Source organism: Agrobacterium sp. CNPSo 2736, assembly GCF_004005385.1.
In the GTDB taxonomy this organism is placed as follows: Bacteria; Pseudomonadota; Alphaproteobacteria; order Rhizobiales; family Rhizobiaceae; genus Agrobacterium; species Agrobacterium leguminum.
The window spans coordinates 113,920-225,744 of record NZ_RZTX01000005.1 but is presented as its reverse complement, the minus strand read 5'-3'; the positions used below and the strand labels follow the sequence as shown (position 1 = coordinate 225,744).

Here is a 111,825-nt window from a genome sequence, read left to right as displayed (position 1 = left end):
CGCGCTTGTCGGCAGAGCGAGCGCAATCGACACAAGCTTTTGAAAATAAACAAGAAGGATCGCAAGGATCGCACCAAGCTGAATAAGAACGGCAAAGGTGTTGCCGGGTGATTTGAAGCCGAGGAAATGCCCGGCCAGCAGCACGTGCGCCGTTGAGGAGACGGGAATGAACTCCGTCAGACCCTCGATAATGCCCAGCAGAAGCGCGCTGATGATCGATTGGTCACCCATGAGGTATCCTTCTTTTCAGGGGGAAAGTGGCAATGGAAGGCAATTGCGTTAAACTTGTTTTAAAGTAGCCAAGCTCTTATAGCGTCTTGATGAAGCGAAACTGAAAAAGTTTTTCGGCAAATGCCGATCATGACAACCAATCGTAAAAATTGAGTACCGATGCCAACTCTCTATCACTCTCCGATGTCGACCGCATCCCGGTTCGTTCGTCTGATCCTCGCGGAATACGGGTTCCAGACCGATCTCGTGGAGGAGCAACCGTGGGAAAGACGGCGGGAGTTTCTGGCGCTTAATCCGGCCGGCACCCTGCCGGTCTATCTCGATGACAATATGCGCTCGCTGAGCGGGCCTTATGTGCTTGCGGAATTTCTTGACGAAACGCATGGCGTTCTGAAACGCGACCGTCGGCTTCTTGCCGAAGACCCGTTTCAGCGCGCGGAAATCCGCCGGCTGACGGAATGGTTTCTGCAGAAGATGGAAAACGACGTGACCCGGCCGCTGGTGCGGGAACGGGTCTATAAATTGCAGATGACGGCAGCGCAGGGTGGCGGACCGCCGGATTCCAAGCTGCTGCGCACCGCCCGCAACAACATTCGCCAGCACATCAAATATCTGGAATGGCTGGCCGGTTCACGCACCTGGCTTGCCGGCGACCGGTTGAGCTATGCCGATCTTGCCGCCGCTGCCGCGGTCTCGGTGCTGGATTATCTCGGTGAGATCAACTGGCTCGAAGCGCCGATTGCCAAGGAATGGTATCAGCGGGTGAAATCCCGGCCTTCCTTCCGGCCGTTCCTCAGCGAACGCATTCCGCGCCTTGCCCCTTCCTCCCACTACGCCGATCTGGACTTTTAAGGTCTGGCCTCCCGGTTATTTGCTGTGGCGTGCGGCTGTATCTAAAGCATGTCGCCCGAAATCGCTGCGCACTTTCGGGCGACATGCATTATATATGCCGCAGAATAACCCGCAGGAGAGACGACCATCGACGTCGCGAGCGAAAAGCAGCGAATACGCGCGCGTAAACTGACGGACTTCGTTCGTCAGGAAGCGCTTTCGCTTGGCTTTGATCTCTGCCGCATCACGGCGCCGGACAGCATTCCGCTCGCACCCGAACGGCTGAGGCAATTTCTCGACAATGGCTATCACGGCACGATGGCGTGGATGGAAGCAACGGAAGCCCGCCGGGCAGAGCCGAAAACGCTCTGGGGAGACGTGCGCTCCATCGTCATGTTCGGGCTGAACTACGGCCCCGAGGAAGACCCACGCGCCCTGCTTTCCAAACCCGACAAGGCGGCCATTTCGGTCTATGCCCGCAATCGCGATTATCACGACATCATCAAGGGGCGGCTGAAGGAAATCGCCACCCGTTTTGCCGCGCGCGCCGGCGAGGATGTGAAAGTCTTTGTCGATACCGCACCCGTAATGGAAAAACCGCTTGCCGCCGCCGCCGGTCTCGGCTGGCAGGGCAAGCACACCAACCTCGTCAGCCGCACCCATGGTTCGTGGCTGTTTCTCGGCAGCATGTTCACCACGGCCGAACTCTGTCTTGACGAGGCTGAGAGGGACCATTGCGGCTCCTGCCGCGCCTGTCTCGATGCCTGTCCGACGGCCGCCTTCCCCGCTCCCTATCAACTGGATGCGCGCCGCTGCATTTCCTATCTCACCATCGAGCACAAGGGGCCGATCCCGCACGAATTCCGGCCGATGATCGGCAATCGTATCTATGGCTGCGACGACTGCCTTGCCGCCTGTCCATGGAACAAGTTCGCGGCCAGCGCCTCCGAAATGAAATTGCAGGCGCGCGAGGATCTGAAGGAACCTTCCATCGCCTTCCTGCTCACGCTCGATGACGCCGCCTTTCGCGGTTTTTTCAGCGGCTCGCCCGTCAAGCGCATCGGCCGCAATCGCTTCATCCGCAACGTGCTGATCGCGGCGGGCAACTCCGCAGACCGGCAATTCGTGGAACAATGCAAAGCACTTGCCGAAACCGACCCTTCGCCCGAAGTACGCGGCATGGCCGCATGGGCTTTGTCACGACTTATGGACAGGGACGAATTCCGTACATACTCTGCCGGTCGCGCGCCGGAGCCTGATCCGGAGGCGGAAATGGAATGGCAACTGGCAGAGGCGTGACGCATGCATGTGATGATTTTCGGCGCGGGATATTCGGGAAAAGCCATCGCTAACGCGCTGAGAACCGAAGCGGCAAGCGTTTCCGGCACCACACGCAGCCAAGACAAGTTTCCAAACCTCATCGCCGCAGGCATGACGCCGTTGCTCTTCGACGGCGTTCAGCTCAATGACGCGCTCGTCGCCGCAATGGGCAATGTCACGCATCTTGTACAATCCGTCGCACCGGGCAAGGATGGCGATCCGCTGCTTGCGCTTCTGGGCGGCGATCTGAAAAAGCTCATGCCCAATCTGAAATGGGTCGCTTATCTTTCCACCGTCGGCGTTTATGGAGACCATGGCGGCGCCTGGGTGGACGAGACAACACCCTGCCGCCCGGTCTCCGCGCGATCCGTGGAACGGGTGGCTGCGGAAACCGCCTGGACTGCGACAGCGGAAAAGGTGGATGTGCCGCTTTCCATCCTGCGCCTTTCCGGAATTTACGGCCCCGGACGCAATGCCTTCATGAATTTCGAGAAGGGAACGGCGCGGCGGCTGGTGAAGAAAGACCAGGTGTTCAATCGCATCCGGGTCGAGGATATCGGTGCCGCACTTGCCTTTCTGGCACGGAAAAACGAACGCGGCATCTTCAACGTGACCGACGACGAACCCTGCCCGCCGCAGGATGTGGTGAGCTTCGCAGCAGCGCTGATGGGGGTGGAACCGCCGCCCGAGCAGGCCTTCGAGACCGCCGATCTGACGCCGATGGCGCGCTCTTTTTATGGCGAGAACAAGCGCGTTTCCAACGCCAGAATACGCGATCTCGGCTTCGATTTCCGCTTTCCGGAGTACAGGTTCTCCCTCAGACAATTGTGGCAAAACGGCCTCTGGCGAGGCTGAAAAATCCCACCCTGAAAAGCGATGAAAAATCCTTCCAATCCCGCTTTTGCGGATGGTTTTCGTCTTATTTCAGCCAATTAGGATTTTATTAACCATCCAAAAATCGCTAAAATCGTAGTCATTAGAAAAATATTTCACTCACATTTCGTGAACTGGATTCACGAAGCCGTGACCCGCAACAGCATTTCCGTTATCCATTGATTCTGCGTTATTTTTTCCAGCTTCTGGCCGGGATGCCCTGCCGACAGCTTTCCGGCTAACGATCACGAATATTACAGACTGTAACAGTTCGTGATTTGAGGTCAGCTTTTTTTCGCCATTTTTCCCTCGCCCTACAATCTCGCATCAAAAGGCGTTCAGGCCAGTTCATGGCCGTTTAGCAAGGGCACAATCAATCGGCGCGGGGCCGATTTTCAGGGAAGCACAGTTTGTTGAATATCCGTCGTATAACTTTCACCGCTGCAACTATCGCCGCCTGTTCCATCATTGCGCCTCTTCAGGCGAATGCGGCAAATGGTTGTGGAGGCGCATCGTGGTATGCGTTGACCTCCAAGACTGCTTCGGGCGAGCGCATGAACGCCGCCAACCTGACCGCCGCCCACCGCTCGCTGCGGTTCGGCACCAAGGTCAAGGTGACCAATGCGCGCAATGGCAAGGCCGTTGTGGTGCGCATCAATGACCGTGGGCCGTTCATCAAGGGCCGCGTTCTCGATCTTTCCAAGGCAGCCGCCAAGAACATCGGCATGATCAACTCCGGCACCGCCAAGGTCTGCTACGAGGTCGTCAAGGCCGATTGAGCCTTGCCCTCGCCGCCATTCGCGTCTACCAACCGGGCTTAGCACAAGAACGAGGTAGACAATGCGTTTAGGCGGGCGTTTGGCCGGAGCAATCGAAGTATTGGCGGATATTGAGGGACGCAGGCGTCCCGTCGCCGATGCTCTGAAAGATTGGGGCCTTGCCCATCGTTTCGCCGGTTCCGGCGACAGGGCCGCAATCGGCAACATTGTCTATGACGCGCTGCGCATGAAACTGTCGCACGCCTGGCTGATGGATGACGACAGCGCCGCCTCGCTTGGTTATGCCGTGCTGCTGCGGCAATGGGGCAAAAGCTTTTCGGACCTTTCGGCGGAATTCGACGGCGACAAATTCGCCCCCGCCGCACCGGATGAACAAAGGCAGCAGGCCTTTCTGTCCCGTTCCCTTGGCGATGCACCGGCCCATATTCAGGGCGACATACCCGAATGGGTGCAATCCTCCTTCGAAACCGCCTTCGGAGAGCGCTGGCTCGCCGAGGCGCAGGCGCTGAACGAGCGGCCCACGCTTGATCTGCGCGCCAACACCTTGAAAGCGACACGCGACAAGGTGCTGAAGGCTTTGGAGGAAAGCGGCGCGGAAGCCACGCATATCGCCCGGCAGGGCGTTCGCATTCCCGCCGGCGAAGGTCCTTCCCGCCTGCCGAACGTCACCGCCGAACTGTCTTTCCAGAAGGGCTGGTTCGAAGTACAGGACGAGGGCTCGCAGATCGTTGCCGATCTTGCCGGCGCGCATGAAGGCGAACAGATCCTCGATTATTGCGCGGGCGGCGGCGGCAAGACGCTGGCCATGGCGGCCAGCATGAACAATAAGGGCCAGGTCCACGCCTTTGACGCCGACCGCAAGCGCCTTGCGCCGATCATCGAACGGCTGAAGCGGGCCGGCACGCGTAATGTGCAGGTGCACGACCGCGCCTCCGGCCTGACGCCGTTCCAGGAAAAATTCGATCGCGTTCTGGTGGACGCGCCCTGCACCGGCACCGGGACATGGCGTCGCCGGCCTGACACCAAATGGCGGCTGACGGCCCGTAATCTGGAGGAGCGCGTGCAGCAGCAGGGCGAGGCGCTTTCGCAGGCCAAGGGGTTCGTACGCCCGGGCGGAGAGCTGCTTTATGTTACCTGTTCAGTTCTGCCCGAAGAAAACGAGCAGCAGGTAAGGCGTTTCTGTGCGGAAAATCCGGAATTTTCCATAGGCTCCGCACTGGAACGCTGGCAGACGACTTTCGGCGGCAACGCGAATAAACCGCATTCTTCCGACGGCAAGACAGTGACGCTGACGCCTGCAACCACAGATACGGATGGCTTCTTCTTCTGCTTGATGAAACGCAAAGCATAACACCGTCTTTGCAAGCACTGATTTTACTTGAAAAACAACAGCAGGTCTTGTTTCAAAGCATTCTAAACTAGAATGTTTGACACAAGTTTGTGATTGGGTCAGAACTCGCTTGCCGCGACGCGAAGTCATTTCGCGCCTGCCGAAGGAGAGGGATCATGATCCGCAAAACCATTCTCAGCGCTTCTTTTGCGCTTCTTGCCGCATCCGCGGCTTTCACCGCGCTTCCCGCCCGGGCCGCCACCGACGCGGCCGCCGTCGTCAAGCACTATGCCGATGTCGCGCATGCGAAATATGAGGATTCGCTGACCACGGCGAAGGCGCTGGACAAGGCCATCGATGCACTGATCGCAACGCCGAGCGAAGAAACCCTGAAGGCCGCCCGCGAAGCATGGATCAAGGCCCGCGTTCCCTATCAGCAGTCGGAAGTCTATCGTTTCGGCAACCCGATCGTCGACGATTGGGAAGGCAAGGTGAATGCCTGGCCGCTGGATGAAGGCCTGATCGACTATGTCGACGGTTCTTACGGCACGGAAAGCGACGAGAACGAGCTTTACGTTGCCAACATCATCGCCAATCCGAAGATCAAGATCAGCGGTGAAGAGGTCGACGCCTCCAAGATCACCCCCGAGCTGATCGAAAGCCTGCACGAGGCGGGCGATGTCGAAGCCAATGTGACGACCGGTTACCACGCCATCGAATTCCTGCTCTGGGGTCAGGATCTGAACGGCACCGGACCGGGCGCCGGCAACCGCCCCTACACCGATTACGACAAGGCGAAATGCACGAACGGCAATTGCGACCGCCGCGCCGACTACCTGAAATCCGCCTCGACCCTGCTGATCAAGGATCTTCAGGAGATGGTGGATGCCTGGGCGCCGGAAGGCGAAGCCACGAAAACGGTGGAAGCCGATCCGAAAGCGGGCCTGACCGCCATTCTCACCGGCATGGGTTCGCTCTCCTATGGCGAGCTGGCGGGTGAACGCATGAAGCTCGGCCTTCTGCTGCACGATCCGGAAGAGGAGCATGATTGCTTCTCCGACAACACCTACAATTCCCATCTTTACGACGCGATCGGCATCGCCTCGGCCTATACCGGCGACTATACCCGCGTGGACGGAACGAAGATGACGGGCGCCTCGCTGTCGGAACTGGTCGGCGCCAAGGACAAGGCGCTGAACGACGAGATGCTGGCGAAGCTGAACAAGACGCTCGACGCCATGCATGCCATGGAAAAGCGCGCGCAGACCGTCGAGGCCTATGACCAGATGATCGGCGAAGGCAACAAGGAAGGCAATGCCGTGGTTCAGACGGCCATCGACGGCCTTCTCGACCAGACGAAGACTGTCGAACGCGTCATCGCGGCGCTCGATCTCGGCAAGATCGAGCTTGAAGGCTCCGACAGCCTCGACAACCCGAACGCCGTCTTCAAATAAGCGGTAAAACGGGCCGCAGATCGCTGCGGCCCGTCACTTTTCACCCGCCCTTATTGTCATGCAATTTTTGCTGCCGCCGATCCGCAAGCCATTCTTCTTCGCCGGGGCAGCCTGCCTTGTGGCGTCGATGGCGCTTGCCGAACCGCTGCGCAACGATCTGACGGAAAAAGATCGAAGCCGCGTGCTGGCCGTGACTGCGCCAACGACGGATTTTACCAGGCCGGAACCTTTCGAGGCCATGGCCGGTGGAGCGACGACCAGCGTCAGCAAGGTCGACAGCGGCGCGTTTTCGCATCCTTCCGCCACCATGCCGCTCGAGCGGAAGCAGGATTTCAAGCTCGGCAATGCACTGTTCCAGAAGCTCTGGGTCTCCTCCCCCTCTTCCACACAGGCCTCGGACGGGCTCGGGCCGCTGTTTAACGCTCGATCCTGCCAGACCTGCCATGTGAAGGATGGCAGGGGTCGACCGCCTCTTGCCGGAGAAGACGCCGTCTCGCTGTTTCTGCGGCTGGCGCGACCGGCGCGCAATGAGGCCGAACGACAGGCCATTACCAGCCACCAGACCTTAAATTTTCCCGATGAGACCTATGGCCGGCAGCTTCAGAACCTGGCCATTCCCGGCCTCGCCGCCGAAGGCAAGCCGGTCATCGCCTATACGGAAGAACCGGTTCAGCTGGCGGATGGCGAGGTGGTGATGCTGCGCAAACCCGACTATGCCGTGGCGAACCTGCAATATGGTCCGCTTGGCGCCGACACGACGCTTTCGGCGCGCATCGCCATGCCCACCCTCGGTCTTGGCCTGATCGAGGCCATTGCCGAGGCCGATGTTCTGGCCAGGGCCGACCCGGACGACAATGATGGCGACGGCATTGCCGGGCGTCCCGCATGGGTCAAAGACCATCGGACCGGCGAGGTGAAACTCGGGCGGTTTGGCTGGAAAGCGCAGAATGCGAGCGTGCGAGACCAGAGCGCCAGCGCCTTCTCCCACGATATCGGCATTTCCACACCGGATGCGCCGAATGCCTATGGCGACTGCACGGACGTCCAGAAGGACTGTCTTGCCATGCCGACCGGCGTGCAGCCCCGGCTCGGGCCGGTGGAGGCGCCCGACCCGGTTCTCGACCTCGTGACCTTCTACACCGAAAATCTCGCCGTGCCGCGCCGCCGCAATGTCGATGATCCGACGGTCCTGCAGGGAAAGCAGCTTTTCTACGCCTCAGGCTGCACCGCCTGCCACACCCCGAAATTCGTCACACGCCGCGACGCTGCCGACCCCATTCATTCTTTCCAGCTGATCTGGCCCTATTCCGATTTTCTGCTGCATGACATGGGCGAAGGACTTGCCGATGGCCAGCAGGTAGGAGAAGCAAATGGCAGACAGTGGCGAACCCAGCCGCTCTGGGGCATAGGCCTGACGCAAAAGGTCAATGGCAACGGTTTTTACCTGCATGACGGCCGGGCGCGCAGCCTGCCGGAAGCGATATTGTGGCACGGCGGCGAAGGGCAAAAAGCGCGCGACGCCTTTGCCGCCTTGCAAAAATCCGACCGGCAGGCTTTGCTGGCCTTTCTGGAGTCCCTTTGATGAAAAATGCCATGCGAAAAATTTCCGGCGTCATGTCCGTGCTGCTGCTTCTGACCACGCCGCCGGCAAGGGCGCAGGATGTGGAGCTGATGCCGCCGCCGCCGCTCGACCCGGTTCAGGTGCGGGGCGTGATGGAAAAGGCGGTGAACGGTTTCATCCGCCCCGGTTATGACCGCTTCCGGCAGTCGGCGGAGACGCTGGAAGGCCGCATGAAAGCTTTCTGCACCGCTCCCTCCGAAACGACGGCAGCGGCGGCCAAGGCTGCCTTTGTCGATACGGTATCAAGCTGGTCGACCATCGAGATCGTGCGTGTCGGCCCCGTCATCGAGAAGAACCGTTTCGAACGTGTGCTTTATTATCCCGACAAGAAGGGTCTCGGGCTGAAACAGGTGCAGCGTTATCTCACCGAAAAGGATGAAAGCGTCACGAGTGCGGATGGTCTGAGCGGCAAGAGCGTTGCGGCGCAGGGGCTCGGCGCTCTTGAGTTCGTGCTTTACGGAACCGGGGCGGAAGAACTGCTAGACAGGAAGGGTGATTTCCGCTGCCGTTACGGTGCGGCCATCGCCGGTAATATCGCCAATGTGGCGGCAGAACTTTCCGACAGCTGGAATGCGCCTGACGGTGCCTTGAAAAACTGGACGCAGCCCGGAGCGGACAACCCCGTCTTTCGTGACGAGCGCGAGGCGCTTGTTGCCCTGCTCGGCATTCTCGTCCATGGCTCCGAAGCCATTCGCGACCAGCGGATCGAAACCTTCTACAAGGGGCCGGACAAGGCAAGATTTCCCCGCACCGCCATTTATTGGCGCTCCGGCCTGACATGGCAGAGCATTTCTACCAATATCAAGGCGGTTCAGACGCTGCTGCACACGGCAGATATGGTCGAACTCGTACCGCCCGATCAGCGCTCCATCGTCAATTCCATCGATTTCATCGCCAAATCGATGATCCGCGTTGCCGGTACAATCGATACGGATGTGCAAAAGGCGCTGGATCAGGGCGATCAGCGCGCCAAGGTGGATTATCTGCTGCTCAACGGCAAAGACCTGATCTACCGCTTGAACGATCAATATGGCGGCGCCATCGGCCTCAGCTCCGGCTTCTCCTTCGCCGATGGGGACTGAGCCGATGATCTCCGGCACCAAACGGATGCTGATAGACCGGCGCAGCTTCATCAAAGCGGCAGGAACTCCCTTCCTCGCCGGGCTGGCTCCCCGTTCACTTTATGCGCTGGAGCGAACAGACGCGGTCTTTGCTTCCGCCTTCCGCGCCCGTGACGGGTCCTACGGCATTGCGACGGTGAGCGAACGCGGCGAGATCATCGACCGCGTCGCGCTTCCTGCCCGCGCCCATGGAATGGCGACGAGCCATGCGACTGGCATGACCGTGGCCTTTGCGCGCCGGCCCGGCACCTTCTTCATGGCCTTCGACCCCGCGCGACGCGGCGAACCGATCGTGATGCACACGCCGGAAAACCGCCACTTCTACGGCCACGGGCAATTCTCTCCTGACGGCGCAATCCTCTATGCCAGCGAAAACGACTTCGATGGCAATCGCGGCGTTATCGGGCTCTATGACGCCCGCAACGGCTTTGCCCGCATCGGCGAATATGATGCGCATGGCATCGGCACGCACGACATGACGGTGAGCGATGACGGGCGGCTGATCGTGATCGCCAATGGCGGCATCGAAACCCATCCGGATTTCGGCCGAACCAAGCTCAATATCGACAATATGCAGCCGTCGCTCGTGCTTCTGGACGCCTCGACCGGGCAAGTGATCCAGAAACACGCCATGCCGGCGCATCTGCGGCAGCTTTCCACCCGCCATGTCGATCTCGGCGATGACGGGCGTATCTGGTTCGCCTGCCAATATGAGGGACCGCGCAACGATCTCCCGCCGCTTGTCGGCCATTTCTCCAGGGGCGAGGCTCTCACCTTCGTCGATCTGCCGGAAGAAACGACGGTGCGCCTTGCCAATTATGTCGGTGCCATTGCCGTCAACCGGCGCGATGGGCTGGTGGGCCTGACATCGCCCAACGGCAACGCCGCCGTGACGCTGGATGCAAAAACCGGCCGCGTCGTTTCCGAGACGACCGTACGGGAAGCGGCAGGCGTCGCGCCCGCCGCGAGAGGCATTGCGGTTTCTTCCTATGACGGATTTTTCGAAACCCGGCGCAGCGACGTGGCATGGGACCAGCACATCGTGCGTCTGTCCAGCTAAAATACTGAAAAGACAGGGGAACAAAAGCCCGTCCGGCGCATTGGACGGATCATGAGAAACCTTGCCGTCTATGTCGTTTTTGTGGTTGCCGTTGTTGCCGTGGGGGCGCTGATCGGCGTCAACAATGTGCCCGGCGAATGGTATCAATCGCTGCAGAAGCCCTTCTTCAATCCGCCCAACTGGATTTTCGGGCCTGTCTGGACCGCGCTTTACGTGTTGATCGGCATTGCCGGCGCACGGACATGGCTCCGCAAGCCGATGGGAACGCGCATGCGGCTCTGGTTTACGCAGATGGTGCTGAACTTCCTGTGGTCTCCGATTTTTTTCGGAATGCAGAGCCCGGCGGGTGCACTCATCATCATCATTCCAATGCTGATCTGCATCATCGCCTTCGTGGCGCTCACCTACCGCCGTGACCGCATATCCATGTGGCTTTTCGTGCCCTATGCCGTGTGGGTCACCTTTGCCACGGTGTTGAATGCAAGCATCGGCATGTTGAACTAAATCCCCGCACCGCCCTTGCCTTGCCTGCCGCCACGCGCCATGTCAGTTTGCGATGAGGCAGAAGCAGGCAGGTAGGCCATGGAGATCACGGATCCCGGCGATTTTCGTCAGCGGATAGAAAGAAGCTTTGCGCGGCAGGGCGTGGTGCAGGCGATTAACGCCGAGATCAGCCGTATCGAACACCGGCTGGTGGAAATCGAACTCCCTTTTCATGAAAAGCTGACGCAGCAGCACGGCATATTGCATGCGGGCGTCATCGCCGCCGGTCTGGATACGGCCTGCACCTATGCCGCTTATACGATCATCGAGCCGGAGGCCTCGCTGCTGACCATCGAGTTCAAGGTCAACCTCATGTCGCCCGGGCGCGGCGAGCGGTTCCTGTTTCGCGGCGAGATCATCAAGCCGGGCAACAACCTGATCGTCGCCGATGGCCGCGCCTATGCGCTGTCCGACGGACCGGCGAAGCTGATCGCCTCCATGACGGGCACGATGATGGTGGTGAAGGGGCGTGAGGATATTACCGGATGAGCTACCGGCTTTTGCATGTTGCGGATAAATCCGTCCTCTTCGTCATGGCGGCTTCCCCCGAATACGGTCCCCATCTCCAGGCACGCATTGCGCCGCTGATGACCGGTATCGGCCCGGTCGAGGCGGCGATTGCCGTCACGGCCGTTCTTGCCGGTCTCGATGCGGCCGATCACCTGCCCGACCTCGTCGTTTCGCTCGGTTCCGCCGGTTCGCGGACGCTGGAGCAAACCGGCATCTATCAGGCGATTTCGGTTTCCTATCGCGACATGGACGCCTCCGCTTTCGGTTTCGAAAAGGGCTGCACGCCGCTGCTCGACCTGCCCGCCGAAGTGGCCTTGCCTTTTCGAATACCTGAAATTGCCGAGGCCCGGCTTTCCACGGGCGCCAATGTCGTTTCGGGCGAGGCCTACGGGCTGATCGACGCCGATATGGTGGAAATGGAAACCTTTGCGGTTTTAAGAGCCTGCCAGCGCTTCGGTGTACCGCTCATCAGTCTGCGCGGCATTTCCGATGGCAAGGTGGATGTGAACCATGTGGACGACTGGACGGAGTACCTGCACATCATCGATGAAAAGCTGGCGGATGCCGTCCACCGGCTTTGCCGCGCCATCGAGGACGGCGTGATTGCCCTTTAGAACCTTGCGATTTTCGCAAATTTCCGCTGTTTGACGCCCGCTCCCGGGTTGCCTAAAGCCGCCATTTTCTTTAAAGGCTCGCCATGACCCAGATAGCCCATCCCGACAGCATTCTCATCATCGATTTCGGCAGCCAGGTGACGCAGCTGATTGCGCGCCGCATCCGCGAAGCCGGGGTCTATTGCGAAATCCATCCGTTCCAGAATGCCGCAGAGGCGTTCGAGAAGCTTCAGCCGAAGGGCGTGATCTTCTCCGGCGGCCCCGCATCTGTCACGGCGGAAGGAAGCCCGCGCGCACCACAGGCGGTGTTCGACAGCAAGGTTCCGATCCTCGGCATCTGCTACGGCCAACAGACGCTCTGCACGCAGCTCGGCGGTGTGGTCGAGGGTGGCCATGCGGCGGAATTCGGCCGCGCCGATATCGACATCAAGAAGGCAAGCCCGCTTTTCGAAGGCTTCTGGGATGAGGGCAAGAGCTATCCCGTCTGGATGAGCCATGGCGACCGCGTAACGAAGCTGCCGGAAGGTTTCGAGGTCATCGCAACCTCCGAGAACGCACCTTTCGCCATCGCCGCGGACGAGAAGCGCCACTACTACTCCACCATGTTCCACCCGGAAGTGGTGCATACGCCTGACGGCGGCAAGTTGCTCTCCAACTTCGTGCACAAGATCGTCGGGCTCAAATCCGACTGGACGATGGCGGCCTATCGCGCCGAAATGATCCGCAAGATCCGCGAGCAGGTCGGCACCGGCCGCGTGCTCTGCGCGCTTTCCGGCGGTGTCGATTCCTCGGTTGCGGCCATCCTCATCCATGAGGCGATCGGCGACCAGCTCACCTGCGTTTACGTCGACCACGGCCTGATGCGGCTTGGCGAAAGCGAGCAGGTCGTCGGCATGTTCCGCGACCACTACAATATTCCGCTGGTGCATGTGGATGCCGCCGACCTGTTCCTCGGCGAACTGTCGGGCGTCTCCGACCCGGAAGTGAAGCGCAAGACCATCGGCCGCCTGTTCATCGAGGTCTTCGAGGCCGAAGCGGCCAAGATTGCCGCCGATGGCAAGGGCGCACCGAATTTCCTGGCGCAGGGCACGCTTTACCCTGACGTCATCGAGAGCGTCTCCTTCTCCGGCGGCCCCTCGGTCACCATCAAGAGCCACCACAATGTCGGCGGCCTTCCCGAGCGGATGAACATGCAGCTCGTTGAGCCGCTGCGCGAACTCTTCAAAGATGAAGTGCGCGCGCTCGGCCGTGAACTCGGCCTGCCGGACAGCTTCATCGGCCGCCACCCCTTCCCCGGCCCGGGTCTGGCGATCCGCTGCCCCGGTGCGATTACCCGTGAGAAGCTCGATATTCTGCGCAAGGCAGATGCGATCTATCTCGATGAAATCCGCAAGGCCGGTCTGTACGACACCATCTGGCAGGCTTTCGCCGTGCTGCTGCCGGTGCAGACCGTGGGCGTCATGGGCGATTACCGCACCTATGACTTCGTCTGTGCGCTTCGCGCCGTGACCTCGGTGGATGGCATGACGGCGGATTTCTATCCCTACGACATGAATTTCCTTGGCCGCGCAGCAACCCGCATCATCAACGAGGTGCGCGGCATCAATCGCGTCGTCTATGACGTGACGAGCAAGCCGCCCGGCACTATCGAATGGGAATAAGGACTGTACTCGACACGATCCTGTAAAGATGACGCCGCGACTAGTTCGCGGCGTTTCTGTTTTGTCGTGCGAGATAGATGATCTGGGCGGTCAGGCCGACCACAAGGATCGCCAGCAACCCTGCCTGAGCGCCGAGAAGCAGCGGCGATTTCATGTCCGTAACCAGAGGGTGACCGTCTGGAACACGGCGCAGGATTTCGCTCACCGTCGGGACCATCAAAAGAAATGCGCTGATGCTGAGACAGATGGTTTCAATATATCTGGCCGTGCGCGTTGAACCCAGAACGCCTTCGATGCCGTAACCTGCGAGCAGGAACAGGATGGTCAGGACGCCAACGCCGTAACTGACCGGCTGATGCGCCACGAGGAAGACCGTCGCAGCGCCGATCAGCATGGAGACAAGATAGAGGGCGCCCGGCGCTGATCGCGGAACGATTCGACCATGGCGGGCAAACATGTAAATGGCGGCGGGAATGGCCGGCAGGCTTCCAAGCGTATGGATCCAGCCGAGCGGAGAAATTCCGAACATGGGAGATTGCCTTTCTCGTCCAGAAGGACGTGGTGGTCGGGGAAGCAGATCGTCATCGACAAATCTGCCAGCTTAATACGGTCTATTTTTTCGGTGGCGTGCCGCTCAGGTCATGCGCTCCAGCATGGGGCGGGTTATTGCGCCAAAAATCGTCGCATCACCATGGGCACGGGCGGAAAGCATCGCCCCGTGCACGGTGGCCATGAAGATTTCAGCGTTCGCGCTGGCGGTGCCGCTCAGCACGAAGCGCCCCTGGGCAACGCCACGTTCCAGAACGGTGGTAAGCCAGTCGGAGAGATTTCGAAAATGCGCGCGCACTTCGAGAGCGACCGTTTCAGGGAGAACCGGAATTTCACTGGCGAGCAGAGCACAGACGCAGAAGGGATGAGTGGCCTCGGCGATACAGCCCTCCCAATAGCCGATATAGGCGCGGAGCTGTTCGAGCGGGTCGGAAATGTTTCGCTCCAGTTCGGCGATACCGGCTTCCGCCTCCTGCCTGTATTGGGCAACAAGCCTTTGGACCAGATCGGACTTGCTGGGAAAATGGTGGTGAATGCTCGCATTGCGAATGCCGACCACGGCGGAAATGTCGGCGTAGCTGAAACTGTTATAGCCACCCTTTATGATCAGGGAGCGTGCGCAACGGAGGATTTCATCAGCTTTGGTCTGTGGATTTTTCATGGAAGCTACCTACCAACTAGTAGATAGAATGTCAACGCCAAGCGGTTTTAACCTATGACCGCTGCCAAGAGCTTGCCGGAGACCGAGTGCGCGTGACGGATATGACGGGACTCCTCCAAGGCCGATGACAGCTGATCCACTCCCCCAACCGAGGCCGCATCGTTCCGGGTCGAGAAGCTCGTGTCATGCGGTTGACGAGCCACGACGCCGCTTGCACGTTTGACTTTGTGCCCTTTTTCGCCAGTATTTCGACTGCCCTTCGCAGAGTACTCTCGGTCCGGCACGGCTTTAGCCAGTGTCATGCAGTCCGCTAGGAGAGGCTACATTTGCCTGCGAAGGGCAAGGGGAGGAGCCCATCGATGACACACGATGTCGATCCGAAGCCAATGTCACGCGCCGCCGCGATCCTCTACGCCATTATTTCACCGCTCAGCCTGCTGGCCCTGATCTTTCTGCCTGCGGGCCGGATCGACTGGTGTCCGGGCTGGGTTTTCCTCGCGGTCGTCGTCGCCGCCTTTGGCCTTTCCGCGCTGGTATTGGCGCGTGTGAACCCGGCCATTTTCCGCGCGCGCAGCCGGTTCCAGCCGGGCACCAAGACATGGGACCTGTTCCTCGTCACCGGCATCCTTCTCGCTTTTGCCGCTGAAATCCCGGTTGCGGCACTCGATGCCGGCCGGATGGGATGGTCCACCGTGCCGCTTTGGGCCATTCTGCTCGGGTATATCCTGCTTGTCGGCGGCATTGCGGTTACGGCGTGGGCCCAGGCTGTCAATCCGTTCTTCGAGCCGGGTGTCCGCATCCAAAGCGAGCGCGGACAGCGGGTGATCACGTCGGGCCCATACGCTATCGTGCGCCACCCCGGTTACACGGCCGCAATCGCCATGTTCACTGGCATACCGCCCGCATTGGGTTCCTGGGTGGCTCTGCTCCCCGCCACTTTGGCCATCGCCCTGCTGATCCTGCGCACCGGCTGGGAAGATCGTCTGCTCCAGGCCGAATTGCCCGGTTATGCTGATTATGCCCGTGAAAGGCGCTACCGCCTATTTCCCGGCATCTGGTAAGCGCCGCAAGACAATCGTTCTCTTTTTGTTCTTTAAATTATTGCCATTGGTGATAATATCCCGGCCCGGGCAAAGGCCGTGGAGCATCGCTATGGGTTTCGGGTTGGCAGATGAAGGAGGTTTAAGGCAGCTTTTCTTCGAAGGATGGGAGCCGGAGAAAATACGGCGTTTCAATCCGCGATTTAGCAGCAAGCTCTTGATCACGGTGAAACCGCCGGCAGCCCTGGCGGAACGAATTTTTGCCGATGCGTCGCGCCATGCCGCAGGGCGGACGAAGCGTGAGGCCTATCCGCCGGAGCTTCTGCATATAAGCCTGCTCTGTATCGGAGGTTTCGAGACCGTGCCTCAAGTGCTGGTAAAGAGGCTGAAGGCAGCACTGGGGGAGATCAAGGCGCGGCCCGTGCCGATCACATTCGATGGAACATCGCTTTTCGGCAATCGCAACAGTCTGGCGCTACGCAGCAGCCGCGAGATGCAGGAACTTAAAGCTTTGGCGAAAATGGTGCAGCGCGCCCTGCGGCGGGCAAACCTGCCCTATGTCGCCGCATCGTCGTTTACGCCACATCTCACCGTTATCTACGGCTGCGGGAAAATTGAACTGATGCCGGCTGATAAACCCTATAGCTGGCTGGCGGGGAGCTTCGAACTCGTTTTCAGCCACAATGGCGAAACACGGCATGAGTTGCTCGGGCGCTTCGCACTTTCGCCGAAAGCGGAGCGTTATGAACGGCCTGAAAGCCAGCTACATTTGCCGGAAAAAGTGATCGGACCTTCGAAACGGCCGACACAAAGGGCATCGGCGCGATAACATGCACCTGAAGCGGCATAGCGCTCTGATACCGACAATTTTTCCGCATTCTCCATTGAGAACTATGCGGAACCTTGTTGTGCGAATCCGACGCGTTTGCGCCAGCCGCACATCCGCCACGCCAGCCAAAAACCGATCCGGTTATCGATCCTGAGCGCAAGCGAGGCGATATCGCCTCGCAACGGATAATGACCAGCTTAGAGCTGTACCTTGTCGAAAGCCTTGCCGTCGATGCCGAGGGCTTCGAGATCGGCGCGGGCGGGCTTGCGATGTGCGCGAACAGCGGCCGAAACCGAAAGCGCTGCACCGAGAACGGCGAAAGTTTCACCGAAGAAGTTACGCGATGTCTTTGCAACCTGACGCATTTTTCTCTCCATCTTTGATGCCCAGATAATGGGCATTTCCGACCCGTTCTACAACTCATGATGTAGCAGGGAAGCCATGCAGCTTTGCTCGCGCTCGTTTGGATGTCAGCCATTGCGATTTTGCATGGCTTAAGCACCGGGACCGGGTATATGCGCGGGGCACTTCAGCAGGCGGGTTGAATAAGACGGATATTTTGTTATGCCGGAAGGGCTTTTAGAGACGAAGAGGCAGAGGCATGACGGTCACGATTTACGGCATCAAGAACTGCGACACGATGAAGAGGGCCAGAAGTTGGCTGGAAGCCAACGGCGTCGACTATTCTTTCCATGACTATAAGGCTGCCGGCATCGACCGTGCCCATCTGGAAACATGGTGCGATGCCGCGGGCTGGGAAACGGTTCTCAACCGGGCCGGCACCACCTTCAAAAAACTCGATGACGGCCAGAAGGCCGATCTCACCCGTGAGAAGGCCATCGAGCTGATGCTGGAACAGCCCTCCATGATCAAGCGTCCCGTGCTGGAAGCGAAGGACAGGATAACCGTCGGTTTCAAGCCTGAAACCTACCAGACCCTTTTTGCGTGAACGCAGCCCGCCATGTCCAAAACAACCCGCGCCACCCAGGTGCTGACCAAGGCCGGCGTTGCCTTCACCACCGTCACTTATGACTACGATCCGAATGCCGACCGCATCGGCCTGCAGGCGGCCGAGGCGATCGGTGAGCCACCGCATCTGGTGCTGAAAACGCTGATGGCGGAACTCGATGGCAAACCGGTCTGCGTCGTCGTCCCTTCGGATCGCGAGGTCAGCATGAAGAAGCTGGCCGCCGCCTTCGGAGGCAAATCCGCCAGCATGATGAAGCCTGCCGATGCGGAGCGGGCCACCGGTTACCATGTCGGCGGCATCAGCCCTTTCGGGCAGAAGAAACAGGTGCCGACGGCCATCGAGGCCGGGGCCATGGCGCATGATTATGTTTACATGAATGGCGGGCAGCGTGGTCTGCAGGTGAGGCTTTCGCCCCGCGATGCCCAAAGCACACTGAAGGCCATTGCCGCGCCGCTGGTCGCCGATTGAAGCGTAAGGACGCACCTGAAAGCATTTGGCTTTCGGAAGGAATGGGCTATGGTCGGGGCCTCCTATTGAAATAGACGAAGGCAGATCATGACCGTTTCCCCCATCGATCCCGTCAAACTCGAAAAACTGGCCGAAGTCGCCGTCAAGGTCGGCCTGCAATTGCAGAAGGATCAGGATCTGGTGATTACCGCACCGCTGGCGGCGCTGCCGCTGGTGCGATTTTTGACCAAACACGCCTATATGGCGGGGGGCGGACTGGTCACCACCTTCTATTCCGACGAAGAAACCACGCTTGCCCGCTATCGCCACGCCAGCGACGCCAATTTCGACCGGGCTTCCGGTTGGCTCTATGAAGGCATGGCGAAAGCCTATGCCAATGGCGCGGCACGGCTGGCGATTGCCGGCGACAACCCCATGCTGCTGGCCGAACAGGACCCCGCCAAGGTGGCCCGCGCCAACAAGGCAAACTCCACGGCCTACAAGCCGGCGCTGGAGAAGATTTCCAATTTCGACATCAACTGGAACATCATCTCCTATCCGAATCCCTCCTGGGCAAAGCAGGTCTTTCCGGATGTGACGGAAGACGAAGCGGTCCGCAAGCTCGCGGACGCCATTTTCGCCGCGTCGCGGGTGGATTTGGCCGATCCGGTCGCGGCCTGGGCGCAGCACAATGCCAATCTCGCCAAACGTTCGGCATGGCTGAACGGCGAGCGTTTCTCTGCGCTGCATTTCACCGGCCCCGGTACGGATGTGAAGATCGGCCTCGCCGACGGCCATGAATGGCATGGCGGCGCCTCCACCGCCAAGAATGGCGTGACCTGCAACCCGAATATCCCGACAGAAGAAGTCTTCACCACCCCGCATGCGCTGCGTGTCGACGGTTACGTCTCCAGCACCAAGCCGCTGTCACATCAGGGAACGCTGATCGACGACATACAGGTGAAATTCGAAGCCGGCCGTATCGTCGAAGCCAAGGCTTCGAAGGGCGAAGCGGTGCTGAACAAGGTGCTCGACACCGACGAGGGCGCGCGGCGTCTCGGCGAAGTCGCGCTGGTGCCGCATTCCTCGCCGATCTCGGCAAGCGGCATCCTGTTCTACAATACGCTTTTCGATGAAAACGCCTCCTGCCACATCGCGCTTGGCCAATGCTATTCGAAATGCTTCCTCGACGGCGCTTCGCTGTCGCAGGATGAGATCAAGGCGCAGGGCGGCAACTCAAGCCTGATCCATATCGACTGGATGATCGGCTCCGACAAGGTGGATATTGACGGTGTGAAGCCGGATGGCTCCACGGTTCCGGTGATGCGCAAGGGCGAATGGGCCTGACGACGCCTATCTCGGCAACTGGCTGCGCTGACTGAGCCAGATGCTGAAAAGCACCGCAACGAAACCGGCGATCTGCGCTGGCGTGAGGCTTTGGCCGAGCGCCAGCCACCCGAGCAGGGTTGCAACGACCGGGCTTAGAAAACCGAGCGATGCGGCGGCGGAAGGTTCGATGCGGGCAAGCCCGCGAAACCACAGAAAATAGGTCAGGGCGGCGCCGATAAGTCCCAGATAGGCCATGCCGAGAATATTGGCCGCTGTCGGCGTCGGCAGGGCCGGTTCCAGGAAATAGGCGACCGGCAGCAACAGAAGGCCGCCCGCCGTCAATTGCCAGGCGGTAAACGTGAGGTTCGACACTGGCGGCCGCCATTTACGGGTCAGCACCGTTCCAAAAGCCATGGAGACGGCACCGGCAAGACCTGCCGCCACACCGATACCATCCAGCGCAGCGCCCGGCGCCAGAACCAGAAGCGCGACGCCGACAATGCCGAGAAAACCGGCCGCGATGGCCAGCGGCCGGACGGGTGCCGCGAGAAACAGGCGGGAAAGGCCAATCACGATCAGGGGCTGGACTGCGCCCACCGTTGCCGCCACGCCGCCCGGCAGCCGATAGGCCGACACGAAAAGCATCGCCCAGAAGAACGAGAAATTCAGCGCCCCGAGAATGAAGCTGCGCGGCCACCAGATGCCGTGCGGCAGCTTTCTCACGAAAAGCAGCAAAAGCACGCCGGCGGGCAATGCGCGCAGCATCGCGACATGAAAGGGATAACCGTGCGGCAAAAATTCGGTCGTCACGAAATAGGTGGTTCCCCAGATGGCCGGGGCAAGGGCGGTCACCAGCACATCGGCGGCATAGGTCGTATTTTTCTTCATTTCAAGAATCTCTATATCAAGATAAATGCAATCTAGCCGATTTTATCTTGACGTCAAGACATCAATTGTTATGCCTTGGTGATGAGCAAAGAACCGCTGGACCACGTCGATCACATTCTGGCGCAATGGCGCAGGGAGCGACCCGATCTCGATGTCGGCCCCATGGGGCTGCTCGGGCGACTGAACCGTCTCGCTACCCATCTCGGCCGGGAGGTGGAGGCAGTGCTGCTGAAGCACGGGCTTTCCTCTTCCGCTTTCGATGTGCTGGCGACATTGCGGCGCTCCGGCTCACCATACCGGCTTTCCCCCGGCGATCTTTTAGCCATGACGATGGTGAGTTCCGGCACCATGACCAACCGGATCGACCAGCTCGAGAAAGCCGGGCTGGTGGAGCGCATCCATAACCCGAACGACCGGCGCAGCGTCCTGATATCGTTGACGGAACGGGGGTTTGCCATTGTCGAGGAAGCGGCAGGCGCTCACGTCGAAAACCAGCACCGCCTGCTCGCCGGCCTCAGCGAAGAAGAGCGTGCGACGCTGAACCGGCTGCTGAAACGGTTTTTGCGGGATTTTGAAGAATAGGCTTTTCGGCCCGCCAAACACGATGGTTCCATGATGACGCTTGTTTCGCCCAAAAAAATCCTGTAAGCAATTTTCCATAAACCTGTACTACAGGTTGGAGGAAAAATGTTAACTGCCATTTCGCATGAATCCGGTCTCGTCAGCAGCACGATTGGAGCGATCACCCGCCATATCAGGGAAAACGAACTTGCACCCGGGGCGAAACTCCCCAGCGAGCTCTCGCTCTCACAGCAGCTCGGTGTTTCGCGCACCGTCGTTCGTGAGGCCTTCCGGTCCCTCTCGGCCATGCGACTGATCGACGTGAGCGCCGGCAAGCGCGCGACGGTGGCGACGCTGGATCACGGTGCAATGTCCTTGATGTTCGAACATGGCATTCATACCGAACAGATCAACATCCAGCAGATTTACGACGTGCGCCGCACGATCGAAGTCAGAACCGTAACTCTGGCGGCGCTTAGGCGCACGGATGCGGAAGCGCTCACCATTCTCGACCATGCCAACAATATGGAGCGGGATTTCGGCGACAATGACAAGGTCATGGAACACGACCTTGCTTTTCACCTCGCCGTTGCCCGAGCCTCGAAGAACCCGGTTTTCGAACTCATTCTCGGCGCCTTTCAAAACGTGACGCGCCAGACATGGCCGATCGGATGGAAGAGCCGAACATCCGACGCGCAGCGCCATGCAGCCGGGGAACTTCATATCGCCATCGGGCAGGCCATTGCCGCCGGTGACCCGCAAACGGCCTCAACGCTGATGGCGCGTCATTTCGATGAAAGCGTGCATGCGCTTCTGGCCGCCGGCATAGCCTGATTTTTTCAACGAAATCCCAGACGAAAATCTCTGGAGGAGACACTTTCATGAAAATCACGAAACTCGAGACCGTCCGTGTGGCGGAACGGGCAAACTTGCTCTGGGTTCTGGTCCACACCGATGAGGGCATTACCGGGCTTGGCGAAACCTTTTATGGCGCCGAGACGGTGGAAACCTATGTGCACGAATATATCGCCCCCCGCGTGATCGGCCGCGACCCGCTGCAGATCGACCTTTTGGCGCAGGACCTCGTCGGTTATCTCGGCTTCCGTTCATCGGGCGCGGAAGTGCGCGGCAACTCCGCTTTCGATATCGCGCTGTGGGATATTTTCGGCAAGGCCACAAACCAGCCCATCGCCCAGCTTCTCGGCGGTTTCAGCCGCAAGGAAATCCGCACCTACAATACCTGCGCGGGCACCGAATATATCAAGAAGGCCACCGGGCAGCAGACGGCCAATTACGGCCTTTCCGGCGGCAAGGACTATGACGATCTGAACGGCTTCCTGCACCGGGCGGACGAGCTTGCCCATTCGCTGCTGGAAGACGGCATCACCGCCATGAAGATCTGGCCCTTCGACGCGGCGGCGGAAAAGACGCGCGGGCAATACATCTCGATGCCGGACCTGAAAAGCGCGCTCGAGCCCTTCCAAAAAATCCGCAAGGCGGTGGGTGACAAGATGGATATCATGGTGGAGTTTCACTCCATGTGGCAGCTTCTGCCGGCCATGCAGATCGCCAAGGCGCTCACCCCCTACCAGACCTTCTGGCATGAAGACCCGATCAAGATGGACAGTCTTTCCAGCCTGACGCGTTATGCCGCCGTGTCGCCCGCGCCGATTTCCGCCTCCGAAACGCTGGGTTCCCGCTGGGCTTTCCGCGACCTGCTGGAAACGGGTGCAGCTGGCGTGGTGATGCTCGATATCAGCTGGTGCGGCGGGCTTTCGGAGGCGCGCAAGATCGCTTCGATGGCGGAAGCCTGGCATCTGCCGGTCGCCCCGCATGATTGCACCGGGCCGGTGGTGCTCTGCGCTTCCACCCATCTGTCGCTCAACGCGCCGAACGCGCTGGTGCAGGAAAGCGTACGTGCCTTCTACAAGACCTGGTATCGCGATCTTGTCACCGCATTGCCTGAAGTGAAGAATGGCATGATCACCGTGCCGCCGGGCGCCGGCCTTGGCATGGAACTGCACCCCGACATCGAAAAGGCATTCACCGTCAGCCGCCGTTTTTCGGATGCGGCGTCGATCTGATCAAAACAGGCTGCCCTGATTGCCCGGATCGGAAGAAGCCGGTTTCGCCGGCTTCTTTTTTGGCACTACGGGGTTATCGGAGGATGGCGTCCCCTCCCCCGTCGTGATGGCCGAGACGCGGCCATCGGCAAATTCCATCGAGATTACAGCACCTGAAGCGACAGCGGCAGCGCGGGTCAGCGGCCGGTTCTCCTCATCGCGGATCACGGCATAACCGCGTTTCAGCACGTTTTTATAAGAGAGCGATTGCAGGATGCGGTCATGGGCGGCAAGGCCTGCACGGTTCTGCGCCATGCGGTGCAACACGGCGGTATCGGCCCGGCGCGCGCCGGTGACGACCCGCTCCTTCTGCCGCTCCAGCTGGCCGAGCAGGCGGGCGGGAAGCGAACGCAGCGCGGAATCGAAGGCATCGACACGGCCTTTTCCCTGCAGCAGACGGCGCTCCACCAGGGTCTCGGCCCGGTGCATGCGCTCGGTAATTCGTTGCCTGTGCTGTTTGAGACCGTTCAGCAGAGTTTCCGGCCTGAGACCGGAGGCGGACCGCTCAAAAGCACGGCGCTTGTTGAGCGTTGTCATTTCCAATCCTCGACCGAGACCGCTCGCCGCCTCATCAAACCGGCGGCGCGGCAGGGCCAGAAGCTGATCGAGCGACGGCAGCGCGCGCACCAGCGCCCGCAAGCCCTGACGGCGATTGTCCATCTGCCGCGATACCGAGCCTGAAAGTCGCGCGGCAAGGCCGGAGAGCTGCGCTTCCAGTTCCGCACGCACCGGCACGGCCATTTCGGCGGCCCCCGTTGGGGTCGGCGCACGAACATCGGCGGCGTAGTCGATCAAGGTCGTATCGGTTTCATGCCCGACGGCGGAAATCAGCGGGATTTCGCTTTCGGCGGCGGCGCGTACGACGATTTCGTCGTTGAAGCTCCAGAGGTCCTCCAGACTGCCGCCGCCGCGCGCGACAATCAGGACGTCGGGCCGCGCAATCTCACCACCGGGCTGAAGCGCGTTGAAACCGCGAATGGCGTTCGCCACTTCTTCGCCCGAACCTTCCCCCTGCACCTTGACCGGCCAGACGACCACATGGACGGGAAAGCGATCCGAAATGCGGTGAAGAATATCGCGAATAACCGCGCCCGTGGGCGAGGTGACGACGCCGATGACATGCGGCATGAAGGGCAGCCGGCGCTTACGGGTCGCATCGAACAGCCCTTCCGCCGCCAGACGCCGGCGGCGATCTTCGAGAAGCGCCATCAGCGCACCCGCACCGGCAGGCTCAAGGCTTTCTATGACGATCTGGTATTTCGACGAGCCGGGAAAGGTTGTGACCTTGCCGGTGGCGATGACTTCCATGCCCTCTTCCGGGCGGAACTTCAGCCGTGAAAAGGTGCCTTTCCAGATCACGGCATCGATACGGGCGCGGTCGTCCTTCAACGAGAAATAGGCGTGTCCTGACGAATGCGGCCCACGATAGCCGGAAATTTCACCGCGCACCCGCACCTGCTCGAAAGCCGTCTCCACCGTGCGCTTGATGGAACCCGACAGTTCGGAAACCGAGAACTCGGCAAGATTGCTCAATGCGGCGTGGGAGAAGATATCGCTCATGCCCGTTTGTAACCAAAACCCGTCGATTCGGAAATGCCGGCGCCGGCCAGCCTCATTTTAACGGCGATGAAACCATATCCTCAACTAACGAGTTAGGAAAATGGGGATTGGAGGAGGAAACAAGGGTTCGTTAGGGAAAACGGCGTTACGTCTTGCCCCAGGCCCGACAACCAAAGAGGAGGCGGCATCATGATTTTTCTTACCGCCACGGCGCTCGGCGTAACCGCAGTTGCGCTCCGTTCGGTTTTCAGCATCGTTTTCATCTGCATGATGATTATCGGTGCCTATGGCGTGGCGATTGCACTTTCTTCCACGGCCGTGCCCTTTATGTCGCTGCTTCTGGCACTCGCCGGTTATAATTTCGGTGTCGTGGGTGTCGTCCTCGGCCTTCTGGTGCTGCAGCGCCCGCGTTCCACCCAGCCAACCCTCTAAAAGCCCACGATCTTGAGGCTTCCGCACTTTGCGCTGACCGAGACATGCGGACTGGCCGCCGACCTTGCCGTTACCTGTCTGCTTATTTTCTATCTCGGCGTCGATCCGCTGGCCGCCCGTTTGCCGGGCGCAGCAACGGGGCTTGCAACAAGCTGGCGGCTGAACCGTGAAAATGGTGAGGCATCAGCCAGGCTGAACAGCTTTCTGATGAATGCCGTCACGCTCACCTCACGTATCGTCAGCGTCGGCCTGTTTACCCTGCTGCAATGGCGCAACCCGCTGGTACAGCCGCTCGTCCCGCTTGCCTTTTCAGCGTTGGCGGCACTGGTGCTGGCGCTTTACGGCTACTGGCGGCTTCAAAAGCAACGGCAAGATCAGGACTAAACCGTCTCCCAGCCATCCTTTTCCCCCGCCCGGTAGATGGCGTCGATGAAAAGCTGGTTCTTTCTCGAGCTTTCCAGCGTCACGACGTCGCCCTTGCCCTTCGCCGCACGGGCAAAGGCCTCCACCTCCAGCTTATATTGGCGGCTATCCTGAAACCGGAAGATTTGCGACTGGTTATGGGCCTGATTGGTCAGTTCGATCTCTTCCGCACCCCAGCGATTGGCGTTGAAGGGAGATTTGACCTCAATGTAGCCCTCAGTGCCATGGAAAACCATGAGCTGACGGGCGGCAAGCTGTGTGGCCAGATAAAAACTCAGTTCGAAATCGCCGAAATCGGCCCTGACACTGGAATAGATATCCGTGCCGAATTCCTTATCGCGCTCGACGGTGGCCTGTACGCGCCGGGGCTCCGCGCCCGTAGCGAAGCGGGTAACGATGGTTGGGTAAACACCGATATCCGGCAAGGCGCCGCCACCCAGTTCGGGAATATTGCGCATATTGCCGGGATCGCGGTTGAAATAGCTGAAAGCGCCCTGAACATGCTTCAGTGTGCCGATCGCGCCGGACGCCAGCAACTCCTTCACCTTCGCCCAGACGGGCGCATAGGTGACCATGAAAGCTTCCGAGATGACAACGCGGTTGCGGTCACGTGCGGCGATAAGGGTGTCGATCTCCTCTGCCTTCAATGCAATCGGCTTTTCGCACAGAACATGCTTGCCGGCATCGGCGGCCTTGATCGTCCATTCCACATGCTGCGAGGTCGGAAGCGGAATATAGACGGCGTCGATCACATCCGAGGCCAGCATCTCCTCATAGGAGCCAAAGGCGTGTGGCACGGAAAAACGATCCGCCACCGCGCGGGCCCTGGCATGGTCACGGCTGGCGATGGCGCCGACCACGCAGTTTTGCGCATCCTGTATCGCCGGAATGACGTGATCCTGAGCGATTTTCGCCGTTGAGATTATTCCGAAGCGCAGCATTCCATTCTCCCGCTCTGCCATCCGTCGAAAACTTACCATCGTCACACGGTCTGGCAAGCCGCAGATGCATGACAGAGCAAGGTATGGCTGAATTTGTCCTGACTTTGTCGGAATGCCTGCTTTTCTCCGAGCTTGCTTATAGGAATTATGCTATGCATGAACCCAATGGAGAAACATGAAATGTCCTCTTCCCACACAGCACTGCTTGTTATCGACGTTCAGGAATCCTTTCGGCACGCCCCTTACTTCGAAGAAAGCGAGCTTGCCGCCTATCTGGAAAAGCAGCAGGCGCTGATCGACGGTGCAAGGGCTGCGGGCATTCCCGTCGTGCAAATCTTCCATGTCGATGGCGACAGGGCCTTCTCAAAAGACAGCGGCTATATCCGGGCGCTGGAGGGTGTGCGGATTACCCCAGATGTCACCTTTCATAAGAACCGCCATTCGGCTTTTGCCGGCACCGGCCTCGAAATCTGGCTGACGCAGAAGGGCATCAACCGGCTGATCGTCTCCGGTATCCGCACCGAACAATGCTGTGAAACCACCACCCGGCATGCTTCCGATCTTGGCTATAGCGTCGATTACGTCACCGAAGCGACGCTGACTTTCCCGATGACACATGCTTCCGGCACCGTCTTCAGCCCGGACGATATCCGCAAGCGGACCGAACTGGTGCTGGCCGGCCGCTTCGCGCGCATCGTGACCGTCGATGACGCACTGGCCACCGTCAAAGAGGCCGCCTGATGGATAAAGGCGGCACACGCTTCATTCCCTTTTATACGCTTGTGCCGCCACATGCGCTGTTGCTCGATATTGCCGGTCCACTCGAAGTGATCCGTTATGCCAACGGGGAACAGCGGGGCATCCATTTCGACTGCCGCTACATTGCCGCGACTGACAAACAACAATCTTCCATCGGCCTTGCGCTTTCAGCGCTGGAGAGCTTGCCTGAGATCCTGCCGGAAAATGCTTTCCTGCTGATCTCGGGCAGCACATCGCGCTTCGACAACGATCCGGAGACACGGCGAGAGCGGCAGGCGCTGGCGGCATGGCTGCGGCGCGCGGTGCGCCCCGATACGACAGTCATTTCCATCTGCTCCGGCGCACTGCTGGCGGGCGAAGCCGGGCTTTTCGACGGGCGCAATTGCACGACCCATGCCGACTGCGTTGAGGGGCTGCGCCGCATCGCGCCGCTGTCCCAGGTGGCCGAAAACCGCCTTTTCGTCGAGGATGGCAACCGCTTCTCAAGCGCCGGTATTTCCACCGGCATCGACCTGATGCTGCATGTGGTTTCCCGGCTGACATCGCCTGCGGTCGCCGCGCGTATTGCCAAAACCATGGTGGTTTATCTCAGGCGCAGCGGCAGCGATCCGCAAATCTCTCCCTGGATGACCGGCCGCAACCACATCCACCCCGCCATTCACCGGGTTCAGGACCGTGTGATGGCCGAGCCGGCGCAAGACTGGTCGCTGGAGCGGCTGGCCGATATTGCCGCGCTCAGCGAAAGGCACCTTTCGCGTCTGTTTCGCGAGCATACCGGCATCAGCGTCATCGACTACGTCAACCTGATGCGGGTCAATCTCGCCCGCGACATTCTCGCCAACAGCCGCCTGGATATGGAAGCCATTGCCGAACGGGCGGGCTTTGCCTCCGCCCGGCACCTGCGGCGCGTGTGGCAGCAGCATAATCGTCACCCGCCCAGCCATTATCGCGGTTTTCAGGCCTGATAGTTCAGACCCTGCCGCTGCCTGATGAATGCCATCAAAGGAATTGAATGGTTATGCGGGTGAGCAGTTGCTAACCTTGCCGCCAAGACAGCAACAGGAGCATTCCCCGTGGAAAAACGAAGCCTCGGCCGCACCGGCCTCTCCATCGCCCCAATCGTCTTCGGCGGCAACGTGTTCGGCTGGACAGCGGATGAGAAAACTTCCTTTGCCCTGCTCGACGCCTTTTTCGACGCCGGGTTCAACGCCATCGACACGGCGGATGTCTATTCCGCATGGGTGGACGGGCATGTGGGTGGCGAGTCCGAGACGATCATCGGCAAATGGCTGAAGCAGTCGAGCGTGAAGCGTGAAGATGCGGTAATCGTCACCAAGGTCGGTTTTGACAATCGCGGCCAGAAGACAGGCCTCAGCGCCAAATGGATCGCGGAAGCTGTCGACGCCTCGCTGAAGCGGCTGCAAACCGACTACATCGACCTTTACCTCGCCCATAAGCCAGACGCGGATGTGCCGCTGGAGGAAACGCTCGCCGCTTTCGGCAAACTGAAGGAGCAGGGAAAAATCCGCGCCATCGGTTGCTCCAATTATTCCGCCAGCCAGCTTCAGGACGCGCTGGACACGGCTGAGAAAAACAATCTTCCCCGTTATGACGTGCTGCAGCCGGAGTACAATCTCTATAACCGCGCGGATTTCGAAGGTCCGCTTGCCGAGCTTTGCCAGAAGGAAGAGATCGGCGTCATCAATTATTACAGCCTCGCCGCCGGTTTCCTGACCGGGAAATATCGCGCCAAGGCCGATACGGAAGGCGTCGCCCGCAGCTATCGCGTGGGTGAATATGTCAATACGCGCGGTCTTGCCATTCTGGGCGCCATGGATGCGGTGGCAGTGGAAACCGGGGCCAAGCTCGCCGATATTGCCCTGGCCTGGCTGTTACGAAAGAAGGCGATAACCGCGCCAATCGCCAGCGCCACCAGCCTGTCCCAGCTCGAAAGTTTCAAACGCGCCGTCGAATTAAAGCTGACGGATGAGATGATGACACTTCTCGACAAAGCGGGTGCGTAACATGGAGCTTAGAATTCGCGACGCGCAGCCCGCTGACCGGGCGGAATGGCAGCGCCTGTGGAACGACTACCTCGCCTTTTATGATGTTAATCTTGCCGATGAGGTAACCGAGCATACCTGGGCACGCATTCTCGACCCCGCATCCCGCGTCTCCATGCGCGTGGCCATGCTCGGCAACCGCATGGCCGGTTTCGCCATTCACCACTTCCATGATTCCACCTGGGTGAAGACGCCAGACTGCTATCTGGAAGACCTGTTCGTCGATGGCGAAATCCGTGGCAAGGGGACAGGTCGGGCGCTGATGGACGATCTTATCGCCATCTGCAAGGAAAAGGGCTGGTCACGGCTTTACTGGAACACCAGCGAGGATAACCACCGCGCCCAGAAGCTCTACGACAGCTACGTGAAAAGCGACGGCCATATCCGCTATCGCATAACCCTCTGATCATCCCCGGAAACGGAAGAAATCCACAAAGGCTCTCAGCGCCGGCCGCATCTGCCGGCGCGAGGGATAATAAATGTAAAAACCGTCAAAGGGCGCGCACCAGTCCTCCAGCACCCGGATCAGCCTTCCCTCCCTGATATCGTCCTCGACACGCTGCTCGAACACGAAGGCAAGCCCTGCGCCGTCAATCGCTGCCCTTCGAATGAGGCTCTGGTCCGACAGAATCAGCGGCCCCTGCACGTCGACCACCAATGGCTTGCCATTCTTCTCCAGTTCCCAGCGGTAGATAAGGCCGCTGGCGAAACGCCGGCGAATGCAGCGATGCCGGATGAGATCCCTTGGATCCTGCGGTGGTGGATTTTCTAAGAAATAAGGGGGCGCGCCAACAATCGCGCCGCGCCATGCGCCGCTGGCTTTCACCGCAATCATATCCGCATCGAGGTGCTCGCCAAGCCGCAAACCCGCATCGAAACCTTTCGCGACAATATCCTCGAAGCGGTCGTCGGTTGAGATTTCGAGTGAAATATCGGGATAGAGCCGCAGGAATTCACCGAGCCGGGGCACGATGAGGTCCTCAGCGGCAAGTCGCGGCAGGGTGATGCGCAGGGGGCCGGCCGGTCTTCCGCCCTGCTCGGCAAGCGTCTCGATGACCGCATCTATATCGGCAAGTGCAGGACCAAGCGTCTCGAGAAGCCGCTTGCCCTCCTCTGTCGGAGAAACGCTGCGGGTGGTACGATGAAGCAGGCGCAGCCCAAGGCTCGCCTCCAGCGATGACACCGCATGGCTGACGGCGGAAGGGGCAATGGCAAGTTCGGCGGCGGCCTTGCGAAAGCTGCGGCCTTCGGCAACGGCGGCGAGAACAGCCAGCTGGGAGAGTTGCACACGGTTCATTGTTCTAAATGATAGAACAACCCAAGCGGATTTGCAGCGATTATTTTTACCGCCGTGAGACGCTATTTTCTCATCACGCCCTTAGCGATGGGCGATTCCTTATGGAAGGACGAACAGATGAAACAAAGAACCCTTGGAAAAAACCTTTCCGTTTCGGCGCTTGGCCTCGGCTGCATGGGAATGACCCATGCCTATAGCCCGACCGGCGATGAGAGCAGCGCAATTGCAACGCTGCACCGCGCCGTCGAACTCGGCGTCACCTTTTTCGATACGGCGGAGGTTTACGGGCCTTACAATAACGAGATTCTTGTCGGCAAGGGTTTGAAGCCTTATCGCGACAAGGTGGTCATCGCCACCAAATTCGGCTTCAAAATCGACACCAGCAAACCCGCTGGCCAGATGATGGTGGGCACCGACAGCCGCCCGGAAAATGTGCGCGCCGTCGCCGAAGCCTCTCTCAAACGCCTTGGCGTCGATGAGATCGACCTGTTCTACCAGCATCGCGTCGATCCGAATGTTCCGATCGAGGACACGGTGGGCGCCATGGCCGAGCTGGTAAAACAGGGCAAGGTGAAGCATCTCGGCCTGTCGGAAGCAAGCGCCGAAACACTTCGCAAGGCGCACGCCGTTCATCCGATTGCGGCAATTCAGAGCGAATATTCGCTGTGGACCCGTGATGTGGAGGAGAACGGCGTGCTGGAAACCTGCCGTGAACTGGGCATCGGTTTCGTCCCCTTCAGCCCACTTGGACGCGGCGCTCTGACGGGTGCACTGAAGTCACTCGACGGCCTTGCATCCGACGACTTCCGCCGCGGCCTGCCACGGTTCCAGAGCGAAAACTTCGACGCCAATCTGGCGCTCATCAAGCTTCTGGAGGACATGGCGACTGAGAAGGGCGTAACCGCCGGGCAACTGGCGCTGGCCTGGGTTCTGGCACAGGCCGACTTCATCGTTCCGATTCCCGGCACGACAAAAATCGCCAATCTGGAGAAGAACGTTGCCGCAGCGGAGGTGTCGCTGACAGCGGAAGAAGCCGCCAGCCTCGGCGCGCTGCTTTCGCCCGCAAAAGTCGCCGGCGCGCGCTATCCGGAACAGATGTCACGAATGGCCAATCGCTAAAAACAAAAAGCCGCGGCGGTTGCCGCGGCTTTTTTCATTCCGACAAATGCCTTCAGGCTCAGGCGCGCAGGACGCCGCCCGTCGTTTTCTCGACATTACCGACGATCTTGGCCGTCAGGGCCTCGAAATCCTCATCGGTCAGCGTCTTGTCGACCGGCTGGATCTGTACTTCGATGGCGACTGACTTGCGGTTTTCACCGAGCGACGCGCCTTCGAAAATATCGAAGACATTGACGCCGGTGATCAGCTTCCGGTCGGCGCTCGTTGCAGCCTTGATGATGGCCCCCGCCTCGACCGACTTGTCGACCACGAAGGCGAAGTCGCGCTTCACCGCCTGGAAGGGCGAAAGCTCGAGCGCAGGCTTGGTGCGGGTCGCCTTCTTCTTCGGCTCCTGCATGGCGTCGAGATAAATCTCAAAACCGCAATAGGCGCCGGAGACATCCAGTTCGGACAGCGTCTTTGGATGGAACTCGCCGAAATAGCCGAGCACGACCTTGGGCCCCATCTTGATGGTGCCGGAGCGGCCGGGGTGATACCAGCCGGGGCCGCCGGCTTCGATCTGCACATTGGCCATGGGCAGGCCGCAGGCTTCCAGCACCGCCAGCGCATCGGCCTTGGCGTCATAGACATCCACGGGCTTGCCGCCACCCTTCAAAGCATTGGACCACATGCGGCCGCTGCCCGCGAGCGAGGCCGTGCCACGGCGAACACCGCCGGCAACGCGGCGCTGCTTCTCAGGCGTATCACCCTCATAGGTGCCGGAGACCTCGAAGATCGCGACATCGCCATAGCCCTTGTCAGCATTGCGCTGTGCGGCGGTCAGGAGACCGGGCAGCAGCGAAGGCCGCATGTCCGACATATCCGCTGCGATGGGGTTGGCGAGTTTCAGCGCGGGTGAACCGCCGCCGAAAAGCTTTGCCTGCGCTGCCGGGATGAAAGACCAGGTGACGGCCTCGAGCATGCCGCGGCTTGCCAGCGCGCGGCGCGCGGTGCGGGTACGGATCTGCAGCGTGGTCAGGATACGGCCGTTGACGGCCCCAAAACTTTCCAGCGGCTCTGGCTTGATATTGTCGACGCCATGGATGCGCATGACCTCTTCCACCAGATCGGCCTTGCCATCGACATCCGGACGCCAGGACGGGACGGTGACGGAAACGCGCTCGCCCGTTCCCTCGACACCGAAACCAAGGCCTTTGAGAATGGCGAGGCTCTCTTCCGCCGAGACTTCCAGACCTGTCAGGCGCTTCACTTCCGCGAGCGGAAAATCCACGGCCTTTGGCTGATGGCCCTTATAGCCCACGACCCGGGCTTCGCCAGCGACGCCGCCGCAGAGTTCCAGAACCAGTTCGGTGGTGCGCTCCAGACCCGGAACCATATATTCCGGATCGACGCCGCGCTCGAAGCGATAACGCGCATCGGTGATGATACCGAGCGAACGGCCGGTCTTGGCGATGTTGATCGGATCCCAGAGAGCCGATTCGATCAGCACGTCGACGGTATTGTCATCGCAGCCGGAATGTTCGCCGCCCATCACGCCGCCGATGGACTCGAGGCCCTTTTCATCGGCAATGACGACATTGTTCGGGCCGAGTTTATATTCCCGCTGGTCGAGTGCGAGGATGGTCTCACCCTCTTTCGCACGACGAACCGTAAGATCGCCCTTGACCTTGGCGGCGTCGAAGACGTGCATCGGCCGGCCCTGATCGAAGGTCATGTAGTTGGTGATGTCGACAAGCGCGTTGATGGGGCGCAGGCCGATTGCCATCAGACGCTGCTGCATCCATTTCGGGCTCGGGCCGTTCTTCACGCCACGCACGATACGCAGCGAAAAGCCGGGGCAGAGCGCCGCATCGTCCAGTTCCAGCCTCACATCGACGGGCGTTGCGCCTTCCACCTTGAAGGACGGCGCAGGCCTCATCTTCAGCTTGCCGAGACCGGAAGCCGCAAGATCACGGGCAATGCCGTAGATCGACGTGCAATCCGGACGGTTCGGCGTCAGGTTTATTTCGATCATCGGATCGTCCAGGCCGGCATAGGTGGCGAAGGACGTGCCGACAGGGGCATCCTGCGGCAGATCGATGATGCCGTCATGATCGTCGGAAATGTTGAGCTCCTTTTCGGAGCACATCATGCCGTGGCTTTCGACGCCGCGAATTTTGCCGACAGCAAGGGTGACATCGATACCCGGGACATACACGCCCGGACGCGCCAGCGCACCGACAAGGCCGGCGCGTGCATTGGGCGCACCGCAAACGATCTGCACCGGCTTGCCATCACCGGCATCGACCATCAGCACCTTGAGGCGGTCGGCCTCAGGATGTTTTTCAGCGGAAACCACCTTGGCAATGACGAAAGGCTTGTAGGCCGCCTTGTCGTCAACGTCCTCGACTTCGAGGCCAATCGCCGTCAGCCGCTCGCAAATCTCGTCCAGCGTCGCATCGGTATCCAGATGCTCTTTCAGCCAGGAAAGAGTGAATTTCATGTCTTTGCTCCTTGGCTAACCGGATTAAACGCTCAAACCGCCGAACAGCGTCGGCATGTCGAGCGGGCGGAAGCCGTAATGGTTCATCCAGCGAACATCGGCGTTGAAGAAATCGCGCAGGTCCGGCATGCCGTATTTCAGCATGGCGATGCGGTCGAGGCCCATGCCCCAGGCAAAGCCCTGATATTCGTCCGGGTCCAGCCCACCAGCACGCAGCACGTTCGGGTGCACCATGCCGCAGCCGAGGATCTCCATCCAGTCCTTGCCTTCACCGAACTTGACGATGGGGCCGGAACGGTCGCACTGGATATCCACTTCGAAGCTCGGCTCCGTGAAGGGGAAGAAGGACGGGCGGAAGCGCATGACGACGCTGTCGACCTCGAAGAAGGTCTTGCAGAATTCTTCCAGAATCCAGCGCAGATTGCCGACATGCGCCTTCTTGTCGATGACAAGGCCTTCGACCTGATGGAACATCGGCGAATGGGTGGCGTCGGAATCCTGGCGATAGGTCTTGCCGGGAATGACGATGCGGATCGGCGGCTTCTGGCTTTCCATGGTGCGGATCTGCACCGGCGAGGTGTGAGTGCGCAGCACCTTGCGCTCACCGTTTTCATCCGGCTGGAAGAAGAAGGTGTCGTGCATTTCGCGGGCCGGATGGCCTTCGGGGAAATTCAGCGCCGTGAAGTTGTAGTAGTCGGTTTCGATATCCGGACCTTCGGCGATCGAGAAACCCATATCCGCGAAGATGGCGGTGATTTCATCGACGATCTGGCTGATCGGATGAATGCGGCCGCGCTCGGCCGGAGACTGGCGGACCGGCAGGCTGACATCCACCGTTTCCGCTTTCAGCCGGGCAGTAATGGCGGCGTCCTTCAGCGCGTTCTTGCGCTCACCGATGAGGTCGGTGATTTCGGTCTTGAGCTGGTTGATGGCGGCGCCGCGGGTCTGGCGCTCTTCCGGCGTCATGCTGCCAAGCGTCTTCAGAAGCTCCGAAACCGAGCCCTTCTTGCCCAGCGCGGAAACGCGCACGGCTTCGATGGCCGGCTCATCGGCAGCCGTGGCGATCTCCGACATCAATTGCGATTTCAAGGTATCAAGTTCAGTCATCTTTTCCTGCCTTGCCGGTCTTTTTAACAGCGGCTTCGGGGTTCACAGCATTCATCAGATAGTCGGTCGCCATGATAAAGCGTCGCAGATCACTACCCATCCGCACGCGCCCGATCAACCGGGCAACCGGTAAAAAACGCCCCAGAATGCCGGTCAGACGGCACAATTCTTCCAGCGCCCGGGGCGGGGCGTTTTCGCGCCAGCGGGCGAAGGCGGCATCGCAGGTTTTCCGCGCATCGCAGGCGCGTGTCGCGACCTGCAGAAACAGCAGCCAGATATCGCGGGCCTGCGCCGTCTCGAGCGGCATGACTTCCTGCGGGCGCTCCTCGAAATCCATGAAACCGACGCGGCCATGTTCGAGAAAAAAGTCGCGCACATGCGGTCGCCCATGGCAAAGGCCTGCCGCATGCAATTCGCCGAGTGCCTCGGCAGATTTTACCAGCAGGGCATCATGTTCCGCCGGCCTCGCGGTTTTAATCGCATCCATATGCTCCATGATGGTGGGGCCGACATCCCCCAGGACAACGGCCGTCAACGAAGAATAGATGATGGGCGGAACGGGAAAACCGCGAGCCTTGAAGACCTGCAATGTTTCGAGTTCACGGCGCATCAGGCCTGCGCCATCGAGCGGCGGCGATGGGCGCATAAAAGTGTAGGGAAGCAGCTTTGCGAGAAAGGTCTGCAGCTTTATCCACCAGGATGGCGTTTCCGTGCCCTGGCGCTTGATCCAGACGGTTGTCGTGGAAAGCTCGAGTTTCTGCACGCGGCGCTCGCTCTTAAGCAAAGCCCGCATCAAGGCTGCGATATCGCCATCTTCGAGATGGACGTGGAAACCCTTCGCCTTTTCCGCCTCGCTTGCGGCAACCAGCATTTTCCGCCCCCAATGGAACCTGCCGACCGAGAGCCGGATGCCCCACCCTTTTGGCAACCTCGGCGCAAAAGCGTTCCACGCCTTTGCCGAAACTGCCGTGAATTCCAAAAAGCGAAAACCCGCGCCGGAGAACCGGCGCGGGTTTCAAATGAACAACAGATTGTCCGCGCCGTAATTACTTTACAGCGGTTTCAAACTCGTTGGCCGTACCAGCATCCTTGAGGTACTCAAGAGCCTTCTTCGCTGCTTCGACGAGCGCGCCGAATGCTGCCGGCTCATGGATAGCCATGTCGGACAGAACCTTGCGGTCGACTTCGATGCCAGCCTTGTTCAGGCCGTCGATGAAGCGGCCGTAGGTCAGGCCGAATTCGCGAACAGCAGCGTTGATACGCTGGATCCACAGAGCGCGGAAATTGCGCTTGTTGACCTTGCGGTCGCGGTAAGCGTACTGCTTGGAACGATCCACGGCAGCCTTTGCTGCGCGGATGGTGTTCTTGCGGCGGCCGTAGAAGCCCTTGGCTGCCTTGAGTGTCTTGGTGTGCTTGGCGCGGGAAGTTACGCCACGTTTTACGCGTGCCATGTCATGATCTCCTTAAAGTGTCCAAAAGTGCGGAAAAGTCTCAGAGACCGTTCGGCAGGTAGTTCTTGACGACCTTCTTGCCGTCAGCTTCGGCGAGAACCATGGTTCCACGCGCGTCGCGAATGAACTTGTTGGTACGCTTGATCATGCCGTGGCGCTTGCCGGCGGCGGCTGCAACAACCTTGCCGGTTGCGGTGATCTTGAACCGCTTCTTTGCAGCGGACTTCGTCTTCATCTTGGGCATTTTGCTACTCCGTTTTTGTATCGAAACAGGCAGACGAGGCCCATTTCAAGCTATTCAGGAACGGCCTCGGCATGCCCTGCCGGACCGTTCGGACGCGCGCTTATAACCGCAGTCGGCTAAAAGCGCAACGGGGAATGAAAATTTCCCCTTGCGGTGGGATACGCGCCGGTGATGTGAACGCGTAAAAAGATTATTTCGGGGCGAGAACCATCATCATCTGACGGCCTTCCAGCTTCGGCTCGGCCTCCACCTTGGCAATCGCCTGGGTGTCTTCCTTCACCTGGAGGAGAAGCTTCATGCCGAGTTCCTGGTGGGCCATTTCGCGGCCGCGGAACTTCAGCGTTACCTTCACCTTGTCGCCATCGTCAAAGAAACGGCCCATCGCCTTCATCTTCACGTCATAGTCATGCGTGTCGATGTTCGGGCGCATCTTGATTTCTTTAACTTCGACGATCTTCTGTTTCTTGCGCGCTTCAGCGGCCTTTTTCTGGGTCGAGTACTTCAGCTTGCCGAGATCGAGGATCTTGCATACCGGCGGTTCCGCGTTCGGCGAAATCTCAACGAGATCGAGACCGGCCTCCTCCGCCAGTTTCAAAGCCTGATCCGTCGGCATGCTACCGAGGTTCTGGCCCTCTTCATCAATAAGCTGAACTCTGGGAACCCGAATTTCCCGGTTGGAGCGCGGCCCCTCCTTGACGGGGGCATCGGCTTTGAAAGGTCTGCGAATGGTCGTATTCTCCTGATCTGTTTCTGGATCACGTCAGCAAAAAACAGCTTGTTTGGTACAAGCGGCGGAAATGTCGTTATTGCCGTGGCGAAGTCAATAGCATATCTGCCCGAAAAGATCACCTGTTGTCACGGTTTTTGCAAATACGCCGCCGTTGTTGCACCAAAATCAGGAGAATTGCATATACATGACCGAACAAGCCGCTGAATTCCTGCGTGTAGGCCCCGACAACGACACGCGCGACATCGCTTTCCTTCATCGCCCGGCGGCTTCGGGCGAGAAAATGCCGATGCTGGTATGGCTCGGCGGCTATCGTTCCGACATGACCGGAACCAAGGCGGTTGAACTCGATCGCTTCGCCGCTGAAAACGATCTTGCCTGTCTGCGGCTCGACTATTCCGGCCATGGCGCTTCCGGCGGCGACTTCAGGAAGGGCACGATTTCCCGCTGGCTAGAAGAGGCGCTTGCCGTGGTGCGCGCAAAGGCGCCGTCGCGCGTCGTTCTCATCGGCTCCTCCATGGGCGGATGGATTGCGCTACGCATGGTCGAGGAGCTGCGCAAGACGGGTAGCGCGCCATCGGTCGCCGGTCTCGTCCTCATTGCGCCAGCGCCGGATTTCACGCAGGAACTGATAGAGCCAAGCCTTTCCGATGCGGAAAAAACCTCTCTGGTGGAAAAGGGGTACTTCGAGGAACATTCGGAATATAGCCCCGAGCCCAACATCTTCACCCGCGCGCTGATGGAGGACGGGAAGCAGAACCGCGTGCTGCAGGGTATCATCACCACCGGCTGCCCCGTTCACATCCTGCAGGGCATGCGCGACCCCGATGTTCCCTATCAGCATGCACTGAAGCTTCTCGAACATCTTCCGTCCGACGACGTCGTGCTGACGCTGATCCGCGACGGCGACCATCGGCTTTCCCGGCCGCAGGATATCGAGCGGATGCTCGCCGCGGTCAAAGCCCTTGCAATATAGGCATTTGCGCAACGCTCTTAACCATATTCGACGAGTCTTGCGCGCCGCCGATTGCTAGCGATTGACTCAAGCCCCCTATCCCTCTTAACTTTTCGTTAAGAATTAAGGGACGGGTTTCATGATGAACGCACCGCTGGCGCGTGCGCTGCTGTTTGCAGTTGCCGCCGGGCTAATGACTGCTGCCTCCGCCACGGCGGAAACCAAGGGAAGCCCTTCCATGGTGACGGGCGGTATTACGTCCCAGCCGATCGGCCATTATGAGTTCTGTCAGAAATATGCCGACGAATGCAATATTCGCAGCAAGGCGACGCCGCCGCCGCGCGTCACGGATTATGGCTGGGATGTCATTCGCGAGGTCAATACGTCCGTCAACACCACCATCGTGGCGATGACCGACCAGGAAATCTACGGCAAGGACGAAGTCTGGGAATATCCGACGACCGCCGGCGACTGCGAAGATTTCGTGCTGCTGAAGCGCAAGAAGCTGGTTGAGCGCGGTTTTTCCGTGGCTGATCTTCTGATCACCGTCGTGCGCAAGCCGGATGGCGAGGGCCATGCCGTGCTGACCCTTCGCACCACCGACGGCGATTATATTCTCGATAATCTCACCGACGACGTGAAGCTGTGGACCGACACCAACTACACCTACCTGAAGCGGCAGGCGTCCTTCAATACGGGCCGCTGGGTCTCGATCGAAGACGGCCGCGACGTGCTTGTCGGCGCATTGCGCTAACGCCTGGTTCCACGTTTGATGGATTGAGAGCCCGCTATTGCGGGCTCTTTCTTTTTTCACCCGTTGCCGATGATAATGCCGGCCGCCAGCACCAGTGAGCCGCCGAGGACCACCTGAAACACCGCGCGCAGGAACGGCGTTTCCATGAAGCGGTTCTGAATGAAGGCGATGGCCCAGAGTTCCACGAAAACGACGACGGCGGCAATCGCGGTCGCGGTCCAGAAATGCGGAATGAGATAGGGCAATGCGTGGCCGAGACCGCCTATGGCCGTCATGATGCCCGACGCCAGACCGCGCTTTACCGGAGAACCGCGGCCAGAAAGCTTGCCGTCATCATGGGCGGCCTCGGTGAAACCCATGGAAATACCCGCACCGACGGAGGCCGAGAGGCCAATGAGGAAGGTCTGCCAGGTATCCTGGGTGGCAAAGGCGGCCGCGAAAATTGGCGCGAGCGTCGAGACGGAACCATCCATCAATCCCGCAAGACCCGGCTGCACATAGGTCAGAAGAAATTGCCGCCGTGCGGTTTCCGCCTCTTCGGTCTTGTCATCTTCATCGAGGTGTTTTTCTTCCAGCATCTGCGCGATGTCTTCGTGACCCCGCTCCGCCTCGGCCAGATCGCCGAGCAGCTTGCGCGTCGAGGCATCGCTGGTGCGCTTGACGGCCTCGTCGTAAAAACGGATCGCCTGGGCTTCCATCAATTCGGCCTGGGCGCGGATTTTCTCGAGCGACAGGTTCTTCACCAGCCAGTCCGGGGTGCGCTCGTAAAAACCACGCACATGTTCGCGGCGGATCAGCGGGATCGTCTCACCGAAACGGCGGCGATGCATGTCGATCAGGATATTTCGATGCTGCTGCTCGACCTCCGCCATATCGTCGAAGACTTTCGCCGATTGCGGATATTGCGCACGCAGATGGTCGGCATAGGAGCGATAGATGCGGGAATCGTCTTCTTCAGACGAAATGGCGAGCGCGAGGATTTCCTGTTCGCCGAGGGAGGAAAAGGGACGTTTGGACAGGGAAAAAAGACTGCGAAACATGGCTGAAACCTTTTTAGAATAATTCTAAATACATCCATGCTTCAGCAGGATCAAGCCATATTAGAATAATTCTAATAAGGCAAAGGGTCGCATTGCAGGCCGCATCGCAGCGGGGTAAATTCGCAGAAAAGGAACCACCATGCAGGACGACATTGCGGCCAGAGCCGCCCACAGCGCGGAAATTCAGGACAGGGCGGAAAAAGCCATGGCGGAGATCGGCGTCGATGCCGGTTTCATCGACCTGCTGGTGGAAACATTTTACGGCCGCGTTCTTGAACACCCCACGCTTGGCCCGGTTTTCGATGCGCGGCTCGACGGGCGCTGGCCGGAGCATATGGCCAGGATGAAACAGTTCTGGGCGGCTGTCGCCTTCAAGAATGGCGGTTATGGCGGCAAGCCCGTGCAGGCCCATCTCGGGGTAAAAGGCATGTCGGCGGAGCTTTTTCCGCAGTGGCTCACGCTGTTTTCCGCTACGCTTGATGATATTGCGCCAAGCAAAGAGGCCCACAACTGGTTCATGGAAACGGCACAACGCATCGCCAGAAGCCTGACGCTTTCGCTGTTTTACAATCCTGCGCTGGATGACCCGGCATTAAAGCGCAGCGCGCCTTAGCGGCAGCCGCGCCGAACAGCGAAAGGCCGGTACAAGCGACAATTGCCAAGCCGTGCGTCAGATCACGCAAGTTTCAAACATTCCCTCTTGATGGCCGGAGGGATAAATGTTTAGTAGCCGGCGGGAGGCGTACCGTGCGGTTCGCCTATAATGTGCAGACATAGCAGGGCTTATCGACATGGATCGCAGATCATTTATCCGCAAGGCGGGCGCTCTCGGCGCCGGTGTTACCGCAACGGCGCTGGCCGCTCCGGCCATCGCACAGGAAAACCCCAAGATCACCTGGCGCATGACATCGTCCTTCACCAAGGGCCTCGACATTCTTTTCGGCGCGGGCCAGATCGTCGCTGACCATGTCAAGGAAGCCTCTGGCGGCAACTTCGTCATTCAGCACTTTGCCGGCGGTGAAATCGTGCCGGCGCTGCAGGCGGCGGATGCGGTGACGGCCGGCACCGTCGAAATGGCGCATACCTGCTCCTATTATTACGTCGGCAAGGACCCGACCTTCGCGCTCGGAACGTCGGTTCCCTTCGGCCTCAATGCCCGCCAGACCAATGCCTGGTTCAACCAGGCCGGTGGCAATGAGCTGCTCAATGAATTCCTTGCCCAGCACAATATCTACTCGATCCTGCTCGGCAATACCGGCGCCCAGATGGGCGGCTGGTTCCGCAAGGAAATCAACACCATCGATGACTTGAAGGGCCTGAAGATGCGCATCGCCGGCCTGACCGGCCAGGTGATGCAGAAGGTCGGCGTCACGCCGCAGCAGATCGCCGGCGGCGATGTCTATGCGGCTCTGGAAAAGGGTACCATCGACGCCACCGAATTCGTCGGCCCCTATGACGACCAGAAGCTCGGCTTCTACAAGGTCGCGAAATATTATTACTATCCCGCATGGTGGGAAGGCGGCCCGGCCGTGCATGCCTTCGTGAACCTGCAGAAATTCAACGAGCTGCCTGAAAACTACAAGCGCATCCTGAAAGACGCCTGCGCCGCCGGCAGCGCCAGCATGCTGGAACGTTACGATGCGCGCAATCCGAAGGCGCTGAAGGAACTCGTGGCGCAGGGCGCCATCCTGCGCCCCTTCAGCCAGGAAATCCTCGATGTCTGCCACAAGGCGGCGCAGGACACCTATGCGGAGATTTCGGCCAAGAACGAAAGCTTCAAGAAGATTTACGAGAGCCAGCAGGCCTTCAAGAAGGACGCCTATCTCTGGGCGCAGATCGCCGAATATACCTATGATACCTACATGATGATCCAGCAGCGCAACGGCACGCTCTGATCCCCATCATTTCCCGATGATCTTCAAACGGTCATCCGGCATCTGCCGGGTGGCCGTTTTGTTTGGCGAGACCAGCTTCCACACTTCACGCTCCCGCCAGTCCACCGGGCTCATGCCGGTGACGCGGCGAAATTCGCGGTTGAAGTTGGACTTGGTCTGAAAGCCGGAGGACAGCATGATCGCGGTCACCGATTGCTCCGTCTCTTCCAGCAGCCGGCAGGCTTGGCGGATGCGCAGCTGGTTGACATATTGCGAGACATTGACGCCGAGCGAGCGGTTGATCGCGCCCGATATCTGCCGGCTCGGCAAGCCGAGGCGTCTTGCAAGCCGCGACAGGTTGAGGTTCTCGTCGCGGTAAAGCGCCTGTGTCTCCATCAGCCGATCAACCCTTGCAACGATATCCCGGTCCTGTTCCGATGGTTCCGCCGACGGTGGCAATTCCACGACAGGTTCTGTGGCTGATTGCGGTGCCTTGCTCTTGCCAGCCAGCGCGGCCATGAGGCCAATCAACAGCAGGCCGAAAAGATTGGCGTTACTGACCAGCGCTGCAACATTCTGCCCATGCGCCCATTCGAAATCGAAAAACACCAGAAGATCGAACAGGGCAGAAACACAAAGAGCGATGGCAGCGATAATCAGCGCCCGGTGCGCCGAGGTGACGCTGGCAAATTGCGCCTCGTCCAGCCCATCCGGCCCCTTTCTGCCAAGAAGAAGCAGGGCAATGGCGTGGCCGACGAAGATGACGATTAGTGCAAGATCGATCGCCATCGGCCAGGTGAATTCCATGATGACGATAAGCAAAGGCGAGAAAGCGAGGTTGGCGAGCATCACCATCCTGCTCTCGGCCGCCACTCTCATCAGCCCACGAAAAGCAATGTAGACGAGCGGCGGCAGGCAGGCGGCGAGGACCGGCAAAACATAACGCGCTTCGCTGACGCCATACCCCCAGCGCAGGCCGACAAGGACGGATTGCAGGGCACAAAGCGCGATCAGCGTCAGAAAGGCCCGATTGGTTCGCACATCGTCTCCACCTCGAAAGAAAACGATGAACATGACAACGAGCAGAAGCGCCACAACGAAAGGCAGCGGAATGAACAGCACGAATGAATATCCCCGGAACAACGGCTTATATTGCCAATTCATGGACCAGATCGCGTTTCGGGACGACCTTTAACACGATCAAGGACGCAAAAAATATGTCGTGGCGCAGATTGAACCCTGTTCTTTCCAATCGCACGAGGTTTTCATGCGCCCTGTCACTACCGTCACAACCATCCTGTTTTCCGCTCTCGTCACCCAGCCGGTTTTTGCAGGCGAGGCTGTCGGCGTCAGCGAAACAACTATCCATTCGCCGGCACGCGGCAAGGACCTTGCCGTCACGGTCTGGTATCCCTCCGACGGAAAGGGCACGCAGACGCTTTCCGGCGATGACCGGATTTTTGAGGGCACGCCCGTGTTCAAGGGTGGCGCGGTGAGGCCGGGTCGCCTGCCGCTTGTGCTTCTGTCTCACGGCTCGGGTTCACGAGTGTCCGGCATGGCATGGATCGCCGCGAAACTTGCGAGCGAAGGTTTCATTGTTGCCGGCGCCAACCACCCCGGTACCACCAGCGGCGATTCCACGCCCGCCGATACGCCGAAAATCTGGGAGCGAACGGACGATCTCTCCACGATTGTCACTGTTCTAACGGCAAAGGGCAAATGGTCGAGTGCTATCGACGCACAAAGGATCGGCGTGCTGGGCTTTTCGCTCGGCGGCAGTGCGGCGATGGAGATTTCGGGTGCGCGCGCCGATCTCGATGCCTATGTGCGCTATTGCGAAGATTATGCCACGATGATGGATTGCCAATGGTTCGCCGGCGGCCGCGGTTATCTCGATGGCGAGCCGGTGAGCGTGCCGAAGCTCGATCTCAGAACCCTCGACAAGGCCCGTTTCGAGCAGCAGAACCGCGATCCCCGCATTCGGTCCGCCGTGCTGGTCGATCCCGGTCTGGCGTTGGCCTTCAAACCGGAGAGCCTGAAAGAGATCGATATTCCGCTAACCTTCGTCAATCTCGGCAGCAAGGGCAGAATTCCGCCCGCCGTGCTTGCGGATAAACTCGCGGACGAAGTGCCCGGCGCAAGCTATCGGCAGGTGGACGAGGCCAATCATTTCAGCTTCCTGCCGCTTTGCAAACCGGATGCTGACGCGTTTCTCAAATCCGTCGGCGAGCGCGATCCCATCTGCGAACCGGCGGGGCTGCGGGACCGTGCGGATATTCACGCACAATTGGAAACGATGATCGTTGCCGCCTTCAATCGTACGCTGAAGCCGGGTCAATAAGACGGCAGTCTGAAAGGCCTAGCCGATTCGCTTGTAAAACAGGGTCGTGCCGCAAAAGCGTCCATCCGGAAACAGGGCGTAATCGGGGATGAGGCCAACCCGCTCCCAGCCGAGACGAGGATAAATCGCCTCGGCATCGCTGCCCGTGGCCGTATCCAGCACCAAAAGGGTACGGCCGCGTTTTGCCGCCTCCTCTTCCACTTTTTGCATGAGCATGCGGGCAAGCCCGAGGCCTCGCGCGGACGGATGCACGAGGAGCTTCATGAGGTCGCCGCGATGCGGCTGGTTGGGTTTGGAGGCAAGGCCGACCTGAACGGTGCCCACTACTTTCCCATCCACTTCCGCCACCACGTGAATGGTGCTGCCCTCGCCCGCCGCTTCTGCAACCGCCTGCCAGAAAGGCTGCGCATCCTGCGGTGAAAAGGGTAACATGAAGCCGACGGATGCGCCGCCGTTCACGCAGGCAGCCAGAACCTCACAGAGTTCGGGCAAGACATCGATAGTCTCTTGCCCGTTCAGCACGCGGATGGTGGTCATGATAACTCCTGTCGGGAAAATCAGCGCTGTCTTCGATCCAGCACGACAGCGTAGCGGGCAGGTTTTTCGGAAGGATTGTGGAAAACATGTCCCTCGCCGACCGGCATGAAAAGGCAATCGCCGGGCTCGAGCCGGTGAACGTCTCCGCCGCTCGTCATTTCCAGCACACCTTCGAAAAGCCAGACATATTGCGTCATTCCCCGGCTTGCCGCATGCGGCGGAAAACCGACCCGCGCACCAGCGGGAAATTCGACTTCGACGATATCGACATCGGATCCCACACGCGGCAGGGAAATGGCGCGGCGGACATAACCGGTCTCCGGATCTTTCCAGACCTGCTGGTCGCGTTTTCTCACCAGCGGGGAAACAGCCTCTTCGTTTTCGGCGAAGAAACCGGAGAGCGACAGGCCAAGAGCTGCGCAGATACGGGCCAGCAGCGAGGCCGTGGGGCTCGCCTCGCCGCGCTCGATGCGGGAGATCATGGCGCGGCTGACGCCGGATTCGGAAGCGAGCCGGTCCAGCGTCAGGCCGTTTTCAGCCCGTAATGTTTTGATCCGCTCGCCGATAGAGCGTTCAAGAATATGATCTTCGTTTTCCATCATATGAGAATTGCACTCTCATATGATGGAGTCAATATCCACGATAATGGAAATTATCATCTTCTTTGCCGCTGGTCGCTTTGCGGCTAAAGGGCGTCTCAGGCGCCGACCTGCGCAATCCAGTCGTTCAGATTATAGTAGTTCGTTACTCGGCTAACTTTTCCGTCCTTCAGGTCGAAAAAGGCACCGGCCGGCAGTACGTATTTCTGGCCATTCGCCTCGGGCAATCCCTCATCGGTCTTGAGATATTCGCCATTGACGATAAATTCCGCGGAAGCACGCTTGCCGTCGTCGCTCGCCATGATCACCATATCGGTGAGGTTTTCCTTATAGCAGCGGTTCATGTGTTCCATGAAGGAGGCGAAGGCGGCCTTGCCGGTCTGGCGCTCGCCCTGATTGATGTCGTGTACCACCTCATCGTGAAGAAGCGCCAGAAAGGCATCCATGTCCTGACGGTTGAAGGCTTCGTAGTAGGCGCGGATGGTCTCTGTGGCGGTCATCGTCTTCTCCGTTCAATGCTTGCGCGGGTTTTCCATGACGGTATAACCAGTGCAACCGAAAGTGAAAATGCCCATGACCGTCGAAATCAAGTCTCTTTCCGGCATTGACGCCACACCCTATTTCGATGACCTCGCGCGCCTGCGGATCGAGGTGTTTCGCGCCTTTCCCTATCTCTATGACGGCTCGCTGGACTATGAGCGCAAATATCTCGCGACCTATGCCGATACGGACGGCGCCGTCTTCGTGCTGGCGTTGGACGACAGCAAAGTGATCGGCATGTCCACGGGCATGCCGATGGCGGCAGAGACCGACGAGATCAAGACGCCCTTCGTCAAAGCGGGTTACGATCCGGACCGCATATTTTACTTCGGTGAAAGCGTGCTGCTGCCCAACTATCGCGGCCACGGCATCGGCGTGCGCTTCTTCGAGGAGCGGGAGGCGCATGCAAAGCGGCTCGGTTTCGACAGGTGCACTTTCTGTGCTGTGGAGCGACCCGCAGACCATCCACGACGCCCGGCGGACTACGTGCCGCTGAACGCCTTCTGGGAAAAGCGCGGGTACCGACATCACCCTGAACTGCACACCAGCTTCACCTGGCAGGACCTCGACGAGAGCACCGAGAGCCCGAAACCCCTGTCTTTCTGGATGAAGACCATTCTTGCCGGAGACGGAGACAAATGACGCGCCTGGCCGCCAGCCAATATGCCATCGAGCTGATCGAAACATGGGAGGCTTATGCCGCGCATCTCTCCGCCATCGTTCGCGAGGCGAAGGAAAAAGGCGCTGAATTGCTACTGCTTCCTGAATATTCGGCCATGGCGCTGACCGGGCAATTGCCGCCCGACATGCGCTCCGATCTGCACCGTTCCATCGAAGAAATACAGCCGCTGATCCCCTCCTGGGTGGAGCTTTGCGAGGAGCTGGCGCGGCAACATCAAATCCTCTTCCAGCCGGGCAGCGCGCCGGTGAAGGATCCGGACGGCAAGTTCCGCAACCGCGCATGGCTGTTCGGCCCGGATGGGCTGATCGGTTATCAGGACAAGCAGATCATGACCCGCTTCGAGCGGGAGCAATGGAACATTCATGCCGGCGTCGAGGGCCTGAAAGCCTTCGAGACGCCGATCGGCAGGCTGGGCATCCTGATCTGTTACGACAGCGAGTTCCCGATGCTGGGCCGCAGGCTGGCGGAGCTCGGCGTCGAACTCGTGCTCGCGCCGAGTTGCACCGATACGCTGGCGGGTGCTTACCGCGTACGCATCGGCGCGCAGGCGAGAGCATTGGAAAACCAATATGCCATCCTCTCCTCCCCCACCGCGGGCGAGGCTCCCTGGTCTCCCGCCGTCGATGAAAATCGCGGCCGCGCCGCCCTTTACGTGCCTTCGGACTACGGCATGCCGGCATCCGGCATCATCGCGGAAAGCGAGCGTGATGCGGTCACGCAAAGCTCGCTGCTCATCGCCGATATCGATCTTGCCGCCGTCGCAAGACTCCGCACCGAAGGACAGGTTGCCACCCGCCGCGACTGGCCGGAGCAATTTGCGATCTGAAAAGCCCATTTTAAAGGGCTTTTAACCAAATTCCCGCTTTGCGGTGTGACAAGCCCCTGCTATAGCGCGGGACATGAGCACAAATTCGACCCGCACGCCCCTGGACCATATCCGCAACTTCTCGATCGTTGCCCACATCGATCACGGCAAATCGACGCTGGCCGACCGGTTGATCCAGTCGACGGGCGGCCTTGCCGAACGCGACATGTCGGAGCAGGTTCTCGATTCGATGGATATCGAGCGCGAGCGCGGCATCACCATCAAGGCCCAGACCGTGCGCCTGCACTACAAGGCGAATAACGGCGAGACCTATGTGCTGAACCTCATCGACACGCCCGGTCACGTCGACTTCGCCTACGAAGTGTCCCGCTCGCTTTCGGCCTGCGAAGGTTCGCTGCTGGTGGTCGATGCATCGCAGGGCGTGGAAGCCCAGACGCTCGCCAACGTCTATCAGGCCATCGACAACAATCACGAGCTGGTGACGGTGCTCAACAAGATCGACCTGCCGGCGGCCGAACCAGACCGTATCAAGGAGCAGATCGAAGAGGTTATCGGCATCGACGCCTCCGACGCCGTGATGATTTCCGCCAAGACCGGTCTTGGCATTCCCGATGTGCTGGAAGCCATCGTCCATCGTCTGCCGCCGCCGAAGAGCGAAGTCGGCGAAAACGGACCGCTGAAGGCGCTGCTGGTCGATAGCTGGTATGACACCTATCTCGGCGTCATGGTTCTGGTGCGCGTCATCGATGGCGTGCTGAGCAAGGGCCAGCAGATCCGCATGATGGGTTCGGGCGCGAAATACGGCATCGAGCGCGTCGGCGTGCTGACCCCGAAGATGGTCAATGTCGACAGCCTCGGCCCCGGCGAGATCGGCTTCATCACCGCCTCGATCAAGGAAGTCGCCGATACCCGTGTTGGCGATACCATCACCGACGACAAGCGCCCGACGGCGCAGGCCCTGCCCGGTTTCAAGCCCGCGCAGCCGGTGGTTTTCTGCGGCCTGTTCCCGGTCGATGCGGCCGACTTCGAAGACCTGCGCGCGGCGGTGGGCAAGCTTCGTCTCAACGACGCTTCCTTCTCCTTCGAAATGGAATCTTCCGCTGCTCTCGGCTTCGGTTTCCGCTGCGGCTTCCTCGGCCTGCTGCATCTCGAAATCATTCAGGAACGCCTTGAGCGCGAGTTCAATCTCGATCTCGTCGCGACAGCGCCTTCCGTTGTTTATGAAATGACGCTGACGGATGGCACGGAGAAGGAACTGCACAACCCGGCCGACATGCCCGACGTTGTGAAGATCAAGGAAATCCGCGAGCCTTGGATCAAGGCGACGATCATGACGCCGGACGAATATCTCGGCGGCATTCTGAAACTCTGTCAGGACCGGCGCGGCCTGCAGACGGAGCTAACCTATGTCGGCAACCGTGCGATGATCACCTATGAGCTGCCGCTCAACGAAGTGGTGTTCGATTTCTACGACCGCCTGAAATCCATCTCCAAGGGTTACGCCTCCTTCGATTACAACATCATCGATTACCGCGAAGGCGATCTCGTCAAGATGTCGATCCTCGTCAACGGCGATCCGGTGGATGCGCTCTCCATGCTGGTTCACCGCTCGGCGGCCGACCGGCGCGGGCGCGGCATGTGCGAAAAGCTGAAGGAACTCATTCCGCCGCACATGTTCCAGATCCCGATTCAGGCGGCCATTGGCGGCAAGGTCATCGCCCGCGAAACCGTGCGCGCCCTGCGCAAGGACGTGACGGCGAAGTGCTACGGCGGCGACGCGACGCGCAAACGCAAACTTCTGGACAAGCAGAAGGAAGGCAAGAAGCGCATGCGCCAGTTCGGCAAGGTGGAAATTCCGCAGGAAGCCTTCATCGCTGCGCTGAAGATGAACGACGAGTGACTTGTGCCTGGGGCTATGCCTTGTTTTCGCATGGCCCCGAAAGAGTGAAGCTCTCCCTCTAAAAAGCTGCCATTTTTCTCACGTCGTATCTTATTGACGACGTTTTCTGTTTTGCGATAATTTCAGAGCACTTTTAGATTTTTATAATTTCTAGCTCTGTGCAGGCAACTACGCATAGGGTCAGAGCACCGTCAAAATGCAACAAAGTAGAAGTCCAAATTTTACTTTGGAGGTAGAATCATTCGCGAATCAAGAGCACGTGGATTCTAGTTTGGACTAAGCGTCCATCAAGAAATAGTTGCGCCGATTCAGCTATATCATTGTTTTTGAAGAATTTTTTTATACGTATCTGCTAATTGACTCTAAGAAGAATATCTCTTCCAATAGTTGGGTCGAATGCCGAGTCGCAGTCGATAGACCAAATGAGGAAACCGCCGCAACTTGCCCAGCCACGACGGCTTCCTAGTTCATACCCCGCAAGCGATTGGCGTCGGGCGCGGGATACGGTTTTATCAACGCTGACATTGAGTCAGACTTTTTTGCCGTGGTCAAGTCCGATGCGTTTATGTTGACAAGGAAACACATCATGACCTCAAGAACATATCCCTCGTACTGGATGTACAAGGACAATAAAGGTGAATGGCGCTGGACCTATGAAGCGTCAAACGCCAAAACAATCGCGGTTAGCAGCGAAGGCTACGTGAAGCGATCGGACTGCGAGCGAAGCATAGAGATTATGAAAGCCTCGACCCACAGTCAGGTTTGGCTTCCAACTGATCTTGTAAATGCCGCCTAAAAAAAAAGAGGCCCGCCAATCGGCGGGCCTTTTTACTTCGCATCTATGTCCGGAAACAGGATCGACCGGTGAGCCGCAGCACCCGCCATGGCGCCGTCTCCCACCGAAAGGGCGACCGAGCCGGCAGGCCTTGCTACATCGCCGCAGGCGAAGATGCCGCGGGCGGTGGTCTGTTTCATGGGATCTGTCACGATGGTCGATCCCATCGGCCCCTCCTCCACGGCGCAGCCAAGTTTTTCCAGCCAGTTCGAGGCGATACGCAACTTCGGCTGGGTGAAAAGGCCGGCCAATGCGATGCTGCGTCCATCCGCCAGAACGACATCCGCATGCCCCGTAATTTCCCGGATGCGGGTTGTTTCCACCCGCACCCGCCGGGCCGCCAAAAGTGCTTGCTGATCCCCATCCGGCTCGAATACGCCATTGGTGAAAAAGGTCGTCTCGCCCCAGTCGGGCAGCATCAATGCGTGATGAATGGCCAAAGGTGAAGCGGCGATGACGCCTATCTTTCCCTGATTGAGCTCGTAACCATGGCAATAGGGGCAATGGAAGACCGAAGAGCCCCAACGCTCTTTCAGCCCGGCAATAGCAGGCAATTCATCGGCGACGCCCATGGCGAGGATCAGCCGGTTCGCTGTCTCACGGCGTTTGCCATCGATCTCGATTACAAAATCGCCGAAAGAGCCTTCGGCATCGGTCACCCTGCCCTCAGCCCAATCTATGGTCGGATAACGTTCGATCTGGCGGCGCGCCTCGGCGATAATTTCACCCGGCGCCTTGCCATCCTGGCCGAGAAAACCGTGGGAGTGGCTGGCGAAACGGTTTCTCCGTTCACCGGCGTCCACCACCAGAATGTTTTTTCTGGCGCGTCCAAGCTGCAGGGCGGCCGAGAGGCCGGCGTAGCTGCCGCCGATAATGATGACGTCGAATTTCATGATGCACCCATCGTTTCAGGAAGGAGGCGGAAGTGCCCGTTCATTTCACGACACTTATATTGTTACGTGATTTTCGGAGTCAATAGTCACGCAACTTATATTGTTACATCACCTCGAAAGTGATAGCGTCGGTGTAAACGGACGGGTTTGGACAATGAGACACGACACGCGCCTTTCACGGGTGCTGCATATTTTGATCCATATGGAAAATCATAAGGCTGCGGCGACATCGGAGAGCATCGCTGCGATGCTTCAGACCAATCCGGTGGTGGTGCGCAGGACAATGGCGGGTTTGCGTGAGCATGGGTATGTCTCGTCGGAAAAAGGCCATGGCGGTGGGTGGGTGCTGGCGCGGCCGCTCAGCGAAATCACGCTGCTCGATATTTACCGGGCGCTTGGGGCGCCGGAACTGTTCTCGATCGGGCTGGCGGGCGACAACCCGAACTGCGTTATCGAACAGGCCGTCAATGCAGCCCTTTTCGACGCCATGAAAGAGGCGGAAAACATTCTGCTGTCCCGCTTCGGAAGCATTGCCCTTTCGCAGCTGGCACAGGAGTCCATCAGCCGCTGGTCCAGCGTTTCCAACCACCCTTCCGCGATGGAGCAGCTTTAAGGGGCGGACAACTGTCGTCCTCTTGCAAAGAAAAACCGCCTGCACGGAGGCAGGCGGTTTTATCATATCAGTAAGCCCGTTAAGGCTGGGTCTGCGTGCCGCCCGTATTCGGGCTTGCCGGTGCGGTATTGTTCGCAGGCGGTGTTGCCGGAGCGGTCGGAGCCATGGGCGCCGGTGCCTGATCCGTTGCCGCAGGCGGCGTGGTGGAGGATGTCGTGGCCGGATCGGTGGTGGGGCCGCTCATCTGCGACCAGGCGAAAACGCCTACCAATACGACGACGATGATCGCCAACCACGGCACCCAGGACGACGACGTGCGGGCACGCGGTTCATTACTGATATTCACTTCCGGACGAAGATCGCGGTCCGGACGCGGGTTGTTGGGATCGAATGTCATGGTGTTTCCTCCTCTTCATTCTGCGGAGAAAACGACGTTCACGGGATTTTGTTCCGATTCCTTCCAGAACGCTTATAACCGACGAGGTTCGGGCGTTTGCTGAAGCGCCTCCGCCAGCACCGTCATGACCTGCGGACCTGCCATTTGCGACACATTGAAACGCATGAAACCGGAGGCGTTCTGCGAGGAACTGAACACATTGCCGGGGGCCAGCACCACCTGCCGCGAAAGCGCCCGGCGCGCTACATCGGCGGCATCAACCCCGTCCGGCAGGCGGCACCATAAAAACATGCCCGCCTGCGGTTCGATCCACGGCGCACATCCGACCGACCTCAGACGCGTCGCCACCTCCGGCATCGTTGCCGCAAGACGTTGCCTCAGCGCCTCGACATGCTTGCGGTAACTGCCATCGGTCAAAAGCGAGAGGATCAGCGCTGCCGAAAAATGCGTTCCGCCAAAAGTGGTGGCGATCTTGAGATCGGTCAGGGCCTCCACCCAAGCCATGGGTGCTGCGATGAAACCGCACCGCACGGAGGCCGACAGTGTTTTTGAAAAACTGCCTATCTGGACGACGCGGTTCAGACCATCGAAGGCCGCCAGCCGGGGCGCGGCCTGGGTTTCGAAATCGGCAAAAATATCATCCTCGATGATGGTCAGTCCCACCTGCTCGGCGAGTATCAGCAGGCGATGGGCGGAAACGGCGGAAAGCCTTGCACCTGTCGGATTATGGATTGCGGAATTGGTGATATAAAGCCGGGACTGATGATCTTTCAGCGCCTGCTCGAAAAGTGCCAGATCCGGTCCGGTCGGCGTATAGGGAACACCGACGATCCTCACCCGGTGCGCCCGCATGAGGGCGTGGAAATTGAAATAACAAGGATCATCGACAATCACCGTATCGCCCGGCTGCAGCAGGAAACGGCACAGAAGATCGATCGCCTGCGTGCCGGAATCGGTGAGCATGATCTGGCTGGCGCCCGCCTGCACCCCATGTTCGGCCAGCCGGCGCGACAGAAGCTGGCGCAGCGGCAACAGCCCCATCGGACTGCCATAATCCGTCAGCAGGGCGGCGTCGGCGCGGGCAAGCCCGCGCATCGCCCGCCTCAACGCCTCCTGCGGCATCCACGATGCGGGAAGCCAGCCGCAGCCGGGTTTGGCGAGAACGGAACCTTCATCCAGCGCCTGCCGCGAGACCCATAAGGGATCCACCGCCCTATCGAGCTGCGGCTCGATATCGGCGAGCGACAGGGGCGCAAGCGGGCCCGAAACGAAAAACCCGGAGCCGGGCCGCGAGCTTATCGTACCATCCGCCACGAGCCGATCGTAGGCCTCGACGACGGTGGAGGTGGAAACCTGCATGGTCTTCGCCAGCGCCCTGACCGACGGCAGGCGCGCGCCCGGCACGAGGCTGCGCGAGGCGATGCGTTGCCGCACACTTGCCATCACCTTTTCTATGCGCGTGCCCGCAGCCACCTGTCCGTTCACATTTTCCTCCAACTGTATCGCTTATGATACCATAACAGTTTGTTGAAATTGTATATGATTGTCGCTGTTCCTGCCAGTCATTCGGGATCAAGAAAGGCAAAACGCAGGAGTTGACGATGGACAAGACGGCGAGCGGCTGGCTGAGCGGCCTGACAGGTGTGGTGATATTCAGCGGTTCGCTGCCCGCGACACGCATTGCGGTAACGGGTTTCGATCCGGTGTTCCTGACCGTCGCCCGGGCCAGCATTGCCGGCCTGCTGGCGCTGGCGCTGCTGCTTCTGTTCAGGCAAAGGCGCCCGGCGCGCCATGACCTGACATCGCTCTTCATTGTCTCGCTCGGTGTCGTGGTGGGTTTCCCGCTATTGACCGCGCTCGCCCTGCGGCATGTCACCTCGGCGCATTCCATCGTTTTCGTGGGGCTCTTACCGCTCGCAACAGCAATCTTCGCCGTGCTGCGCGGCGGGGAACGCCCGCGCCCGGTGTTCTGGTTCTTTTCCTGTCTTGGAAGCGCGCTTGTGGCAGGGTTTTCCCTGTCGAATTCGTTTGCCGCCGGGATCGAGGCCTCGCTTGCCGGCGATCTTCTGATGCTCGGCGCAATCATCGTCTGCGGGCTCGGCTATGCGGAGGGTGCCGCCCTTTCCCGAAAGCTGGGCGGCTGGCAGGTCATTTCCTGGGCGCTGGTTCTTTCCCTGCCGGTCATGCTGCCGCTTGCTTTCTTCACCGGGCCGGAAACGCTTGCCGGCATCGACCCGCAGGCCTGGGCCGGCCTTGCCTATGTTTCCCTGTTCAGCATGCTGATCGGCTTCATCTTCTGGTATCGCGGGCTGGCGCTTGGCGGCATCGCCGCCGTGGGCCAACTGCAATTGCTTCAGCCCTTCTTCGGGCTGGCACTTGCCGCGACCCTGCTACATGAGGAGGTGAGCCCGGCCATGATCGCCGTTACGCTTATCGTGGTGCTCTGTGTTGCAGGCGCGCGAAAATTCGCGCGCTGACGGCTGCCATCGTCAGCTCGAACGGCGGTCCACCCAGCGATGCCATGCATCCTCACTGCCGTTGAAGACATTGAGATCGATGCGGCCATCGACGCCGTGCGACAGGCCGGAACCGGAATATTGCCAGAACAGCCACTTGCGGCCGGGATAAACCACCGACGGATGCTGGGCGACGGCGCGCAGCCAGAAGGGATAATCCTGGAATTCGCCCTGGAGGTTGTCCTTGTAAAAATCGGGCGCCGTATAAATGATCGGCCGCTGGCCATAATGGCGTTCGAGCTTGTCCATGAAGACGCGCATCTTTTCCAGAACGCGTTCACGGGAATGGCGCATCTTGCAGCTCGATTCACCGTTATATTCCACGTCGATAACCGGTGGCAGCGCGTCCGGATCGCGCGGTACATTGCGAATGAACCAGTCCGCCTGTTCGCTGGCGTTGCGGCACCAGTAGAAGAAGTGGTAAGCGCCGCGGCGAATGCCCGCTTCCTTGGCGCGCTGCCAGTTGGTGCGGAACATCGGATCGAGATGATCGCCGCCATCCGTCGCCTTGATGAAGGCGAAATTGGCGCCGCGCGTGCGCAGCTGCGGCCAGTTTATATTGGCCTGCCAGCGGGATACATCGACGCCATGGACCTGGAAATGACGCGGCTGGACCCTGCCGAAATTGATTGGCTTGGCATCGCTGAAGCTGGAGCGGAAAATGCGCGAGCGGATCTGTGCACCCGCGCTCGCCGCCGGGGCCGCAGCCATCGCCAATTGTACCGGACGCTCCATCTGGTTGATCGTCGGGCGCTCCGCCGGCCGCACCATTCCCGCCGCCTGTGACGGAACCGGCAAACGGATTTCAGGTGCATTCTGCGTTAACGACGCCCTGGGGGTGACGGCGGAAAAGGCCTTGGGTTCGTCAGGCACCGGCCCGCCCCATGCCAGAACTTCCTGCCGTGGCTGGGCGGCGATGGCCTGGGTGCCGACGCCTGCCTGCGGCACCGGTGCGGATGGCGTGACCGAACTCGTCGTTTCCTTCGAGGGCAAACCGGCCATCAGGCTTTCCGGCCCGGAACTGGACGTGCAGCCTCCAAGCAGGAAGCAACCGAAGAAAAGTGCTGGCACAGCCGATGAACGCATGAGAACCCGTACGCAAAACAAATCGGGGGCACTCTGATGCCGCCCGGAGACCTCGAAATACAAATGCTAACGGAAGATTATCAAAAAAGACTGAATCTTATCTTTACGTCGGCACCTGCCGATGCGCCCGTCATTTCTGGCAGGCGAAACGGTTAGAGTTCTCGCGCGGCGGCGCGGCTCAGGCCGTCATGGCGGTCAGATCGACAGTGTCGGCGCCGGGGGAATTTCTCTTGATCGATTCGATCGCATGGATGGCCGACGCCTTCTGCTGGTATCCTTCCGACGAGAACATCGTTTCCCCGTTGGATGCCTTGAAGCGGAAACGATATTCGCCGGCCTTGTCCTGATAGATTTCGAATTTGTACATGATCTTTGCGCCTCCTTTCGCGCGGTCGTCTTTCAGCCACAACTCTGTTCGGCCTCGATTACTTTCGCAACGGAAAATCGCCGATCTGGATGAGCCGTACCCAGGCTCGAGCGATTTCCAGCCCGGCTGCATCGGCCATTTCTGCGCGCAAGCCACGATGGTCACGATAATTCTCCAGCCAGCCCGGCGACATTCTTTCGACGGAGGCAGGAAACGCCTGACACCAACCATCAACCACGGCGGTCGAGGCCTCGAAATGGAATTGCGTGCCATAGACCGCCCGGCCGATGCGAAAGGCCTGATTTCGTGTCGCGCCATTGGTCGCAAGCCGCGTGGCGTCCGGCGGAAGCGTAAATGTATCGCAATGCCACTGAAAAATCGGGAAGGTCTTTTTCAACCCGGCCAATAACGGATCGGACATGCCCTCTTCCGTCAGGGATATATCCTGCCAGCCGAATTCCGGTGGCCCCGAGAGAATATTCTCTCCGCCATAGGCACGCGCCAGCAACTGGCTGCCGAGGCACACACCCATGACCGCTTTACCAGCATCGCCAAAGGCTTTCATGAGAAGGGCGAGATCGGCAAGATAGGGATAAAGCGCATCGTCAAGCGCGTTCTGTTCGCCGCCCAGAACGATGAGCGCGTCATGGTCGGCGGCATCGGTGGGGAGAGGCTCACCCGCATAGGCGCGGATGACATGGATTTCCGCCGCCGCTTCTTCCAGCGCTACGCCGAGCTGCCCGTGCGGCGTACCCGCCATGTTTTCTATGATTGCGACGCGCATAAGACCTCGTGGAGACGACAATGGATTCAACCGGCCAAGAGTGCCGATCGAATCCAGCTTCACCACGAGAAAAATCGATTTTCAAGAGCCACGGCGTCGTCAGTGCGACGACCGGCAGATGACCTGACTTGATGCGCCTTAGAATTCACGCGCCAGCTTGGCGTCTGCGGAATGCCGGTTGCCGCCGCGAACGGCGAAGAACAGGAAAATCGCGGCCCACAGAATCGATTTTTCCGCGCCGCCCAGACCTTCCGCCTTTACGATGCCGTGAAAATAAACCGTTACCAAAAGAACGATCATGGCCGCGAAGGATGCCGGACGTGTGAACAGCCCGATGGCGACCAGAATGCCGCCGAAAAATTCCGTGGCGGCAAGCAGCGGCGACCAGAAAACGCCGGGATAAAAGCCGAGGCTCTCCACCATGCCGACTGCGCCGAAAGGATTGACGATCTTGCCGAACCCATGGGTGACGAGAAGAAGCCCGGCCGTGACGCGCAGGATCGTCTCCACCAGATCGTGTGTCGCATTATAAAGCGGGGCGACCGCGGGAACGAAAAGACGCTGACGATTATTCTCGAACTGGGCCATAGGATCTCCACGTTTCAGCCTTCGACAGCTTCTCTGTTCGCAAAGCCGCATGATAAGAACAAGCGTACGCCCGGTAAAAACATGAGTATCATAGTTGACATTATCGTGAACATTATTGCCGCCGGGCGGTGAAGGAGACCTGAAGATGACCGAGGCCAAACCCCGCATAACCATCCGCTACTGCACGCAATGCAACTGGCTGCTTCGGGCAGGCTGGATGGCGCAGGAAATCCTGCAGACCTTCGCTTCCGATGTCGGCGAAGTCAGCCTCGTTCCCTCAACCGGCGGTCTGTTCGAGATCACCGTGGACGGCACGACCATATGGGAACGCAAACGCGATGGCGGTTTTCCCGGCCCCAAAGAACTCAAACAGAGAATCCGTGACATCATCGACCCGGAGCGCGACCTCGGTCATGTGGACAGAACGAAGCATGAAGGGCTCGACACCTGACCCGGCGACATGTTTCAACAGCCCCAACCAAGTTTTTTCCCTTTAAAATCAATGATCGTCATAAAAGTTCAAAAAGCCTGTTGACACCGGGCGGCTGCCCTCGTACATCGCTCTCCGTCGCCCAGATGGCGGAATTGGTAGACGCGCCAGCTTCAGGTGCTGGTACTCGCAAGGGTGTGGAGGTTCGAGTCCTCTTCTGGGCACCATTCCATTTTTGATCTTAGCCAGATCAAGAACTTAGCCGAAAAAACAGCAACATATAGCCGACCGGTGAACGCCGGGAAGCGTGTTGCTTTTTCGCCTTTTCCACTTACAGAAAAGCTGCGAACAGGCCGCTTCCGTTTTTTGCCGGAAGGCCTGTTGTCCTGTCTGAAATATGATCGACCTTGCCTGTTATGGCTGAGCGTCTTTGTCGCCACTATTTTGCGAATGCTGTTCGCAATTTGGCGTACAGGACAGAACGGTCCGCTCCGTCTGCCGGAAAACACGCACCGTATTGCCCTCGTCGATGGAGACGAGAATGCGTTCATCCACGATTGGATTGCCATCGGCATCCAGAAGCACGAGATTGGTCGTGCCGAAACTGCGACCTGTCAGAACAATCGTGGTGGCATCGGCAACCGTGGCATCGGCGACTTTGGAGTTGCCGACGATAACCTTGCTGACGGCGCGGTCGAGACGAAGGACACGGGCGTGATTCATCGAAACGCGCAATATGTCATCCTCAGCAAAAGCGGGCTGCAGCGAACCCGATAGAAAGACGGACAAGCCGACCACAATTTTCGCCAGTTTTCCGGATGACACGCGTTTGGCCCTTGCTCACTACCCGCACTTTATTGTTCCACAGAATGCGCGGTTTTAGTGAATGAAGCGTTAAATGGCGGAAATCCGCAACGAGGATGGTAACCATTCGTAATGTATTGATATTTTCACGTCTCTCCGCCCCGCGTCAAAACTGAACAGCCGCCCCTCTTTCAAAGGAAACTTTGCCGCAAGAGAGAGACGGCCAGCGCCTGAATATATTTGTTTATCAGCAAATATAAAAATGCAGACAATACTTTTTGCTTTTATTTACCAAGAGAAACTCATCCTGCCGTTTACTTTGAGTTAATCGTTTTTTTTAAGCGCTTGGAAATCGCTCGGCTGTAGTTTGAACCCAACCGAACAACGGAGAACAGTTGTCGGCGTGCTGAACCAACACAGAGTTAGGAGAGACCCTATGACCAAGATTTTCGCTCGTTTCCTCAAGGATGAATCCGGTGCCACGGCAATTGAATATGGCCTGATTGCGGCCCTTATTTCTGTCGCCATCATCGGCGGCGCCAAGACCCTGGGCACCAGCCTCAGCACCCAGTTCACGAACCTGGGCAGCTACATGAACGTTGCGAAAAGCCCGTAACTTTAGGCTGCGACTGGATTTGATTGTGTTGCGCCGGCTTCCGTCGGCGCAACACAATCCGTAACCATAGGTAGATCTAAAAATCATGACAGTAGCGGCGATATTCCTTATTCTTCCATTGTGCCTCAGCTTCGCCGCGCTGAACGACCTCTTCACCATGACGATTCCCAACAGGATACCGCTCATCCTGTTATTTTCCTTTATAATCGTTGCACCAGTTTCAGGCATGGACTGGCAAACTTTTGCCCTTAGTTTTGCCGCTGGCACCGCAGTTTTTGCCGCCTGTTTTGCGCTCTTTGCAGCCAATGTCATGGGCGGGGGAGATGCGAAACTCTTGACCGCCGCGGCGATCTGGTATGGCTTCGACATCTCCGTCATCGAGTTTCTACTTGCGGTGACCTTTATCGGCGGTGCTTTGACGGTCGGCATCCTTCTTTTGCGAACACGCTCAAGAGAAATCATGGCGGCCGGCATTCCCGTGCCCGATTCCCTGCTGGTGGCAAAAAAAATCCCTTACGGTATCGGCATAGCGATAGCCGGTCTTCTAACCTATGGGGAAACACCGCTCGTCAAGGCCGCCATTGCAAGCCTTTCTTGAGTAACCTTGAGCGTTAAGCATCGGTTAACTACAAATCCAAGCATAATATTAACCATAATTATACCAATCGCGCGCCATCCTGACGGGAGAAGAATCTGATTCCCTCAAGGATCGAGCATGAAACCGTCGCGTATCGTCATTCTGTCCGTTGCTCTGGTGGCCGCTGGTCTTGCAGGCGTTGTCGCCATGCAAATTTCCGGCGCAAAACAGGTCATCGAAAAAGCAGAAACGATCATCCAGAAAGAGCCGACGGTCAACGTTCTCGTTTCCTCGGTCAATCTGCCTGTCGGCAGCCGCTTGAACGATAGCTCAGTACGCTGGACACCCTGGCCGCAGGGCAATGTGGTCGACAGTTTCATAACGGAAGCGAAAAGGCCCGACGCCATCACCGAACTCACCGGCGCGGTCGTGCGTCTGCCTCTCTTTGAAGGTGAACCGATCCGGCCGGAAAAAGTGGTCGATTCCAGCACCCGCATCATGTCTTCCCTTTTGCCGGCCGGAAAACGTGCGGTCGCCACCGAGATTTCCGTCTCGACAGGCGCAGGCGGTTTCGTGCTGCCGAACGACCGGGTCGATGTGATCATGGTCCGCAAGGGCGACAACAATAACTTTTTGACCGAAAATGTTTTGAACAATGTTCGTGTCCTGGCGATCGATCAGCAGATCAAGGAAGGCGAGGACGGAACGTCGGCGGTGGTTGGCGCAACCGCTACCCTCGAACTGACCCCTGAACAGGCAAAGATCATTACAGTGGCGCAACAGATGGCGGATCGTCTCACACTCGCCTTGCGCTCCGTCGCCGACGCACAGGAAAACGACACGCTTTCGGCCGGCTATCTTCTGAATGGAGGTTCCGGACAACCGGAAATTCAGGTGATCAAATCCGGCTCGATCGTGAAAAGCGGTCAAGGAGCATCACAATGACCGGGGAGCTCATGACGAACCGTCTAAAACAACGCCTGCGTTCATCGATGGCGGGTGGGCTCGCATTCTGCCTGACCTTTTCAGGTGTTCCCGGCCAGCATTCCCCCGGGTTTCTGCGCGTCAGCGAAGCAGAGGCGCAAAGCGCGAGCGTCGTGCGGATCACGGAAAGCGGTGCAGGCATTCGCAAGCGCTTGAATCTCGGCTTGAACAAGGCGCTCGTCATCGACCTGCCGGAAGATGCCCACGACATTCTTGTTGCTGATCCGGGCCTTGCCGATGCCGTGACCCGCACATCAAGACGTATCTATCTCTTCGGCAAAACGGTGGGACAGACCAATATCTTCATTTTTGGTGAAGGTGGCCGGGAAATCGTCAGCATCGATCTGGAGGTAGAGCGCGACATCTCCGGGCTTGAAGCCAATATCCGCCGTTTCATTCCAGAGTCGGATATCAAGGTGGAAATCGTTTCGGACAACATCGTTCTTACGGGATCGGTACGCACACCGCAGGACTCCGCACGCGCCGTTCAACTTGCCGACGCCTTTCTAAAAGGCGGCGAGGCCACCACCCGCAATATATCACTGACGGGCGGCGACAATGGTGGCGATGCGGCGATTTTTGCCGAGCGTCGGCAGGTATCGCAAATCGTCAACATGCTGACGATCGAAGGTGAAGATCAGGTGACGCTGAAGGTCACCGTCGCCGAAGTCAGCAGGCAGGTGCTGAAGCAACTCGGCTTCAACGGCTCCATCAGTAGTTCAACAAGCAACAATGGTTTCGAATTCGCAAATCCTTCCAATCTCGGAAATACAATCGACACCGCATCCAGGATCGCCAGTGGTGCAATAGGCTCCGGCTCACTCAGGTTCGCCTCCTATCTCAATGCCATGGAGCAGGCAGGTGTCATGCGCACTTTGGCGGAACCGAGCCTGACGGCGATTTCTGGCGAACAGGCGAAATTTTACGTCGGGGGAGATTTCCGGATTGCTGCGGAACAGGACGTTTCGCTCGACAAGGATACGAATACCACGGTTGTCAAACGCGAGGTTGAAACGGTCGACTACGGAATCACATTGAACTTCAAGCCTGTAGTCCTTTCACCCGGGAGAATAAGTCTCAAGATCGAAACCAACGTGTCCGAACCGACTTATGAAGGCAATGTCGTCACCGGAAACTACGGGCGAGGCATCCCAGGTTCGACCTACATGTCGGTCAGAAAGCGCGAAACCTCTACAACGGTCGAGCTTCCTTCGGGGGGATCGATCGTGATCGCAGGTCTCGTTCAGGACAATGTTCGCCAGGCCATGTCCGGCCTTCCGGGCATGTCGAAAATTCCGATTTTCGGCACGCTTTTCCGCAGCAAGGACTTCCTGCGCAACGAAACGGAACTGGTCATCATCGCAACGCCCTATCTGGTGCGGCCCGTTGCCCGCAATCAGATCGCCCGGCCAGACGATAACTTCAATCCGGAAAACGACGCCGCCATGTATTTCATGAACCGCGTCAACAAGGTCTATGGCCGCAAGGATCAGGTTCAGGCCGCGCCCTATCAGGGGTCAGTGGGGTTCATCTACAAATGACGACACGCACACAAAATCCCCTCTTCACAGCAAGCCCGGTCAGGGCAGGAAACGTCATGAAGGAACCCTATTCCTCCTTTTCCCACTACCTTTCCGGAAGACGGACCGGCCTCGTCGTCGTTGCCGCGCTTGCCGCCGGCCTGTTGCAGGGCTGCGCACGCGATCCGATGACCACCAACGCCATTCCCGACGATTATCGCACACGCCACCCGATTACCCTGTCGGAAGCGGAGCATTCGCTGGATATTCCGGTCTCGGCCAGCGACAGCCGGCTGACCACAGCAATGGCGGATAATGTCCGCGGTTTTGCCCAGAATTATGCGTCGATGTCGACCGGGATCATCAATATTCAGACCCCGTCGGGATCGGCCAACGCGGCGGCCGCATCGCGAATGGCGAAACAGATCCGCTCGACGCTTTCCGGTGCTGGTGTGGCGCCCGGCAAGATCATGGAGACGCGTTATGCCGCTTCCCCGAATGGCGACGCCTCCCCCATCCGTCTGAGCTATGTCGCCGTTACCGCCATGACTGGCCAGTGCGGCCAGTGGCCCGAGGATCTCTCGGATAATACCTTCGCCAACAAGAACTGGTACAATTTCGGGTGCGCTTCCCAAAGCAATCTCGCGGCGCAGATCGCCAATCCCATGGATCTGGTCGGCCCGCGCGGCATGAGCCCGATCGATGCCGAGCGCCGCGCGGTCGTCATCGACACCTATCGCGGTAAGACTTCGACCGCGGCAACAGATTGATGCGAATCCAACATTTGTCACGGCAGGAAAGACGATGAGCGCTGTAGAATACGATATCAAGCCTAGCGACGGCGCAGAAGCCGAACCGTCGGTGCGCGCTTCGGATATGGATCGCCTGCGGCCCCTGCCCCGTATTTCCGTTCACGCTTTCTGCGTCAGCGACAACATGCAAGGCGTCATGGACGCATTGTCCAGCGACCGGCGCATGAGCAAGGTTACCCTGCGGGTAACGAAGGGCGATACCAATGCGGCAGCCACGATGTTTTCCACGTCGCCCACGCCCAATCTCATCGTTCTCGAAACAGCAAGCTCACCCGCCTCGCTGCTGGACGATCTCGCGCCTTTGGCGGAGGTTTGTGATCCTTCCACCCGTGTCATCATCGTCGGCCGGCACAACGATATAACGCTCTATCGCGATCTCATCCGCAACGGCATTTCCGAATATCTCGTCGCCCCGGTCAATATGGCCGATCTCCTGGCTTCGATCGCCGCGATCTTCGTCGATCCGGAAGCGGAGCCGCTGGGCCGCAACATCGCCTTCATTGGCGCCAAGGGTGGCGTAGGCTCGTCCACCATCGCGCATAATTGCGCCTTCGGCATCTCTAGCCTTTTCTCCACGGAAACCATTCTGGCGGATATGGACCTTGCCTATGGAACGGCGAATATCGATTTCGATCAGGACCCTGCCCAGGGCATGGCTGAAGCGGTCTTTTCGCCGGAGCGGCTGGACGAGGTATTTCTCGACCGTCTTTTGACAAAATGTTCCGATCATCTGTCGCTTTTGGCAGCGCCGTCTCTTCTCGACAGAACCTATGATCTCGATCGTCAGGCCTTTCTGCCGATCCTCGAGGTTTTGCAGCGCAGTGCCCCGGTTGCGGTTCTCGATCTTCCCCACCAATGGTGCGACTGGACGCGGGCAGTCCTTTCGGAAGCCGATGAGGTGGTCATAACGGCGGTTCCCGATCTCGCAAACCTGCGCAATACGAAGAACCTCTTCGATGCACTGATCAAGCTGAGACCCAACGACAAGTTGCCGCATCTCGTTCTCAATCAGGTCGGCATGCCCAAACGTCCGGAAATCGCGCCGGCGGATTTCCTTGAGCCGCTGGAAATCGAGCCGATCGCGATCATTCCGTTCGACGCACAATTGTTCGGAAATGCCGCCAATAGCGGACGCATGATCAGCGAGATGGATGAAAAATCCCAGACGGCGGAAACTTTTTCGCAAATCGCGCATACCATCACAGGTCGCTCCGTGCTGCGCAAAAGCAGGCGCGGCGGTCTGGAAAAACTGAAAAATATTCTCAAGCGCAAGTAGGTCTTTTGCCTGCGTCCTTAGACGGAAACGCCGATGTTCGGAAAACGCGGGCCCGAAGGCCCAGCCAGAAGCACGAAGCCGGATCTTGTTGCACCTGCGCCCATGCAGGTGACGACAGCGCCTGAGCCTCGTTCTGCTGCAATTGACACTCTTGAACCCGGCCAATCACCGGCAATGCGTCAGGCAACAGCAAGCGCATCGCCCGCGCAGAGAAAACGCGCACGCACGGAAGATTACTACAATACCAAGAGCCAGGTATTTTCCGCACTTATCGATACGATCGACCTTTCGCAGCTCGCCAAGCTCGACGCGGAAAGCGCGCGCGAGGAAATTCGCGATATCGTCAACGACATTATCACGATCAAGAATTTCGCCATGTCGATTGCCGAGCAGGAAGAGCTGCTCGAAGATATCTGCAACGACGTTCTTGGCTACGGTCCGCTGGAGCCGCTTCTCGCACGCGACGACATTGCCGATATCATGGTCAACGGTTCCGGCCAGACCTTCATCGAAGTCGGCGGTAAAACCATCGAATCCGATATCCGCTTTCGTGACAATGCGCAGTTGCTTTCCATCTGCCAGCGCATCGTCAGCCAGGTCGGCCGACGCGTGGATGAGTCGAGCCCGATATGCGACGCACGCCTGCCGGATGGATCGCGCGTCAACGTCATCGCTCCGCCGCTTGCCATCGACGGCCCGGCGCTGACGATCCGAAAATTCAAGAAGGACAAGCTGACACTCGATCAGCTCGTGCGTTTCGGAGCGATCACGCCCGAAGGCGCGACATTGCTCAAGATTATCGGTCGCGTCCGCTGCAATGTCGTCATATCGGGCGGCACCGGCTCGGGCAAGACGACGCTTCTTAACTGCCTGACGAGCTTCATTGACAGGGATGAACGCGTCATCACCTGCGAAGACACCGCCGAACTGCAGCTGCAGCAACCGCATGTGGTGAGGCTCGAAACGCGTCCGCCGAATATCGAAGGCGAAGGCGAGATCACCATGCGCGATCTCGTCAAGAACTGCCTTCGCATGCGGCCCGAACGCATCATCGTCGGCGAAGTGCGCGGACCGGAAGTTTTCGACCTTCTCCAGGCCATGAACACCGGTCACGACGGTTCGATGGGAACGCTGCACGCCAATACGCCACGCGAATGCCTCAGCCGTATCGAATCGATGATCGCCATGGGCGGCTTCACCCTGCCGGCCAAGACCGTGCGCGAGATCATATCAGGCTCGATCGATGTCGTCATTCAGGCAGCGCGTCTGCGTGACGGCTCGCGCCGGATAACGCAGATTACGGAGGTGGTCGGCATGGAAGGCGATGTCATCGTCACCCAGGATCTGATGCGATACGAAATCGAAGGCGAAGATGCGAACGGCAAGCTGATCGGCAGACACGTATCGACCGGCATCAGCAAGCCCAATTTCTGGGATCGTGCACGCTATTACGGCGAAGAGAAACGCCTGGCGGCCGCGCTCGATGAAATGGAAAAGACATCCTAAGGGAAAGCGACGCCATGGACCCGACAATAGTGTTACTGGCCGTACTTGTCGCCATCTCGGCGGGAGCGCTCGCCTACGCCTTTCTTTTCCAGCAGATAGAGGTCGAAAAAAAAACCACAAGCCGTTTCAAGCGGGTGCAGGCCGCAGAGACGGATCGCGTAAATATCAAAGCTGCACGCGATCGGGTCCAGGAACTCAGCAAGCGCCGCAAATCCATGCAGGACAGCCTGCGGGATATGGAAAAAAAACAAAATGAAAAGGCGAAAAAAGCAAAAAATGTTAGCCTGCGCGATAAACTCGTACAGGCTGGGCTGGCAATTTCCGTTCGACAATTCCACCTTTTAAGCGTCGGCGCGGCGGCTTGCGCCGCTTTTATTGCACTTATCTATGGTCTGTCGTTGCTGACCGCACTCCTCATAGCAGCCGTTGCGGCTTTGGGATTGCCGCGCTGGGTATTGGCATTTCTCCTCAAGCGCCGGCAAAAAAAATTCCTCGAGGAGTTCCCCAATGCGCTTGATGTCATGTGCCGCTCGATCAAGTCGGGTTTGCCGCTGAACGACGCGGTACGACTGATCGCCTCGGACGGTCAGGAACCTGTGAAAACGGAGTTTCAGCGGGTTGTCGATGCGCAGCAGGTGGGTATCGGAATCCCACAGGGTATCGAGCGCATGATGCTGACCATGCCCCTTTTTGAAGTCAGCTTCTTCAGCACCGTCATCAATATCCAGGCTCAGGCCGGTGGTAATCTTTCGGAGGCATTGTCCAACCTTTCAAGGGTATTACGCGACCGAAGAAAAATGCGCGCCAAAGTGAATGCCCTGTCCATGGAAGCGAAAGCATCTGCCGTGATTATCGGCGCATTGCCTTTTATTGTTATGGTGCTGGTGCACTTCACGTCGCCGGACTATCTCTCGGTGCTTTTCACCGACGTGCGGGGCCACATCATTCTGGGAGCATCCGGACTGTGGATGCTCATCGGGATTTTCATCATGCGCCAAATGATCAATTTCGATATTTGAGGGGCGGCCATGACAGCAAATCTGCTTTCTCGTCTGACAGACCCGCAGACGATTATCGCCATCCTCGTCACACTGGCAGTTTTCGCGACCCTCTATACGCTGATCATGCCCTTCCTGGAGCGGAAAGATCTTGCCAAGCGGATGAAAGCCGTCTCGTCGGAACGGGAACTCATTCGTAGCCGCGAGCGCGAGCGTCTGGCGACCGCGACCAGAGAGGGTAAAACCTCCCTTCGTAGCAATAACAACAAATCCGCACGGCGCATCGTTGAAAAATTCAATCTTCGCGAAGCGCTTGCCGACAAGAACACGATGAACAAGCTGCGCGCCGCCGGTTTCCGTTCACAGAATGCGCTCAATACATTTCTTGCTGCCCGGTTCGTCTTGCCGTTCATTTTCCTGGCCGTGGCATTCGCCTGGGTTTTCATTCTCGGAAACCTGGCTGATCAGGCTTTTGTCGTTCGGCTGATGGCGGTGCTTCTTTTCGGCTATGTCGGCTTTTACGCCCCCAATATCTATGTTTCGAACCGCATGACCAAGCGACAGGCGTCGATCAAGCGGGCATGGCCGGATGCGCTTGACCTGATGCTGATCTGCATCGAATCCGGCGTATCGATGGAAGCAGCCATGCGCCGCGTGGCGGAAGAGATGGGTGAACAGTCGCCTGAACTAGCGGAGGAAATGATCCTGACGACAGCGGAACTATCCTTCCTGCAGGACAGGCGCATGGCCCTTGAGAATTTCGGTATGCGCACTCAGCTGGAAGGCGTCAAAAGCGTGGTGCAGGCCCTTATCCAGGCGGAGCGGTACGGCACCCCGCTCGCTCAGGCCCTGCGCGTTCTCGCGCAGGAAGGCCGGGACGAGCGAATGAATGAAGCCGAAAAAAAGGCAGCTGCTTTGCCGCCGAAACTGACCGTGCCGATGATCCTGTTTTTCCTGCCGGTACTCATCGCCGTCATTCTTGGGCCGGCCGGCCTTCGCGTCATGGATACGTTCTGACGAAGACACGCGCAGGCAGGTCGAGCAGAACAGAAGCCATAATGTCGCGTGGATCGCGCCGATACAACCGAAAGCGTATCAGCCAGCCGACTTACCGTCCTTCTTCGCCAGTTGCTGCCAGGAGTTCTGTTGCGAAAGCATGGCACGCAGATAGGTGAGGTTAGCCTGCGCCTGCTGCGCGGAGAGCTCCTGAACCGCGATGCGCTCTGCTTCGGCAAAGCGGCCCTGTAGACCAACCACGAGCGCGAGGTTCTGGCGAACGCGGCTATCGGCTCCCGGCTGGGCGATGGCGGATTGCAGATATGTTTCGGCAGTGCGCGGATCGCTCGACAGGACATAGGACATGCCGAGGTTGGACAATACGCTCGGGTCGTTCGGCTTCAGGTCGAGCGCCTGCCTGTAGCGGGAACGCGCCTCGTTCGAGCGTCCAAGCTGATCGAGCACGGCGCCCTCGGCGGAATAAAGCCGCCAGTCGGGTCGATCCGGCGTCTGTGCCCGCTGGATGGTCGAAAGCGCCTGCTCCAGCTGGCCGGCGGCGGCCTGCGATTTGCCATAGGCGGCAAGGACATCGCGGTCGGCCGGATTGGCGATGGCGATCTGCTGCATGACGGCGAGAGCCTGTGTGTTCTTGCCGGTCATCATCAGCACGCTGGCATAATTCATGCCGACCGATTTATCCTTGGGGCTGCGTTCATAGGCTTTGCCGGCGCTCTCTTCCGCCTGCCGAAGCTGCTCCATGTTCATGTGATCATAGGAGCGTGTGGCGGCAGGAATGGAGCCGGTGGACATGCGATCGGGCTTGTTAGTGCTCGCGCATCCTGAAACCGCAAGAACCAGTGCGGCAAGACATGCTCCCCGCAGCAACCCTGTCCGGCCTGTCTCGCCCAAAGAAAATGCAGTCATGGCAGCGCCCCCGCCCAAGAATGATCGATCTTGCGCCCGACACACGACAGACTCACATGACGCAACTTTCGCTTAAGCAATAATCTGTTAACCCTAACAGAGCGTTAATCGCACCGATTCTCGACATTTACGGAAGCATACAATGGCGCCCTATCAGTTCATCGAACGCCCAACCCCTTTCAGCTCCAAGGCCGGCAGCACATTGCCGGTTTTCGCCGTCACGCCGGCCCATATCGAACAGGGCGCCATCGACCCTGTCGCTCTGGACTGGGCGAAGAAGGCGGGGTTCAAGGCCGAGGCAGGCGCCATCCTCCTCGTTCCTTCCGCCGATGGTTCGCTGGGCGGCGTGCTTCTCGGCCTTGGCGGCAATCCCTCGGAAATCCCCTTCATCACCGGGAAACTTGCCCGTGAGCTGCCGGAAGGCGAGTGGCATATCGAGACAGCACCCCTGACGGCCAATCGCCTCGCTCTCGGTTTCGGTCTCGGCAGCTACCGCTTCGACAAATACAAGACCACCAAGACGAACGGGGCAAAGCTCCTTATTCCGCAGGACGCGGAAGACGGCGAGATCAAGCGCGTTCTGGCCGGCGTTTTCCTTGCGCGCGACCTCATCAATGTTCCGGCCAACGATATGGGACCGGATGAGCTTGAGATTGCCTTCCGCGCGCTTGCCGCCCATTACAAGGCAAAGGTGAAGGTCACCACTGGTGACGATCTGCTCAAGGAAAACTTTCCCCTGATCCATGCTGTCGGCCGGGCCAGCGAAAGCGCACCGCGGCTTCTGGAGATGAACTGGGGCAAGAAGGGCAATCCGCGCCTCACCCTTGTCGGCAAGGGCGTCTGCTTCGATACAGGCGGCCTCGATATCAAACCCGCCGCTTCCATGGCGCTGATGAAGAAGGATATGGGAGGCGCGGCCAATGTGCTCGGCCTTGCGCTGATGATCATGGATGCGAAGCTGCCGGTCGATCTTCGCGTTCTCGTGCCCGCGGTCGAAAACTCCATCTCCTCCAATGCCTTCCGCCCCGGCGATATCTACCGCAGCCGCAAGGGGCTGACGGTGCAGATCGACAATACCGACGCTGAAGGCCGTCTTGTTCTGGCGGATGCGCTGGCCTATGCGGACGAAGATGCGCCGGACCTGATGATCGACATGGCGACGCTGACGGGTGCCGCACGCGTCGCGCTCGGCCCGGATCTGCCGCCCTTCTACACCGATGATGAGGATCTGGCGCATGATATCGCGGAAGCCAGCATCGATACGGACGATCCGCTGTGGCGCATGCCGCTCTATATGGGCTACGACAAGGATATCCGCTCACGCGCAGCCGATATCACCAACGCGCCTTCGGGCGGCATGGGCGGATCGATCACCGCCGCCCTGTTCCTGAAGCGTTTCGTCACCAATACCAGGCGCTGGGCGCATTTCGATATTTACGGCTGGTCTCTGAGCGAGAGGCATCATTCATCGATCGGCGGGGAGGCGCAGGGTATCCGCGCACTCTTCCATTACATCGCACACCAGTTCGCGAAGTAATCTGCTGATAGGTTCGGGCTTCCACGGGCGCTTCCTCAACCGGAGCGCCCGTTCTCAATTTAGAGCATTTCCGGGCGGAAAACCGGGCTCCACTTTTACTGGAAAGGCTTTAAACCAGAACCTTCTGTTCCTTGTGGTCTTCTTCGCCGAAGAACTTCAGGTAACGCTCCACTTCGGCCGGGTCACCGGTTGCCTTTTGCGGATTGTCCGAGAGTTTCACGGCCGGCCGGCCATTGGCGTCGCTCACCTTGCAGACGATGGAAATCGGCTTGAGGCTGGCGATGGTTTTGGGCGCGCAACCGGCAAAATCATTGGTGAGGTTGGTACCCCAGCCGAAGCTCATGCGGACGCGGCCTTCGAAATGCCTGTAGGTGTCGATAATGGCGTCAACATCGAGACCGTCGGAGAAGATCAACATCTTCTTTCGCGGATCGCGGCCCATCTTCTGCCACCACTCGATGATTTTTTCGCCGCCTTCGATCGGCGGCGCACTGTCGGGACGGAAACCCGTCCAGTCCGCCACCCATTCCGGCGCGTTGCGCAGGAAAGCCGCCGTGCCGAAGGCGTCCGGCAGCACGATCAGCAGGTTGCCGCCATAAAGCCGGTTCCAGTCCTTCAGAACCTGATAGGGTGCTGCAGCCAGTTCCTCATCTGTCTGCGCCAGCGCCGCAACCACCATGGGCAGTTCATGCGCGTTCGTTCCCACGGCTTCGAGATCGGAATCCATGGCGAGCAGGACGTTACTCGTACCGGTAAAGGCGGGCCCGATGCCTTCCTTCAGCGCTTCGACGCACCAGCGTTGCCAAAGGAAGCTGTGGCGGCGGCGGGTGCCGAAATCGGAAATGCGCAGGCCCGGCAGTTCCCGCAGCCGCTCGACCTTCTCCCACATCTTGGCCTTTGCGCGGGCATAAAGCACATCGAGCGTGAAATAACCGAGCGAGCGCATGGCGCTGCGCGAGCGCAACTCGTTGATGATGGCGAGCGCCGGAATTTCCCAGAGCGTCGTATCCATCCAGCGGCCATGAAAATTCAGCTCATATTGCCCGTCGCGCTTGAAAAGCTCGTATTCCGGCAATTGATAGCTCGACAGCCAGGAGAGGAATTCCGGCTCGAAAATCTGCGAGCGGCCGTAAAACGTGTTACCCGCAAGCCAGATGTTTTCCTTCTTGGAAAGACGCAGGGTGCGTGCATGATCGAGCTGTTCGCGCAGCTCCATCTCGTCGATCTCTTCCGCCAGCCGCACCGTCTTCGTGCGGTTGATCAGGGAAAACGTCGCATCGACTTCCGGATAGAGTTTCCAGATCATCTGCAACATCAAGAGCTTGTAGAAATCCGTATCGATCAGGCTGCGGACGATAGGGTCGAGTTTCCAGGTATGATTATGGACACGGGTGGCTATATCGGTCTTCGTCATACTCGCATTCCCCAATATCGGCCAAGGTCAGAATAGCCGATGTCACTCCGCACCCCGGCAGGTATCAACCTGTCATGCGGAAGATTTATCTGAAAAAGCGACAACAAGTCCAGAGCACCGGCCGAGCAAATGCCTGCCGCCACCGCCCGCGCATCGATTTTCCGAAAAGCGCGATGGGGTTTTCGATCCGGTGCGGGAGCAATGCCGCTTCAGAAGGTCGGGTCTACGGGGTTTATGCCGGGATACCAGTCCTTGGAAACCGGATTTCTGCCGCCGAAGCTGGAAATTCCGTTTTCATCGGTGCAGCGGTAACCCTGAACCGGAAGTCCACGGCTGCCGAAAACATTCCGGTAGGGGCCGCGCGAATATCCGGTCGAGCCAAGTGCGCTATGGCAGTTGTAACGGACCTTTGGCTGCAGCGTGCGCGGATCCTTGACGCCGGGCAGGTTTGCATAGGCATCCGGCGCGGGAGCAAAACCGTTCTGGAAAACAGTCTGCGCCTGCGCTGACGCGCTCAGCAAAACCGCCGTGAGGATCGCTGCCAATCGTGTCGCCGTTCTTGTCTTCATCGATGCCAGTCCCGAACCATCATCCAACCGATGTAGGCTGTCGGCGGCTCCCGCACAAAGGGCCACACAGGCACAATTTCGTGAAAGCCGCCTTTTCAGTCTTCCAGGCGGCGGAAAGCCGTCGGCTTTTCGTAAAGCCAGCCGATACGCTCGATGGCCGCATCGAGATTTTCGCGTGCGACGTTCATCGTATGGCCATTGGCGTGCAGCAGCGTTTCTTCGTTTTCCATGAGGCCGACATGGCCCTTCCAGAAGACGAGATCGCCGCGGCGCAATTCATCCCGCTCTATTTCCACACCGAGCGACTTCACCTGCATGTCGGTATCGCGCAGAACCCGCCGGCCCGTCATGGCCATGGAAAGCTGCACGAGGCCGGAACAATCGATACCGAAACCGGAACGGCCGCCCCACAGATAGGGGGTCTCGATAAAGCGCAGCGCCACCGCCACATAATCCTCTTCAAGCACCGCATCGACGGCGCGGCAATGGGCGGCGATGATGCCTTCGCCCTTTTCGGTCAGCAGGTAACGGGTGCCGCGTGTCTCCGCCTCGCCGACGATGCGGATGAGACTGCCCATGGACAGCGCTGCGACGGGCGGTTTGCGCAATTCAGCGGCTGGATAGAGAAAAGTGCGCGGTGCAATCACCCGATGGGTGGCGACAACGACATCGCCAATCGCCGTTTCCGGCACATAGCCGGCATAACCATCCGCATCCGCCTGCACCCATGCCCAGCCGTTCGCCCTGTCGAAAACACGGATGGTTTCGCCAGACAGCAGCTCGGTATCGATGCCGGCGGCAAGGTCCGGCGTCGGCCGCAGGCCAACAACCGGCACCGCGATCTGCGCGGGCGAGCCGCTGACAAAACGTTCGGCCTGCACCACGCCCTGCAGCTTTTCATCGGCGAGATCGGAGCGGAAGACATTCAGGCGGCGGTCGAGCATCATGGGTTTCACATCCAGAGGTTAGATCTTGCGCGCCTGATCAATAATCAGATCGCCGAATTTTTCCAGATAAAGCGCACCGGCCACGGTGCGTTTTATCACGACATTGCGTTTGTCCCGCTCATCCCGAACCCGATCGACCAGTCCGAGAGCACCCAGACTGTCGAGGGCACGGGTAATAACGGGTTTGGTCACACCCAGCATGGCGGCGAGACCCCGCACGGTGTGCGGCGGCGGCACGAGATAAATCTGCAGCAGGATGGCGGTCTGACGCAAGGTCAAATCCGGCTGATCGTCAATGACCTGCACCGTGGATACACGATGCCAGAGACCCAGGGCCTCCGTGGGCGACAATTGTGCAGGCAAACCGTGACCCTTCCAGTCGTTGTCTTATCGTTTTCATTCAACCGAACGGAAAACTCAAGAACCATCCCGCACAAACAGAACCGCCGCACGGCGCAGATCGGAAAGATCGCGCGGCGCGGCGGTATTTGCCGACCCGTTTTCGAGCCAATGTCCCCTCTGGACTTGCAGAATGAGAAGCAGGAAGCGTGCCAGTTTTGATGCAGCGCACAAATATTCGTAAAACAGCGACTTAAGGCAAAAAGCGCGCCTTTTGGCGAAATTTTTTGCAAAGGATAAACAGCAACAAAAACAGGCAAAAAATAATTCAATGCTTAAAAACTGCCTTCCGCCACGACAGCGGAAGGCATGGGTAATCGCGGATCAGATCTCCGCGCCGCGCGCGGCATCGACCGCATCGGCATTCTGTCGCCGGTTATAGCGGATCGACGACCAGAGCGAGATGCCGATCAGGCCCGCGCCGCCAAGGCCAGTGATGACCTCCGGAATATGCACCATGGTCTGCACGTACATGATGACGGACAGGATGAGGATCGCATAAAAGGCGCCGTGCTCCAGATAGCGATATTCGGCCAGGGTTCCCTTCTCGACCAGCATGATGGTCATCGAACGCACATACATGGCGCCGATGCCGAGGCCGATGGCGATGATGAAGAGGTTCTGCGTCAGCGCGAAAGCACCGATAACGCCATCGAAGGAGAAGCTGGCATCCAGCACTTCGAGATAAAGAAACGCACCGAAGCCGCCTTTCGCCGCGCCTTCCAGCATCTCCTGGCTGCGGTCGAGAATGCCGCCGACGACTTCCACCAGCAGGAAGGTCAAAAGACCCCAGATCGCCGAATGGAAGAAGGTGTTGGCCGCGACCGGACCAAGTTCCGGATTGTCGCTAGCACCGATGATGCGGGAAAAGATCAGCATGACGACCAGTACGAAGGCAATCTCGATGCCCTTGACGGAGGAATAGGTTGCAGCCTTTTCCTCGATCCAGCGCACCCAGTGCACGTCCTTTTCATGGTCGAAGAAGAAGTTGAGACCGACCATCATCAGGAAGGTGCCGCCGAAAGCCGCAATCGGCAGATGGGCGTCACGCATGATTTCCGCATAACGTTCCGGCTGCGTGGCCGCCATGACGATTGCCGTCCACGGGCCGACATTGGCCGCGACGACCACGATGAGCAGCGGGAAGACGATACGCATGCCGAAAACGGCAATCAGGATACCCCAGGTCAGGAAGCGGTGCTGCCAGACCGGTGTCATATCTTTCAGCTTGTTGGCGTTGACGATGGCGTTGTCGAAGGAAAGTGAGATTTCCAGCACCGCCAGCACGACGCAGATGAAGAAGATCGTCGCCGTGCCGCCGACCGTTCCGGTCATTTCCCAACCGAGATAACCGCCGAGGATCAAACCGACCACGGTGACGATAAAAGCCCACTTGAAGTAGGTAAGCGTGTTTTTCTGGGCAGCGCTCATGTCCGGTCGCCTCCCATAAAGAGGGCGTTCACGGACCGACGCGGGGCGTCAGACCGCACGCAGAAAGCACGCGCGCGAAGCACATTCAGGTTTTTCATAGTTTTTAATCCGCCGGCCAATTTTTGCAGGCGGTACCGACATCGCGAGAGCGCCGTAAAACTCTCGCCAGAGGGGCCCGGCACCTTTGTTTCCTCTGCCGTTGCGAGACAAATCATCGCAGGGCTCTTTCTTACTCCCCGAAGATCACGCCTTCGTCAAGTCCCGTGATCGTGATCGAGGCTGTGAGAAAGATCAAACCTGCTCCGCGGCCAGGTCTTCAGCGGTTTCGCGGCGTCGCTTGAGAGTATTTTCGCGGAAGAAGATATAAAGGCCGGAAAGAACGATCAGGCCCGCGCCGACGACGATACTCGTCTGCGGCACATCGCCGAAGAACAGCCAGCCGAAAATAACCGCCCAGAGCAGCAGCGTATATTGCAGCGGCGCGACGGTGGCGGCATCGGCGAGTTTAAGCGCCCGGTTGACCAGCACATGCGCCGTCATGGCGACGACGCCGAGCAGGCCGAGGAAGGCGAGATCGAAACTGGACTGAACCGGCAGCCATCCCGATGGCGTGAGGAATACCGCGACAATGCCCGCAACCGCCGCACCGATGATCTGCCAGAAGGCAAGCACCGTATCCGGCGTATTGCGCAGCTGACGGCCGGATAACATCATGAAAGCGAAGGCGGCGCTGCCGAGGATCGAAAACAATGCTGCGGAGGTGAGGCTTGCCGAACTGGGTTTGAGCGCGACGAGAACGCCGACAAAACCGATGGCGATGGCCGTCCAGCGACGCCAGCCCACCTTTTCTCCGAGCAGAAACGGCGAGAGCGCCGCCACATAGATGGGGGCGGCCAGCCAATAGGTCATGACATCGGCGAGCGGCAGGGCCGCGACCGCGAAATAGAAACAGAAAAGCTCTGCGGTGGAAAAGAAGACGCGCGCAAACTGAAGGCCGGGACGCTCAATTCTGACAAGGCCGGAGAGGCCGGCGCGCCAGACGATCGGAACGAGAATAATAAGCGCCGCCGCGCTGCGAATGAGGATCACCTGACCCTGGCTATAGGTGGCCACGAGCCATTTTCCCATGGCGTCGTTCAGTGCGAAAAGCAGCATTCCAAGCAGCATGACGGCCACGCCGAGGCCAGTCGGCGAAAGCTTACGTATCATAGACATGTCAGTTCCGATCTCTCCCAATGGCTGCATTGGTCGTCCAGTCAGCCATCCTTTGTCAAGCCCCGAACGGCCGGGCTCGAACAATTAATAGTACTAATAATATCGGCATGCGGATGTCAGATGAAAATTCGCCGTTCTTCGGCTACGAGTTCCTGGAGAAAATCGACCACCGTGCGGACGCGGACCAGTTGACGGGCGGATTCGTGATAGGCCGTCCAGTAGGACCGGCTGATGGTGAGTTGCGGCATGATACGCAGCAGTTCGGGGTATTGCCCGGCGATGTAATTATGCAGGATACCGATACCCGCACCGGAACGCACCGCCTCGGTCTGCCCGGTGGCGCTGGAGATTTCGAAGGCGGCGTCCCAGTCGCGCATGATCTCACCGGTAAAGTTCAGTGAGGGCGAAAAGATCAGGTCCTCCACATAACCGATCCGCCGGTGGCGCTTCAGCGCCTCGACATCATCAGGCGTTCCATGATCGGCCAGATAATCCGCCGAGGCATAAAGGCCGAGCGAATAATCGGTGAGCTTCGAAAACATCAGCCTGCCCTGCTCCGGCCTTTCGATGGTGATGGCTATATCGGCCTCACGCTGCGACAGTGAGAAAGAGCGCGGCACCGGCACGAGCTGGATTTTCAGATCGGGATAACGCGCCGTCAGCCGACCGAGCCTTGGCGCGAGGAAGGAAACGCCGAGACCATCCGGCGCGCCGATGCGCACCGTTCCCGCCACCGCCGTATCGACGCGGCCGAGATTTGCCTGGGCATTCAGCATTTCCGTTTCCATGCGCTCGGCCCCGGCAAGAAGGCGCTGCCCCTCTTCGGTCAACTCGCAGCCATTGGTGCTCCGCAGGAAGAGCTGCGTGCCGATGGCCGCTTCCAGTGCGGAAATGCGCCGGCTGAGGGTGGCGTGGTTGACGCCAAGCTTTCTGGCCGCCGAAAGAAACTGGCCGCTTCGCGCCACGCTTAGAAACAAACGCACATCATCCCAGTTCATGGCACCCTCTTTATGTCTATTTTTGCACAATGGATGCTTATTTCAGGCGATTGATTTGTGCAAATCGAAAGGTAATGCTGCGCCATCACATTCTGGAGGAAAACCCATGAAGGAAATCGGTCATTTCATTAACGGCAAGCATGTGCCGGGCACCAGCGGCCGCACATCGAATGTCTACAACCCCGCCACCGGTGAAGTTCAGGCAACTGTCGCGCTTGCAAGCGACGCCGAACTGCGCGCCGCCGTGGAGAGCGCCAAGGCTGCGCAGCCGAAATGGGCCGCCACCAACCCTCAGCGTCGCGCCCGCGTTTTCTTCAAGTTCGTCGAACTTCTGAACCGCGACATGAACGAGCTGGCGGTGCTGCTCTCGAGCGAGCACGGCAAGACCGTTGAAGATTCCAAGGGCGATATCGTCCGCGGTCTCGAAGTCTGCGAATTCGTCTGCGGCATTCCGCATCTGCAGAAGGGTGAGTTCACCGAAGGCGCTGGCCCGGCCATCGATATGTATTCGATCCGCCAGCCGGTTGGCATCGGCGCGGGCATCACCCCGTTCAACTTCCCCGGCATGATCCCGATGTGGATGTTCGCGCCGGCAATCGCCTGCGGCAACGCCTTCATCCTCAAGCCTTCCGAGCGCGACCCGTCGCTGCCGATCCGTCTTGCAGAACTGATGATTGAAGCCGGTCTTCCGGCCGGCATCCTGAACGTCGTCAACGGTGACAAGGGCGCCGTCGACGCCATCCTGACCGATCCCGATATCGGCGCGGTCTCCTTCGTCGGCTCGACGCCGATCGCCCGTTACGTCTATGGCACGGCCGCCATGAACGGCAAGCGCGCGCAGTGCTTCGGCGGTGCGAAGAACCACATGATCATCATGCCGGATGCCGATCTCGACCAGGCGGTAAACGCGTTGATGGGCGCGGGTTACGGTTCGGCCGGCGAGCGCTGCATGGCTGTTTCCGTTGCGGTTCCGGTTGGTGAGGAGACGGCAAACCGTCTCGTCGAAAAGCTCATTCCGCAGATCGAAAGCCTGAGAATCGGACCCTATACCGACGACAAGGCCGATATGGGTCCGCTCGTCACCAAGGAAGCGCAGACGCGCGTCAAGGGCCTGATCGACAGCGGCGTCGCACAGGGTGCGAAGCTTCTGGTCGATGGCCGCGACTTCAAGCTGCAGGGCTATGAAGACGGCTATTTCGTCGGCGGCTGCCTGTTCGACCACGTGACCCCTGACATGGACATCTACAAGACGGAAATCTTCGGACCCGTTCTCTCCGTCGTTCGCGCCAAGAACTACGAAGACGCGCTGGAACTGCCGATGAAGCATGAATATGGCAACGGCGTCGCGATCTATACCCGTGACGGCGACGCCGCCCGCGACTTCGCAAGCCGCGTCAATATCGGCATGATCGGCGTTAACGTTCCGATCCCGGTTCCGCTTGCCTATCACTCCTTCGGCGGCTGGAAGGCTTCGAGCTTCGGCGACCTCAACCAGCACGGGACGGATTCGATCAAGTTCTGGACGAAGACCAAGACGATCACCTCGCGCTGGCCGTCGGGCATCAAGTCGGGCGCTGAATTCGTGATGCCGACAATGAAGTAAGCGGGCAGAGCCCTCTACATTACAAAGAGCCTCGCTGTTTTCACGGCGGGGCTTTTTCGATTAAAAGATAACTTTAAAAATCAAGTTTTTCCTTCAAAATATTTCCACTTAAAGCTGTTATGGCGTAAGAGAGCAGTTGCGGCGTGGGGACGCTGCCAAACCGACGATAACGGGGAAGCCTGCAAACTCAATCTGCCCGGAGAGGGGCATGTCATGAGGGACTATTATGAGTGATATCTCAGTGAGTGCGGATCAGCGCGCGCTTGAACGCGGCTCGTTCAGTGGAAATGCCAAGGAATATTTCGGAATCTGGATCGTCAATATTCTGCTGACGATCATCACCATCGGCATCTATTCCGCCTGGGCAAAGGTGCGCCGCAAGCGTTATTTCAATGGCAATACCGTGCTGGCCGGTCGCGCCTTCGGTTATCACGCCACCGGCGGACAAATCTTCAAGGGCCGGCTGATCGCCTTTGCCTTCATCGTCGTCTCGCAGCTCGTCGGCCTCATCCATCCCTTCCTGGTTTTCGTGCCGGCAATCCTTCTGATGATCTTCTTTCCATGGCTGATCACGCGCAGCATTCGTTTCAATGCGCGGGTGACGAGCTATCGCAATGTGCGTTTTGATTTTGTCGGAACGGCATGGGGCGCTTTTGTCTCCATCCTGCTTGGCAGCCTCGTTGCGTTCTTTTCCTTCGGCATTCTGGCGCCGCTGTCCAGCCGCTGGGCGAACCGCTATATTTTCAGCAACCTGCGTTACGGCGACCGGCCCTTCAGCGCCGATCCCAGAATCGGCAAGCTCTACCAGGTCTGGATCATTCCCGCGATCATGGTGGTGATCGGCGGCATCGTGGTCGGCTTTTTCGGCATTGCCGCCTTTGCAGCCAATAGCGCGATGCTCGAAGACGAGACGGCAGCCATGGCCACGGCGCTGGCTTCCCTTTATGTCGGAATTTTTGGCGCTTTTCTGGTCTATGGTCTTGCGGGTGTCGTCTATCGCACCGGCGTTCGCAATGTCGTCATCTCCTCCATGCTGCTGGACGGAAAGCACGACCTGCACAGCGATCTTCATCGCGGCCGCTACCTGTGGATCGTCATCTCCAACCTGATCGTCACCGTCTTCACGCTTGGCCTGATGCGGCCATGGGCGGCGGTGCGCGAAGCGCGTTATACCGTTGAACGCACGGCAATCCGTTTCAATGGCGATGTCGGCGAGGTACTTTCCTCGATGGAGGCAACGGGGGCTGCGGTCAGCGCCGAATATATGGATATGGAAGGTTTCGAATTTGGTTTCTGATACCGGAGAAACCGTTGCGGGCGAGTGGCATGCCGCTCGCTCCAACCTTTCCAGCGCCGCCAGGCTGAAGCTTGGCGGCACGGTCCTTCTCGTGCTCGACGCAAAGGACAACCACGTCAGAACCCAGGCGGAGATAAAAACGGTCGAGATCAGCCATCGGGTCGGCACCATCCCCCGGGAGTTGCATTTTCCCGATGGGTCGCTGTTCGAAACCCGTGACAATGACGGCGTGGACCGGCTGCTTGGCCAGCACATTACCAAGCGTTCCGGTTTCGTGCACTGGCTGGAACAGTTCCGCCCACGACTGATCGGCATCACCGCCGCAGCCGTTCTGCTGGCTTACGGCACCTACAAGCTGGCGCTTCCGGCGCTGGTGGAACTGGCGGTCGCCGTAACGCCGCCCATCGTTCCGCAGGTCATGTCGGCCAGCACCATGCAGGCCTTCGACCAGGCGGTATTTTCTCCAAGCGAACTTCCGCAGGAAGAGCAGGACGCCATCCGTGCGGAATTTGCCCGGATCGCCGCCCATGCGGAAGGTTCGCCCGAGGACTACAAGCTGAATTTCCGCAAGGGCGGTTATATCGGCCCCAATGCCTTTGCGCTTCCCGATGGCACGCTGGTACTGACAGACGAGCTGGTGGAACTCGCAGGCGACGACAGGCAGATGATCATCGGGGTTCTCGCCCATGAAATCGGCCATGTGGAATATGAACACAGCCTGCGGCAGCTTTACCGCGCCGCCGGAGTTGCCGGTCTCGTCATGCTGATTGCCGGCGATGTCGGTTCGGCCATGGAAGATATTCTCACCCAGGGCGGCGGTCTTCTGGCGCTATCGCATTCACGCGATGCCGAGCGGCAGGCGGACCAGCGCTCCGTCGAACTGATGCGCAAGGCCGGGCTCGACCCAACCGCCATCGAACGATTCTTTGCGCTGCTGGAGGAAAAGCTGGGCGACAAGGACGGCACCAGCATTGTCTCCACCCATCCCGGAACGCCGGAAAGGCGCAAGGCCATTCTCGATTACAACGCTTCCCTGGACAACAAACCGGCGGGTAACTGACCCGCCGGTATCGCAACTCTCAGAGTTCGATCAAGAGCAAACTCAGTTGGTCGGGCCGTCGTTGAAACCCACTTCATCCACCAGTTCGGACGCCTGCTTGCGATGGGCGGCTATGTCCGTCAGCGGCAGCTTGTCGGGATTGATGGGACCGAAACCCTTCACGACATCGGATGGCTCCGCGCCGGGCAGCACCGGATATTCGAAGACCTGCTTGGCGTAGATTTCCTGCGCCTCGCGCGAGGCCAGGAATTCCATCAGCTTCAGAGCATTGTCTTTGTTGGGGGCGTATTTCGTCAGCGCCATGCCGGAGATATTCACGTGCGTGCCGCGATCGCCCGCATTGGGGAAGATCACCCGCACCGATCCTGCCCATTCCTTTTCTTCCGGCTCGCGATCGTTGGTCAGCATCAGGCCGACATAATAGGTGTTGCCGAGCGCGATATCGCATTCACCGGAAAAGATCGATTTCGCCTGGCTGCGGTCGGTTCCGTCAGGCTTGCGGGCGAGATTGTTCTTCAGGCCGGTCAGCCATGTACGGGTATAATCGACGCCGTGATGGGCGATCATCGAGGCGATCAGCGCGATATTATAGGAATGCTGGCCGTCGCGAATGCAGATCTTGCCCTTCCATTTCGGATCGGCAAGCTCCTCATAGGTAATGTCCTTCTGTGTCACCCGCTCCTTCGACGCATAGACCACCCGGCCGCGCGTGGTGAGACCAAACCATTCGCCCTCGGGATCGCGCAGATTGGCGGGGATATCCTTTTCGATGACGGGATCGTTGAGGACCGGCTGGGTGACCTTGCCCTCCTTCGCCTCGACGAGACGGGCGATATCGACCGTCAGCAGCACATCGGCCGGCGAATTGACGCCTTCGGCCTGAATGCGTTCCACCAGCCCCTTATCGAGAAAAAGCACATTCGCCTCTATCCCGGTTTCCTTCGTGAAAGCATCGAGCAGCGGCTGGATCAATTCAGGCTGGCGATAGGAATAGATGTTAACCTCCCCCTCTGCCAGAGCGACGGGCGCGGCGACAAGGATCGTCAGCCCTGAAAAAACGGCAGCGGAAAAGTATGATTTCAAGCTTGCCATTATGAATGCCTCCATTACATTCCGATTCTTGACTTGTTTGTTCATGAATCATCCGGACGGTCAACAAGGCTGTTCGAGAAATATCGGATGGGTGCCAGTTTTTTCAGTTTCTGGAATTGTTCTAAACTGAAAAAGAGACTATATAACTCCACATTGAGAGTTAGGAGACCAGCATGCGCTTGACCAAACAGACCAACTATGCCGTTCGCATGTTGATGTATTGCGCCGCCAATGAAGGCCATCTGAGCCGCATTCCTGAGATCGCCAAGGCTTATGGCGTTTCGGAGCTGTTCCTGTTCAAAATCCTGCAGCCGCTCAACAAGGCAGGCTTGGTGGAAACCGTGCGTGGCCGCAACGGCGGCGTGCGTCTTGGCAAACCTGCCGAAAAGATCAGCCTGTTCGACGTGGTGAAGGTGACCGAAGACAGCTTCGCCATGGCCGAATGCTTCGAGGACGGTGCTGTGGAATGTCCGCTTGTGGATAGCTGCGGCCTCAACTCGGCGCTTCGCAAGGCGCTCAATGCCTTTTTCGACGTTCTGGCGGAATATTCGATCGATGATCTCGTCAAGGCGCGGCCCCAGATCAACTTCCTGCTTGGCCTCGATACGGAAATGCCGAAGATCGCTGCCCTTCCGGCTGCCTGATCATCCCATTGCCGCATCGGCAATTGCCATAGCCCGTGTCCTTGAGGCCACGGGCTTTTTTATAGAATACGCATGAAATGTAATATTTTTGATCCTGCGTGTTGACGTCGCGAATGGAAGCGGCGCATTTGGTCGCGAGCTTTTTCAAGCAACCAATCAGCGTCGCAATGATCATCAAGCCTGAATTCCATACATTTGCGCTCACCGCGCTCGTCGGCAGCATAGGGGCGCTACTCGCCAGCCTCATCGATATTCCGGCACCGTTTCTGTCCGGCCCAGCGCTTGCCGTGACGATCACGGGGCTGGCCGGTGTGAGGCTTGGCGTTCCCGCCTTCATCCGCAATGCCTGTTTCGTCGTCGTCGGCATTTCCATGGGAACGAGCGTGACGCCCTCCGTAATCGACGCCGCAAAGACCTGGCCCGTGAGCTTCGTCGTTGTGCTCGTCGCTGTCGTCATCATGCTCTATGTCGCCTACTGGATCCTGCATTACGGCTTCGGTTACGACCGGACAACGGCGATGCTGGGCGCCTCTCCCGGCCATCTCAGCTATATCATCAGTCTCGGCGCCGAGACGAAAAGCGACCTTGCGACCGTCAGCATCGTGCAAAGCGTGCGGGTGCTGGCGCTGACGCTTTCCGTGCCGCTGATCGTCGAATATTTCGATCTCGTCAGCACGGAACCGCTTGTGGCCAACCCGCCAATGGGCCTTTTCACGCTGGCGCTGACCATCGGCGCATCGCTTCTGACTGGCTGGCTTTTCCTGCGCTGGAAGTTTCCGGCCGCGCTGCTGCTTGGCGGCGTCGCCATTTCCATCGGCACCCACATTACCGGCCTTACCGAAGGCGGCGTTCCCACCTGGCTCAGCCTGCCCGTCTATGTGCTGATCGGCTGCCTCATCGGCACGCGCTTTTCGAATGTCTCACTGATGGACGTGCGGAAAGGCTTTCTGGCGGGCTTAGTCGTCACCATCGCGGTGATGCTGATTGCCGGAAGCATTGCCTGGATGATTTCCGGCGTGACCGGCGTTCCGCTCAATGCCGTCATGATCGCCTATTCGCCGGGCGGCCTGGAGACCATGGCGGCGATGGCGGTGATGATGCATGCCGATACCGCCTATGTCGGCTCCCACCACGTCATCAGGCTCTTGTTTCTTTCGGTTCTCATGCCGCTCGTCATGGGCAAGGATGCACGCAAGCGCGACGGCGAAACCTGACCATCGGCGTGTAGCCGGAGCCATCGACGCGAAAAAGCAGATGGCGTGCAACCATTTTTCCTCCAGGCCGTTTATATTCGGCCGCAATTGCGGCGGCGATCTTTCGCCTGTTCGGCAGGCTGACCCACCGGAGGAACATCCATGAACCGCTTGATGACGTTGACGGGCGCCGGACTTGCGCTTGCCCTTTCTGTTTCCATCGCGCAGGCGCAGGTGGTCGTGTCGTCGAAGATCGACACGGAAGGCGGTGTTCTCGGCAACATCATCCTCGCCGTCCTTAACCAGAACAAGATCGAAACGACGGATCGCATCCAGCTTGGCGCCACGCCGGTTGTGCGAAAAGCGATCACGGCGGGCGAAATCGACATCTATCCGGAATATACCGGTAACGCCGCGTTCTTTTTCTCCAAGGCGGACGATCCGCTCTGGAAAGATGCAGCCAAGGGCTATGAAGAAGCGAAAACACTCGACTTCGACGCCAACAAGATCGTCTGGCTGACGCCATCGCCGGCAAACAACACCTGGGCCATTGCGCTGCGCAAGGATGTCGCCGACAAGAACAATCTGAAGACGCTTTCCGATTTCGGCAAATATGTTGCCGATGGCGGCGAGGTCGTTCTTGCCGCTTCTTCCGAATTCGTCAACTCCGCCGCCGCGCTCCCTGCATTTCAGACCACCTATGGCTTCACCATGAAGCCTGACCAGCTGATCACGCTTTCCGGCGGCGACACCGCGGCCACCATCGCCGCCGCCGCCAACCAGACGAACAACGCCAATGCCGCCATGGTCTATGGCACGGATGGCGGCATCGCGCCTTCAGGTCTCGTGGTGCTGGAGGACGACAAACATGTACAGCCGGTCTATCAGCCAGCGCCGATCATTCGCGAAGAGGTTCTGAAAAAGCACCCGAATATCGAAGAGTTGCTGAAACCAGTGTTCGAAAAACTCGATCTGGCAACACTGCAGGATTTGAACGCCCGCGTGCAGGTCGGCGGCGAACAGGCCAAGACCGTGGCGCTCGACTTTCTGACAAAAAACGGCTTCGTCAAGTAACCGCTCGCGGCGCCGGAGCGGGGTGCGGGAACCGGTGCGTTCCCGTGGTCCCGTCCCAATTTAGAGTACACGGGCGAGAAGACAGGGGAGCAGGATTTGACGAAATGGCCTGACAAAGTGGGCGTGGTGATTTCGTGCCTGCTTCTTTATGCGCTTTTTGCGTCGCCTTTCATGACATTCCGTGCCAACCGGATCGTTCAGGGCGAGACACGAACGGTCTTCGAAGCTCTTCCGGGTTCGGCTGCAACTGTTCTCGCCACCATCGTTCTTCTCTCGGCCTTCATCGCCTTTTTCCGCTTTCCCACGCGATTGAAGCTCGCCGTCGCGCTGGTCGGTCTTGCGGCACTGGCGGTTTTCGTCGGGCAGGCGGCTTCTTTCCTCACGCCGGAGGGTAACGGTTTTGCCCGCGTTTCACCTGGCAGCGGTTTTTGGCTGATATTTGCCGGGCTGGCTCTGCTCGCCACGGATTGTATTGCGCGTCTTGAGCCGAAGCCCGCTGCCCGGATTTTGTTGCTGATGGTGGCCATCGCCGCGCTCGCGGCCGTGCTGACAAGCGGCCTCTGGAATGATCTCTCCATCATCAAGGAATATACCGGCCGCGCCGATACATTCTGGACCGAGGCTTTGCGGCACGTGGAACTTGCCATCGGCTCGCTGATCGCGGCGACCTTAGTGGGCATTCCCCTGGGGATACTCTGTTACAAGGTCGAGCGGATGCGCGTAGGCGTACTGAACAGCCTCAACATCGTCCAGACCATTCCCTCCATCGCCCTTTTCGGCCTTTTGATCGCCCCGCTCGGGTGGATCGCGGCCAATGTGCCGGGTGCCGCGAAAATCGGCATTGCCGGCATCGGCATGGCGCCCGCTTTCGTGGCGCTGTTTCTTTATTCGCTGCTGCCGGTGGTTTCCAACACGGTGGTTGGTCTTTCCGGCGTTTCGCAGGCGGTCCGGGAAGCGGCGCGCGGGCTTGGCATGACGCCGGTGCAACGGCTGCTGCGGGTGGAGTTTCCGCTGGCCATGCCAGTCATCCTCACCGGCATCCGCATCGTGCTGGTGCAGAATATCGGCCTTGCGACGATTGCCGCCCTGATCGGCGGCGGCGGCTTTGGCGTTTTCGTATTTCAGGGCATCGGGCAGACGGCGATGGACCTCGTGCTGCTCGGCACCGTGCCGACCGTCCTTCTCGGTTTTGCCGCCGCGATAACACTCGACGCTCTCATCGACAGCAATCTCTTCAGCGCAGGCGGAAGGCAAAAGGCATGATCGAAATCGACACCATCACAAAACGATATGGCGAAGCAGCCGTCGTGGATCAGGTTTCGCTAACCGTCCCGCCGCGCACCGTCACCGTCATCGTCGGCACTTCCGGGTCGGGAAAAACCACCCTGTTACGCATGATAAACCGGCTGGTGGAGCCCACCTCCGGCACGATCCGTATCGACGGTGAGAATGTCAGCGCGATACCCGGCTTCAAGCTGCGTCGCCAGATCGGCTACGCCATTCAGGGCCATGGTCTGTTTCCGCACCGGACGGTGGCCGAAAATATCGCGACCGTTCCGCAGCTGATCGGCTGGGATCGCAAGCGGATCGAGGCGAAGATCGACGCGCTGATGCATCTCTTCCAGCTCGATCCCGCGCTTTATGCCGACCGTTTCCCGCACGAACTCTCAGGCGGTCAGCAGCAGCGTGTCGGCGTGGCGCGTGCGCTGGCCGCCGAGCCGAACATTCTTCTGATGGACGAACCCTTCGGCGCACTGGACCCGGTGATCCGCGCCAAGGCCCAGAACGATCTTCTCGATATCCAGAAAAAGCTCGGCGTGACCGTCGTTCTCGTCACGCACGATATGGACGAGGCCTTTCATCTGGCGGACCGTATCGCCGTGATGGACAAGGGACGCATCGTGCAGGACTGCCCGCCGGCCGAACTGGTGCTGAAACCGGCGACGGATTTCGTGCGCACCATGATCGGCGAAAACGAACGGGCGCTGAAACTGCTTTCCGTTCTCTCCGTTGCCGATGTCGTGGAGCCGGGAAACGCAGAGGGCGAACCGCTCACCGAGCATACAAGCCAGCGCGACGCCCTGTCGGCAATGTTATGGGCGGGCTGCGATGTCCTGCCGGTCGTCAGGGACAATGGACAACCTGCCGGCCGGGTGCGGCGTGACGTTCTCCTCCAGCGTGCCGCCGGAGCCCCATGAAAAACGTCTTATCCTTCTTTGCTCTCGGGCTACTGGTACTAGCGCTGATCGTCTTCCTTGCCGTGCCGCAGGTCTTCGCACCGGTGTTCCGCCCTCTCGTGCAGGCCAATGCACCTGCGATCTACACGCAGGCCAATCTGTTTTCCCTCACGCTGTCGCATCTAACCATCGTGGCGATTGCCACGGGGCTCGCCACGCTCACGGCGGGAGCGCTCGCGATTCTCGTCACCCGGCCATTCGGGGCAGATTTCCTGCCGTTGTCGCGCAGCATCGTCAATATCGGCCAGACCTTTCCGCCGGTAGCGGTGCTGGCGCTGGCCGTACCGATGATCGGCTTTGGCGAAAAACCAACGCTCATTGCGCTGTTTCTCTATGCGCTTTTGCCAGTATTCGAAAATACGTTGACGGGTCTTACGACCCTGCCCGCCACGGTGATGGATGCCGCGAGAGGCAGCGGCATGACCGGCTGGCAACGCCTTGTCAAAGTGGAGTTGCCGCTTGCCCTTCCAGCCATTCTCGCCGGCATCCGGCTTTCGGCGGTCATCAGCCTTTCGACCGCGACCATCGGCTCGACCGTCGCGGCGCGCACCCTCGGCGAAGTGATCATCGCCGGCCTGCAATCCAACAATCTCGCCTTCATTCTTCAGGGCGGGCTGATTGTTGCGGCGCTGGCGATCCTGATTCACGCTGCCTTTTCCGCGCTGGAGAAGAGTGCGGCGCGCAAAACCGGGCACTGACACAGGCAAGTCCCCGCATTTTTATATTCCCGATATCTGCCGCACATGATAGGGGCTGACCGTCGAAACAGAAACATTCGAGGTTCGGGTGACACAGGCAATTGTCGTGATGGGAGTGAGCGGCTCCGGCAAGTCCACGGTCGCGGAAGCAGTGGCGGAGAAACTGGGCGTTGCCTTCATAGAAGGCGACAGGCTTCACCCGAAATCCAATGTCGATAAAATGTCCGAGGGTATTCCGCTGACGGACGAAGACCGCTGGCCCTGGCTCGACCTGATCGGCGCGGAACTGCGCAAGGGCAGCGAAAGCAACGGTGTCGTCGTTTCCTGCTCGGCGCTCAAGAAAATCTATCGCGACCGCCTTCGCAAGGCCACCGGCGGCCCCCTGGCTTTCGTCTATCTGGATGGCAGCCTGGAGCTTCTCAGCCGGCGCATGGGCGAACGCAAGGGCCATTTCATGCCGCTTTCGCTGCTGCAGACCCAGCTTGCCACGCTGGAAGTGCCGACCGGCGAACCGGGCGTCGTGACCGTCAGCATCGATGCCACACCGGAGGATATTGCGAATAACGCACTTTCCGGTTTGAAGACGGTGACGTTCTAAAGTCCGAGCCTGTCGCGCAGGCCGTACCACCACGCGCCAAGCATGGTCAGCGGCACCCGGAAGGTCTTGCCGCCGGGGAACGGATAGTTCGGCAGCGAGCTCCAGATATCGAAACGTTCGGCGTGGCCGGCAACGGCTTCGCCCAGTATCTTGCCGAGCAGATGGGTTGTCGTAACACCATGGCCGCTGTCGCCATGCGAGAAATAGATATTGTCCGACAGCCTGCCCATATGCGGAATGCGCGTCAGGGTCAGCGCGAAATTTCCGCTCCAGGCAAAGTCGATTTTCGTTTTTTCCAGTTGCGGGAAGGTTTTGAGCATGTTCGGGCGGATCACACCCGTCAGATCGGCCGGATCGCTGCCGCCATAACCGATGCCGCCGCCATAGAGCAGGCGATTGTCCGAGGTCCGGCGATAATAGTCGAGAATGTAGTTGGCATCCTCGACACAATAATCGGCAGGCAGAAGAGCCTCGATCAGATCGGCATCGAGGGGCTCCGTCGCCATTACCTGGCTTGAGACCGGCATCATCCGGTCGCCGATTTCCGGCAAGAGTTTGCCGAGATAGGCGTTGCCGCAGACGAGGACATATTTCGTCTTAACGCTGCCTGTCGCCGTGCGCACCACGGGGTTTGTGCCCTGCTCCACCGCAATGACCCGCGAATTTTCGAATATGCGAGCACCGAGGCTTTCAGCCGCCGCCGCTTCGCCCTGCACCAGATTGAGCGGGTGGATATGCCCGCCGAAGCGGTCGATCATGCCACCGGCATATCGATCGGTTTTCACATAGTGGCCGACATCCGCCTTCGAGACCATTTCGAGCCCGCCATGGCCGTGTTTCTCCCAATGGGCCTTATGGGCCTCCATCTCGCGGATTTGTTTCGGCGTGAAGGCGGCGAAGAAACCGCCATCGACGAGATCGCAATCGATGGCGTATTTGGCGATGCGGTTACGGATGATCGCGCCGCCTTCAAGCGACATTTCGCCGAGTTTCACCGCCTTGTCATGCCCATAACGGCCGGCAATGGTTTCGAGATCGCGGCTATAGCCGTTGACGATCTGGCCGCCATTGCGGCCCGAAGCGCCGAAGCCGACGCGGACGCCTTCCAGAACGATAACGGAATAGCCGCGTTCACTGAGTTCCAGCGCGGCGGAAATGCCGGTGAAGCCACCGCCGATGATGCAGACATCGGCGTCCAGCGCGCCTTCGAGTGTCGGCCGCACGGTTTTGACATTGGCGGAGGCCGCATACCATGACGATGTGTGGCCGGGATTGGGAATGTTCGTTACCTCAGCCATTTCACACCGTCCTGATATAGGCGTCATATTCGACGTCGGTTACACGCAGGGAAAATTCGGAAAGCTCCTGCTGTTTGCAGGCGGAAAACAGCGTGCGATACTTCTGGCCAAGCGTCGCATAGGCAAAGCTCGACCGCGTGAAGCGCTGCAACGCATAGTCCCAGTTGGTGGGTAGCGGCTCGTGATTGATCGCGTGGCTATCGCCGGCAATCGCGCCGCCCGGTTGGCGCTTCTCCTTCATGCCGGCAAGCGCAGCGCTCAGGATCATCGCAACGACCAGATAGGGATTGGTGTCGGCGCCCGCGACTCGATGTTCGATACGCGTCGCCGCCTTGCTGGCAACGATGACACGCACAGCTGCGGAGCGGTTGTCGATGCCCCAGGAGGCGTAGGTCGGTGCATGTTCGCTGGGTGTCAGGCGGCGATAGGAATTGGCATGGGGGGCGAAGATCGCCATGCTTTCACCCATGTTTTCCAAGAGGCCGCCGACCGAATGCATCAAGGCATCCGATGGACCGTCCTCCCCGGCGTAGATGTTCCTGCCGTCCCTGTCGAGAACGGAAAAATGCACATGCATGCCATTGCCGGCCTGCAACCCATAAGGCTTGGCCATGAAGGTGGCGTCGAGATCATGCCGCCGCGCCACGCCCTTGACGATGCGTTTCAGGAAGACGGCGAAATCGGCCGCCTGCAATGCATCCGGCACATGGTTGAGATTGATCTCATATTGGCCGGGACCGTTTTCCCGCAGCGTCGTGTCGGCAAGCACGCCCTGTGCGCGGCAGGCCGTGGCAATATCATGGAAGACGTCCTCGAAATCCTGAAGTTCGGAAATCGACAAAACCTGTGTCTGGCCCGTATGCCACCGACCCTCGCGGCTGTGCGGCGGACGAACGGGATCGAGCGCGGAGCGAACGGGATCGATCAGGTAAAATTCGAGTTCGGTAGCCACCACCGGCGTGAGACCAGCCTTTTTATAAGCGCCCAGAACCTGCGCCAGAACATGGCGCGGATCGCCATAAAAGCCGGTTCCATCCGGATTTTTCATTGCCAGCAGAACCTGTGCCGTCGGGCGGCCAAGCCATGTCACCCGCGACAGTGTGCCTGGAACGGGGAAACAAAACCCGTCCGGATCGCCCGTGCCTTCCGCAAGTCCTGCGGCATGCACATCCCGGCCCCAGATATCCAGCGCATAGACCGAACGGGGAATGGCCATTCCCTTTTCAAGAACGTCGATTGCCCGTTCGCGCGGAATCCATTTGCCGCGCGGCACGCCGTTCGCATCTATGACGAAAGCTTCGAGAATTTCGATATCGGGATTATCGGCGAAAAATTTCTTTGCGTTTTCAATATCATCCATCATGCACCAGCAAGCCGTTTCCATCTCGTTTCATGCGCAGCGAGTTGCGCTAACGAAAGTCGTCCTGCTGCTGATAGATGAGAAACCTCGCCACCATGATGACGTTTTGCCCCTTTTCCCTTTAGATCATTACATGATCTAAATTATATAGTTAGAACGGGATTTCAGGCGAAAACCGCTTACACTTTTCGCCATCCCGCTCCAGCATGCGACCATGTTACGTGGCCTGTCCCCGGAAGGCCAGCGGATTTAGCTATCAGGGATTGAACCTTTCCGGGCGATAGGCGTCGATGGCGATAACCGGCGTTTCGCCCAGCATGGTTTCCGCCAGCACTCGGCCGGTGATCGGCCCAAGTGTGAGGCCATGGTGGGCGTGGCCGAAAGCAAACCACAATGTTTTATGGCGCGGCGCTTTGCCGATGATCGGCATCATATCCGGCGTGCAGGGCCGCGCGCCCATCCACGGTTCCGCATCCAGCCGGCCGCCGAGAGGAAAGACGGTGCGCGCCACCCGCTCCGCCCGCTCGATCTGCACGGGAGATTTCGGTGCATCTCGTTCGGCAAATTCCGCGCCCGTCGTCAGGCGGATGCCCTTTCGCATCGGCGCGAGGAAATAGCCGCGCTCGGCGTCGATCAGCCAGTTATTGAGCTTCGTGCCCTCCTGCGGCGCGTAATGCATGTGGTAACCGCGTTTCACGCCGAGTGGAAAGCGATAACCCAGCCGTTCCGTGACGGTATCCGCCCAGGGGCCAAGCGCCACGGCGGCATGTTCGGCCTCGACCGCTCCGGTTTCCGTGCGCACCGTCCAACCGCTCACCGTCTGGCTGAGGGTGGAGGCATCGCCCCTGACGAAGCTTCCGCCGAGGCTCTCGAACAGCCGGACATAAGCGAGCGTCAGCGCATGCGGATCGCGCACCGACCAGGGATCGTTCCATTTCAGGCCACCGACGAAATCATGGCTGAGATGGGGTTCGGCTGCGGCAAGCTCCTCGGCGTCGAGTTTCGTATGGGAAATACCGTGGTCGCGCGCCAGACGCTCGGCGAAAGCAAAATCTGCATCCCGCCTAGCGGCGGTCCTGTAGGCCTGCATCCAGCCGTTCTTGACGATCAGATCACCGGCTTTTGCCTCCTCGATCAGGATATTGTGCTCCGAAACCGAATGCTCGATCAGCGGCGCATAGGCGCGGGCAATTGCCGCGTGGCGCGTGGCTGCGGAATTGTACCAGTAGCGGCCGAGAAAAGGCGCGATTTTCGGCAAAGCGGAGAGGTGATAGCGGGCATCGATGCTGTTGTTCAGGGAATAGCGCAGCAGCAGGGCGAGATCCTGCGGGAAGGCATAAGGCACGACGCCTTCTCTCTGGATCAGCCCGGCATTGCCGAAGGAGGTCTCCTCGCCCGGCCCGCGCCGGTCGACCAGCACCACCGACTTACCCCTGCGGGCCAGCTGCAGGGCGACGGAGACCCCGATGATCCCCGCACCCAAAACGATCACATCCGCTGCCATGGCAATCAATCCGTTTCCGCGTCACTGCCCCTCAACATGGGTCGGCATTTTCCGCAAAGCAACAGAAAAATCATCACCTTAACAGAAACAGCAATGCGGCCTACTGGCTTATCGCCTTCGTTTTCATCGCTTCGATATTGAAGGCGGCCGCCAGCAGCGCCTTGGTATAGTCCTGCTGCGGGTTGGCGAAGATTTCCGCCGCCGGGCCGCTCTCCACCACCTTGCCGTGGCGCATGACGATCAGGTCGTTGGCGAGCGCCTTCACCACCTTCAGATCGTGGCTGATGAAGAGGTACGCGAGTTCATGTTTCGCCTGCAGATCGCGCAGCAGATCGACCACCTGCGCCTGCACGCTCATGTCGAGCGCGGATGTCGGCTCATCCAGCATGACGAAGCGGGGTTTAAGCACCATGGCGCGGGCAATAGCGATGCGCTGGCGCTGGCCACCGGAAAATTCATGCGGATACCGCCAGCGGGTGGCCGGATCGAGACCGACCTCTTCCAGCGCGGTGGCGACACGCGTATCACGCTCATCGGCAGACAGAGACCGTTCATGCACCTTCAGGCCCTCGGCGACGATCTCGCCGACCGACATGCGTGGGCTGAGCGACCCATAAGGATCCTGAAACACCACCTGCAGCCGGTTTCTGAGCGGCTTCATCATTTCATAGGAATAGTGGTCGATCGACTGGCCGATGAAGCTGATACGCCCTTCAGACGCAATCAACCGCGAGAGGGCCAGACCGAGCGTGGTCTTGCCGGAGCCGGATTCGCCAACCACACCAACCGTCTGCCCGGCGCGCAGGGTGATATCGATGCCGTCCACCGCCTTCACATGGTCGACCACCCGGCGCATCAGCCCCGCCTTGATGGGGAACCAGACCTTGATATCGTCGCCCTGCATGACCACCGGTTTGGTCGCGTCGGAATGCGGCGGCTCGCCCTTCGGCTCCGCCGCCAGAAGATGGCGCGTATAGGCGTGCTGCGGATCGTTGAAAACCTGCTCCACGGTGCCGGTCTCGACGATCTTGCCCTTGGTCATGACGCAGACGCGATCGGCAAATTTGCGAACGATGCCAAGATCGTGGGTGATGAACAGCATTGACATGCCGTGCTTCGTCTTGAGGTCGCTCAGAAGTTCGAGGATCTGGGCCTGAACCGTCACGTCGAGCGCCGTCGTCGGTTCGTCGGCGATCAGCAGTTTCGGCCGGTTGGCAAGCGCCATGGCAATCATCACGCGCTGCCGCTGGCCACCGGACAATTCGTGCGGATAGGCCTTCAGGCGCTTTTCCGGTTCGCGGATACCCACCTGCAAAAGGAGTTCCAACGTGCGCGCCCGCGCCTCCGCTCCGGTGATTGCCTGATGCAGTTCCAGAATCTCGCCGATCTGCCGCTCGATGGTATGGAGCGGGTTGAGCGAGGTCATCGGCTCCTGAAAAATCATGGTGACATCGTTGCCGCGGACCGCGCGCAGGGCGCGTTCCGGCAAAGTCAGCATATCCTTGCCGTCGAACAGGATTTTCCCAGACGGGTGGCTTGCCGCCGGATAGGGCAGCAATTTGAGAATGGAGTTCGCGGTCACGGATTTGCCGGAGCCGGATTCGCCAACGAGGGCAACGACTTCGCCCGGCATCAGGTCGAAGGAGACATGATCGACGGCGATGCTGGTCGCGCCGCCCTGATGGAAGGCGACGGAGAGATCCCGGACGGAGAGAAGCGGTTGGGTCTTTGTTTCCGTCATGGCGATCACCGGAACGTCTTGCGTGGGTCGAAGGCGTCGCGCACCGCTTCACCGACGAAAATCAACAGTGAGAGCATGATGGACATGGTGAAAAACGCAGTGAGGCCAAGCCAGGGGGCCTGAAGATTGTTCTTGCCCTGCGCGATCATCTCGCCCAGCGACGGCGATCCCGGCGGCATGCCGAAGCCGAGGAAATCGAGCGAGGTGAGCGTCGTGATCGAGCCGGAAAGGATGAAGGGCAGGAAGGTCAGCGTCGCCACCATGGCGTTGGGCAGAAGGTGGCGGAACATGATCGTCCAGTTGCCGACGCCAAGCGCACGGGCGGCGCGGACATATTCGAAGTTTCTGGCCCGCAGGAACTCCGCGCGCACGATGCCGACGAAGCCAACCCATGAAAAGAGCAGCATGATGCCGAGCAGCACGAAGAAGCCTGGAGGCAGGATGGCCGCGATGATGAGCAGGATATAAAGCACCGGCATGGACGACCAGATTTCGATGAAACGCTGCAACAAAAGGTCAGTCCAGCCGCCGAAATAACCCTGGATCGCACCGGCGGTGACGCCGACAAGGGCCGACGCAATGGTCAGCGTCAGGCCGAACAGCACGGAAATGCGGAATCCATAGATCATCCGCGCCGTGACATCGCGCGCCTGATTGTCGGTTCCGAGCCAGTTGAGATTGCCAAGCGTGCAGCCGGGATCGGCATCGCCCTGCGGGTAAGCCGAGCAGCGATCCTTTTTATCCATCAGCCAGAAGGGCGCGGTCGGCGCAGAATGCGGAATATTGGAATTAACGGTCTGATAGGAATAGCGGATCGGCGGCCAGATCATCCAGCCATTGGCGTTGATTTCGTCCTGAATGAAGGAGGATTTGTAGTCGGTCTGGGCCAGGAACCCGCCGAATTTTTCCTCGGGATAATCGACCATGACCGGCACCAGAATCTCGCCCTTGTAGGAAGCGAGAATGGGTTTGTCATTGGCGATGAATTCCGCAATCAGGCTCAGGAAAAACAGGATCAGGAACAGCCAGAAGGACCAGTAACCGCGCCGGTTTGCCTTGAAATTCTGCCAGCGGCGCTTGGTCGTGGGCGAAAACCACGGGCGCTTCGGCTCTACCAGCGTTTCCGTTTCGGCGGTATGGGCAAGCGTCATCACACGTCCCTCCGCTCGAAATCGATGCGCGGATCGATCCATGTATAGATCAGGTCGGAAATGAGGCCGACCACGAGGCCCATCAGCGAGAAAATGAAGAGCGTGCCGAACACGATCGGGTAATCGCGGTTGACGACCGACAGATAACCGAGGCGACCGAGGCCATCGAGCGAGAAGATATTCTCGATCAGCAGCGAGCCGGTGAAGAAGGCCGAGATGAAGGCGCCCGGAAAACCGGCGATCACGATCAGCATCGCGTTGCGGAAGACATGACCATAAAGAACCCTGCGCTCGGTAAGACCCTTGGCGCGGGCGGTGATGACATATTGCTTCTTGATCTCGTCGATGAAGGAATTCTTGGTCAGCAGCGTCGTCGTCGCGAAGGCCGAGAGCGACAGCGCAATGAGCGGCAGTGTCAGGTGCCAGAAATAGTCGATGATCTTCTGCCACCAGTTCAGTTGCGCGAAATTATCCGACACAAGGCCGCGCAGCGGGAACCAGTCGAAGAAGGATCCGCCGGCGAAGAGGACGATAAGCAGAATGCCGAAAAGGAAGCTCGGCACGGCATAACCGATGATGATGATGCCGGAGGTCCAGACGTCGAAGGTCGAGCCGTCGGACACGGCTTTCTTGATGCCGAGCGGAATGGAGATGATGTATGAAATGATCAGGATCCAGAAACCGAGCGAGGCCGATACCGGCAGCTTGTCGATGATAAGATCAATGACAGAGGAATTGCGGAAGAAACTGTCGCCGAAATCGAAGCGGATGTAGTTCCACATCATTTCGAGAAAGCGGGTGAGCGGCGGTTTGTCGAAGCCGAACTGCTTTTCGAGCTTGGCGATCAGTTCCGGATCGAGACCCTGCGCACCACGATATTTCGAACCGCTGTCATCGAAACCGCCGGACTGGCCCATGAGATCGCCGCCGCCTGAAAGCCGGTCGGAGGCGCTATCGCCCTGCCCGGTCAATTGCGCGACGACCTGTTCCACCGGCCCGCCCGGCGCGAACTGGATGACGAGAAACGAAATGCCCATAATGCCGACGATGGTCGGGATCATCAGCGCCAGACGTCTGAGGATATAGGCGCCCATCAGCCTCTGCTCCCGGCCGATACGTCAGCGGTTTTCGTCTCAGTCAAACCCGGTCCTTTCCTGAAAGCGCAGCCTGCGCTTTGAGCGATTCGTCTCGCCCTATGTGAATCAAGCCTTCGCCACGAAAGCAAGGCCGGCGTCAGTTTCCGGCCTGGCTGGACCACCATGCGTCTGGAAAACCGACGCCATATCGAGGCAGGTTTTCCGGACGGATGAGCGTGTTCCAGTAGGCGATGAACATCTCACCGCGGTAGAATTGCGGGATGACATAGCTGTTTGCCAAAAGCACCCGGTCGAGAGCGCGTGCTGCCGCCACCTGCTCATCCCGGTTGGGCGCAAAGATGACTTTTCTGACCAGAGCATCAACCGCCGGATTCTTGATACCGGCAATATTATTGGAACCCTGCCGGTCGGCGGCGGCCGAGCCCCAGAAATCCGCCTGTTCGTTTCCGGGGTTGGCCGAGGTCGCCCAGAGCTTGACGATCACGTCGTAATCGAAGCTGCGGGTGCGGTTGGTATATTGCGAGGCATCGACGGTCCGGATCGTCGCGTTGATGCCGATCTTCTTCAGATTCTGGACATAAGGCAGGATGGTTCTTTCCATGCCGGCGGAATCGATCAGAAATTCCATATCGAGCGGCTGTCCGGTTTTCGCATTGACCATGCGGTTGCCGCGCAGCTCGTAACCGGCTTCCTTCATCAGTTTGACCGCTTCGCGCAGATTGTCACGCTGCTTGGCCGGATCACCCGCGACCGGGTTGCGATATTCGGTGGTGAAGACCTCCGGCGGAACCTGATCCTTCAGTTCCTGAAGAATTTCCAGCTCGCGACCGGTCGGCAGGCCGGAAGAGGCCAGTTCGCTGCCCATGAAGAAGCTGTTGATGCGCTGGAACTGGCCGTAAGCCAGCGTGCGGTTCAGCTCCTCGAAATCGAAGGCGTAATTGAGCGCCTTGCGCAGTTTCGGGTTCTGGAACTTCTCCCTGCGCATGTTCGGCACGAAGGCCTGCATGATGCCGACGGAGCGATAGATGTTCGGCAGTTCTTCCTTCTTGACGCGGCCTTCCTTGACGGCCGGAAAATCATAACCCGTGACCCAGCGGCTGGAGGAGGCTTCCTGGCGGAAATCAACGGTGCCGGACTTGAAGGCCTGGAATTCCACATCCTGATCGGCAAAGAAGGTGTAGGCGATGGTTTTGAAATTGTTCATCCCCACATTCACATTCACGTCCTTGCCCCAGTAGTCGTCGCGGCGTTCGTAAGCGATTGTCGAGCCGGGAGAGACTGACGCAATCTTGTAGGCGCCGGAACCCATCACCGGCTCCAGCGTGCCGCGCGATATGTCGCGCGGCTTGCCATCCGGGCCGGCGGCTTCCCACCAGTGCTTGGGAACGATCAGCAATTGCCCGACGATCTGCGGCAATTCGCGATTGTTCTTTTCATCGAAAGTGAAGGTAATGTCCCTTTCGCCGCTCACCTCCGCCTTGGTGACATGGGTGTAATAGGTCGCAAGCTGCGGGCTCAAATCCTTGGCTTTTTCGAAGCTGAAGACGACATCTTCCGGCGTCACCGGCTTGCCATCGGCCCATTTGGCCTCCGCGCGCAGCCGGAAGGTGGCTTTCGAAATATCGTCCGGGTAGCTCACGCCCTCCGCCAAAAGACCGTAGGAGGCCGACAGCTCCTCTTCCGTCGATTTCATCAATGTATCGAAAACGAGCGAAAGGCCGGTCGCCGCCTCGCCCTTGGCAAGCAGCGGATTGAGGGTATCGAAGGTGCCCGCCGTCGACAGGCGAAGGGTGCCGCCTTTCGGCGCCTTGGTGTTCACATAGTCGAAATGATCGAAGCCATCGGGATGTTTCAGTTCCCCGACCGTCGAAATCCCCTTTCGCCACACATCGGCCGATTGTGCGGAGGCCGCCGCCGGTATCAGCAGGGCGGATGCCGCAAGAGCAATGAGGAGACGGGATTTCAGTGGTGCCAATATCATCGGGGGAATGTCCCTGTTTTCGCGTTTGTTGGAGAGAGCATAAAACAAAGATTGGCAAAAAACAGATGCGCCGGCTCACAAGCTCTTTATCGACGCCTTTATCTTCGCGCTTTGCGAGATGCGGGCGAAACATGGTTTCAACAAAATCCCGTTCCAGTTTATCTTAAGGGGAAGAGAATCATCTGATCGGACGGGCACGACTATATGACGGCGGGATCATCGAGAGTTTTCAAGGCGGCCATGCTGGCGATTTCGGTCGTCTCCGCGCTGCAATTGCAGATGGAAACCGCATCGGCCGAGGACAGGCCCGCGAAAGAAGTGTTCGGCCACATGGCGCTGCCTTCCGCCACGGGCTCGCAGCCGATCGGATCCTATGCCAAGGGCTGCCAGTCCGGCGCCATCGCCATGCCGACGGACGGTCCCGGCTGGCAGGCCATGCGCCTTTCCCGCAACCGGCGCTGGGGCCAGCCGCAGATGATTTCCTTCCTCGAGCAATTTTCGCAGGATGCCCAGAAGATCGGCTGGCCGGGCCTGCTGCTGGGCGATATTTCCCAACCGCGCGGCGGGCCGATGCTGACAGGCCATGCTTCGCACCAGATCGGCCTCGATGTGGACATCTGGTGGCGACCTATGCCGACCCCACGGCTGAGCGTGGAGCAGCGCGAAACGGTGCCTTTCATCTCCATGCTGGACAAGAGCAAGTTCCTGACGGTCGATGACCGCAAGTGGTCACCGCTCAATGCCCGGCTGGTGATGATGGCGGCAAGCTATCCGCAGGTGGAGCGTGTCTTCGTCAACCCCGCCATCAAGCAGAAACTCTGCCAGACATGGACCGGCGACCGCACCTTCATGGGCAAGATCAGGCCGATCTACGGCCATGACGAGCATTTCCACATCCGTCTCGAATGCCCGCCCGGCGCGCCCAATTGCAAACCGCAGGCGGCCGTGGGCAAAGGCGACGGCTGCGACAAGTCGCTTGCCTGGTGGTTCAGCAAGGAACCATGGGCGCCGCCGAAAAAGGACCCCAATGCCAAACCGGTGAAACCGCGCCCGGTCATGGTTTCCGATCTGCCCTCGGCCTGCGCCGCCGTGGCTGCCGCCCCTTCCGCTAACCCCGAGGGACTTGCGGCCCAGGCCTACTCCCCTGCTCCGGCAACGCGCCAGCAAAGCGTGGAACAGGTCATTCAGGCAGCCCCCGCCCTGCAGCCGCCTTCGGATATTCCGCTTCCCACCCAGCGCCCGACATTGAACTGAAACAGAAATGAGGCATTCAACAGCTTCCCTTTTCAAATGGCGGCAAGCTGTTATAGAAGGCTTCAAATCGATTTAATTCTTTGAGGACAGGCTGGGACCATGGAAGGACAACGCTGTATCGCGCTCATCGCTCATGACGAGAAAAAGGACGATATGGCGGATTTCGCCCGTCATCACCAGAAGGCGCTTGCGGGCTTCAGGATCGTCGCCACCGGCACAACCGGCGGGCGGGTACAGGAAGCCTGTCCGGGTCTTGAAGTCATTCGCCTCAAAAGCGGTCCGCTTGGCGGCGACCAGCAGATCGGCGCGATGATCGCCACCGGCGAGGTGGACATGCTGATCTTCTTCACCGACCCACTGACGGCCATGCCCCATGACGTGGATGTGAAGGCGCTGACGCGGCTTGCTACGGTTTACGATATTCCCATGGCGCTCAACCGCGCCACCGCAGAAAATCTCATCGACTTCCACGTCGCCAACTGAACCTCCCAACATGGAACAGGCAATGCCGAAGACGTCCGATACCGAATATCTGTCCTTTCCGATCCTTCTTGGCGACATCGGCGGCACCAATGCCCGCTTTTCCATTCTGATCGATTCCTTTGCCGAACCGGTGCACCTCACCACCGTGAAGACGGCGGAATATCCGACCATCGACGACGCCATCCAGCAGGCGGTTCTGGACAAGACCTCGCTGCAGCCTGTCTCGACCATTCTGGCGATCGCCGGCCCGATCGAAGGTGACGAGATTCCCCTCACCAACTGCCACTGGGTCGTCAAGCCGAAGGATATGCTGGCCAATCTCGGCTTGAAGGATGTCATCGTCATCAACGACTTTGAGGCGCAGGCTCTGGCGATTGCAGCGCTTGACGACGACAACCGCGAATCCATCGGCTCCGGCCGCAAGGATGTGCTGGCATCGCGCGTCGTTCTTGGACCCGGCACGGGGCTTGGTGTCGCCGGGCTGGTTTATGCCCGCCATATGTGGTTCCCGGTGCCGGGCGAAGGCGGCCATATCGATATCGGCCCGAGAAGCGCGCGCGACTATGCGGTTTTCCCGCATATCGAAACCATAGAGGGCCGTGTCGCCGGGGAGCAGATCCTGTGCGGGCGCGGGCTGGTCAATCTTTACCGGGCGGTCTGCACCGCCGATGGCATCGAGCCTGTCTTTTCCGATCCGGCCGACATTACCTCGCAGGGGCTTTCGGGCGATAACCGGCAGGCGAAAGAGACCCTGTCCCTTTTCAGCACCTATCTCGGCCGCGTGGCCGGTGACCTCGCGCTGATCTTCATGGCCAAGGGCGGGGTCTATCTGGCCGGCGGCATTTCGCAGAAGATCATTCCGGCGCTGAAGAGCCCGGAATTCCGGGCTGCCTTCGAAGACAAGGCGCCGCACAGCGCGCTGATGCGGACCATTCCCACCTTCGTCGTCACCCATCCGCAGGCGGCGCTTTCCGGGCTTGCCACCTATTCGAGAACGCCGTCCGATTTCGGCCTGTCGCTGGACGGACGACGCTGGAGGGCTTGATCGTTTCCAACGGTCAGCCCTTCGTGATGCTTGCGAAGCGGGCGGGCGGTCTTTAACGTCGCTGTAGCAAACATCAATCGACAGATACCGGCGGATCTCGATCCGCCCGAGATGAAAAGTGAGTGACAGCATGGGCAGCAGCGGCATGAAACTGGTGGTGGTCGGCGCGGCGGGCCGCATGGGACAGGCGCTGATCCGCCTCATTCACCAGACCCCCGGCGTCCAGCTGCATGCCGCCGTCGCGCGCGAAGGCTCGGCCTTTGTCGGCCGCGATGCCGGCGAGATTGCCGGTCTTGGGCCCATCGGCGTCGAAATCATCAGCGATCCGCTGCAGGCATTTCTCCACGCAGAAGGGGTGATCGATTTCACTTCTCCGGCAACCAGCGTCACCTTCGCCGGCCTCGCCGCACAGGCCCGTATCGTGCATATCATCGGCACGACGGGCTGCTCGGCGGAAGACGAGGAAAAATTCAAGGCCGCATCGCGTCATGCGCGCATCGTCAAGTCGGGCAATATGAGCCTCGGCGTCAACCTGCTCAGCGTTCTCACACAGCAGGCGGCGCAGGCGCTGGATGCGCAGAACTGGGATATCGAAATCCTTGAAATGCACCACAAGCACAAGGTGGATGCGCCCTCCGGCACCGCCCTTCTGCTCGGGGAGGCGGCGGCGGCGGGCCGCAAGGTCGATCTCACCGCATCGTCCGTTCGCGTGCGCGACGGGCATACGGGTGCGCGTGAAGCGGGGACCATCGGTTTTGCCACGCTGCGTGGCGGCTCGGTGATCGGCGAACACTCGGTGATCTTCGCCGGAGAGGGCGAGCGCGTCGAGCTTTCGCATTATGCAGGCGACCGCTCCATTTTCGCACGCGGCGCGATTGCTGCGGCCGTCTGGGCCTTCGACAAGAAACCGGGCTTCTATTCCATGCTGGATGTGCTGGGGCTTTCGCAGGCGGAGTAAGCTTTCGGCTTAATTCTCCACCGTGAATTCGACCGTATCGGCCGAAAAGCGGCTGATGGCGTATTGCACCGGTACGCCATCCATATCGGCGTTCAATGCTTGAGTAACAAGCAGGATCGCGCCCGGCGACAATTCGAGATCGGCCAGATCCTGCGTGTCCGCATGGCTGGCGGAAATGACGGTGGAAATACGCACGTAATCCGCCACGCCCAGCATATTGAAGGCAGCGGTAATCGAGCCGCTCTTCTGATAGGCCTCCCCTATTCCGGCGAAACGATCCGCCGGAAACCATGTGGTCGAGCGGGAAACTGGCCGGTTATCGGCCTTGCGGAGCGTTTCGAGACGTATGAGCGGCGCACCCGCCGGCAATTGCAGCCGCACCGCCAGATCGGCATTGGCCGGTTCGGTCGTGTGGGACAGAAGCAGCGCTTCCATTTCCTTAACCTGATCGCCGATGCCCTCCGTAAATCGCGTGCGCCGTGAAATCGGAAAACTCAGGCGCTCCTTGCGGGCGATCATGGTCCCGCGCCCCTGCATCGGCTCGAGAATACCTTCGCTGGCCAGCGCCGCAATGGCGCTTCGGACGGTATGGCGGTTGACGCCGAATTTTTCGGCCAGCGTCATTTCCGGCGGCAACATGCCGGTTTCATCGTGATCGCCCGCCGCGATCTCGCCTCTGATCCTGTCGGCGATCTGCCGCCAGAGCGCCACGCCGTTCTTTCTTTTCATCGCTGCCGAAGGGCCCATGTCACACGCTTGTCATTCATCAACGTTAAATGTAACTTATATTGTATAGTTGTCTATATCAATAGACATTAGAGGTCAAGCGATGATTAGCGAAACTGCGGATTTGCATGCAGACAGAAAGCGGGTGGCGGCGCTTCTTGCCCGCGCCACCGTGCACGAACTCGAAAGCGTCTGGAACCGGCAGGATGAGAGCCCCCGGACGGAAAACGTGCGCGGGCCGGAAACCGGCCTCGTCATGGTCAAGGGCCGTATCGGCGGCGGCGGCGCACCCTTCAATCTGGGTGAGACGACCGTAACACGGGCAACCGTCAAGCTTGCCTCGGGCACCGTCGGTCACGCCCATGTTCTCGGCACCGGCCGCAAGAAGGCCTGGTACGCCGCCGTTTTCGATGCGCTCTGGCAAGAAAGCCCGACCCGCGGCTTCATCGAAACCGAGCTTCTTTCCCCGGTCGAGAAGCGACTGGCCGAGGAGAAGGACAGGAAAACAAAAGAGACCGCCGCCACCCGGGTCGATTTCTTCACCATGGTTCGAGGAGAAGATTGATGAGCGTCAAGGCCGAAGCATTGACGGGCGGTTTTTCCGACGCCGTCTTCGATTCCCAACGGATTTTCAAGAAACTCATGGATGGCATGGCCCGGCCGGGCACGCCGCAGACAATCGAAACCGCGGTCGCCCCGCCATCGCCTCTCGCCCCCGCCACCGGCGCGGTCCTGCTGGCGCTCTGCGATCACGATACGCCGGTCTGGCTGAGCGGCGCCCTGCGGAAAACGACCGTCCCCGGCTGGATCGGATTTCATACCGGTGCGGTCCCGACCGAGGAAAAAAGTGCGGCACATTTCGCCGTCATCGAAGCGGGCAGCGCCATAGCCTCCTTCGGTCTCTTCGCGCAGGGAAGTCAGGAATATCCCGACCGCTCCACCACGCTCATCATCGAGTTGCCTGATCTGGATGGTGGGCAGGAATTGCTGCTCTCCGGCCCCGGTATCCGCCACGTCAACATCATCAGCCCCACCGGCCTGCCGGACATATTCCCGAGGCTGTGGGCGGAGAACAACGCCATCTTCCCGCGCGGCGTCGACGTCATCCTGACATCCGCCGACAGATTTGTCTGCCTGCCGCGCACGACGCGCATTCAATCCGTGGAGGCATAAGATGTATGTTGCTGTCAAAGGCGGGGAAACCGCCATTGCCAATGCCCACCGGCTTCTGGCCGACAAGCGGCGCGGAGACCGCGACCTGCCCGCCATGACGGTCGCGCAGATCGTTTCGCAGCTTTCGCTCGCCGTCGACCGGGTGATGGCGGAAGCGTCTCTTTACGATCAGTCGCTTGCAGCCCTTGCCGTCAAGCAGGCCCGCGGCGACATGATCGAGGCCATTTTTCTGCTGCGCGCCTACCGCACGACCCTGCCGCGTTTCGGTTATTCGGTTCCGGTGGATACCGCTGACATGACGGTGCAGCGGCGTGTTTCCGCGACCTACAAGGATTTGCCGGGCGGGCAATTGCTGGGGCCGACCTTCGATTACACCCATCGCCTGCTCGATCCTTCGCTTCTCGAGGACGAGGCCGTTGAGACAGCCACCCAGCGCGAAGGCGAGCCGGAACATGTCATGCGAGTTTCCGATATTCTGGCGCAAGAGGGACTGATCGAAACTGACGGCGATATGCCTGATGATCATATTGCCGGCGACCTGACACGGGAGCCGATGGAGTTTCCAATGCCGCGTGACCTGCGCCTGCAATCGCTGGCGCGTGGTGATGAGGGTTTCCTTCTGGCGCTCGCTTATTCGACGCAGCGCGGTTACGGCCGCACCCATCCGTTCGTCGGTGAAATCCGCATCGGCGAGGTCGAGGTTGAACTGGAGGTGCCGGAACTCGGCTTTGCCGTCTCGCTGGGCGACATACAGGTCACCGAATGCCAGATGGTCAACCAGTTCAAGGGTTCGGCCAAGGCGCCGCCGCAATTCACGCGCGGCTACGGTCTGGTGTTCGGCCAGAGCGAGCGCAAGGCGATGGCCATGTCGCTGGTCGACCGGGCGCTGCGGGCGGGCGAATTCGGCGAGGACGTCGTGGCCCCCGCGCAGGACGAGGAATTCGTCATTTCACACGCCGACAACGTTCAGGCGACCGGTTTCGTCGAACATCTGAAACTGCCGCATTACGTGGATTTCCAGGCCGAACTCGGTCTGGTCAGGAAAATGCGTGCCGATTTCGAGGCGATCAACGCCAATGGCGCGGAGTGGATGGGCGATGCGGCCGAATAGCTCAGCGGCTGTGCTGCTCGCCAAACCAGTAAGCGCAAAAGACGGTCGATGCTGCAAAGACAGCAAAGAACACGGCGGCAAGAATTCCAATCTCCATGAGCTTGTACTCCTTTTTTCACAAGGCTAACGCGCAATGCTTGAAGAAGTTTCATTTGACGACGGGCTGGCTGCCTACAACTTCGCCTATCTGGACGAACAGACCAAGCGGATGATCCGCCGGGCGATCCTGAAAGCCATCGCCATTCCCGGTTATCAGGTTCCCTTCGCTTCCCGCGAAATGCCCATGCCCTATGGCTGGGGCACCGGCGGTGTGCAGGTAACCGCCTCCATCCTCGGTCCAGAGGATGTGCTGAAGGTTATCGATCAGGGCGCGGACGACACGACCAATGCGGTTTCCATCCGCGCCTTTTTCCAGAAGGTGGCAAATGTTGCCGTCACCACCCGCACCAGGGATGCAACCATCATCCAGACGCGGCACCGTATTCCCGAAGAGGAACTGCATTCGGGTCAGGTCCTCGTCTATCAGGTTCCCATTCCCGAGCCGTTACGCTTCCTCGAACCGCGCGAGACCGAAACGCGCGTCATGCACGCGCTGGAGGAATACGGCCTGATGCACGTCAAGCTTTACGAGGACATCGCCCGCAACGGACGCATCTCCACCACCTATGCCTATCCGGTGAAGGTTGCCGGGCGTTACGTGATGGATCCATCGCCTACCCCTAAATTCGACAATCCGAAAATGCATCTCTCGGACGCCCTGCAGCTCTTCGGCGCAGGACGCGAAAAGCGCATCTATGCCGTGCCGCCCTATACCGACGTCGTCAGCCTCGATTTCGAGGACCATCCCTTCGAAATCCAGCGCTTCGACAAGCCCTGCGCGCTGTGCGGTGCGGAGAATGTCTATCTGGACGAGGTGGTGCTTGATGATAAGGGCGGGCGGATGTTCGTCTGCTCCGATACCGACCATTGCGAGGACCGCCGCGCCCATGGCCACAAGGGCCATCTGCTGGCGGATGTGAAGGAGGCCGCAGAATGAGCGACGCACCGCTTCTGAAAGTCAGGGACGTTTCCAAATATTATGGCGACCGCGCCGGCTGCCGCAACGTCTCCTTCGAGCTTTATCCGGGCGAGGTGCTGGCCATTGTCGGCGAATCCGGTTCCGGCAAGACCACGCTTCTCAACTGCATTTCCACCCGGCTGATGCCGACGGCGGGCAGCGTGGAATATCGCATGCGCGACGGTTCGGTGCGTGACCTCTATCATATGGGCGAGGCCGAACGACGTTTCCTGATGCGGACCGACTGGGGTTTCGTGCACCAGAACCCGGCGGACGGGCTGCGCATGGCGGTTTCGGCCGGCGCCAACGTCGGCGAGCGGCTGATGGCCGTGGGCAACCGGCATTACGGCAACATCAGGCAATCGGCCAGCGAATGGCTGGAGCGGGTGGAAATCGGCACCGACCGCATCGACGACCAGCCGCGCGCCTTTTCCGGCGGCATGCGGCAGCGCCTGCAGATCGCCCGCAACCTCGTCACCTCGCCGCGCCTCGTCTTCATGGACGAACCGACCGGCGGCCTCGATGTTTCCGTGCAGGCGCGCCTGCTCGATCTGGTCCGCGGTCTGGTCAACGATCTCGGTCTCGCTGTCGTCGTCGTCACCCATGATCTTGCCGTGGCGCGGCTGCTTTCCCATCGCATGATGGTGATGAAAGGCGGTGACGTCATCGAGCACGGACTGACCGACCGGGTGCTGGACGATCCGCGCGAGCCCTACACGCAATTGCTTGTTTCCTCTATTCTGCAGGTTTGACGCCATGCCGACGCCTCTCATCGTTTCGGAAGTCTTCAAAAGCTTCACCATGCATCTTCGCGACGGTATCGAATTGCCCGTCGTCCGCGATGTCAATTTCTCCGTTTGCGGCGGCGAATGCGTCGTGCTCGGCGGTCCCTCCGGCATCGGCAAAAGCTCGATCCTGAAAATGCTCTATGGCAATTACGCCATCGACAGCGGGCAGATTCTCGTCCGTCATGAGGGCCAGGTCGTCGATATCGGCAACGCCTCGCCACGCACGATCCTCGATATCCGTCACCGCACCATCGGTTATGTCAGCCAGTTCCTGCGCACCGTGCCGCGTGTCGCTGCCATAGATGTCGTCGCCGAGCCGCTTCTGGCGCGCAAGGTTGCCGCCGATGAAGCCCGCGAACATGCAGCCATGCTGCTTTCGAAGCTCAACCTGCCACGGGAACTATGGTCGCTCCCGCCTGCGACCTTTTCGGGCGGCGAGCAGCAGCGCGTGAATATCGCGCGCGGTTTCATCACCGACCATGCGATCCTGCTTCTGGACGAGCCGACAGCCTCGCTGGACGCCCTTAACCGGCGTGTCGTCGTCGATATGATCGTCGAGAAAAAACAGAAGGGCACGGCACTGCTCGGCATTTTCCATGACGAGGAGGTGCGGGAAGCCGTCGCCGACCGCATTCTGGACGTCTCACAGTTTTCTCCCAGAAAGGCAGCGGCATGAGCGTCAAGGTCGGCCTGGAACCCGTCATCCATGAGACCGCCCGTGTCAGCAATTCCTCGATTGGCCGCTATACCGAAATTTCGGAACGCTGCCGCATCGAGGAAGTCGAGATGGGCGACTACTCCTATGTCATGCAGGATGGTGCGATCTGGTGCGCCACCATCGGCAAATTCGTCAACATCGCCGCCTCCGTCCGCATCAACGCCACCAATCACCCGATGCAGCGGGCGACGCTGCATCACTTCACCTATCGTGCCCACAGCTATTGGGACGATGCGGAGGATGAGACGGACTTCTTTGCCGCGCGCCGCGCCAAACGCGTGATCATCGGCCACGATGTGTGGATCGGCCATGGTGCGACGATCCTGCCCGGCGTCACGGTCGGAAACGGCGCGGTGATCGGGGCGGGTGCAGTCGTCTCAAAAGACGTCGCGCCCTATACCATCGTCGGCGGCGTGCCCGCCCGGCTGATCCGGGAGCGCTTCCCGGCGGAACTTGGCCGGCAAATGGATAATCTGAAATGGTGGGACTGGGACCACGCGGCATTGCGCGTCGCTCTCGAGGATTTCCGTAATCTGGACGCCGAGGATTTCGTCGCGAAATATGGCGGATGAAATCTCCCTCTGCCGAACACCTGCAAATCCCGGGGCGCCCCCGGGATTTTTGTTTATTCGATCAAAAAAGACACGCGGAATTGAACGGTCCAAGATTCCTCCCGAAAGCTTTGTCGGCGAACAGGCAGATGCGAAATCCGTGAAATCTGTAATATTTTATTCATCAAACTGACATCCACACTTCACGCACCGCTGTTACGCCGAACCCCGTCAAAAAGAAGATTGGACGGGGAAATGAGCTTTCACCTGAAGCAAGTCACGCGCCGCTTTGGCAACCACACCGCGGTCGATTCCGTGAATGTCGAAATTCCGCAGGGCCAGATGGTTGGCGTTATCGGACGCTCGGGTGCGGGAAAATCGACGCTGCTGCGCATGATCAACCGCCTCGTTGATCCGTCCTCGGGTTCCATCCATTTCAACGACACGGAAGTTTCGGCGCTGAAGGGCGCGGCGCTTCGCAGCTGGCAGCGCGACTGCGCCATGATTTTCCAGCAGTTCAATCTGGTGCCGCGCCTCGATGTGCTCACCAATGTCATGCTCGGTCGCCTCAATCACCGCTCGACGGCGCTCAGCCTGTTCAACATCTTCACCAATGACGAGCGCCTGATGGCCATCGCCGCCCTGGAAAGGCTCGGCATCGAGCATGTGGCCATGCAGGCTGCCGGCACGCTTTCCGGCGGTCAGCAGCAGCGCGTCGCCATCGCCCGCGCCCTGATGCAGTCTCCGAAGATGGTTCTGGCCGATGAGCCGATCGCTTCCCTCGACCCGCTGAACGCCAAGATCGTGATGGACGCGCTGCGCGACATCAACGAACGCGAAGGCATCACGGTCATCACCAACCTGCATACGCTGGATACGGCGCGCAATTATTGCGAACGCATCATCGGCATGTCTCAGGGCCGCGTCGTTTTCGACGGAACCCCTACTGAGCTGACGGCTGCGGCCGTCACGGAGATTTACGGAACCGATTCTCAAGGGTCGGGCATCGACGAGACCATGACCTCGACCAGCATCAATATTCCCGGCGCGCAGCTTCCCGCGCGTCCGGTGCAGCAATCTGCCGGCCCCGAACCGCTCGCTCTCGCCGGGCTCTGAGGAACCGCTCAGCATCGTTTGCGCCCGCGTCAAGGGCCGATACTTCACAACAAACTCCGGCTCGCCGGGAAACAGGAGAAAGTCCATGTTGAAGAAAGTCCTTCTTTCGGCAGTCGCGCTTGGCGTTCTGGCCGGTTCCGCCATGGCTCAGGACGTCAAGGTTCTGCGCATCGGTCTCGACGGCTCTGAAAACGAAGCCGACCAGATCCGCAACACCAAGTGCGTTGCCGATGGCCTGAAGGCCGCGACCGGCGTTGCCGAAGTTCAGGTTTTCCCGTCGCCGGACTATAACGGCGTCATCCAGGGTCTTCTCGGCGGCACCATCGACATCGCTTCCATGGGCGCGTCCTCCTACGCCAAGATCGCTCTTGCCGATCCGAAAGCCGTCGATCCGATCCTGACCACCGCCGGCGCTGACGGTTCGACCGGTTATTACACCATCATGGTTGCCCGCAAGGACAGCGGTATCAAGACGCTGAAGGATGCCAAGGGCAAGAAGATCGGCTTCGCCGATCCTGACTCCACCTCCGGCTTCCTCGTTCCGAACGTGGCGATCCCGAAGGAAACCGGCGTTCCGGTCAAGGAATATTTCTCCGAAACCGGCTTCGGCGGCGGCCATGAGAACCTCGTTCTCGCCGTTCTCGACAAGAAGTTCGATGTCGGCACGACCTTCGGTTCGGGCGTCGGCAAGTGGGAAGAAGGCTACACCGCCGGCAACCTCTACCAGATGGTCAAGAAGGGCAACCTCGACATGGACGATATCGTCGAAGTCTGGAAGTCGCCGCTGATCCCGAACGGTCCGCTGATGGTTACGAACAAGCTCGGCGACGCGATGAAGCAGAAGGTCGAAGACTTCTTCATGGAACTGCCGAAGAAGGACCTCGCCTGCTTCCAGGGTTTCACCCAGGGCAAGAACACCGCCTACATCAAGGTCGATCCGTCCTTCTACCAGACGATCATCGACGCCCGTAAGTCCGTTATCGGCGGCTGATCCTCAGATCATATCCGGAAGCGGCGGTGCCTTGCGGCACCGCCGCTTTTGCCAATAAAGGAAAAGCGGCATGGCGACCACACTGCAGCATGGCACCCTCTCGCCCGAGGGATTGAGCGCATCGTCCCAGACGGTCATGCGTCACTATCAACAGCAGCTTGCGACACGGCGAATCTATACCGTCATTTCGCTCGTG

Annotated in this window: 118 protein-coding genes and 1 tRNA gene (2 of these 119 cut by a window edge); 75 read left to right on the top strand and 44 right to left on the bottom strand. The window is 59.3% G+C overall.

The genetic code is table 11. The annotated features are described in order from the left end of the window. Positions 1-231, bottom strand: partial view of an undecaprenyl-diphosphate phosphatase gene (locus EM858_RS11275; RefSeq protein WP_080852772.1) — the 5' end (the start) only. 576 nt of this gene lie to the left of the window's left edge; only the first 231 of its 807 coding nucleotides appear in the window; its start codon is at positions 229-231; its stop codon lies off the left edge, out of view. 159 nt (positions 232-390) lie between these two features. Between EM858_RS11275 and EM858_RS11270 the strand changes: the two genes are divergently transcribed. The 13 genes from EM858_RS11270 to guaA all read left to right on the top strand — a co-directional run bounded on the left by EM858_RS11270 (position 391) and on the right by guaA (position 13,948). Then, on the top strand, positions 391-1,083 hold the full coding sequence (locus EM858_RS11270) for a glutathione S-transferase family protein (protein WP_003520121.1): 693 nt from the start codon (positions 391-393) through the stop codon (positions 1,081-1,083). 126 nt (positions 1,084-1,209) lie between these two features. Continuing rightward, entirely contained in the window at positions 1,210-2,361 is a 1,152-nt protein-coding gene (gene queG / locus EM858_RS11265; RefSeq protein WP_127756748.1) for a tRNA epoxyqueuosine(34) reductase QueG, read from the top strand. Positions 2,362-2,364: 3 nt separating this feature from the next. Beyond that, positions 2,365-3,237, top strand: coding sequence for an SDR family oxidoreductase (locus EM858_RS11260; protein ID WP_127756747.1), 873 nt, complete (start codon positions 2,365-2,367; stop codon positions 3,235-3,237). Positions 3,238-3,665: 428 nt separating this feature from the next. After that, entirely contained in the window at positions 3,666-4,034 is a 369-nt protein-coding gene (locus EM858_RS11255) for a septal ring lytic transglycosylase RlpA family protein (RefSeq protein ID WP_059759243.1), read from the top strand. A gap of 61 nt (positions 4,035-4,095) precedes the next feature. Next, positions 4,096-5,385: an RsmB/NOP family class I SAM-dependent RNA methyltransferase gene (locus tag EM858_RS11250; RefSeq protein ID WP_127756746.1), complete on the top strand. Its 1,290-nt coding sequence runs from the start codon at positions 4,096-4,098 to the stop codon at positions 5,383-5,385. A gap of 155 nt (positions 5,386-5,540) precedes the next feature. Then, positions 5,541-6,818: an imelysin family protein gene (locus tag EM858_RS11245; protein WP_020812392.1), complete on the top strand. Its 1,278-nt coding sequence runs from the start codon at positions 5,541-5,543 to the stop codon at positions 6,816-6,818. Between the two features lie 58 nt (positions 6,819-6,876). Continuing rightward, a complete protein-coding gene (locus EM858_RS11240) occupies positions 6,877-8,400 on the top strand; it encodes a di-heme oxidoredictase family protein (protein WP_127756745.1) in 1,524 nt (507 codons plus the stop codon). Then, positions 8,400-9,521, top strand: a complete 1,122-nt coding sequence (locus tag EM858_RS11235; RefSeq protein WP_127756744.1) for an imelysin family protein — start codon at positions 8,400-8,402, stop codon at positions 9,519-9,521. Before EM858_RS11240 ends, EM858_RS11235 begins: the two co-directional genes overlap by 1 nt. A gap of 4 nt (positions 9,522-9,525) precedes the next feature. Beyond that, positions 9,526-10,620 (top strand): DUF1513 domain-containing protein, encoded by a 1,095-nt coding sequence (locus tag EM858_RS11230; protein WP_127756743.1) that lies wholly within the window; start codon positions 9,526-9,528, stop codon positions 10,618-10,620. 51 nt (positions 10,621-10,671) lie between these two features. Continuing rightward, a complete protein-coding gene (locus EM858_RS11225) occupies positions 10,672-11,124 on the top strand; it encodes a TspO/MBR family protein (protein WP_127756742.1) in 453 nt (150 codons plus the stop codon). A 78-nt stretch (positions 11,125-11,202) separates the two neighbouring features. Continuing rightward, positions 11,203-11,652, top strand: a complete 450-nt coding sequence (locus EM858_RS11220) for a PaaI family thioesterase (protein ID WP_003520131.1) — start codon at positions 11,203-11,205, stop codon at positions 11,650-11,652. Continuing rightward, positions 11,649-12,287, top strand: a complete 639-nt coding sequence (locus EM858_RS11215) for a 5'-methylthioadenosine/S-adenosylhomocysteine nucleosidase (protein ID WP_127756741.1) — start codon at positions 11,649-11,651, stop codon at positions 12,285-12,287. The genes EM858_RS11220 and EM858_RS11215 overlap by 4 nt, the downstream gene beginning before the upstream one ends. Positions 12,288-12,370: 83 nt before the next feature. After that, complete coding sequence (gene guaA / locus EM858_RS11210; protein ID WP_127756740.1) at positions 12,371-13,948, top strand: glutamine-hydrolyzing GMP synthase; 1,578 nt, start codon at positions 12,371-12,373, stop codon at positions 13,946-13,948. Positions 13,949-13,988: 40 nt separating this feature from the next. Here the strand turns inward: guaA and EM858_RS11205 are convergent, their stop codons facing one another. Together EM858_RS11205 and EM858_RS11200 are read right to left on the bottom strand one after the other, a co-directional pair. Then, positions 13,989-14,477: a hypothetical protein gene (locus EM858_RS11205; protein ID WP_127756739.1), complete on the bottom strand. Its 489-nt coding sequence runs from the start codon at positions 14,475-14,477 to the stop codon at positions 13,989-13,991. A 105-nt stretch (positions 14,478-14,582) separates the two neighbouring features. After that, entirely contained in the window at positions 14,583-15,158 is a 576-nt protein-coding gene (locus EM858_RS11200) for a TetR/AcrR family transcriptional regulator (RefSeq protein ID WP_127756738.1), read from the bottom strand. A 359-nt stretch (positions 15,159-15,517) separates the two neighbouring features. Between EM858_RS11200 and EM858_RS11195 the strand changes: the two genes are divergently transcribed. Both EM858_RS11195 and EM858_RS11190 read left to right on the top strand, forming a co-directional pair. Further along, positions 15,518-16,219, top strand: coding sequence for an isoprenylcysteine carboxylmethyltransferase family protein (locus tag EM858_RS11195; protein ID WP_183232566.1), 702 nt, complete (start codon positions 15,518-15,520; stop codon positions 16,217-16,219). A gap of 91 nt (positions 16,220-16,310) precedes the next feature. Then, positions 16,311-17,027: a 2'-5' RNA ligase family protein gene (locus tag EM858_RS11190; protein ID WP_127756823.1), complete on the top strand. Its 717-nt coding sequence runs from the start codon at positions 16,311-16,313 to the stop codon at positions 17,025-17,027. Between the two features lie 197 nt (positions 17,028-17,224). On the opposite strand, the gene EM858_RS27100 is transcribed toward EM858_RS11190, so the two are convergent. Next, positions 17,225-17,392: a hypothetical protein gene (locus EM858_RS27100; RefSeq protein WP_003503889.1), complete on the bottom strand. Its 168-nt coding sequence runs from the start codon at positions 17,390-17,392 to the stop codon at positions 17,225-17,227. Positions 17,393-17,628: 236 nt separating this feature from the next. Between EM858_RS27100 and EM858_RS11180 the strand changes: the two genes are divergently transcribed. The 3 genes from EM858_RS11180 to EM858_RS11170 all read left to right on the top strand — a co-directional run bounded on the left by EM858_RS11180 (position 17,629) and on the right by EM858_RS11170 (position 19,791). After that, a complete protein-coding gene (locus EM858_RS11180; RefSeq protein WP_127756737.1) occupies positions 17,629-17,976 on the top strand; it encodes an ArsC family reductase in 348 nt (115 codons plus the stop codon). Between the two features lie 12 nt (positions 17,977-17,988). Continuing rightward, a complete protein-coding gene (gene ybaK, locus EM858_RS11175; protein ID WP_127756736.1) occupies positions 17,989-18,465 on the top strand; it encodes a Cys-tRNA(Pro) deacylase in 477 nt (158 codons plus the stop codon). 87 nt (positions 18,466-18,552) lie between these two features. Beyond that, positions 18,553-19,791, top strand: a complete 1,239-nt coding sequence (locus EM858_RS11170; protein WP_127756735.1) for an aminopeptidase — start codon at positions 18,553-18,555, stop codon at positions 19,789-19,791. A gap of 6 nt (positions 19,792-19,797) precedes the next feature. Here EM858_RS11170 and EM858_RS11165 read toward each other — a convergent pair whose 3' ends face one another. Then, complete coding sequence (locus tag EM858_RS11165; RefSeq protein WP_127756734.1) at positions 19,798-20,661, bottom strand: EamA family transporter; 864 nt, start codon at positions 20,659-20,661, stop codon at positions 19,798-19,800. Positions 20,662-20,742: 81 nt separating this feature from the next. Between EM858_RS11165 and EM858_RS11160 the strand changes: the two genes are divergently transcribed. From EM858_RS11160 to EM858_RS11150, 3 genes are all read left to right on the top strand, one after another. After that, a complete protein-coding gene (locus tag EM858_RS11160) occupies positions 20,743-21,243 on the top strand; it encodes a MarR family transcriptional regulator (RefSeq protein WP_164865407.1) in 501 nt (166 codons plus the stop codon). Positions 21,244-21,348: 105 nt separating this feature from the next. After that, on the top strand, positions 21,349-22,056 hold the full coding sequence (locus EM858_RS11155; RefSeq protein ID WP_078051376.1) for a FadR/GntR family transcriptional regulator: 708 nt from the start codon (positions 21,349-21,351) through the stop codon (positions 22,054-22,056). A 47-nt stretch (positions 22,057-22,103) separates the two neighbouring features. Then, entirely contained in the window at positions 22,104-23,306 is a 1,203-nt protein-coding gene (locus EM858_RS11150; RefSeq protein ID WP_127756733.1) for a mandelate racemase/muconate lactonizing enzyme family protein, read from the top strand. On the opposite strand, the gene xseA is transcribed toward EM858_RS11150, so the two are convergent. Continuing rightward, positions 23,307-24,905 carry an exodeoxyribonuclease VII large subunit gene (gene xseA, locus EM858_RS11145; RefSeq protein WP_127756732.1) on the bottom strand — a complete coding sequence of 533 codons (1,599 nt, stop codon included), beginning with the start codon at positions 24,903-24,905 and terminating at the stop codon, positions 23,307-23,309. It lies immediately after the preceding gene. Between the two features lie 189 nt (positions 24,906-25,094). Between xseA and EM858_RS11140 the strand changes: the two genes are divergently transcribed. Together EM858_RS11140 and EM858_RS11135 are read left to right on the top strand one after the other, a co-directional pair. Beyond that, complete coding sequence (locus tag EM858_RS11140) at positions 25,095-25,337, top strand: hypothetical protein (protein ID WP_127756731.1); 243 nt, start codon at positions 25,095-25,097, stop codon at positions 25,335-25,337. Positions 25,338-25,349: 12 nt separating this feature from the next. After that, on the top strand, positions 25,350-25,721 hold the full coding sequence (locus tag EM858_RS11135; protein ID WP_127756730.1) for a hypothetical protein: 372 nt from the start codon (positions 25,350-25,352) through the stop codon (positions 25,719-25,721). On the opposite strand, the gene EM858_RS11130 is transcribed toward EM858_RS11135, so the two are convergent. Continuing rightward, positions 25,718-26,701 (bottom strand): Gfo/Idh/MocA family oxidoreductase, encoded by a 984-nt coding sequence (locus EM858_RS11130; protein WP_127756729.1) that lies wholly within the window; start codon positions 26,699-26,701, stop codon positions 25,718-25,720. The two genes, EM858_RS11135 and EM858_RS11130, sit on opposite strands and share 4 nt — an antisense overlap. 180 nt (positions 26,702-26,881) lie before the next feature. Here EM858_RS11130 and EM858_RS11125 point away from each other — a divergent pair, with 180 nt between their 5' ends. The 4 genes from EM858_RS11125 to EM858_RS11110 all read left to right on the top strand — a co-directional run bounded on the left by EM858_RS11125 (position 26,882) and on the right by EM858_RS11110 (position 29,929). Next, the gene (locus EM858_RS11125; RefSeq protein WP_035240404.1) at positions 26,882-27,442 is read left to right on the top strand and encodes an isochorismatase family protein; all 561 of its coding nucleotides are present in this window, start codon (positions 26,882-26,884) and stop codon (positions 27,440-27,442) included. Then, positions 27,442-28,425, top strand: coding sequence for a GlxA family transcriptional regulator (locus EM858_RS11120; protein WP_127756728.1), 984 nt, complete (start codon positions 27,442-27,444; stop codon positions 28,423-28,425). The genes EM858_RS11125 and EM858_RS11120 overlap by 1 nt, the downstream gene beginning before the upstream one ends. 108 nt (positions 28,426-28,533) lie before the next feature. Next, positions 28,534-29,484 carry an aldo/keto reductase gene (locus EM858_RS11115; protein WP_127756727.1) on the top strand — a complete coding sequence of 317 codons (951 nt, stop codon included), beginning with the start codon at positions 28,534-28,536 and terminating at the stop codon, positions 29,482-29,484. Position 29,485: 1 nt separating this feature from the next. Continuing rightward, positions 29,486-29,929, top strand: a complete 444-nt coding sequence (locus EM858_RS11110) for a GNAT family N-acetyltransferase (RefSeq protein ID WP_127756726.1) — start codon at positions 29,486-29,488, stop codon at positions 29,927-29,929. On the opposite strand, the gene EM858_RS11105 is transcribed toward EM858_RS11110, so the two are convergent. Continuing rightward, positions 29,930-30,820 (bottom strand): LysR family transcriptional regulator, encoded by an 891-nt coding sequence (locus EM858_RS11105; RefSeq protein WP_127756725.1) that lies wholly within the window; start codon positions 30,818-30,820, stop codon positions 29,930-29,932. Positions 30,821-30,937: 117 nt separating this feature from the next. On the opposite strand from EM858_RS11105, the gene EM858_RS11100 reads away from it, so the two are divergent. Beyond that, positions 30,938-31,939 (top strand): aldo/keto reductase, encoded by a 1,002-nt coding sequence (locus tag EM858_RS11100; protein ID WP_127756724.1) that lies wholly within the window; start codon positions 30,938-30,940, stop codon positions 31,937-31,939. A gap of 58 nt (positions 31,940-31,997) precedes the next feature. Here EM858_RS11100 and pheT read toward each other — a convergent pair whose 3' ends face one another. From pheT to infC, 6 genes are all read right to left on the bottom strand, one after another. Further along, complete coding sequence (pheT, locus tag EM858_RS11095; protein WP_127756723.1) at positions 31,998-34,421, bottom strand: phenylalanine--tRNA ligase subunit beta; 2,424 nt, start codon at positions 34,419-34,421, stop codon at positions 31,998-32,000. Between the two features lie 24 nt (positions 34,422-34,445). Next, positions 34,446-35,528, bottom strand: coding sequence for a phenylalanine--tRNA ligase subunit alpha (pheS, locus tag EM858_RS11090; protein ID WP_003507467.1), 1,083 nt, complete (start codon positions 35,526-35,528; stop codon positions 34,446-34,448). Further along, positions 35,521-36,399, bottom strand: coding sequence for a phosphotransferase (locus EM858_RS11085; protein WP_127756722.1), 879 nt, complete (start codon positions 36,397-36,399; stop codon positions 35,521-35,523). The genes pheS and EM858_RS11085 overlap by 8 nt, the downstream gene beginning before the upstream one ends. A gap of 175 nt (positions 36,400-36,574) precedes the next feature. Then, positions 36,575-36,979, bottom strand: a complete 405-nt coding sequence (gene rplT / locus EM858_RS11080) for a 50S ribosomal protein L20 (protein ID WP_003493358.1) — start codon at positions 36,977-36,979, stop codon at positions 36,575-36,577. 40 nt (positions 36,980-37,019) lie between these two features. Then, positions 37,020-37,223 carry a 50S ribosomal protein L35 gene (rpmI, locus tag EM858_RS11075; protein ID WP_003493355.1) on the bottom strand — a complete coding sequence of 68 codons (204 nt, stop codon included), beginning with the start codon at positions 37,221-37,223 and terminating at the stop codon, positions 37,020-37,022. A 190-nt stretch (positions 37,224-37,413) separates the two neighbouring features. After that, positions 37,414-37,950, bottom strand: coding sequence for a translation initiation factor IF-3 (infC, locus tag EM858_RS11070; protein WP_078051391.1), 537 nt, complete (start codon positions 37,948-37,950; stop codon positions 37,414-37,416). A 187-nt stretch (positions 37,951-38,137) separates the two neighbouring features. Here infC and EM858_RS11065 point away from each other — a divergent pair, with 187 nt between their 5' ends. Continuing rightward, positions 38,138-38,926, top strand: a complete 789-nt coding sequence (locus EM858_RS11065; protein ID WP_127756721.1) for an alpha/beta hydrolase — start codon at positions 38,138-38,140, stop codon at positions 38,924-38,926. Between the two features lie 118 nt (positions 38,927-39,044). Next, entirely contained in the window at positions 39,045-39,659 is a 615-nt protein-coding gene (locus tag EM858_RS11060) for a transglutaminase-like cysteine peptidase (protein WP_003524508.1), read from the top strand. A gap of 56 nt (positions 39,660-39,715) precedes the next feature. Here the strand turns inward: EM858_RS11060 and mbfA are convergent, their stop codons facing one another. Continuing rightward, positions 39,716-40,699, bottom strand: coding sequence for an iron exporter MbfA (mbfA, locus tag EM858_RS11055; protein WP_127756720.1), 984 nt, complete (start codon positions 40,697-40,699; stop codon positions 39,716-39,718). A 139-nt stretch (positions 40,700-40,838) separates the two neighbouring features. Between mbfA and EM858_RS11050 the strand changes: the two genes are divergently transcribed. Together EM858_RS11050 and EM858_RS11045 are read left to right on the top strand one after the other, a co-directional pair. Continuing rightward, positions 40,839-41,312, top strand: coding sequence for a truncated hemoglobin (locus EM858_RS11050; RefSeq protein WP_127756719.1), 474 nt, complete (start codon positions 40,839-40,841; stop codon positions 41,310-41,312). A 178-nt stretch (positions 41,313-41,490) separates the two neighbouring features. Beyond that, a complete protein-coding gene (locus EM858_RS11045; RefSeq protein WP_065654685.1) occupies positions 41,491-42,594 on the top strand; it encodes a TRAP transporter substrate-binding protein in 1,104 nt (367 codons plus the stop codon). Positions 42,595-42,600: 6 nt separating this feature from the next. Here the strand turns inward: EM858_RS11045 and EM858_RS11040 are convergent, their stop codons facing one another. Next, a complete protein-coding gene (locus tag EM858_RS11040; protein WP_164865406.1) occupies positions 42,601-43,695 on the bottom strand; it encodes an AraC family transcriptional regulator in 1,095 nt (364 codons plus the stop codon). Between the two features lie 145 nt (positions 43,696-43,840). Here EM858_RS11040 and EM858_RS11035 point away from each other — a divergent pair, with 145 nt between their 5' ends. Next, complete coding sequence (locus EM858_RS11035; RefSeq protein WP_127756717.1) at positions 43,841-44,914, top strand: alpha/beta fold hydrolase; 1,074 nt, start codon at positions 43,841-43,843, stop codon at positions 44,912-44,914. Positions 44,915-44,932: 18 nt separating this feature from the next. On the opposite strand, the gene EM858_RS11030 is transcribed toward EM858_RS11035, so the two are convergent. From EM858_RS11030 to EM858_RS11020, 3 genes are all read right to left on the bottom strand, one after another. After that, on the bottom strand, positions 44,933-45,451 hold the full coding sequence (locus EM858_RS11030; RefSeq protein WP_127756716.1) for a GNAT family N-acetyltransferase: 519 nt from the start codon (positions 45,449-45,451) through the stop codon (positions 44,933-44,935). A gap of 20 nt (positions 45,452-45,471) precedes the next feature. Beyond that, entirely contained in the window at positions 45,472-46,053 is a 582-nt protein-coding gene (locus EM858_RS11025) for a helix-turn-helix domain-containing protein (protein ID WP_127756715.1), read from the bottom strand. A gap of 95 nt (positions 46,054-46,148) precedes the next feature. After that, the gene (locus tag EM858_RS11020) at positions 46,149-46,550 is read right to left on the bottom strand and encodes a ketosteroid isomerase-related protein (protein WP_127756714.1); all 402 of its coding nucleotides are present in this window, start codon (positions 46,548-46,550) and stop codon (positions 46,149-46,151) included. A gap of 73 nt (positions 46,551-46,623) precedes the next feature. On the opposite strand from EM858_RS11020, the gene EM858_RS11015 reads away from it, so the two are divergent. The 4 genes from EM858_RS11015 to EM858_RS11000 all read left to right on the top strand — a co-directional run bounded on the left by EM858_RS11015 (position 46,624) and on the right by EM858_RS11000 (position 50,794). Beyond that, a complete protein-coding gene (locus EM858_RS11015; RefSeq protein WP_164865405.1) occupies positions 46,624-47,232 on the top strand; it encodes a GNAT family N-acetyltransferase in 609 nt (202 codons plus the stop codon). Continuing rightward, entirely contained in the window at positions 47,229-48,098 is an 870-nt protein-coding gene (locus tag EM858_RS11010) for a carbon-nitrogen hydrolase family protein (protein WP_127756712.1), read from the top strand. Before EM858_RS11015 ends, EM858_RS11010 begins: the two co-directional genes overlap by 4 nt. Before the next feature lie 61 nt (positions 48,099-48,159). Further along, complete coding sequence (lepA, locus tag EM858_RS11005) at positions 48,160-49,998, top strand: translation elongation factor 4 (protein ID WP_035240402.1); 1,839 nt, start codon at positions 48,160-48,162, stop codon at positions 49,996-49,998. A 586-nt stretch (positions 49,999-50,584) separates the two neighbouring features. After that, a complete protein-coding gene (locus EM858_RS11000; protein ID WP_127756711.1) occupies positions 50,585-50,794 on the top strand; it encodes a DUF1508 domain-containing protein in 210 nt (69 codons plus the stop codon). Between the two features lie 32 nt (positions 50,795-50,826). Here the strand turns inward: EM858_RS11000 and EM858_RS10995 are convergent, their stop codons facing one another. Continuing rightward, positions 50,827-51,726 (bottom strand): NAD(P)/FAD-dependent oxidoreductase, encoded by a 900-nt coding sequence (locus EM858_RS10995; RefSeq protein ID WP_127756710.1) that lies wholly within the window; start codon positions 51,724-51,726, stop codon positions 50,827-50,829. 154 nt (positions 51,727-51,880) lie between these two features. Between EM858_RS10995 and EM858_RS10990 the strand changes: the two genes are divergently transcribed. Continuing rightward, the gene (locus EM858_RS10990) at positions 51,881-52,339 is read left to right on the top strand and encodes an Rrf2 family transcriptional regulator (RefSeq protein WP_003524489.1); all 459 of its coding nucleotides are present in this window, start codon (positions 51,881-51,883) and stop codon (positions 52,337-52,339) included. Between the two features lie 79 nt (positions 52,340-52,418). On the opposite strand, the gene EM858_RS10985 is transcribed toward EM858_RS10990, so the two are convergent. Both EM858_RS10985 and EM858_RS10980 read right to left on the bottom strand, forming a co-directional pair. After that, positions 52,419-52,736: a hypothetical protein gene (locus tag EM858_RS10985; RefSeq protein ID WP_003524488.1), complete on the bottom strand. Its 318-nt coding sequence runs from the start codon at positions 52,734-52,736 to the stop codon at positions 52,419-52,421. Positions 52,737-52,808: 72 nt separating this feature from the next. Beyond that, a complete protein-coding gene (locus EM858_RS10980) occupies positions 52,809-54,221 on the bottom strand; it encodes a PLP-dependent aminotransferase family protein (protein ID WP_164865404.1) in 1,413 nt (470 codons plus the stop codon). A gap of 116 nt (positions 54,222-54,337) precedes the next feature. Here EM858_RS10980 and EM858_RS10975 point away from each other — a divergent pair, with 116 nt between their 5' ends. Then, the gene (locus EM858_RS10975; RefSeq protein WP_127756709.1) at positions 54,338-55,213 is read left to right on the top strand and encodes a DMT family transporter; all 876 of its coding nucleotides are present in this window, start codon (positions 54,338-54,340) and stop codon (positions 55,211-55,213) included. Positions 55,214-55,225: 12 nt separating this feature from the next. On the opposite strand, the gene EM858_RS10970 is transcribed toward EM858_RS10975, so the two are convergent. From EM858_RS10970 to EM858_RS10955, 4 genes are all read right to left on the bottom strand, one after another. Continuing rightward, positions 55,226-56,338 (bottom strand): GH25 family lysozyme, encoded by a 1,113-nt coding sequence (locus EM858_RS10970; protein WP_035240397.1) that lies wholly within the window; start codon positions 56,336-56,338, stop codon positions 55,226-55,228. Positions 56,339-56,516: 178 nt separating this feature from the next. Beyond that, a complete protein-coding gene (locus EM858_RS10965) occupies positions 56,517-56,705 on the bottom strand; it encodes a YegP family protein (RefSeq protein WP_127756708.1) in 189 nt (62 codons plus the stop codon). 58 nt (positions 56,706-56,763) lie between these two features. Next, positions 56,764-57,489 carry a type 1 glutamine amidotransferase gene (locus EM858_RS10960; protein ID WP_164865403.1) on the bottom strand — a complete coding sequence of 242 codons (726 nt, stop codon included), beginning with the start codon at positions 57,487-57,489 and terminating at the stop codon, positions 56,764-56,766. A gap of 138 nt (positions 57,490-57,627) precedes the next feature. Then, on the bottom strand, positions 57,628-58,077 hold the full coding sequence (locus EM858_RS10955; RefSeq protein ID WP_003524478.1) for a DoxX family protein: 450 nt from the start codon (positions 58,075-58,077) through the stop codon (positions 57,628-57,630). A 145-nt stretch (positions 58,078-58,222) separates the two neighbouring features. Between EM858_RS10955 and EM858_RS10950 the strand changes: the two genes are divergently transcribed. Beyond that, entirely contained in the window at positions 58,223-58,528 is a 306-nt protein-coding gene (locus tag EM858_RS10950; protein ID WP_127756707.1) for a SelT/SelW/SelH family protein, read from the top strand. Positions 58,529-58,647: 119 nt separating this feature from the next. Then, positions 58,648-58,734 (top strand) — tRNA-Leu (locus tag EM858_RS10945). Between the two features lie 187 nt (positions 58,735-58,921). On the opposite strand, the gene EM858_RS10940 is transcribed toward EM858_RS10945, so the two are convergent. Further along, complete coding sequence (locus EM858_RS10940; RefSeq protein ID WP_003507407.1) at positions 58,922-59,305, bottom strand: pilus assembly protein N-terminal domain-containing protein; 384 nt, start codon at positions 59,303-59,305, stop codon at positions 58,922-58,924. Positions 59,306-59,747: 442 nt separating this feature from the next. Here EM858_RS10940 and EM858_RS10930 point away from each other — a divergent pair, with 442 nt between their 5' ends. The 9 genes from EM858_RS10930 (at position 59,748) to EM858_RS10890 (ending at position 68,617) form a co-directional block, all read left to right on the top strand. Beyond that, the gene (locus EM858_RS10930; RefSeq protein ID WP_127756706.1) at positions 59,748-59,927 is read left to right on the top strand and encodes a Flp family type IVb pilin; all 180 of its coding nucleotides are present in this window, start codon (positions 59,748-59,750) and stop codon (positions 59,925-59,927) included. 85 nt (positions 59,928-60,012) lie between these two features. Further along, positions 60,013-60,525 (top strand): prepilin peptidase, encoded by a 513-nt coding sequence (locus EM858_RS10925; RefSeq protein ID WP_127756705.1) that lies wholly within the window; start codon positions 60,013-60,015, stop codon positions 60,523-60,525. 117 nt (positions 60,526-60,642) lie between these two features. After that, the gene (gene cpaB, locus EM858_RS10920) at positions 60,643-61,449 is read left to right on the top strand and encodes a Flp pilus assembly protein CpaB (protein ID WP_127756704.1); all 807 of its coding nucleotides are present in this window, start codon (positions 60,643-60,645) and stop codon (positions 61,447-61,449) included. After that, positions 61,446-63,029 carry a type II and III secretion system protein family protein gene (locus EM858_RS10915; RefSeq protein ID WP_127756703.1) on the top strand — a complete coding sequence of 528 codons (1,584 nt, stop codon included), beginning with the start codon at positions 61,446-61,448 and terminating at the stop codon, positions 63,027-63,029. The genes cpaB and EM858_RS10915 overlap by 4 nt, the downstream gene beginning before the upstream one ends. A gap of 56 nt (positions 63,030-63,085) precedes the next feature. After that, positions 63,086-63,778 (top strand): CpaD family pilus assembly protein, encoded by a 693-nt coding sequence (locus EM858_RS10910; RefSeq protein ID WP_127756702.1) that lies wholly within the window; start codon positions 63,086-63,088, stop codon positions 63,776-63,778. Positions 63,779-63,812: 34 nt separating this feature from the next. Further along, positions 63,813-65,096 (top strand): CpaE family protein, encoded by a 1,284-nt coding sequence (locus tag EM858_RS10905; protein ID WP_127756701.1) that lies wholly within the window; start codon positions 63,813-63,815, stop codon positions 65,094-65,096. 33 nt (positions 65,097-65,129) lie between these two features. Continuing rightward, complete coding sequence (locus EM858_RS10900) at positions 65,130-66,602, top strand: CpaF family protein (protein WP_127756700.1); 1,473 nt, start codon at positions 65,130-65,132, stop codon at positions 66,600-66,602. A 14-nt stretch (positions 66,603-66,616) separates the two neighbouring features. After that, the gene (locus EM858_RS10895) at positions 66,617-67,621 is read left to right on the top strand and encodes a type II secretion system F family protein (protein WP_127756699.1); all 1,005 of its coding nucleotides are present in this window, start codon (positions 66,617-66,619) and stop codon (positions 67,619-67,621) included. 9 nt (positions 67,622-67,630) lie between these two features. Next, on the top strand, positions 67,631-68,617 hold the full coding sequence (locus tag EM858_RS10890) for a type II secretion system F family protein (RefSeq protein WP_127756698.1): 987 nt from the start codon (positions 67,631-67,633) through the stop codon (positions 68,615-68,617). Positions 68,618-68,695: 78 nt separating this feature from the next. On the opposite strand, the gene EM858_RS10885 is transcribed toward EM858_RS10890, so the two are convergent. Then, positions 68,696-69,520 carry a tetratricopeptide repeat protein gene (locus EM858_RS10885; protein WP_127756697.1) on the bottom strand — a complete coding sequence of 275 codons (825 nt, stop codon included), beginning with the start codon at positions 69,518-69,520 and terminating at the stop codon, positions 68,696-68,698. 142 nt (positions 69,521-69,662) lie between these two features. On the opposite strand from EM858_RS10885, the gene EM858_RS10880 reads away from it, so the two are divergent. Continuing rightward, positions 69,663-71,057 (top strand): M17 family metallopeptidase, encoded by a 1,395-nt coding sequence (locus tag EM858_RS10880; protein ID WP_003524461.1) that lies wholly within the window; start codon positions 69,663-69,665, stop codon positions 71,055-71,057. A gap of 109 nt (positions 71,058-71,166) precedes the next feature. Here the strand turns inward: EM858_RS10880 and pncB are convergent, their stop codons facing one another. From pncB to EM858_RS10845, 7 genes are all read right to left on the bottom strand, one after another. Further along, entirely contained in the window at positions 71,167-72,471 is a 1,305-nt protein-coding gene (gene pncB, locus EM858_RS10875) for a nicotinate phosphoribosyltransferase (protein WP_065654709.1), read from the bottom strand. 209 nt (positions 72,472-72,680) lie between these two features. Next, a complete protein-coding gene (locus EM858_RS10870) occupies positions 72,681-73,040 on the bottom strand; it encodes a hypothetical protein (protein ID WP_031233696.1) in 360 nt (119 codons plus the stop codon). A 95-nt stretch (positions 73,041-73,135) separates the two neighbouring features. Then, on the bottom strand, positions 73,136-73,987 hold the full coding sequence (locus tag EM858_RS10865; protein WP_127756696.1) for an NlpC/P60 family protein: 852 nt from the start codon (positions 73,985-73,987) through the stop codon (positions 73,136-73,138). A gap of 18 nt (positions 73,988-74,005) precedes the next feature. After that, positions 74,006-74,350 carry a MarR family winged helix-turn-helix transcriptional regulator gene (locus tag EM858_RS10860; RefSeq protein WP_080818284.1) on the bottom strand — a complete coding sequence of 115 codons (345 nt, stop codon included), beginning with the start codon at positions 74,348-74,350 and terminating at the stop codon, positions 74,006-74,008. Positions 74,351-74,710: 360 nt separating this feature from the next. Then, positions 74,711-75,817 carry a DUF475 domain-containing protein gene (locus tag EM858_RS10855; RefSeq protein WP_080818286.1) on the bottom strand — a complete coding sequence of 369 codons (1,107 nt, stop codon included), beginning with the start codon at positions 75,815-75,817 and terminating at the stop codon, positions 74,711-74,713. Between the two features lie 291 nt (positions 75,818-76,108). Next, entirely contained in the window at positions 76,109-77,026 is a 918-nt protein-coding gene (locus tag EM858_RS10850) for a DMT family transporter (protein WP_127756819.1), read from the bottom strand. Positions 77,027-77,148: 122 nt separating this feature from the next. Then, a complete protein-coding gene (locus EM858_RS10845) occupies positions 77,149-78,030 on the bottom strand; it encodes a LysR family transcriptional regulator (protein WP_127756695.1) in 882 nt (293 codons plus the stop codon). A 106-nt stretch (positions 78,031-78,136) separates the two neighbouring features. On the opposite strand from EM858_RS10845, the gene EM858_RS10840 reads away from it, so the two are divergent. The 3 genes from EM858_RS10840 (at position 78,137) to EM858_RS10830 (ending at position 81,990) form a co-directional block, all read left to right on the top strand. Further along, positions 78,137-79,633, top strand: coding sequence for a CoA-acylating methylmalonate-semialdehyde dehydrogenase (locus EM858_RS10840; RefSeq protein ID WP_003524451.1), 1,497 nt, complete (start codon positions 78,137-78,139; stop codon positions 79,631-79,633). A gap of 226 nt (positions 79,634-79,859) precedes the next feature. Then, the gene (locus EM858_RS10835) at positions 79,860-80,930 is read left to right on the top strand and encodes a YjgN family protein (RefSeq protein ID WP_080818297.1); all 1,071 of its coding nucleotides are present in this window, start codon (positions 79,860-79,862) and stop codon (positions 80,928-80,930) included. Next, a complete protein-coding gene (locus EM858_RS10830) occupies positions 80,920-81,990 on the top strand; it encodes a M48 family metallopeptidase (RefSeq protein ID WP_127756694.1) in 1,071 nt (356 codons plus the stop codon). Before EM858_RS10835 ends, EM858_RS10830 begins: the two co-directional genes overlap by 11 nt. Before the next feature lie 42 nt (positions 81,991-82,032). On the opposite strand, the gene EM858_RS10825 is transcribed toward EM858_RS10830, so the two are convergent. Continuing rightward, positions 82,033-83,082 (bottom strand): Fe(3+) ABC transporter substrate-binding protein, encoded by a 1,050-nt coding sequence (locus tag EM858_RS10825; RefSeq protein WP_236776272.1) that lies wholly within the window; start codon positions 83,080-83,082, stop codon positions 82,033-82,035. A 173-nt stretch (positions 83,083-83,255) separates the two neighbouring features. Between EM858_RS10825 and rirA the strand changes: the two genes are divergently transcribed. The 7 genes from rirA to EM858_RS10790 all read left to right on the top strand — a co-directional run bounded on the left by rirA (position 83,256) and on the right by EM858_RS10790 (position 89,526). Further along, positions 83,256-83,726, top strand: a complete 471-nt coding sequence (rirA, locus tag EM858_RS10820; protein WP_059759126.1) for an iron-responsive transcriptional regulator RirA — start codon at positions 83,256-83,258, stop codon at positions 83,724-83,726. A gap of 167 nt (positions 83,727-83,893) precedes the next feature. Continuing rightward, on the top strand, positions 83,894-84,940 hold the full coding sequence (locus EM858_RS10815; protein WP_127756692.1) for an AbrB family transcriptional regulator: 1,047 nt from the start codon (positions 83,894-83,896) through the stop codon (positions 84,938-84,940). A gap of 141 nt (positions 84,941-85,081) precedes the next feature. Further along, positions 85,082-85,993, top strand: a complete 912-nt coding sequence (locus EM858_RS10810; RefSeq protein WP_003524447.1) for an ABC transporter substrate-binding protein — start codon at positions 85,082-85,084, stop codon at positions 85,991-85,993. 96 nt (positions 85,994-86,089) lie between these two features. After that, entirely contained in the window at positions 86,090-87,256 is a 1,167-nt protein-coding gene (locus EM858_RS10805; protein ID WP_164865402.1) for an ABC transporter permease, read from the top strand. After that, on the top strand, positions 87,253-88,191 hold the full coding sequence (locus EM858_RS10800) for an ABC transporter ATP-binding protein (RefSeq protein WP_127756691.1): 939 nt from the start codon (positions 87,253-87,255) through the stop codon (positions 88,189-88,191). The genes EM858_RS10805 and EM858_RS10800 overlap by 4 nt, the downstream gene beginning before the upstream one ends. After that, on the top strand, positions 88,188-88,928 hold the full coding sequence (locus EM858_RS10795; protein ID WP_003524444.1) for an ABC transporter permease: 741 nt from the start codon (positions 88,188-88,190) through the stop codon (positions 88,926-88,928). The genes EM858_RS10800 and EM858_RS10795 overlap by 4 nt, the downstream gene beginning before the upstream one ends. Positions 88,929-89,037: 109 nt before the next feature. After that, the gene (locus EM858_RS10790; RefSeq protein ID WP_003524443.1) at positions 89,038-89,526 is read left to right on the top strand and encodes a gluconokinase; all 489 of its coding nucleotides are present in this window, start codon (positions 89,038-89,040) and stop codon (positions 89,524-89,526) included. Here the strand turns inward: EM858_RS10790 and EM858_RS10785 are convergent. The 7 genes from EM858_RS10785 to EM858_RS10755 all read right to left on the bottom strand — a co-directional run bounded on the left by EM858_RS10785 (position 89,523) and on the right by EM858_RS10755 (position 99,658). Next, entirely contained in the window at positions 89,523-90,824 is a 1,302-nt protein-coding gene (locus tag EM858_RS10785; RefSeq protein WP_164865401.1) for an FAD-binding oxidoreductase, read from the bottom strand. The two genes, EM858_RS10790 and EM858_RS10785, sit on opposite strands and share 4 nt — an antisense overlap. A gap of 1 nt (position 90,825) precedes the next feature. Then, positions 90,826-92,187 carry a glutamine synthetase family protein gene (locus tag EM858_RS10780; protein WP_003524441.1) on the bottom strand — a complete coding sequence of 454 codons (1,362 nt, stop codon included), beginning with the start codon at positions 92,185-92,187 and terminating at the stop codon, positions 90,826-90,828. 253 nt (positions 92,188-92,440) lie between these two features. Continuing rightward, positions 92,441-93,688 carry an FAD-binding oxidoreductase gene (locus EM858_RS10775; protein ID WP_127756689.1) on the bottom strand — a complete coding sequence of 416 codons (1,248 nt, stop codon included), beginning with the start codon at positions 93,686-93,688 and terminating at the stop codon, positions 92,441-92,443. 100 nt (positions 93,689-93,788) lie between these two features. Continuing rightward, on the bottom strand, positions 93,789-95,429 hold the full coding sequence (locus EM858_RS10770; RefSeq protein WP_127756688.1) for an ABC transporter ATP-binding protein: 1,641 nt from the start codon (positions 95,427-95,429) through the stop codon (positions 93,789-93,791). A 5-nt stretch (positions 95,430-95,434) separates the two neighbouring features. After that, positions 95,435-96,580 (bottom strand): ABC transporter permease, encoded by a 1,146-nt coding sequence (locus EM858_RS10765; RefSeq protein WP_127756687.1) that lies wholly within the window; start codon positions 96,578-96,580, stop codon positions 95,435-95,437. After that, positions 96,580-97,674 carry a microcin C ABC transporter permease YejB gene (locus EM858_RS10760; protein ID WP_080818317.1) on the bottom strand — a complete coding sequence of 365 codons (1,095 nt, stop codon included), beginning with the start codon at positions 97,672-97,674 and terminating at the stop codon, positions 96,580-96,582. The genes EM858_RS10765 and EM858_RS10760 overlap by 1 nt, the downstream gene beginning before the upstream one ends. A gap of 139 nt (positions 97,675-97,813) precedes the next feature. Beyond that, complete coding sequence (locus tag EM858_RS10755; protein ID WP_127756686.1) at positions 97,814-99,658, bottom strand: extracellular solute-binding protein; 1,845 nt, start codon at positions 99,656-99,658, stop codon at positions 97,814-97,816. 204 nt (positions 99,659-99,862) lie between these two features. Between EM858_RS10755 and mepA the strand changes: the two genes are divergently transcribed. The 4 genes from mepA to dapB all read left to right on the top strand — a co-directional run bounded on the left by mepA (position 99,863) and on the right by dapB (position 103,398). Beyond that, positions 99,863-100,912 (top strand): penicillin-insensitive murein endopeptidase, encoded by a 1,050-nt coding sequence (gene mepA, locus EM858_RS10750; RefSeq protein WP_080855779.1) that lies wholly within the window; start codon positions 99,863-99,865, stop codon positions 100,910-100,912. 99 nt (positions 100,913-101,011) lie between these two features. Further along, positions 101,012-101,395, top strand: a complete 384-nt coding sequence (locus EM858_RS10745; protein ID WP_003524431.1) for a methylglyoxal synthase — start codon at positions 101,012-101,014, stop codon at positions 101,393-101,395. A gap of 22 nt (positions 101,396-101,417) precedes the next feature. Then, positions 101,418-102,440, top strand: a complete 1,023-nt coding sequence (locus EM858_RS10740) for a glucokinase (protein WP_003524429.1) — start codon at positions 101,418-101,420, stop codon at positions 102,438-102,440. Between the two features lie 130 nt (positions 102,441-102,570). Continuing rightward, on the top strand, positions 102,571-103,398 hold the full coding sequence (gene dapB / locus EM858_RS10735; RefSeq protein ID WP_080818327.1) for a 4-hydroxy-tetrahydrodipicolinate reductase: 828 nt from the start codon (positions 102,571-102,573) through the stop codon (positions 103,396-103,398). A 9-nt stretch (positions 103,399-103,407) separates the two neighbouring features. Here dapB and phnF read toward each other — a convergent pair whose 3' ends face one another. Then, positions 103,408-104,145 carry a phosphonate metabolism transcriptional regulator PhnF gene (gene phnF, locus EM858_RS10730; protein ID WP_127756685.1) on the bottom strand — a complete coding sequence of 246 codons (738 nt, stop codon included), beginning with the start codon at positions 104,143-104,145 and terminating at the stop codon, positions 103,408-103,410. 82 nt (positions 104,146-104,227) lie between these two features. On the opposite strand from phnF, the gene phnG reads away from it, so the two are divergent. The 10 genes from phnG to phnE form a co-directional block, all read left to right on the top strand. Continuing rightward, complete coding sequence (phnG, locus tag EM858_RS10725; protein WP_127756684.1) at positions 104,228-104,689, top strand: phosphonate C-P lyase system protein PhnG; 462 nt, start codon at positions 104,228-104,230, stop codon at positions 104,687-104,689. Beyond that, positions 104,689-105,297 (top strand): phosphonate C-P lyase system protein PhnH, encoded by a 609-nt coding sequence (gene phnH / locus EM858_RS10720; protein ID WP_164865399.1) that lies wholly within the window; start codon positions 104,689-104,691, stop codon positions 105,295-105,297. Before phnG ends, phnH begins: the two co-directional genes overlap by 1 nt. Before the next feature lies 1 nt (position 105,298). Next, positions 105,299-106,408: a carbon-phosphorus lyase complex subunit PhnI gene (locus tag EM858_RS10715; RefSeq protein ID WP_127756682.1), complete on the top strand. Its 1,110-nt coding sequence runs from the start codon at positions 105,299-105,301 to the stop codon at positions 106,406-106,408. A 133-nt stretch (positions 106,409-106,541) separates the two neighbouring features. Continuing rightward, positions 106,542-107,444, top strand: a complete 903-nt coding sequence (locus tag EM858_RS10710) for an alpha-D-ribose 1-methylphosphonate 5-phosphate C-P-lyase PhnJ (protein ID WP_003524420.1) — start codon at positions 106,542-106,544, stop codon at positions 107,442-107,444. Continuing rightward, positions 107,441-108,217, top strand: coding sequence for a phosphonate C-P lyase system protein PhnK (gene phnK, locus EM858_RS10705; protein WP_003524419.1), 777 nt, complete (start codon positions 107,441-107,443; stop codon positions 108,215-108,217). Before EM858_RS10710 ends, phnK begins: the two co-directional genes overlap by 4 nt. Before the next feature lie 4 nt (positions 108,218-108,221). After that, positions 108,222-108,929, top strand: a complete 708-nt coding sequence (phnL, locus tag EM858_RS10700; RefSeq protein WP_003524417.1) for a phosphonate C-P lyase system protein PhnL — start codon at positions 108,222-108,224, stop codon at positions 108,927-108,929. Continuing rightward, on the top strand, positions 108,926-109,543 hold the full coding sequence (locus EM858_RS10695; RefSeq protein WP_127756681.1) for a DapH/DapD/GlmU-related protein: 618 nt from the start codon (positions 108,926-108,928) through the stop codon (positions 109,541-109,543). Before phnL ends, EM858_RS10695 begins: the two co-directional genes overlap by 4 nt. 234 nt (positions 109,544-109,777) lie before the next feature. Continuing rightward, entirely contained in the window at positions 109,778-110,638 is an 861-nt protein-coding gene (phnC, locus tag EM858_RS10690) for a phosphonate ABC transporter ATP-binding protein (protein ID WP_035264410.1), read from the top strand. Positions 110,639-110,723: 85 nt separating this feature from the next. Beyond that, a complete protein-coding gene (phnD, locus tag EM858_RS10685; protein ID WP_080852847.1) occupies positions 110,724-111,629 on the top strand; it encodes a phosphonate ABC transporter substrate-binding protein in 906 nt (301 codons plus the stop codon). Positions 111,630-111,699: 70 nt separating this feature from the next. Next, a protein-coding gene (gene phnE, locus EM858_RS10680; RefSeq protein ID WP_127756680.1) for a phosphonate ABC transporter, permease protein PhnE crosses the window boundary here: on the top strand, positions 111,700-111,825 show its start. Its footprint extends 861 nt past the window's final position; 126 of the gene's 987 nt are visible here — the first part of the coding sequence; it begins with the start codon at positions 111,700-111,702; its stop codon lies off the right edge, out of view.

Bases quoted from the DNA above. Each gene is read 5' to 3' on its own strand.
- EM858_RS11270 (WP_003520121.1), top strand. From the start codon at position 391: ATGCCAACTCTCTATCACTCTCCGATGTCGACCGCATCCCGGTTCGTT.
- EM858_RS11260 (WP_127756747.1), top strand. From the start codon at position 2,365: ATGCATGTGATGATTTTCGGCGCGGGATATTCGGGAAAAGCCATCGCT.
- EM858_RS11250 (WP_127756746.1), top strand. From the start codon at position 4,096: ATGCGTTTAGGCGGGCGTTTGGCCGGAGCAATCGAAGTATTGGCGGAT.
- EM858_RS11245 (WP_020812392.1), top strand. From the start codon at position 5,541: ATGATCCGCAAAACCATTCTCAGCGCTTCTTTTGCGCTTCTTGCCGCA.
- EM858_RS11240 (WP_127756745.1), top strand. From the start codon at position 6,877: ATGCAATTTTTGCTGCCGCCGATCCGCAAGCCATTCTTCTTCGCCGGG.
- EM858_RS11235 (WP_127756744.1), top strand. From the start codon at position 8,400: ATGAAAAATGCCATGCGAAAAATTTCCGGCGTCATGTCCGTGCTGCTG.
- EM858_RS11230 (WP_127756743.1), top strand. From the start codon at position 9,526: ATGATCTCCGGCACCAAACGGATGCTGATAGACCGGCGCAGCTTCATC.
- EM858_RS11225 (WP_127756742.1), top strand. From the start codon at position 10,672: ATGAGAAACCTTGCCGTCTATGTCGTTTTTGTGGTTGCCGTTGTTGCC.
- EM858_RS11220 (WP_003520131.1), top strand. From the start codon at position 11,203: ATGGAGATCACGGATCCCGGCGATTTTCGTCAGCGGATAGAAAGAAGC.
- EM858_RS11215 (WP_127756741.1), top strand. From the start codon at position 11,649: ATGAGCTACCGGCTTTTGCATGTTGCGGATAAATCCGTCCTCTTCGTC.
- guaA (WP_127756740.1), top strand. From the start codon at position 12,371: ATGACCCAGATAGCCCATCCCGACAGCATTCTCATCATCGATTTCGGC.
- EM858_RS11205 (WP_127756739.1), bottom strand. From the start codon at position 14,477: ATGTTCGGAATTTCTCCGCTCGGCTGGATCCATACGCTTGGAAGCCTG.
- EM858_RS11200 (WP_127756738.1), bottom strand. From the start codon at position 15,158: ATGAAAAATCCACAGACCAAAGCTGATGAAATCCTCCGTTGCGCACGC.
- EM858_RS11195 (WP_183232566.1), top strand. From the start codon at position 15,518: ATGACACACGATGTCGATCCGAAGCCAATGTCACGCGCCGCCGCGATC.
- EM858_RS11190 (WP_127756823.1), top strand. From the start codon at position 16,311: ATGGGTTTCGGGTTGGCAGATGAAGGAGGTTTAAGGCAGCTTTTCTTC.
- EM858_RS27100 (WP_003503889.1), bottom strand. From the start codon at position 17,392: ATGCGTCAGGTTGCAAAGACATCGCGTAACTTCTTCGGTGAAACTTTC.
- EM858_RS11180 (WP_127756737.1), top strand. From the start codon at position 17,629: ATGACGGTCACGATTTACGGCATCAAGAACTGCGACACGATGAAGAGG.
- ybaK (WP_127756736.1), top strand. From the start codon at position 17,989: ATGTCCAAAACAACCCGCGCCACCCAGGTGCTGACCAAGGCCGGCGTT.
- EM858_RS11170 (WP_127756735.1), top strand. From the start codon at position 18,553: ATGACCGTTTCCCCCATCGATCCCGTCAAACTCGAAAAACTGGCCGAA.
- EM858_RS11165 (WP_127756734.1), bottom strand. From the start codon at position 20,661: ATGAAGAAAAATACGACCTATGCCGCCGATGTGCTGGTGACCGCCCTT.
- EM858_RS11160 (WP_164865407.1), top strand. From the start codon at position 20,743: ATGAGCAAAGAACCGCTGGACCACGTCGATCACATTCTGGCGCAATGG.
- EM858_RS11155 (WP_078051376.1), top strand. From the start codon at position 21,349: ATGTTAACTGCCATTTCGCATGAATCCGGTCTCGTCAGCAGCACGATT.
- EM858_RS11150 (WP_127756733.1), top strand. From the start codon at position 22,104: ATGAAAATCACGAAACTCGAGACCGTCCGTGTGGCGGAACGGGCAAAC.
- xseA (WP_127756732.1), bottom strand. From the start codon at position 24,905: ATGAGCGATATCTTCTCCCACGCCGCATTGAGCAATCTTGCCGAGTTC.
- EM858_RS11140 (WP_127756731.1), top strand. From the start codon at position 25,095: ATGATTTTTCTTACCGCCACGGCGCTCGGCGTAACCGCAGTTGCGCTC.
- EM858_RS11130 (WP_127756729.1), bottom strand. From the start codon at position 26,701: ATGCTGCGCTTCGGAATAATCTCAACGGCGAAAATCGCTCAGGATCAC.
- EM858_RS11125 (WP_035240404.1), top strand. From the start codon at position 26,882: ATGTCCTCTTCCCACACAGCACTGCTTGTTATCGACGTTCAGGAATCC.
- EM858_RS11120 (WP_127756728.1), top strand. From the start codon at position 27,442: ATGGATAAAGGCGGCACACGCTTCATTCCCTTTTATACGCTTGTGCCG.
- EM858_RS11110 (WP_127756726.1), top strand. From the start codon at position 29,486: ATGGAGCTTAGAATTCGCGACGCGCAGCCCGCTGACCGGGCGGAATGG.
- EM858_RS11105 (WP_127756725.1), bottom strand. From the start codon at position 30,820: ATGAACCGTGTGCAACTCTCCCAGCTGGCTGTTCTCGCCGCCGTTGCC.
- EM858_RS11100 (WP_127756724.1), top strand. From the start codon at position 30,938: ATGAAACAAAGAACCCTTGGAAAAAACCTTTCCGTTTCGGCGCTTGGC.
- pheT (WP_127756723.1), bottom strand. From the start codon at position 34,421: ATGAAATTCACTCTTTCCTGGCTGAAAGAGCATCTGGATACCGATGCG.
- pheS (WP_003507467.1), bottom strand. From the start codon at position 35,528: ATGACTGAACTTGATACCTTGAAATCGCAATTGATGTCGGAGATCGCC.
- EM858_RS11085 (WP_127756722.1), bottom strand. From the start codon at position 36,399: ATGCTGGTTGCCGCAAGCGAGGCGGAAAAGGCGAAGGGTTTCCACGTC.
- rplT (WP_003493358.1), bottom strand. From the start codon at position 36,979: ATGGCACGCGTAAAACGTGGCGTAACTTCCCGCGCCAAGCACACCAAG.
- rpmI (WP_003493355.1), bottom strand. From the start codon at position 37,223: ATGCCCAAGATGAAGACGAAGTCCGCTGCAAAGAAGCGGTTCAAGATC.
- EM858_RS11065 (WP_127756721.1), top strand. From the start codon at position 38,138: ATGACCGAACAAGCCGCTGAATTCCTGCGTGTAGGCCCCGACAACGAC.
- EM858_RS11060 (WP_003524508.1), top strand. From the start codon at position 39,045: ATGATGAACGCACCGCTGGCGCGTGCGCTGCTGTTTGCAGTTGCCGCC.
- mbfA (WP_127756720.1), bottom strand. From the start codon at position 40,699: ATGTTTCGCAGTCTTTTTTCCCTGTCCAAACGTCCCTTTTCCTCCCTC.
- EM858_RS11050 (WP_127756719.1), top strand. From the start codon at position 40,839: ATGCAGGACGACATTGCGGCCAGAGCCGCCCACAGCGCGGAAATTCAG.
- EM858_RS11045 (WP_065654685.1), top strand. From the start codon at position 41,491: ATGGATCGCAGATCATTTATCCGCAAGGCGGGCGCTCTCGGCGCCGGT.
- EM858_RS11035 (WP_127756717.1), top strand. From the start codon at position 43,841: ATGCGCCCTGTCACTACCGTCACAACCATCCTGTTTTCCGCTCTCGTC.
- EM858_RS11030 (WP_127756716.1), bottom strand. From the start codon at position 45,451: ATGACCACCATCCGCGTGCTGAACGGGCAAGAGACTATCGATGTCTTG.
- EM858_RS11025 (WP_127756715.1), bottom strand. From the start codon at position 46,053: ATGATGGAAAACGAAGATCATATTCTTGAACGCTCTATCGGCGAGCGG.
- EM858_RS11020 (WP_127756714.1), bottom strand. From the start codon at position 46,550: ATGACCGCCACAGAGACCATCCGCGCCTACTACGAAGCCTTCAACCGT.
- EM858_RS11015 (WP_164865405.1), top strand. From the start codon at position 46,624: ATGACCGTCGAAATCAAGTCTCTTTCCGGCATTGACGCCACACCCTAT.
- EM858_RS11010 (WP_127756712.1), top strand. From the start codon at position 47,229: ATGACGCGCCTGGCCGCCAGCCAATATGCCATCGAGCTGATCGAAACA.
- EM858_RS11000 (WP_127756711.1), top strand. From the start codon at position 50,585: ATGACCTCAAGAACATATCCCTCGTACTGGATGTACAAGGACAATAAA.
- EM858_RS10995 (WP_127756710.1), bottom strand. From the start codon at position 51,726: ATGAAATTCGACGTCATCATTATCGGCGGCAGCTACGCCGGCCTCTCG.
- EM858_RS10990 (WP_003524489.1), top strand. From the start codon at position 51,881: ATGAGACACGACACGCGCCTTTCACGGGTGCTGCATATTTTGATCCAT.
- EM858_RS10985 (WP_003524488.1), bottom strand. From the start codon at position 52,736: ATGACATTCGATCCCAACAACCCGCGTCCGGACCGCGATCTTCGTCCG.
- EM858_RS10975 (WP_127756709.1), top strand. From the start codon at position 54,338: ATGGACAAGACGGCGAGCGGCTGGCTGAGCGGCCTGACAGGTGTGGTG.
- EM858_RS10970 (WP_035240397.1), bottom strand. From the start codon at position 56,338: ATGCGTTCATCGGCTGTGCCAGCACTTTTCTTCGGTTGCTTCCTGCTT.
- EM858_RS10965 (WP_127756708.1), bottom strand. From the start codon at position 56,705: ATGTACAAATTCGAAATCTATCAGGACAAGGCCGGCGAATATCGTTTC.
- EM858_RS10960 (WP_164865403.1), bottom strand. From the start codon at position 57,489: ATGCGCGTCGCAATCATAGAAAACATGGCGGGTACGCCGCACGGGCAG.
- EM858_RS10955 (WP_003524478.1), bottom strand. From the start codon at position 58,077: ATGGCCCAGTTCGAGAATAATCGTCAGCGTCTTTTCGTTCCCGCGGTC.
- EM858_RS10950 (WP_127756707.1), top strand. From the start codon at position 58,223: ATGACCGAGGCCAAACCCCGCATAACCATCCGCTACTGCACGCAATGC.
- EM858_RS10930 (WP_127756706.1), top strand. From the start codon at position 59,748: ATGACCAAGATTTTCGCTCGTTTCCTCAAGGATGAATCCGGTGCCACG.
- EM858_RS10925 (WP_127756705.1), top strand. From the start codon at position 60,013: ATGACAGTAGCGGCGATATTCCTTATTCTTCCATTGTGCCTCAGCTTC.
- cpaB (WP_127756704.1), top strand. From the start codon at position 60,643: ATGAAACCGTCGCGTATCGTCATTCTGTCCGTTGCTCTGGTGGCCGCT.
- EM858_RS10915 (WP_127756703.1), top strand. From the start codon at position 61,446: ATGACCGGGGAGCTCATGACGAACCGTCTAAAACAACGCCTGCGTTCA.
- EM858_RS10910 (WP_127756702.1), top strand. From the start codon at position 63,086: ATGAAGGAACCCTATTCCTCCTTTTCCCACTACCTTTCCGGAAGACGG.
- EM858_RS10905 (WP_127756701.1), top strand. From the start codon at position 63,813: ATGAGCGCTGTAGAATACGATATCAAGCCTAGCGACGGCGCAGAAGCC.
- EM858_RS10900 (WP_127756700.1), top strand. From the start codon at position 65,130: ATGTTCGGAAAACGCGGGCCCGAAGGCCCAGCCAGAAGCACGAAGCCG.
- EM858_RS10895 (WP_127756699.1), top strand. From the start codon at position 66,617: ATGGACCCGACAATAGTGTTACTGGCCGTACTTGTCGCCATCTCGGCG.
- EM858_RS10890 (WP_127756698.1), top strand. From the start codon at position 67,631: ATGACAGCAAATCTGCTTTCTCGTCTGACAGACCCGCAGACGATTATC.
- EM858_RS10885 (WP_127756697.1), bottom strand. From the start codon at position 69,520: ATGACTGCATTTTCTTTGGGCGAGACAGGCCGGACAGGGTTGCTGCGG.
- EM858_RS10880 (WP_003524461.1), top strand. From the start codon at position 69,663: ATGGCGCCCTATCAGTTCATCGAACGCCCAACCCCTTTCAGCTCCAAG.
- pncB (WP_065654709.1), bottom strand. From the start codon at position 72,471: ATGACGAAGACCGATATAGCCACCCGTGTCCATAATCATACCTGGAAA.
- EM858_RS10870 (WP_031233696.1), bottom strand. From the start codon at position 73,040: ATGAAGACAAGAACGGCGACACGATTGGCAGCGATCCTCACGGCGGTT.
- EM858_RS10865 (WP_127756696.1), bottom strand. From the start codon at position 73,987: ATGATGCTCGACCGCCGCCTGAATGTCTTCCGCTCCGATCTCGCCGAT.
- EM858_RS10855 (WP_080818286.1), bottom strand. From the start codon at position 75,817: ATGAGCGCTGCCCAGAAAAACACGCTTACCTACTTCAAGTGGGCTTTT.
- EM858_RS10850 (WP_127756819.1), bottom strand. From the start codon at position 77,026: ATGATACGTAAGCTTTCGCCGACTGGCCTCGGCGTGGCCGTCATGCTG.
- EM858_RS10845 (WP_127756695.1), bottom strand. From the start codon at position 78,030: ATGAACTGGGATGATGTGCGTTTGTTTCTAAGCGTGGCGCGAAGCGGC.
- EM858_RS10840 (WP_003524451.1), top strand. From the start codon at position 78,137: ATGAAGGAAATCGGTCATTTCATTAACGGCAAGCATGTGCCGGGCACC.
- EM858_RS10835 (WP_080818297.1), top strand. From the start codon at position 79,860: ATGAGTGATATCTCAGTGAGTGCGGATCAGCGCGCGCTTGAACGCGGC.
- EM858_RS10825 (WP_236776272.1), bottom strand. From the start codon at position 83,082: ATGGCAAGCTTGAAATCATACTTTTCCGCTGCCGTTTTTTCAGGGCTG.
- rirA (WP_059759126.1), top strand. From the start codon at position 83,256: ATGCGCTTGACCAAACAGACCAACTATGCCGTTCGCATGTTGATGTAT.
- EM858_RS10815 (WP_127756692.1), top strand. From the start codon at position 83,894: ATGATCATCAAGCCTGAATTCCATACATTTGCGCTCACCGCGCTCGTC.
- EM858_RS10810 (WP_003524447.1), top strand. From the start codon at position 85,082: ATGAACCGCTTGATGACGTTGACGGGCGCCGGACTTGCGCTTGCCCTT.
- EM858_RS10800 (WP_127756691.1), top strand. From the start codon at position 87,253: ATGATCGAAATCGACACCATCACAAAACGATATGGCGAAGCAGCCGTC.
- EM858_RS10795 (WP_003524444.1), top strand. From the start codon at position 88,188: ATGAAAAACGTCTTATCCTTCTTTGCTCTCGGGCTACTGGTACTAGCG.
- EM858_RS10790 (WP_003524443.1), top strand. From the start codon at position 89,038: ATGGGAGTGAGCGGCTCCGGCAAGTCCACGGTCGCGGAAGCAGTGGCG.
- EM858_RS10785 (WP_164865401.1), bottom strand. From the start codon at position 90,824: ATGGCTGAGGTAACGAACATTCCCAATCCCGGCCACACATCGTCATGG.
- EM858_RS10780 (WP_003524441.1), bottom strand. From the start codon at position 92,187: ATGATGGATGATATTGAAAACGCAAAGAAATTTTTCGCCGATAATCCC.
- EM858_RS10775 (WP_127756689.1), bottom strand. From the start codon at position 93,688: ATGGCAGCGGATGTGATCGTTTTGGGTGCGGGGATCATCGGGGTCTCC.
- EM858_RS10770 (WP_127756688.1), bottom strand. From the start codon at position 95,429: ATGACGGAAACAAAGACCCAACCGCTTCTCTCCGTCCGGGATCTCTCC.
- EM858_RS10765 (WP_127756687.1), bottom strand. From the start codon at position 96,580: ATGACGCTTGCCCATACCGCCGAAACGGAAACGCTGGTAGAGCCGAAG.
- EM858_RS10760 (WP_080818317.1), bottom strand. From the start codon at position 97,674: ATGGGCGCCTATATCCTCAGACGTCTGGCGCTGATGATCCCGACCATC.
- EM858_RS10755 (WP_127756686.1), bottom strand. From the start codon at position 99,658: ATGATATTGGCACCACTGAAATCCCGTCTCCTCATTGCTCTTGCGGCA.
- mepA (WP_080855779.1), top strand. From the start codon at position 99,863: ATGACGGCGGGATCATCGAGAGTTTTCAAGGCGGCCATGCTGGCGATT.
- EM858_RS10745 (WP_003524431.1), top strand. From the start codon at position 101,012: ATGGAAGGACAACGCTGTATCGCGCTCATCGCTCATGACGAGAAAAAG.
- EM858_RS10740 (WP_003524429.1), top strand. From the start codon at position 101,418: ATGCCGAAGACGTCCGATACCGAATATCTGTCCTTTCCGATCCTTCTT.
- dapB (WP_080818327.1), top strand. From the start codon at position 102,571: ATGGGCAGCAGCGGCATGAAACTGGTGGTGGTCGGCGCGGCGGGCCGC.
- phnF (WP_127756685.1), bottom strand. From the start codon at position 104,145: ATGGGCCCTTCGGCAGCGATGAAAAGAAAGAACGGCGTGGCGCTCTGG.
- phnG (WP_127756684.1), top strand. From the start codon at position 104,228: ATGATTAGCGAAACTGCGGATTTGCATGCAGACAGAAAGCGGGTGGCG.
- phnH (WP_164865399.1), top strand. From the start codon at position 104,689: ATGAGCGTCAAGGCCGAAGCATTGACGGGCGGTTTTTCCGACGCCGTC.
- EM858_RS10715 (WP_127756682.1), top strand. From the start codon at position 105,299: ATGTATGTTGCTGTCAAAGGCGGGGAAACCGCCATTGCCAATGCCCAC.
- EM858_RS10710 (WP_003524420.1), top strand. From the start codon at position 106,542: ATGCTTGAAGAAGTTTCATTTGACGACGGGCTGGCTGCCTACAACTTC.
- phnK (WP_003524419.1), top strand. From the start codon at position 107,441: ATGAGCGACGCACCGCTTCTGAAAGTCAGGGACGTTTCCAAATATTAT.
- phnL (WP_003524417.1), top strand. From the start codon at position 108,222: ATGCCGACGCCTCTCATCGTTTCGGAAGTCTTCAAAAGCTTCACCATG.
- EM858_RS10695 (WP_127756681.1), top strand. From the start codon at position 108,926: ATGAGCGTCAAGGTCGGCCTGGAACCCGTCATCCATGAGACCGCCCGT.
- phnC (WP_035264410.1), top strand. From the start codon at position 109,778: ATGAGCTTTCACCTGAAGCAAGTCACGCGCCGCTTTGGCAACCACACC.
- phnD (WP_080852847.1), top strand. From the start codon at position 110,724: ATGTTGAAGAAAGTCCTTCTTTCGGCAGTCGCGCTTGGCGTTCTGGCC.